The sequence below is a fragment of the Sphingomonas sp. CCH21-G11 genome (assembly GCF_001555965.1).
GTDB lineage: Bacteria > Pseudomonadota > Alphaproteobacteria > Sphingomonadales > Sphingomonadaceae > Sphingomonas.
The window spans coordinates 1-115343 of sequence record NZ_LSHX01000029.1; the positions used below are offsets into that span (position 1 = coordinate 1).

Annotated in this window: 101 protein-coding genes and 1 tRNA gene (1 of these 102 running past the window's edge); 42 read left to right on the plus strand and 60 right to left on the minus strand. The window is 66.7% G+C overall.

The annotated features are described in order from the left end of the window. The 13 genes from AX676_RS18045 to AX676_RS06710 form a co-directional block, all read left to right on the plus strand. Positions 1-875, plus strand: an 875-nt coding sequence (locus tag AX676_RS18045) for a flagellar hook-length control protein FliK (protein WP_197417794.1), incomplete at its 5' end; no start/stop codon positions are given. A 17-nt stretch (positions 876-892) separates the two neighbouring features. After that, on the plus strand, positions 893-1543 hold the full coding sequence (locus AX676_RS06655) for a flagellar basal body-associated FliL family protein (protein ID WP_066477633.1): 651 nt from the start codon (positions 893-895) through the stop codon (positions 1541-1543). A 6-nt stretch (positions 1544-1549) separates the two neighbouring features. After that, positions 1550-2497 carry a flagellar motor switch protein FliM gene (locus AX676_RS06660; RefSeq protein ID WP_066477635.1) on the plus strand — a complete coding sequence of 316 codons (948 nt, stop codon included), beginning with the start codon at positions 1550-1552 and terminating at the stop codon, positions 2495-2497. Further along, positions 2494-2790 carry a flagellar motor switch protein FliN gene (fliN, locus tag AX676_RS06665; RefSeq protein ID WP_066477637.1) on the plus strand — a complete coding sequence of 99 codons (297 nt, stop codon included), beginning with the start codon at positions 2494-2496 and terminating at the stop codon, positions 2788-2790. Before AX676_RS06660 ends, fliN begins: the two co-directional genes overlap by 4 nt. Continuing rightward, entirely contained in the window at positions 2790-3041 is a 252-nt protein-coding gene (locus AX676_RS06670; RefSeq protein WP_443025980.1) for a flagellar biosynthetic protein FliO, read from the plus strand. The genes fliN and AX676_RS06670 overlap by 1 nt, the downstream gene beginning before the upstream one ends. A gap of 131 nt (positions 3042-3172) precedes the next feature. After that, complete coding sequence (fliP, locus tag AX676_RS06675) at positions 3173-3922, plus strand: flagellar type III secretion system pore protein FliP (protein ID WP_231725974.1); 750 nt, start codon at positions 3173-3175, stop codon at positions 3920-3922. 4 nt (positions 3923-3926) lie between these two features. Next, positions 3927-4196, plus strand: a complete 270-nt coding sequence (gene fliQ / locus AX676_RS06680) for a flagellar biosynthesis protein FliQ (RefSeq protein ID WP_082730913.1) — start codon at positions 3927-3929, stop codon at positions 4194-4196. Between the two features lie 109 nt (positions 4197-4305). Continuing rightward, complete coding sequence (fliR, locus tag AX676_RS06685; RefSeq protein WP_066477641.1) at positions 4306-5079, plus strand: flagellar biosynthetic protein FliR; 774 nt, start codon at positions 4306-4308, stop codon at positions 5077-5079. Then, positions 5079-6215: a flagellar type III secretion system protein FlhB gene (gene flhB / locus AX676_RS06690; protein WP_066477643.1), complete on the plus strand. Its 1137-nt coding sequence runs from the start codon at positions 5079-5081 to the stop codon at positions 6213-6215. Before fliR ends, flhB begins: the two co-directional genes overlap by 1 nt. Positions 6216-6278: 63 nt before the next feature. After that, on the plus strand, positions 6279-7691 hold the full coding sequence (gene fliD, locus AX676_RS06695; RefSeq protein WP_066477644.1) for a flagellar filament capping protein FliD: 1413 nt from the start codon (positions 6279-6281) through the stop codon (positions 7689-7691). A gap of 2 nt (positions 7692-7693) precedes the next feature. Then, the gene (locus AX676_RS06700; RefSeq protein WP_066477646.1) at positions 7694-8092 is read left to right on the plus strand and encodes a flagellar export chaperone FliS; all 399 of its coding nucleotides are present in this window, start codon (positions 7694-7696) and stop codon (positions 8090-8092) included. A gap of 61 nt (positions 8093-8153) precedes the next feature. Then, positions 8154-8720, plus strand: a complete 567-nt coding sequence (locus AX676_RS06705; protein ID WP_082730851.1) for an NADPH-dependent FMN reductase — start codon at positions 8154-8156, stop codon at positions 8718-8720. 57 nt (positions 8721-8777) lie between these two features. Then, entirely contained in the window at positions 8778-9383 is a 606-nt protein-coding gene (locus AX676_RS06710) for a response regulator (RefSeq protein ID WP_231725972.1), read from the plus strand. Here the strand turns inward: AX676_RS06710 and AX676_RS06715 are convergent. The 5 genes from AX676_RS06715 to argH are packed head-to-tail and all read right to left on the minus strand — an operon-like array spanning position 9355 to position 13983. Continuing rightward, positions 9355-10311, minus strand: a complete 957-nt coding sequence (locus AX676_RS06715) for a CorA family divalent cation transporter (RefSeq protein ID WP_066477647.1) — start codon at positions 10309-10311, stop codon at positions 9355-9357. The two genes, AX676_RS06710 and AX676_RS06715, sit on opposite strands and share 29 nt — an antisense overlap. Next, a complete protein-coding gene (locus AX676_RS06720; RefSeq protein WP_066477648.1) occupies positions 10311-11072 on the minus strand; it encodes a precorrin-2 dehydrogenase/sirohydrochlorin ferrochelatase family protein in 762 nt (253 codons plus the stop codon). Before AX676_RS06720 ends, AX676_RS06715 begins: the two co-directional genes overlap by 1 nt. Positions 11073-11077: 5 nt before the next feature. Next, positions 11078-12343, minus strand: coding sequence for a diaminopimelate decarboxylase (gene lysA, locus AX676_RS06725; protein ID WP_066477650.1), 1266 nt, complete (start codon positions 12341-12343; stop codon positions 11078-11080). Between the two features lie 15 nt (positions 12344-12358). After that, positions 12359-12604, minus strand: coding sequence for a hypothetical protein (locus AX676_RS06730; protein WP_066477651.1), 246 nt, complete (start codon positions 12602-12604; stop codon positions 12359-12361). Beyond that, entirely contained in the window at positions 12601-13983 is a 1383-nt protein-coding gene (argH, locus tag AX676_RS06735; protein WP_066477653.1) for an argininosuccinate lyase, read from the minus strand. The genes AX676_RS06730 and argH overlap by 4 nt, the downstream gene beginning before the upstream one ends. Positions 13984-13999: 16 nt before the next feature. Here argH and AX676_RS06740 point away from each other — a divergent pair, with 16 nt between their 5' ends. The 3 genes from AX676_RS06740 (at position 14000) to AX676_RS06750 (ending at position 18011) form a co-directional block, all read left to right on the plus strand. Next, the gene (locus AX676_RS06740; RefSeq protein ID WP_066477654.1) at positions 14000-14563 is read left to right on the plus strand and encodes a TlpA family protein disulfide reductase; all 564 of its coding nucleotides are present in this window, start codon (positions 14000-14002) and stop codon (positions 14561-14563) included. 428 nt (positions 14564-14991) lie between these two features. After that, complete coding sequence (locus AX676_RS06745; protein ID WP_066477655.1) at positions 14992-15663, plus strand: glutathione S-transferase family protein; 672 nt, start codon at positions 14992-14994, stop codon at positions 15661-15663. A 275-nt stretch (positions 15664-15938) separates the two neighbouring features. Beyond that, entirely contained in the window at positions 15939-18011 is a 2073-nt protein-coding gene (locus AX676_RS06750) for a S9 family peptidase (RefSeq protein ID WP_066477656.1), read from the plus strand. Between the two features lie 106 nt (positions 18012-18117). On the opposite strand, the gene AX676_RS06755 is transcribed toward AX676_RS06750, so the two are convergent. Together AX676_RS06755 and AX676_RS06760 are read right to left on the minus strand one after the other, a co-directional pair. Beyond that, positions 18118-18450: a hypothetical protein gene (locus AX676_RS06755; protein ID WP_066477658.1), complete on the minus strand. Its 333-nt coding sequence runs from the start codon at positions 18448-18450 to the stop codon at positions 18118-18120. A 120-nt stretch (positions 18451-18570) separates the two neighbouring features. Further along, positions 18571-19245 carry a DUF4893 domain-containing protein gene (locus AX676_RS06760; protein ID WP_066477668.1) on the minus strand — a complete coding sequence of 225 codons (675 nt, stop codon included), beginning with the start codon at positions 19243-19245 and terminating at the stop codon, positions 18571-18573. 167 nt (positions 19246-19412) lie between these two features. Between AX676_RS06760 and AX676_RS06765 the strand changes: the two genes are divergently transcribed. The 4 genes from AX676_RS06765 to AX676_RS06780 all read left to right on the plus strand — a co-directional run bounded on the left by AX676_RS06765 (position 19413) and on the right by AX676_RS06780 (position 24352). Next, entirely contained in the window at positions 19413-20240 is an 828-nt protein-coding gene (locus AX676_RS06765; protein WP_066477670.1) for an outer membrane protein assembly factor BamD, read from the plus strand. A 25-nt stretch (positions 20241-20265) separates the two neighbouring features. Then, positions 20266-21927 carry a DNA repair protein RecN gene (gene recN, locus AX676_RS06770; RefSeq protein ID WP_066477672.1) on the plus strand — a complete coding sequence of 554 codons (1662 nt, stop codon included), beginning with the start codon at positions 20266-20268 and terminating at the stop codon, positions 21925-21927. A 208-nt stretch (positions 21928-22135) separates the two neighbouring features. Beyond that, positions 22136-23893 (plus strand): DUF885 domain-containing protein, encoded by a 1758-nt coding sequence (locus tag AX676_RS06775; RefSeq protein WP_066477674.1) that lies wholly within the window; start codon positions 22136-22138, stop codon positions 23891-23893. A 126-nt stretch (positions 23894-24019) separates the two neighbouring features. Then, positions 24020-24352 (plus strand): hypothetical protein, encoded by a 333-nt coding sequence (locus tag AX676_RS06780; RefSeq protein WP_066477675.1) that lies wholly within the window; start codon positions 24020-24022, stop codon positions 24350-24352. Positions 24353-24416: 64 nt separating this feature from the next. On the opposite strand, the gene AX676_RS06785 is transcribed toward AX676_RS06780, so the two are convergent. From AX676_RS06785 to AX676_RS06810, 6 genes are all read right to left on the minus strand, one after another. Next, positions 24417-25349: a cell wall hydrolase gene (locus AX676_RS06785; RefSeq protein ID WP_082731087.1), complete on the minus strand. Its 933-nt coding sequence runs from the start codon at positions 25347-25349 to the stop codon at positions 24417-24419. A 109-nt stretch (positions 25350-25458) separates the two neighbouring features. Beyond that, positions 25459-25662, minus strand: a complete 204-nt coding sequence (locus AX676_RS06790; protein WP_066477984.1) for a hypothetical protein — start codon at positions 25660-25662, stop codon at positions 25459-25461. Positions 25663-25680: 18 nt separating this feature from the next. After that, positions 25681-26823 (minus strand): tRNA guanosine(34) transglycosylase Tgt, encoded by a 1143-nt coding sequence (gene tgt / locus AX676_RS06795; RefSeq protein ID WP_066477986.1) that lies wholly within the window; start codon positions 26821-26823, stop codon positions 25681-25683. A 329-nt stretch (positions 26824-27152) separates the two neighbouring features. Further along, positions 27153-27671 carry an EF-hand domain-containing protein gene (locus AX676_RS06800; protein WP_231725973.1) on the minus strand — a complete coding sequence of 173 codons (519 nt, stop codon included), beginning with the start codon at positions 27669-27671 and terminating at the stop codon, positions 27153-27155. 5 nt (positions 27672-27676) lie between these two features. Further along, entirely contained in the window at positions 27677-28720 is a 1044-nt protein-coding gene (queA, locus tag AX676_RS06805; RefSeq protein WP_066477677.1) for a tRNA preQ1(34) S-adenosylmethionine ribosyltransferase-isomerase QueA, read from the minus strand. Positions 28721-28763: 43 nt separating this feature from the next. Next, positions 28764-29420 (minus strand): peptidylprolyl isomerase, encoded by a 657-nt coding sequence (locus tag AX676_RS06810; RefSeq protein ID WP_066477678.1) that lies wholly within the window; start codon positions 29418-29420, stop codon positions 28764-28766. A 165-nt stretch (positions 29421-29585) separates the two neighbouring features. On the opposite strand from AX676_RS06810, the gene AX676_RS06815 reads away from it, so the two are divergent. Further along, positions 29586-30224 (plus strand): M35 family metallo-endopeptidase, encoded by a 639-nt coding sequence (locus AX676_RS06815; RefSeq protein ID WP_066477681.1) that lies wholly within the window; start codon positions 29586-29588, stop codon positions 30222-30224. A 66-nt stretch (positions 30225-30290) separates the two neighbouring features. On the opposite strand, the gene coaD is transcribed toward AX676_RS06815, so the two are convergent. From coaD to AX676_RS06855, 8 genes are all read right to left on the minus strand, one after another. Further along, positions 30291-30800 (minus strand): pantetheine-phosphate adenylyltransferase, encoded by a 510-nt coding sequence (gene coaD / locus AX676_RS06820; RefSeq protein ID WP_066477683.1) that lies wholly within the window; start codon positions 30798-30800, stop codon positions 30291-30293. 18 nt (positions 30801-30818) lie between these two features. Next, positions 30819-31718 carry a polyprenyl synthetase family protein gene (locus tag AX676_RS06825; RefSeq protein ID WP_066477686.1) on the minus strand — a complete coding sequence of 300 codons (900 nt, stop codon included), beginning with the start codon at positions 31716-31718 and terminating at the stop codon, positions 30819-30821. Between the two features lie 8 nt (positions 31719-31726). Next, on the minus strand, positions 31727-31972 hold the full coding sequence (locus AX676_RS06830; RefSeq protein WP_066477688.1) for an exodeoxyribonuclease VII small subunit: 246 nt from the start codon (positions 31970-31972) through the stop codon (positions 31727-31729). Positions 31973-32029: 57 nt separating this feature from the next. After that, entirely contained in the window at positions 32030-33736 is a 1707-nt protein-coding gene (locus tag AX676_RS06835; protein WP_066477691.1) for an AMP-binding protein, read from the minus strand. 94 nt (positions 33737-33830) lie between these two features. Continuing rightward, the gene (locus tag AX676_RS06840; protein ID WP_066477694.1) at positions 33831-34028 is read right to left on the minus strand and encodes a hypothetical protein; all 198 of its coding nucleotides are present in this window, start codon (positions 34026-34028) and stop codon (positions 33831-33833) included. A 59-nt stretch (positions 34029-34087) separates the two neighbouring features. Beyond that, positions 34088-35788, minus strand: a complete 1701-nt coding sequence (locus tag AX676_RS06845; protein ID WP_082731263.1) for a GGDEF domain-containing protein — start codon at positions 35786-35788, stop codon at positions 34088-34090. Between the two features lie 150 nt (positions 35789-35938). After that, entirely contained in the window at positions 35939-38263 is a 2325-nt protein-coding gene (gene clpA / locus AX676_RS06850) for an ATP-dependent Clp protease ATP-binding subunit ClpA (protein ID WP_066477704.1), read from the minus strand. A 131-nt stretch (positions 38264-38394) separates the two neighbouring features. Further along, the gene (locus AX676_RS06855) at positions 38395-38592 is read right to left on the minus strand and encodes a DUF1192 domain-containing protein (protein ID WP_066477712.1); all 198 of its coding nucleotides are present in this window, start codon (positions 38590-38592) and stop codon (positions 38395-38397) included. A gap of 52 nt (positions 38593-38644) precedes the next feature. On the opposite strand from AX676_RS06855, the gene AX676_RS06860 reads away from it, so the two are divergent. Further along, positions 38645-39688, plus strand: coding sequence for an NAD(P)H-quinone oxidoreductase (locus AX676_RS06860; RefSeq protein WP_443025989.1), 1044 nt, complete (start codon positions 38645-38647; stop codon positions 39686-39688). Positions 39689-39741: 53 nt separating this feature from the next. On the opposite strand, the gene AX676_RS17710 is transcribed toward AX676_RS06860, so the two are convergent. Then, positions 39742-40833 (minus strand): Coq4 family protein, encoded by a 1092-nt coding sequence (locus AX676_RS17710; RefSeq protein WP_156437655.1) that lies wholly within the window; start codon positions 40831-40833, stop codon positions 39742-39744. A gap of 490 nt (positions 40834-41323) precedes the next feature. Here AX676_RS17710 and AX676_RS06870 point away from each other — a divergent pair, with 490 nt between their 5' ends. From AX676_RS06870 to AX676_RS06900, 7 genes are all read left to right on the plus strand, one after another. Beyond that, entirely contained in the window at positions 41324-41953 is a 630-nt protein-coding gene (locus AX676_RS06870; protein ID WP_066477714.1) for a glutathione S-transferase family protein, read from the plus strand. Positions 41954-42036: 83 nt separating this feature from the next. Continuing rightward, positions 42037-42924, plus strand: coding sequence for a UDP-2,3-diacylglucosamine diphosphatase (locus tag AX676_RS06875; protein WP_066477715.1), 888 nt, complete (start codon positions 42037-42039; stop codon positions 42922-42924). Positions 42925-42959: 35 nt separating this feature from the next. Further along, positions 42960-43985 carry a glycosyltransferase family 4 protein gene (locus AX676_RS06880; RefSeq protein WP_066477995.1) on the plus strand — a complete coding sequence of 342 codons (1026 nt, stop codon included), beginning with the start codon at positions 42960-42962 and terminating at the stop codon, positions 43983-43985. A 100-nt stretch (positions 43986-44085) separates the two neighbouring features. After that, complete coding sequence (locus tag AX676_RS06885) at positions 44086-44769, plus strand: DUF1013 domain-containing protein (RefSeq protein WP_066477718.1); 684 nt, start codon at positions 44086-44088, stop codon at positions 44767-44769. Positions 44770-44848: 79 nt separating this feature from the next. Continuing rightward, positions 44849-45733 (plus strand): dienelactone hydrolase family protein, encoded by an 885-nt coding sequence (locus tag AX676_RS06890; RefSeq protein WP_066477721.1) that lies wholly within the window; start codon positions 44849-44851, stop codon positions 45731-45733. A gap of 78 nt (positions 45734-45811) precedes the next feature. Further along, a complete protein-coding gene (locus tag AX676_RS06895) occupies positions 45812-46432 on the plus strand; it encodes a glutathione S-transferase family protein (protein ID WP_066477724.1) in 621 nt (206 codons plus the stop codon). Positions 46433-46503: 71 nt separating this feature from the next. After that, the gene (locus AX676_RS06900) at positions 46504-46782 is read left to right on the plus strand and encodes a hypothetical protein (protein ID WP_156437656.1); all 279 of its coding nucleotides are present in this window, start codon (positions 46504-46506) and stop codon (positions 46780-46782) included. A gap of 35 nt (positions 46783-46817) precedes the next feature. Here AX676_RS06900 and AX676_RS06905 read toward each other — a convergent pair whose 3' ends face one another. The 3 genes from AX676_RS06905 to AX676_RS06915 all read right to left on the minus strand — a co-directional run bounded on the left by AX676_RS06905 (position 46818) and on the right by AX676_RS06915 (position 50699). Then, complete coding sequence (locus AX676_RS06905) at positions 46818-47666, minus strand: helix-turn-helix domain-containing protein (RefSeq protein WP_156437657.1); 849 nt, start codon at positions 47664-47666, stop codon at positions 46818-46820. 110 nt (positions 47667-47776) lie between these two features. Next, a complete protein-coding gene (gene ptsP, locus AX676_RS06910) occupies positions 47777-50053 on the minus strand; it encodes a phosphoenolpyruvate--protein phosphotransferase (protein WP_066477733.1) in 2277 nt (758 codons plus the stop codon). 82 nt (positions 50054-50135) lie between these two features. Continuing rightward, positions 50136-50699, minus strand: coding sequence for a helix-turn-helix domain-containing protein (locus tag AX676_RS06915; protein ID WP_066477735.1), 564 nt, complete (start codon positions 50697-50699; stop codon positions 50136-50138). A gap of 92 nt (positions 50700-50791) precedes the next feature. Here AX676_RS06915 and AX676_RS06920 point away from each other — a divergent pair, with 92 nt between their 5' ends. The 3 genes from AX676_RS06920 to AX676_RS06930 all read left to right on the plus strand — a co-directional run bounded on the left by AX676_RS06920 (position 50792) and on the right by AX676_RS06930 (position 53911). After that, on the plus strand, positions 50792-51247 hold the full coding sequence (locus tag AX676_RS06920) for a DUF6456 domain-containing protein (protein WP_066477741.1): 456 nt from the start codon (positions 50792-50794) through the stop codon (positions 51245-51247). A gap of 52 nt (positions 51248-51299) precedes the next feature. Continuing rightward, positions 51300-52343, plus strand: coding sequence for a diaminopimelate epimerase (gene dapF / locus AX676_RS06925; protein WP_066477744.1), 1044 nt, complete (start codon positions 51300-51302; stop codon positions 52341-52343). Between the two features lie 203 nt (positions 52344-52546). Continuing rightward, the gene (locus AX676_RS06930; RefSeq protein WP_156437658.1) at positions 52547-53911 is read left to right on the plus strand and encodes a hypothetical protein; all 1365 of its coding nucleotides are present in this window, start codon (positions 52547-52549) and stop codon (positions 53909-53911) included. A gap of 44 nt (positions 53912-53955) precedes the next feature. On the opposite strand, the gene AX676_RS06935 is transcribed toward AX676_RS06930, so the two are convergent. The 8 genes from AX676_RS06935 to AX676_RS06970 all read right to left on the minus strand — a co-directional run bounded on the left by AX676_RS06935 (position 53956) and on the right by AX676_RS06970 (position 62772). Then, positions 53956-54375, minus strand: coding sequence for a response regulator transcription factor (locus tag AX676_RS06935; RefSeq protein ID WP_082731075.1), 420 nt, complete (start codon positions 54373-54375; stop codon positions 53956-53958). Continuing rightward, on the minus strand, positions 54366-54746 hold the full coding sequence (locus AX676_RS06940; protein WP_066477750.1) for a response regulator transcription factor: 381 nt from the start codon (positions 54744-54746) through the stop codon (positions 54366-54368). Before AX676_RS06940 ends, AX676_RS06935 begins: the two co-directional genes overlap by 10 nt. A gap of 1 nt (position 54747) precedes the next feature. Further along, positions 54748-55125, minus strand: coding sequence for a response regulator (locus AX676_RS06945; protein ID WP_197417022.1), 378 nt, complete (start codon positions 55123-55125; stop codon positions 54748-54750). Continuing rightward, positions 55125-59054, minus strand: coding sequence for a PAS domain S-box protein (locus AX676_RS06950; protein WP_066477756.1), 3930 nt, complete (start codon positions 59052-59054; stop codon positions 55125-55127). Before AX676_RS06950 ends, AX676_RS06945 begins: the two co-directional genes overlap by 1 nt. Before the next feature lie 11 nt (positions 59055-59065). Beyond that, entirely contained in the window at positions 59066-59377 is a 312-nt protein-coding gene (locus AX676_RS06955; protein WP_066477759.1) for a response regulator transcription factor, read from the minus strand. 210 nt (positions 59378-59587) lie between these two features. Further along, positions 59588-60799, minus strand: coding sequence for a dicarboxylate/amino acid:cation symporter (locus tag AX676_RS06960; protein WP_066477762.1), 1212 nt, complete (start codon positions 60797-60799; stop codon positions 59588-59590). 3 nt (positions 60800-60802) lie between these two features. Beyond that, positions 60803-61834, minus strand: coding sequence for an LLM class flavin-dependent oxidoreductase (locus tag AX676_RS06965; RefSeq protein WP_066477764.1), 1032 nt, complete (start codon positions 61832-61834; stop codon positions 60803-60805). After that, positions 61834-62772: an ATP-grasp domain-containing protein gene (locus AX676_RS06970; RefSeq protein WP_066477998.1), complete on the minus strand. Its 939-nt coding sequence runs from the start codon at positions 62770-62772 to the stop codon at positions 61834-61836. Before AX676_RS06970 ends, AX676_RS06965 begins: the two co-directional genes overlap by 1 nt. A gap of 127 nt (positions 62773-62899) precedes the next feature. Between AX676_RS06970 and AX676_RS06975 the strand changes: the two genes are divergently transcribed. The 6 genes from AX676_RS06975 (at position 62900) to AX676_RS07000 (ending at position 66756) form a co-directional block, all read left to right on the plus strand. Next, positions 62900-63670: a TlyA family RNA methyltransferase gene (locus AX676_RS06975; protein WP_066477767.1), complete on the plus strand. Its 771-nt coding sequence runs from the start codon at positions 62900-62902 to the stop codon at positions 63668-63670. 96 nt (positions 63671-63766) lie between these two features. Next, positions 63767-64321, plus strand: coding sequence for a TspO/MBR family protein (locus AX676_RS06980; RefSeq protein ID WP_066477775.1), 555 nt, complete (start codon positions 63767-63769; stop codon positions 64319-64321). A 19-nt stretch (positions 64322-64340) separates the two neighbouring features. Then, positions 64341-64601: an accessory factor UbiK family protein gene (locus AX676_RS06985; RefSeq protein WP_066477777.1), complete on the plus strand. Its 261-nt coding sequence runs from the start codon at positions 64341-64343 to the stop codon at positions 64599-64601. Positions 64602-64721: 120 nt separating this feature from the next. Beyond that, complete coding sequence (locus AX676_RS06990; RefSeq protein WP_066478001.1) at positions 64722-65222, plus strand: YbjN domain-containing protein; 501 nt, start codon at positions 64722-64724, stop codon at positions 65220-65222. Positions 65223-65266: 44 nt separating this feature from the next. Beyond that, positions 65267-66046, plus strand: coding sequence for a pyrroline-5-carboxylate reductase (gene proC, locus AX676_RS06995; RefSeq protein ID WP_066478004.1), 780 nt, complete (start codon positions 65267-65269; stop codon positions 66044-66046). A gap of 89 nt (positions 66047-66135) precedes the next feature. After that, positions 66136-66756 carry a hemerythrin domain-containing protein gene (locus AX676_RS07000; protein ID WP_066478008.1) on the plus strand — a complete coding sequence of 207 codons (621 nt, stop codon included), beginning with the start codon at positions 66136-66138 and terminating at the stop codon, positions 66754-66756. 126 nt (positions 66757-66882) lie between these two features. Here AX676_RS07000 and AX676_RS07005 read toward each other — a convergent pair whose 3' ends face one another. Next, positions 66883-67386 carry a MarR family winged helix-turn-helix transcriptional regulator gene (locus tag AX676_RS07005; RefSeq protein ID WP_066477779.1) on the minus strand — a complete coding sequence of 168 codons (504 nt, stop codon included), beginning with the start codon at positions 67384-67386 and terminating at the stop codon, positions 66883-66885. Between the two features lie 85 nt (positions 67387-67471). On the opposite strand from AX676_RS07005, the gene AX676_RS07010 reads away from it, so the two are divergent. Continuing rightward, a complete protein-coding gene (locus AX676_RS07010; RefSeq protein ID WP_066477780.1) occupies positions 67472-68584 on the plus strand; it encodes a branched-chain amino acid aminotransferase in 1113 nt (370 codons plus the stop codon). Positions 68585-68664: 80 nt separating this feature from the next. Then, positions 68665-68739, plus strand: a tRNA-Gln gene (locus tag AX676_RS07015). 237 nt (positions 68740-68976) lie between these two features. On the opposite strand, the gene AX676_RS07020 is transcribed toward AX676_RS07015, so the two are convergent. Together AX676_RS07020 and AX676_RS07025 are read right to left on the minus strand one after the other, a co-directional pair. Next, positions 68977-71346, minus strand: coding sequence for a TonB-dependent receptor (locus AX676_RS07020; RefSeq protein WP_066477782.1), 2370 nt, complete (start codon positions 71344-71346; stop codon positions 68977-68979). A 126-nt stretch (positions 71347-71472) separates the two neighbouring features. Beyond that, entirely contained in the window at positions 71473-71718 is a 246-nt protein-coding gene (locus AX676_RS07025; protein WP_066477784.1) for a TetR-like C-terminal domain-containing protein, read from the minus strand. Positions 71719-71808: 90 nt separating this feature from the next. On the opposite strand from AX676_RS07025, the gene AX676_RS07030 reads away from it, so the two are divergent. Next, on the plus strand, positions 71809-73443 hold the full coding sequence (locus AX676_RS07030) for a hypothetical protein (RefSeq protein ID WP_156437659.1): 1635 nt from the start codon (positions 71809-71811) through the stop codon (positions 73441-73443). On the opposite strand, the gene AX676_RS07035 is transcribed toward AX676_RS07030, so the two are convergent. The 12 genes from AX676_RS07035 to AX676_RS07090 form a co-directional block, all read right to left on the minus strand. Next, a complete protein-coding gene (locus AX676_RS07035; protein ID WP_066477791.1) occupies positions 73440-74420 on the minus strand; it encodes a hypothetical protein in 981 nt (326 codons plus the stop codon). The two genes, AX676_RS07030 and AX676_RS07035, sit on opposite strands and share 4 nt — an antisense overlap. Continuing rightward, the gene (locus tag AX676_RS07040) at positions 74417-75514 is read right to left on the minus strand and encodes a GNAT family N-acetyltransferase (RefSeq protein ID WP_066477793.1); all 1098 of its coding nucleotides are present in this window, start codon (positions 75512-75514) and stop codon (positions 74417-74419) included. Before AX676_RS07040 ends, AX676_RS07035 begins: the two co-directional genes overlap by 4 nt. Next, positions 75511-76539 carry a hypothetical protein gene (locus tag AX676_RS07045; RefSeq protein ID WP_156437660.1) on the minus strand — a complete coding sequence of 343 codons (1029 nt, stop codon included), beginning with the start codon at positions 76537-76539 and terminating at the stop codon, positions 75511-75513. The genes AX676_RS07040 and AX676_RS07045 overlap by 4 nt, the downstream gene beginning before the upstream one ends. Positions 76540-76637: 98 nt before the next feature. Continuing rightward, the gene (locus tag AX676_RS07050; protein WP_066477796.1) at positions 76638-77510 is read right to left on the minus strand and encodes a HesA/MoeB/ThiF family protein; all 873 of its coding nucleotides are present in this window, start codon (positions 77508-77510) and stop codon (positions 76638-76640) included. Then, on the minus strand, positions 77507-78457 hold the full coding sequence (locus tag AX676_RS07055; protein ID WP_156437661.1) for a hypothetical protein: 951 nt from the start codon (positions 78455-78457) through the stop codon (positions 77507-77509). The genes AX676_RS07050 and AX676_RS07055 overlap by 4 nt, the downstream gene beginning before the upstream one ends. Before the next feature lie 572 nt (positions 78458-79029). Next, positions 79030-79794, minus strand: coding sequence for a metallophosphoesterase (locus AX676_RS07060; protein WP_066477805.1), 765 nt, complete (start codon positions 79792-79794; stop codon positions 79030-79032). Continuing rightward, on the minus strand, positions 79791-80756 hold the full coding sequence (locus AX676_RS07065) for an acyltransferase domain-containing protein (RefSeq protein WP_066477807.1): 966 nt from the start codon (positions 80754-80756) through the stop codon (positions 79791-79793). Before AX676_RS07065 ends, AX676_RS07060 begins: the two co-directional genes overlap by 4 nt. After that, positions 80753-81925 carry a glycosyltransferase family 4 protein gene (locus tag AX676_RS07070; RefSeq protein WP_066477809.1) on the minus strand — a complete coding sequence of 391 codons (1173 nt, stop codon included), beginning with the start codon at positions 81923-81925 and terminating at the stop codon, positions 80753-80755. Before AX676_RS07070 ends, AX676_RS07065 begins: the two co-directional genes overlap by 4 nt. Beyond that, positions 81922-82788, minus strand: coding sequence for a phytanoyl-CoA dioxygenase family protein (locus AX676_RS07075; RefSeq protein WP_066477811.1), 867 nt, complete (start codon positions 82786-82788; stop codon positions 81922-81924). The genes AX676_RS07070 and AX676_RS07075 overlap by 4 nt, the downstream gene beginning before the upstream one ends. Next, on the minus strand, positions 82775-83536 hold the full coding sequence (locus tag AX676_RS07080; protein ID WP_066477814.1) for a glycosyltransferase family 25 protein: 762 nt from the start codon (positions 83534-83536) through the stop codon (positions 82775-82777). Before AX676_RS07080 ends, AX676_RS07075 begins: the two co-directional genes overlap by 14 nt. A gap of 2 nt (positions 83537-83538) precedes the next feature. After that, entirely contained in the window at positions 83539-87765 is a 4227-nt protein-coding gene (locus AX676_RS07085) for a type I polyketide synthase (protein WP_066477817.1), read from the minus strand. After that, a complete protein-coding gene (locus AX676_RS07090; protein WP_066644246.1) occupies positions 87762-91121 on the minus strand; it encodes a non-ribosomal peptide synthetase in 3360 nt (1119 codons plus the stop codon). Before AX676_RS07090 ends, AX676_RS07085 begins: the two co-directional genes overlap by 4 nt. Positions 91122-91871: 750 nt before the next feature. Between AX676_RS07090 and AX676_RS07100 the strand changes: the two genes are divergently transcribed. Next, the gene (locus AX676_RS07100) at positions 91872-93866 is read left to right on the plus strand and encodes a carbamoyltransferase family protein (RefSeq protein WP_156437662.1); all 1995 of its coding nucleotides are present in this window, start codon (positions 91872-91874) and stop codon (positions 93864-93866) included. A 153-nt stretch (positions 93867-94019) separates the two neighbouring features. On the opposite strand, the gene AX676_RS07105 is transcribed toward AX676_RS07100, so the two are convergent. The 12 genes from AX676_RS07105 to AX676_RS17715 form a co-directional block, all read right to left on the minus strand. Further along, complete coding sequence (locus tag AX676_RS07105) at positions 94020-95765, minus strand: ATP-binding cassette domain-containing protein (protein WP_066477827.1); 1746 nt, start codon at positions 95763-95765, stop codon at positions 94020-94022. 178 nt (positions 95766-95943) lie between these two features. Beyond that, positions 95944-96801, minus strand: a complete 858-nt coding sequence (locus AX676_RS07110; RefSeq protein ID WP_156437663.1) for a CmcJ/NvfI family oxidoreductase — start codon at positions 96799-96801, stop codon at positions 95944-95946. A gap of 106 nt (positions 96802-96907) precedes the next feature. Continuing rightward, complete coding sequence (locus tag AX676_RS07115) at positions 96908-97855, minus strand: CmcJ/NvfI family oxidoreductase (protein WP_156437664.1); 948 nt, start codon at positions 97853-97855, stop codon at positions 96908-96910. 236 nt (positions 97856-98091) lie between these two features. Continuing rightward, complete coding sequence (gene asnB / locus AX676_RS07120; RefSeq protein WP_082731079.1) at positions 98092-100080, minus strand: asparagine synthase (glutamine-hydrolyzing); 1989 nt, start codon at positions 100078-100080, stop codon at positions 98092-98094. Then, positions 100068-100997 (minus strand): ACP S-malonyltransferase, encoded by a 930-nt coding sequence (locus AX676_RS07125; protein ID WP_066477834.1) that lies wholly within the window; start codon positions 100995-100997, stop codon positions 100068-100070. The genes asnB and AX676_RS07125 overlap by 13 nt, the downstream gene beginning before the upstream one ends. Positions 100998-101026: 29 nt before the next feature. Then, positions 101027-102046, minus strand: coding sequence for a 7-cyano-7-deazaguanine synthase (locus tag AX676_RS07130; protein ID WP_066477838.1), 1020 nt, complete (start codon positions 102044-102046; stop codon positions 101027-101029). Further along, complete coding sequence (locus AX676_RS07135; RefSeq protein WP_066477841.1) at positions 102043-102321, minus strand: acyl carrier protein; 279 nt, start codon at positions 102319-102321, stop codon at positions 102043-102045. Before AX676_RS07135 ends, AX676_RS07130 begins: the two co-directional genes overlap by 4 nt. 28 nt (positions 102322-102349) lie before the next feature. Next, a complete protein-coding gene (gene fabD, locus AX676_RS07140) occupies positions 102350-103222 on the minus strand; it encodes an ACP S-malonyltransferase (RefSeq protein WP_066477843.1) in 873 nt (290 codons plus the stop codon). Then, positions 103210-104058 carry a 4'-phosphopantetheinyl transferase family protein gene (locus AX676_RS07145; protein WP_066477844.1) on the minus strand — a complete coding sequence of 283 codons (849 nt, stop codon included), beginning with the start codon at positions 104056-104058 and terminating at the stop codon, positions 103210-103212. Before AX676_RS07145 ends, fabD begins: the two co-directional genes overlap by 13 nt. A 270-nt stretch (positions 104059-104328) precedes the next feature. After that, entirely contained in the window at positions 104329-107601 is a 3273-nt protein-coding gene (locus AX676_RS07150) for a non-ribosomal peptide synthetase (RefSeq protein ID WP_082731080.1), read from the minus strand. A gap of 168 nt (positions 107602-107769) precedes the next feature. Then, the gene (locus AX676_RS07155) at positions 107770-108987 is read right to left on the minus strand and encodes a glycosyltransferase (RefSeq protein ID WP_066477847.1); all 1218 of its coding nucleotides are present in this window, start codon (positions 108985-108987) and stop codon (positions 107770-107772) included. Next, a protein-coding gene (locus tag AX676_RS17715; RefSeq protein WP_156437665.1) for an SDR family NAD(P)-dependent oxidoreductase crosses the window boundary here: on the minus strand, positions 108984-115343 show its final stretch. It continues 26895 nt past the right edge of the window; the window shows 6360 of its 33255 coding nt (coding positions 26896-33255); its start codon lies beyond the right edge, outside the window; its stop codon occupies positions 108984-108986. Before AX676_RS17715 ends, AX676_RS07155 begins: the two co-directional genes overlap by 4 nt.

Here is a 115343-nt window from a genome sequence, read left to right on the forward strand (position 1 = left end):
CCGCCATCGTGCCGCCGGCCGAAACCGCCGACGCGGTCGTGGTCCAGACATCACTGACCGCCGCTGCCCGCACCGATCGGGCCGCCGCGACCCCGACTCCGACGGTCGCGGCGCCGGTAGACACGCGCGATCGGCCGGTGTCGCGCACGCAGGCGACACGCGCCATCCCCGACGCCGAACCGGCTTCGACTGGTCCCGCCGCGCGCGTCTTCGCCCGCCAGCTCGCCCAGCCCGGCGCGGCCGTGGCCGGGCCCGCCCCTGCCGACGACGCGCTCGCCGCCCCGGTCGCCGAGATCGCGGACATCGGCGAAACCGTCATGGCCAGCGACGTCATGGTCGAGAATCCACCCGCCATCACCCCCGCCGCCCGCCCCGCCGTGACGCCGCCGACCGGCGCTCTGCCGCCGATCGACACCGGCCGCGCGGAGTGGATGGAGGGCATGATCGACCGGATCGAGACGCTTCGCGACGAACCCGGTTCGCGGACGCTGCGTATCCGGCTGAGCCCCGATGCGCTCGGCGATGTCGAGCTTGTCTTTGACGAAGGCGCGGGCCGCGATGTCGGCGTGCGCATCCATGCCGAAAATCCCGCGGCGCGCGCGCTGCTGGCCGACGCCGCACCCCGCCTGGCCGAAATGGCCGAAGCGCGCGGCATCCGCCTGGCCCAGCAGGACGGCGGCGCGCCGAGCGGCGGTGGCAATGCCGGCAATGGTGCTGGCCATGCCCAGTCCGGGCTCGCGCATTCCGGCGCCGGATCGAACCCGGGACAACAGGATGCCGGCCAGGGCCGACGTCCCGCCCCGGCCACACCCCAGGACGCACGCCGCGACCCGCAGGCCGCGCATGCGACCGCTGACGACGAACGAATCGCCTGAATTGAAAGGATCCTCCGATGAGCGACGCCAAAACCGATACCGAAAAGCCCAAGAAGAAGGGCGGAATGAAAAAGCTGCTGCTGATCGCCGGTGGCGCGATCCTGCTGACCGGCGGCGGCGCTGCGGCCGGCATGTTCCTGAGCGGGTCGCTGATGGGCGGCGGCGGCGCGGCCGAACATGCCGAGGCCGAAACCCCCAAGCTCGTCCCCAAGTCGGAGGAGAAGCGCGCGTCGCTGAGCGGTGACAAGGGCGGCGAAGGCGGCGGCGACCATGGCGGCGGCGGCGGCGAGGAATCGGGCGGTTCCGAGCACAAGGGCAAGCCGACGCCGGAGGGCGAAGGCGGCGACCGCTATGCGTCCAACTATTATGCGATGGACAAGGAGTTCACCGCCAATCTGCGCGAGAGCGTCCATTTCGTTCAGGTCGGGATCGCGATCTCGACCCCCTATGACGATCGCGTCCTCGAAAACCTGAAGACGCACGAGATCGCGGTTCGATCGCAGGTGCTGATGACGCTGGGCGAAACCGACGAGGAACAGGTGTTCACGCTGGCAGGCAAGCAGGTCCTGCAGCGCCGGCTCGCCAAGGCGATCAACGACGTGCTCGAAGAAAAAGAAGGCTTTGGCGGCGTTAGTAACGTCTACTTTACCAATTTTGTTGTTCAGTGACCGTGCATGGTTAACGGCACGTCATCTTTGGGCAGCGAAGGGCGCGAGCGCGATCGGCCGCGGGCGGAGCATGCGCTCGCGCTCGCGGCCAACAACCTCAATCCGTTCGGCGACCTCCACACCCTCCAGCACCTGTCGGCGCGTCTGGCGCGGCTGCTGCGCGGGGTGTTCGAGCCGATGATGCGCCGCGCCATCCGCGCCTGGGCCGAACCGCTGACCGTCGAGCGGTTCAGCAACTATGTCGCCGAACGCAAGCCCGGTCTGACCGCCTGGGTGCCGCTGACGCTGCGTCCCGGCGGCGGCCAGGCGTTTCTGGTGCTCGACGGCCGCTTCACGCTCGAGATGCTCGACCTGTTCTTTGGCGGGCTGGGCGATACGCCGGATACCCTGCCCAACGAATTTTCGCCTGCCGCCGAGGCGCTGGTGCGCCGGATCGCGGCCGCGCTGGTCCCGGTGCTGCAGACCGCGTGGGAGCCGGTGACGCGAATCGGCTTCGAACCTGGCAATGTCGAAATGAACCCGTCGCTCCTCGCCTCGCTCGACAGCGAGGATCCGGTGATCGTCACCCGTTTCGGGATCGCGGCTGCCGATGGCGAGCCGACGATGGTCGACCTCCTTTATCCCGTAGCCGCGCTCAAGCCGCACGCGGTGTCGCTCAACACGCGCGTGCACGGGCCGTCGGCCGAACCCGATCCGCGCTGGCGCAACAACCTGACCCGCGTCGCGATGGGCGTGCGCTTCCCGGTACGCTCGGTGCTGGCCGAACCGACCATTTCGCTCGGTCGCCTGCTCGAACTCAAGGAAGGCGACGTCATCCCGGTCAGCTTCGGCCCCGAAGTGCCCGTGATGGTCAACAACCACCGCCTGGGCACCGGCACCATCGGCACCGCCAATGGCAAGGCCGCCATCCGCCTCGCTTCCATCGTCCCGCTGCTCGAAGAGGATCTGACATGAACGACATGACCGGCGGTTTCCCCGCCGACGGCGCGGTCGCCGCGAATTTCCGGCTGCTGCAGGACGTCGACGTCCGCCTGACCGTCGAGATCGGATCGACCCAGCTGACGCTGCGCGAGCTGCTCGCGCTGGGCGAGGCGAGCGTCATCGAACTCGACCGCCACGCCAACGAGCTGCTCGACGTGTTCGTCAACGGCACGCTGATCGGGCGCGGCGAAGTGGTGACGGTGGGCGATCGCTTCGGCGTGCGAATGACCGAACTGGTCAGCCCGGAAAAGCGGCTGTCGCGCTGATGTGGGAATATATCCTCAAGCTGGTCGTGCTGCTGCCGCTTGTCTGCGGCCTGCTCGTCGGCTGCCTCTATCTGTGGCGCAAGCTGGAGGCGCGGATGCCCGGCCAGCAGGGCGAGCGGATGCTGAAGGTCAAGGAAACGATGATGATCTCGCCCGGCCTGCGCCTGGCGGTGCTGGAGTTTGAAGGCCGCAAGCTGCTCGTCTCGGTGGGCCGCGGCGGCGTCAACGTGATCGACCGGGGCCAGGGATGAACCGCCTCGCCAGCCTGATCGCCGGCGTGCGTGCGCGCATCGATGACGTCATGACGCCAATCGACCCGCGTCCGGCCGACCGCACCGAACGCCGGTTGCGCTGGATCGGCATTGCCGCCGCGCTGCTGGTCATGCTGGCAGCCGTCGAGCCGGCGCTGGCTCAGGCCGTCCCCGCCCCCGCCGCGCCTGCGGCACCGGGCGTCGGCGACGCGATCGACCGCGCGCTCGGCGACCTGGGCGGCGGCGACGCGCCGCTGTCGCTGTCGCTCCAGATCCTGATCATCATGGGGCTGCTGACGGTCCTGCCCAGCATCCTGCTGATGATGACCAGCTTCACCCGCATCCTGATCGTGCTGTCGGTGCTGCGCCAGGCGCTGGGTCTGCAACAGACGCCGCCCAACCAGGTGCTGGTCGGCCTGTCGCTCTTCCTCAGCTTCTTCGTGATGGCACCGACCATCGACCAGGTGAACCGCACCGCGATCCAGCCCTATTCCGCCGGCACGATCGGCGCGACCCAGATGATCGAGAATGGCGGCCGCGCGCTCCACGGCTTCATGGTCAAGCAGACGCGCAAGAAGGACATCACGATGTTCGCCGAAATGGCGAAAAGCGGCCCCTATGCCTCGCCCGCCGACATCCCCTTCTCGGTGCTGCTGCCGGCATTCGTGACCAGCGAACTCAAGACCGCGTTCCAGATCGGTTTTCTCATCTTCCTGCCCTTCATCATCATCGACCTCGTCGTCGCCACCGTGCTCATGTCGCTCGGCATGATGATGCTGTCGCCGACCATCATCTCGCTGCCGTTCAAGCTCCTCCTGTTCGTCCTGGTCGACGGCTGGGCGCTGACCATGGGCAGCCTCGCCAACAGTTTCGTGAGTTAGCGCCGTGGATGCAGATTACTTCATGGATGTCGCGCGCGAGGCGATGTGGGTGCTGGCGCTGGCCGCCACCCCCATCCTGCTGCCTGCGCTGCTCGCCGGGCTCATCCTGGGCATGATCCAGGCGGCGACGTCGATCAACGAACAGACGCTGACCTTCGTGCCCAAGCTGATCGTGGTCGGCGTGTCGCTGATCGTGTTCGGCGGCGCGATCCTGACGCTGATCGGCGATTTCACCATCAGCATCTTCGAGCGCATTCCCGACCTGGTGCGGTGATGAGTTGTGCCTGGATCAAGTTTCTCGACTTCGCTCGAAACGAACGGCAACCTTGCCCGCTGCCGTTCACCCAAGATCCGTTCGTTTCGAGCGAAGTCGAGAAACGCTGATGCTCGGCTTCGGCCTCTCGATCGAATCGCAGCTCTGGGCGATGCTGTTCGTGATGGTGCGGATCAGCGCCGCGTTCGTCGCGGCCCCTGTGTTCGGCGCGGTCGCGGTGCCGGTGCAGGTGCGGATCGTGCTGTCGGGCGCGATTGCGATCCTGACGCTCAACGTGGCTGCCATCCAGCCGCCGGCCGAAATCTTCGCGCTGACCACCTTCCTGTCGATCGCGGCGGAGGCACTGGTCGGCCTCGCGCTGGGCTTCATCCTCCAGATCGCGTTTGCCGCGCCGCTGATCGCCAGCGAGACGATCGGCGTGTCGATGGGCATCGGCTTTGCCGCCGCACTCGACCCGCAGCGCGGCGAACAGACGCCCGCGCTCGGCAATTTCCTGGGCATCCTGCTGACGCTGTTGTTCCTGGCCATTGACGGCCACCTGATCCTCACCCGGCTGGTGGTCGAAAGCTACACGCTCCTGCCCCCCGGTGGCGCATGGCTGGCGACCGCCCGGCTTCAGAACATCGCGATGTTCGGCGGCTACGCGTTCTTGGCCGGCCTGCTCCTGGCCCTGCCGGTCGGGTTCCTGCTGCTGTGCCTCAACGTGATCGTGGGCATGCTGTCGCGCTCGGCGCCTTCGCTCAACCTGTTCGCGGTCGGCCTGCCCGCCAGCCTGCTGGTCGGCGTCGTCGGCCTGTTCGTCGCGCTGCCGGCGATGAGCGACTACATGCTCGTCATCCTTGATGAGGCGCTGAAGGCCACGCGCACCCTGGTGGTCGGCTGATGGCGGAGCAGGCCGGCGAGCGGACCGAAGCCCCAACCCCAAAGCGCCTCAAAAAGGCGCGGGACGACGGCGATGTCCTCAAATCCACCGACCTTTCGTCGGCGATGGTCATCCTGTTCGGCTGCTTCTGGATGCTCATGCTCGGCCCCGCGCTGCTCTCCGCCTGTCGCGAGGTCATGGCGGCCAGCTTCACCTTCGGCCGCGCCGATGTGGAGGATTTCGAACCCTGGCGGCCGCTCGCCAATGCCGGGTGGCAGCTCGCCCCTTCGCTCGGCGGGTTGCTCGCCTTGTCCTTCGCCAGCGCGATCGCGGCACAGGCGGTGCTGGGCTCGCTGCGGTTCAATTCGAAGCTGATCCAGCCCAAGGCGTCGCGGATCAATCCCGGCGCGGGCATCAAGCGCATCTTCGGTCCCCAGGGCTGGATCGAGCTGATGAAGTCGCTGCTCAAGGCCGTGCTGCTCGGCAGCATCGGCTATGCGATGCTATGGTCGTCGGCGGAACAGATGGCCGGCCTGGTCTCCTCCGACCTCATGGGCGCGGTCGGCGCGCTAGGCGAAACCTTCCTGCTGCTGATGTTCGTGATGGCGCTGGGCATGGTCGTCATCGCCGGCATCGACGTGCCGATCGCGATCGTGCGGCGCATCAATCGCCTGAAGATGTCGAAGCAGGAAATGAAGGACGAGCACAAGGAGAGCGAAGGCTCGCCCGAGAACAAGGCCGCAATCCGCAGCCGCCAGCGCGAGGTGATGAAGCGCGGGTTCAGGAAGGCGATGAAGGAAGCGCATGTCGTGCTGACCAACCCGACGCACTTCTCGGTCGCGCTGCGCTACGAGCGCGGCCGCGACCAGGTGCCGGTGGTGGTCGCCAAGGGGCGCGGCGCGACCGCGCTCGCCATCCGCGAACTGGCGGGCGAGATGACGGTGCCGGTGCTCGAATATCCGGCGCTTGCCCGCGCGGTCTATTATACCAGCAAGGAAGGCCAGGAGGTCCGCGACGACCTGTATCTGGCGATCGCCACCGTGCTGGCCTTCGTCTTCGGGCTCAACGTCGCGGCCGGCGGCACCCCGCCGCCGATCACCGTGCCGGCCAGCGCGCGCTTCGACGAAAATGGTCAGCCGACCGAGAAAAACAGCTAAAGATTCCGCGGGTTCGGCCGTTTTCACGAACAGGCCTGAACCCCGGGGGGAGCACTACGCGAGATGGAGTCGATCACCAGCACGCTAGGCGCCGGATCCGGCATCAACATCACCGAACTGGTCAACGGCCTGGTCGAGGCGCAATTCGCGATCAAGACCCAGCGGCTGGAGGCGCGCAGCGAGACGCTGACCGCCCAGATTTCCGCGGTCGGTTCGCTGAAAAGCGGCATCAACAACCTGGCTTCGGCGCTCGGCTCGGTGACGCGCAGCGGCACGCTCGCCACCCAGCCGACCAGCGGCAATCCAAATATCGTCCGCGCCAGCCCCGTCGTCGGCACCAAGATCGAGAATCTGAGCGCCAGCATCGAGGTGCGTCAGCTCGCGACCGCCCAGTCGAGCTATACCGCGCCGATCGCCGATCCCGCGGCTGCGGTCGGCACCGGCACGCTGACCCTCACGCTCGGCACCGCGACCGTATCGAACGGCGCGATGACCGGCTTCACCGCCGGCACCGGCACGCCGGTCGACATCGCCATCGACGCGAGCAATTCGTCGCTGACCGGCATCCGCGATGCGATCAACGCCGCGCGCGCCGGCGTCACCGCCTCGATCGTCGCCGACAGCGCGGGATCGCGGCTGATCCTCAAGGGCGCGACCGGCGAGGCGCAGGCGTTCACGCTGACCGCCACCGAGGATGCGGGCGCGCCGGGGCTCGCCGCGCTCAATGTCGGCGTCGGCGCGGCGGGCACCACGATCGGGGCAACCGCCGGCGATTCGATCGTCGCGGTCGACGGCGTTGCGCTGCGCCGGTCGGTCAACACCATCACCGATCTGCTTCCGGGCATTCGCCTCGACCTCGTCTCGGCGAGCGTCGGCACCCAGGTTTCGATCAACTCCGCCCCGCCGGTCGAAAGCCTGCGCCAGACCGTCAACGACGTCGTCGACGCGATCAACGAGCTTCAGGCGTCGATCCGCACCGAAACCGATCCGGTCACCGGCCCGCTGCGCGCCGATCCCGGAGCGCGCTCGCTGGTCCAGTCGCTGCGCGAGCTGACGCTGCGACGGCTGTTGCCGTCGACCGCCACCGGCCCGGCAACGCTGGCCGAAATCGGCGTCAGGACCAATCGCGACGGTTCGCTGAGCGTCGACGCCGCCCGGCTTTCGCGCGTGCTCACCGAAAATCCCGAAGCGGTGGAGGCGATGTTCGCCTCGATCGGCGGGCTGGGCAGCGAGATCAACCGGATCGCCGTCGCCGCCAGCAGCCGGGTGACCGGACTGGGCGCCAGCGAACAGCGCTACACCCGCGAACAGACGCGACTGAGCGATGAACAGGCCGACGCGCTCGAGGAAGCGGAAGCGACCCGCGTGCGCATGACCCAGCAATTCGCCAGCATGGATGCGCGCGTCGCGGCCTATCGCCAGACCCAGACCTATCTGCAGCAACAGATTGACAGCTGGAACGCGGACCGGAATTGATCATGGCACGCTACGCGACGGTCCTCAGCAATCCCGAAGCCACATATCGCGCGGTCGACCTCGCGGGGCGCGTCGGCGGCTCGGACAGCCACGGGCTGGTCGGACTGCTGTACGAAGAGCTGATCCGCGCCCTGCGCACGGCGGCCTGGGCTGCGGAAAACCAGAAGCTCGCGCTGAAAAGCGAGCGCGTGACCCGCGCCGTCGCCATTCTGTTCGCACTCGAAAACGGGCTGGATTTCGAACGCGGCGGCGGCGTCGCGGATACGCTCGCCACGCTCTATCGCGGCATGCGCGGCGACATCGTGTCGGCCAGCCTCGGTACCGATCCCGCCCCCTTCCGCCGCGCCGCCGACGACCTGGCCGAAATCTCCGGCGCCTGGGCGAGCCTGCGCGCAGCCTGAGCGGCTTCGCGCTACCGCGCGGCTCTGGCGGTCGGCGCGGCTTTCGGCTAGCGCCTTGCCGATGACCACGCCCCATATCGTCGCGATCGGCGGGACGCTTCGTTCGGATTCGAGCACCGCCCGCGCGCTTTCCGCTGCGCTCGACGTCGCCGCGCGCAGCGGCGCGCGCACCACGCTGCTCACCGCCGATGCCATCGATTTCCCCGCCTTCGATCCCGAAGCCGCGAGCGACAGCCCGGCGATCGTCCGGTTCGTCGCGACGATCCGCTCGGCGGACGGCATCCTCATCGGATCGCCCGGCTATCACGGCACGCTGTCGGGGCTGGTCAAGAACGCGCTCGACCACGTCGAGCTGACCCGCGACGATGCGCGCCCGTATTTCGACGGCCTGCCGGTCGGGATCGTCGCCACCGCGGCAGGCTGGCAAGCGGCGGTGTCGACGCTTCAGGCGCTGCGCACCGTCGTCCACGCGCTGCGCGGCTGGCCGACGCCGATGGGCATCGCGATCAACACAGTCGAATCGGGCCGCGACCTGACCGGCGCCATGCCGGGCATCGAGATCATGGTCGGACAGATGCTCGACTTCGCGCAGCGGCGGCTGCCGGGCGGGTCCGCCCCATCGGCTTAACCAAATCGTGAAGGTCCGCCGCTAGGCTGCGAGCCTCCTATCGCGACGGATACGATAATGACTCAGCTGACGCGCATCAGCCCGGCCATGCGGGGCGCCCGCCCCACCGCCTCGGTGCTGGTCGTCGACGACAGCCGGACCGGCCTGAATGCGATGGGCGAACGGCTCAGCCAGGCCGGCTATGCCGTCGTGCTGTGCGATCGCGGCGCCGACGCGCTCGACCTGATCGCCGGCTGCCGCTTCGACCTGCTCCTGCTCGATGTCGTGATGCCCGAAATGTCGGGGCTTCAGGTGCTGGCCGAACTGCGCGCCTCGACCGAGACCGTCGACCTGCCCGTCATGATCGTGACGGCGTACACCGATCCGGCGATCGCGCGTCAGGCCATGGCGATCGGTGCCGATGATGTCGCCACGGTCCCGATCGATTTCGAGATGCTGACGACGCGGATGGAGCGGCTGCTGCATCGCGCCGCCCGTCTCAACGAGCTGAAACGGGCCAACGCCGCGCTCGACGCGCGGATCGCCGACCGCGCGATCGAACTGGGCGAAGCCCGCGACCGTCTGGCCGCGGTGCGCGGCGACCGTGACCGGCTCGCCGCCTCGCTGGAGGCGCTGAACCGCCACGTCCAGACGCTTACTGCTCGAACCAGCGGCGACGAATGAAATAGCCGAAGGTGGCGAGCGCCACCAAAGTCGACGCCGCCACCACGCCCCAGAACGCCCAGGGTTCATGCGCATAGGGGATGCCGTCGACGTTCATGCCGAGCAGCCCGGTCAGAAAGGTCAGCGGCAGGAACACGATCGCCACCACCGAAATCGCCAGCGCGCGCTGATCGATCAGCTCGGCGCGCAGGTCGGTCAGCGTTTCGTGCAGCAGCGCCGCGCGTTCGCGAATCGCCTCCAGCTCTTCGGCCATGCGCGCGGCGCGATCGGCGGCGGCGTTGAGGTGCAGCCGGTCTTCCTCCTCCAGCCAGCCGAAGGGGAGCAGCGACAGCTTCTCGATCGCCACCCGCTGCGGGTTGAGGAAGCGGCGATAGCCGATCGCCTGCACCCGCGCGGAGCTGACCGCGCGGCGCAGCGCGAAGACCTTGCGCGCGTCCAGCATCTCTTCGCAATCGTCGAGGTCGTCGCCCAGTTCGGCAATCACGGGGTCCAGTTCCTCGGTGATCGCGACCGCGATCTCGGCGATCAGGTCGCCGGCATCGCGCACCTCCCCGGCGGCAACGCGCGCGCAGACCGGGCCGAGCGCATTGAGCGGCAGGCGACAGACCGACAGGACGCGCGTGCCCTGCGCATGGATCCGGATCGACGCGAGCGGGTCGGACATCGTCATGTCGGTCGACGTCGACAGCCCGCGCAGGTTGACGAGCGCCGCCTCGCCCAGCGCGTCGCAGCGCGGCCGCGTCTCGGTGGCGGTCAGCGCATCCGCGGCGAGCTCGGACAGCTTCGCCACGTTGATCAGCCAGTCGCGCGCCGCCTGAGTCGTCTCGTGCAGGTGGATCCACACCAGCTTGCCGCTCGCCACGATCGCCGCATCGGGCGTCGCTTTGGTCACCTCGGCATCGCCGACAATATAGGCATAGCCCGCCATCAGCCGCGCTCCACGTCTATGGTCACACCCGGTCCCGGATCGGCCGGCGGCGCGGCGCACGCGATCCGCTCCGCATCCGCGCGGGCGCGGTCCAGAATGGCGGCGGCGACCCCCGGGCGGTGGGTGACGCGATCAGCGGCGGCCAGCCAGCGCGCCTCGCGCAGCGTCAGGTCGTCGGGATCGTCGCTGCGCAGCCGGATCGCGTGAAAGGCGGCGACCGGGGCATGGGGCTCGGCAAGCCACCGGTCGAATTGTGCCCGGCCGACCGGCGCGAGCGGATCGAGTGCCCCCCCGGCGCTCAGCGCGTCGGCGATCGCCCGGCGACGCTCGGCGGTGCTCGCGAACCGGTCACGCGCCGCGCCCAGCCACTGCGCCAGATCGCCCAGCCGCGCGGGCAGCAGCAGCTCGAGCCGCTGGCGCAGCGCCGCCGCCAGGCCGGCGGAGACACCGCCCGTCGACACTGCGACCAGCACCGGATCGCGGTCGACGATGGCCGGCAGCGTGAAATCGCACTGATCGGGGCGGTCGACCGCGTTGATCAGCACGCCGCGCGCGCGCAGCCGATCGATCGCCGCCCGCGCATCGCCGTCATCGGCGATCGCGATGATCGCCAGCCGCGCCGCGCCGCCGTCGTCCTCGCCCACGATCCGCGCACCGGCACGTTCGAGCAATCGGCGCTTGGCCTCGGCGGCCTCGCCCTCGCCCAGCAGGATGACGGGCCGTCCGGCCACCCGCATCAGGAGGGGCAGGCCCGATCGCATCGGGTTCAGGCGTCCTGGAGCCAATCGGGCACGCGTTCGGCCGCGATCATCCGTTCGGGCGGGATGCGGTCGGCCACGACGGCGTAGCGGTCGCCCGACACCAGCACCTCGGGCACCAGCGCGCGGCTGTTATAGGTCGACGCCATCGTCGCGCCATAGGCCCCGGCGGTGCGAAAGATCGCCAGGTCGCCCGGCGCGACCCGGTCGATATCGCGCCCCATGCCGAACGTATCGCCGCTTTCGCAGACTGGGCCGGCGATGTTGGCGATCATCCGCTCGCCGCTTGGCCGGACCGCGACGAAATCGTGATATGCGTCGTACAGCGCCGGGCGCATCAGGTCGTTCATCGCCGCGTCGACGATGACATAGGGATTGACCGCGCCGGGCTTGACCCAAAGCACCTCGGTCAGCAGCACCCCGGCATTGCCCGCGATCACCCGGCCGGGCTCGAACATCAGCGTGACGTCCCAGCCGCGCGTCACGCGGGCGACCATCGCGCCGAACTCGGCCGGCGTCGGCATGACGTCGCCGGGGCGATAGGGCACGCCCAGCCCGCCGCCCAGGTCGACATGGCTGATTGCATGACCGGCCCCGCGCAGATCGGCGACCAGCTGGCCCATGCGGACATAGGCGCTCTCCAGCGGCTCGAGCCGGCCGAGCTGGCTGCCAATATGCGTGGCTACGCCGCGCAGGTTCAGGCCGGGCAGCGCCGACAGCCGCGCGAACACGCCCGGGGCCTGGTCGATATCGATGCCGAACTTGTTTTCCTTGCGCCCGGTCGAGATCTTGGCGTGGGTGCCGGCGTCGACATCGGGATTGACCCGGATCGTCGCGGGCGCGCGCACGCCGCGCGCCGCGGCGATCTCTGCCAGCGCCACGCCCTCGGCCTCGTGCTCGATGTTGAACTGGCCGATCCCGGCATCCAGCGCGGCCTCCAGCTCGTCGCGGCGCTTGCCGACGCCGGAGAACACGATGTCGGCGGGCGCGATGCCCCCGGCGATCGCGCGCCACATCTCGCCGACCGACACGACGTCGGCGCCATAGCCTTCGCGCGCCAGCACCTTGAGCACGCCCAGATTGGGATTGGCCTTGACCGCGAACGCCAGGTGCGTGCGGTCGAGCTCCGCCAGCCCCTCGCGGAACACGCGGGCATGGCGCTCGAACGTCGCCTGCGAATAGACATAGACGGGCGTGCCGACTTCGGCGGCGATGCGCGGCAGCGGCACGTCCTCGACGTGGAGCACGCCGTCGCGATAGGTGAAATGGTCCATCGGGCTCCGGCGGGGCTAGCGGGTGGGCGGCAATTCGAACGGATCGGGCGCGCGCTCGACCGAATCGCGCAGCAATTCGTCGCTGCGCTGCGGGCGCTGTTGCGGCGTCGGCGCCAGCAGGTCGCGCGATTTCGGCGTCGCGGTCGCGCCATAGGGTGCAACCGGCAGGCTTTCGCCCTGTTGCGGGCGCAAGTCACGCCGGGCACCGCACCCGCTGAGCGCCAGCGCACACAGACCCAGCAGCATTGCCATCCGCATCATCGCGCCGTCTCCTGCTCGCGCGCCGCGCGCGCCGCCGCCACCGCCGCGCGCACCCGGTCGGGCGCGGTGCCGCCCAGGCTGGTGCGGCTGGCGACCGATGCGTCGACGCTGAGCACGTCATAGACCCGCGCGTCAATCCGCGCGTCGATCGCTTGCAAGGCATCGAGCGGCAGTTCGTCGAGCCGCACGCCGTCGGCCTCGGCGCGCGCCACCGCACGCCCGGTAATGTGATGCGCCTCGCGGAACGGCACGCCGGCTTCGCGCACCAGCCAGTCGGCCAGGTCGGTCGCGGTTGCATATCCGCTCATCGCCAGCGCGCGCATCCGGTCGATGCGGAAGGTCGCGCTCTCGACCATGCCGGTCATCGCCGCGATGCTGAGCGCCAGCAGGTCGTGCGCCTCGAACACCGGCGGCTTGTCGTCCTGCATGTCCTTTGAATAAGCGAGCGGCAGCCCCTTCATCGTCACCATCAGCGCGGTGAGCGCGCCGACGATGCGCCCGGCGTGCCCGCGTACCAGCTCGGCCGCGTCGGGGTTGCGCTTTTGCGGCATGATCGAGCTGCCCGTCGACCATTGGTCGGACAGCGCGACAAAGCCGAAGGGCTGGCTCGCCCAGATCACGAACTCCTCCGCCAGCCGGCTGAGGTGCAGCGAACATTGCGCCGCCGCCATCAGGTAATCGAGCGCGAAGTCGCGGTCCGACACCGAATCGAGCGAGTTTTCGGTCGGCGCGTCAAAGCCCAGCGCCTGCGCAGTCATCTCGCGATCGATCGGAAAGCCCGTGCCCGCCAGCGCCGCGCTGCCCAGCGGACAGCGGTTCATCCGCACGCGCGCATCCGCAAATCGGCTGCGGTCGCGCGCCAGCATGGCGTGATAGGCCATCAGGTGATGGCCCAGCGTCACCGGCTGCGCCGACTGCAGGTGGGTGAAGCCCGGCATCACGCTGTCGGCATGCTCGCCCGCGCGCGCGATCAGCGCGTCCTGCAGCGCGCCCAGCCCCTGATCGACCGCGTCGATCGCGTCGCGCACCCACAGCCGGAAATCGGTCGCGACCTGGTCGTTGCGACTGCGCGCGGTGTGCAGCCGCCCGGCGACCGGGCCGATCTTTTCCGCAAGCCGCGCCTCGGTCAGCATGTGGATGTCCTCGAGCGTCAGGTCGTCGGCGATGCCGTCGCGGGCATAATCCGCCGCCACCGCATCCAGCCCGGCCGCAATCGTCGCGGCGTCGCCCGCATCGATGATCCCGCGCGCGCCCAGCATCGCGACATGCGCCTTCGATCCCGCGATGTCCTGCCGCCACATTCGCTTGTCGAACGGGATGGAGGCATTTATCTCGCGCATCACGGCCGACGGGCCTTCGTCGAAACGCCCGCCCCACATCTGATTGGAGCCTGTCATGCGCCCAGTGATCGCGCCTCTCCTGTTGCTCGCGCTCGTGTCCGGCGGCTGCGATAGGCAATCGCCGGGCGCGGAGCAAGCAGCCGGGGACCCCGCCGGCAACATCGCGCAAGCCGCCGCGCCCGGCAAGCTCGATCGCAGTCACAAGGGCGAGGCCGCGCCCGATTTCGCCTTCGCCACGCCCGACGGGCGCAAGGCGACGATCGCGGCATTCAGCGGCACGCCGGTGCTGGTCAATTTGTGGGCGACGTGGTGCGCGCCGTGCATCGCCGAAATGCCGACGCTGGATGCGCTGGCGGTGCGCGAAGGCGACAGCTTGCGGGTGCTGACGATCAGCCAGGACCTGGACGGCGCGGCGAAGGTGACGCCGTTCTTCGCGGCGCGCGGGTTCAAGAAGCTGGAGCCGTGGCTGGAGCCCGACCTCCAGTTCAGCACCACTATGCAGGCCAATCTGCCGACGACGATCCTCTACGACGCGCAGGGCCGCGAAGTGTGGCGGGTCGCCGGGGGCATGGACTGGGCCGGCGCGGAAGCCGCCAGGCTGATCGCCGAGGCCGGATAAGCGCGCTTGCAAATATCAATGTCACCCCGGGTCGAGGCAATCCCGAGAGCCGGTCCCGGATTGAGCATTTGATCGCCCCGAAGCCCTCACCTTCCCGTCACCCCGGCCCTGTGCCGGGGTCCACGGTGCCGCAAAGCGCCGTCGCTCGCCGGTTGGCGCCGAGCCAATGCGCGGGGCAAAGGGAGCGCGCCGATGATGGAGCCGTTCGGGTCGCGCGGTGGACCCCGGCACAAGGCCGGGGTGACGAGGCGGGATAGGCGCGCTTGCGGATATCATTGTCACCCCGGGCTTGACCCGGGGTCTCGCTGCCTTGGGCCACGGCGCAGAAACGGGACCCCGGGTCAAACCCGAAGCCACGATTGGCTTGTGTTGCGCTCTGTTTCCTACACCGCTTCCCCCGCCCGGTTGCGCCGGTTAAGGACGGTGCGATGTGGATGCTGCTTCAATTCCCGCTCTGCCCCTTTTCGCGCAAGGTGCGCCTGCTGCTCGGTGAAAAGGGCGTCGGCTATGATCCGGTGCGGGAATCCCCCTGGCTGCGCCGCGACGAGTTCCTCGACCTCAATCCCGCCGGCCAGACGCCGGTGATGGTCGACACCGAACGCCAGATCGTGCTGATCGATTCCGCCGCGATCTGCGAGTTTTTCGAGGAAACGATCGATCGCAACGCGCTGATCAACGGCACCGCGATCGACCGCGCCGAAATCCGCCGGCTGGTCGCATGGTTCGACACGCAGTTCTTTCGCGACATCACCGGGCCGCTGCTGGTCGAGCGCATGGAAAAGCGCATCGTCCACCGCATGAGCCCCGACGCGCGCGTGCTGCGCGATGCGATGAAGGCGGCGGTCCAGCATCTCGACTATATCGACTATCTGCTCGATCACCGCACCTGGCTGGCCGGTTCGACGATGAGCCTCGCCGACCTGGCCGCCGCCGCGCACATCTCGGTCGCCGACTATCTGGGCGGCATCGACTGGAAGAGCCATGAACAGGCGAAACGCTGGTACATGGTGATGAAAAGCCGCCCCAGCTTCCGCCCGCTGCTGTCCGAACGGATGGAAGGGATCACCCCGCCCGCGGATTATGAGAAGCTGGATTTGTGAGGGGTGGGTTTAGGCTAGTCTGTCGAGCGGCTGACTGACCATTTAATTTGATCGTCACCCCGGCCTTGTGCCGGGGTCCACCGCGCCGCACGTGCTGGCACCAGATCATCGCGTGATGACACGCCTTGCAACCCGGCCCCGGCCTCAATTGGCTTGCGGTGTGCTTCGCGGGGTGGTGGACCGCGGCACGAGGCCGGGGTGACGGAGTGGAGAGGCTTCGGCTCGTATTGAGCTCCCCCTCGACGACCCGCCACACATCCCGCTAGGGGCAGGGGATGAACGAACACGCCAAGCCGCCCCTCACCCCGCCCGTCGCCCCGCAGCGTCCGTACCGCTTTGAACGCCACGGCATCGCCATCGATGATCCCTGGGCGTGGCTGAAGGACCCGAAATACCCGGACGTCACCGACCCGGACGTGCTCGGCTATCTCGAGGCGGAGAATGCCTATTTCGAGCAGGTGATGGCACCGCTCAAGCCGCTCGCCGACACGCTGTTCACCGAGATGCGCGGGCGGATCAAGGAAGACGAGGCAACCGTGCCGCAAAAGGACGGCGACTGGCTGTACTGGACCGATTTCGAGGAGGGCGGCGAGTATCGCCGCTGGTGGCGCAAGCCGGTCGCGGGCGGCGAGGCGCAGCTGATCCTCGACGAACCCGCACTTGCCGAGGGCCTGGAATATTTCCGGCTGGGCGAGATTTCGGTCAGCCCCGACGGACGCCTGCTCGCCTATGCCACCGACACCAACGGGTCGGAGCGATTCGAGGTCAAGGTCAAGGACCTGGCGACCGGCGAGCTGCTGCCCGACACCATCCCCGGGATGCTCTCCGACATCGTGTGGACGGCGGATTCAAAGGCGTTCCTCTACGGCCTCGCCAACGCGCAATGGCGCACCGACAACGCCCGGCTGCACCGCATCGGCACGCCCATTGAGGACGATATCGAGCTCTATCGCGAGGCCGACGAAGGCTATCGCGTCGGCGTCGGCGAGACCCAGTCGCGCAAGTGGATCATCATCTCGACCGGCGACCATGTCACCAGCGAGGTGAGGCTGCTGCCCGCCGACAATGTGCTGGCCGAACCGATCCTGGTCGCGCCGCGCCTGCCCGGCCGCGAATATGATGTCGACGAACATGACGGCACCTTGTTCATCCACACCAACGACACCCACCCCAATTTCCGGCTGGTGACCGCCAGCATCGACGCGCCGGGCGAGTGGGTCGAGCGGATCGCGCCGTCGGCCGATTTCTACATGACCGGCGTCACCACCTTCGCCGACTTTTTCGTGGTCGAGGGCCGGCGCGACGGCATCGATACGATCGAGATCCACCGCTATGACGGCGGCACGCCGACCCCGATCGAGTTTGCGGAGGCGAGCCATGTCGCCGGGCTGGGCGACAATCCCGAATATGCCATCGACCGCTTGCGCATCGGCTATGAATCGATGGTCACGCCGGGCACCGTCTATGACTATCACCTCGCCGACGGGCGGCTCGAGGTCCTCAAGGTCCAGGAAATCCCGAGCGGCTATGACGCCAGCCGTTATGCGACGGAGCGGCTCAAGATCGCCGCGCGCGACGGGACGCAGGTGCCGGTGTCGATCGTGTTCCCACGCGATTTCCCGCGCGACGGCACCGGCAGGCTCTATCTCTATGCCTATGGCGCCTATGGCTATGCCATCCCGCCGGGCTTTTCGACCTCACGGCTGAGCTTCCTCGATCGCGGGGTCGCCTTCGCCATCGCGCATATCCGCGGCGGCGACGATCTCGGCCAGCAATGGTATCTGGACGGCAAGCTGGAAAAGCGGGCCAACACCTTCAACGACTTCGTCGATGTCGCGAAGGGGCTGATCGATCTGGGCTATACGAGCGCGGGTCAGATCGCGATCGCGGGGCGGTCGGCGGGCGGCGAACTGATGGGCGCGGTGGTCAATTCCGACCCCGAGCTGTGGGGCGTCGTCGTCGCCGACGTGCCGTTCGTCGACGTGCTCAACACCATGCTGGACGAGACGCTGCCGCTGACGCCGGGCGAATGGCCCGAATGGGGCAATCCCATCGAGGACAAGGCCGCGTTCGAGCTGATCCGGGGTTACTCACCCTACGACAATGTCCGCGCACAGGCCTATCCGCCGATGTTCATTTCGGGCGGTCTCAACGACCCGCGCGTGACCTATTGGGAACCGGCGAAATGGGCGGCCAGGCTGCGCGCGACCAAGACCGACGACCATGTCCTGGTGCTAAAGACCAACATGGGCGCGGGCCATGGCGGCAAGTCGGGCCGCTGGGAATCGCTCAAGGAAGCCGCCGAGGAAAACGCCTTCGTGCTGTGGCAGCTCGGACTGGCGAATTGACGGACAGCCGATAAGCGCGTCGCCCCGGCGCACGCCGGGGCCGCTGGCTACAGGTGCGCGCATTCTGCCAACGGCCCCGGTCTGCGGCGGGGCGACGTCACGGGCCTCAGCGGCGGATGGCCGCCACATCCTCCAGCACCGTCACCTCGCCGCGCCGCAGCTTGACGCCACGCTCGGCCATTTCCTTGCGGAAATCATAATCGGCGTCGGCGACCTCGCGCTCATATTCGGCATAGGCCTCGACCCGGTCGGATTCGCTGTCCGCATCCTCCAGATCCTTGCGCAGCTCGCGCTTCGCCTCGGAAATCGAGGTCTTGTAGTCGAGATAGTGCGAATTGGAGTCGTTGAAGATATGCGCATAGCGGTCGTGCCCGGCCATGGCGGGGACGGCGGCGAACGCGGCGGCGGCGGCGATGGCGCCCGTGATCGGCTTCAACATCGGTCTTCTCCTCCATTGATTGGACCTGAGCGGCCCAACGCCTGGAGGATCAGCCCCGTTGCATGAACCGCACATTACGCGCGCGACAGGCTGGGTTCAGCTGAAAGCGGGCAGGGAAAATCAGACTTCGGGCTGCGCGTCGGACGGCACCGGACGAAATTCGTAGATGTCGAAGCGCTGCGCATCGCCGGTCACCGCCATCGCGAGCCGCCAGCGGAAGGGACCGATCCGCTCGATCACGCCCGCCCGGTCGCGCGCGCGTTCGACCCCGTAACCGAGCTTGCCCTCGCCGGGTTCGTCCTGCTGCGCGCCCAGAAACACGATGCGCCGGGGTCCACCGGGAAACAGCCACCCCGCAGGCAGGTCGGTCCCCGTCTGCTTGAGGAAGGTCAGCTGATCGCCCTCCGCGCGGATGTAACAGAAGAACTCGGGATAGGCGCGCAGGCGACGGGCCGGGCGTTCGTCCATCTGCAGGCGCACCACCCGGCATTTGTACGAACCCGGCGTCGGCGCGGGATGGTCGAGCGCGGCCGCCGGATCGAGCAGCGCGCCTTCGGCCTCCGCCGACTTTCGCGTCGTGGGACCAAGCGTCGCGAGCGCCTGCTGCCAGCGTTGGTCGATCGAATCGAGCGTCTGGGCGTCGTCGCTCAGCGCGATCTCGCGCCATTTTTCTTCGGGGCCCGGAATTGGGACGGTCGGCGCGACCTGCACGGTCGCCGTCGGCTGCGACGTTGCGCACCCGCCCGACATTACCCCGCACAAAAGGGCGATCACGACAACACGCACGAGATACATGAAACGACGTCTCCACCGAGTGGCCAAGGGGCGTCAATCCGTAAAGAAACCATGAACCCGAAATCGTTAACAAAGCGTAAATTTTTTGCGGCGCGGCGGAAATGCGCGGGTTGTCCGCGTTGATTTTGGGATTGTTCGCGATGGCCCTGCTCCGCTACTAACCGTCCATGCAAATCCGCCTGTCCCGCGTCGCCCGTTGCGGCATCATCGCCATTTCCGCGCTGGGCCTCAGCGCCTGTGCGGGCCTGACCGGTCCCAAGCGCGGGGCCGACACCGCCTATGTCGCGCGCGACGTCGGCACGCTCTACACCGCCGCCAAGCAGCGGCTGGACAGCGGCCAGTACAAGGTCGCGGCCGCGCTGTTCGACGAGGTCGAGCGCCAGCACCCCTATTCCGTCTGGGCGCGCCGCGCGCAGCTGATGGGCGCGTTCAGCTATTATCTGGACCGCGATTATACCAAGGCGATTCAGGGTTCGCAGCGCTTCCTGGCGGTACATCCCGGCAACCGCGACGCCCCGTACGCCTATTACCTGATCGCGCTCAGCTATTATGAGCAGATTTCGGACGTCTCGCGCGACCAGAAGATCACCGATCAGGCCCAGGGGGCGCTGGGCGAACTGACCCGCCGCTACCCCAACAGCCGCTATGCCGCCGACGCGCGGCTTAAGGTCGATCTGGTGCGCGACCACCTGGCGGGCAAGGAGATGGAGGTCGGCCGCTTCTATCAGCAGCGCGGCCAGTGGCTGGCGGCGTCGCTGCGCTTCCGCACCGTCATCGACCGGTACCAGACGACGACGCACACGCCTGAGGCGCTGATGCGGTTGACCGAGAGCTATCTGGCGCTGGGCGTGCCCGACGAAGCACGCAAGTCGGCGGCCGTGCTCGGCGCCAACTATCCCGGCTCGAAATGGTATGAGCGCGCCTATGCGCTGATCCAGAAGCACGCGCCCGCGACCGCCGCGCCGGCGGCCCCCGCCACACCGGCGGCGAGCTGAGCCGCACCGGTCAGGAGGCCGGCAGATGCTGACCGCGCTGGCGATCCGCGACGTCGTGCTGATCGAGGCGCTCGACCTCGAATTCGACGCCGGGCTGGGCGTGCTGACGGGGGAAACGGGCGCGGGCAAGTCGATCCTGCTCGACGCGCTGGGACTTGCGCTCGGCGCGCGCGGCGACACCGGCCTGGTGCGCGAAGGCGCGGCGCAGGCGGCGGTGACCGCGTGCTTTTCGCCCCCCGCGCCCAGCAGCGCATTGTGGGCGCTGCTCAACGAAAACGGGCTGGAGGTCGAGGCCGGCGAGCCGCTGATCATTCGCCGCATCGTCAAGGCCGACGGCGGCAGCCGCGCCTTCGTCAACGATCAGCCCGCATCTGCCGGACTGCTGCGCGAACTCGGCGCGTTGCTCGTCGAGATCCACGGCCAGCATGACGATCGCGGGCTGCTCAATCCACGCGGCCACCGCGCGCTGCTCGACGCGTTCGGCGCGCTCGACACCGCGCCGGTCGCGGCGGCATGGCGCGCGTGGCAGGAGGCCGAGGCACGGCTGGCGACCGCGCGCGACGACCAGGCCAGCGCCGAACGCGACCGCGAATGGCTGGAACATGCCGTCGGCGAACTGCGCGCGCTCGCGCCCGAACCGGGCGAGGAAGCCTCGCTGGCCGAGCGTCGCGCCGCGATGCAGCGCGGCGAGCGGGTGGCGGGCGAGCTGCAGGCGATTGCCGGGCTGATCGACGGGGCGGACGGCGCGCTGTCGCGGCTGCGCCAGGCCGCGCGCATCCTCGAACGCGTCGCCGACGATCATGGCGCGCTCGCCGAAGCCCTGGCGGCGATCGATCGCGCGCTGATCGAGGCCGGGGCCGCACAGGACCAGGTCGATGTCGCTGGCGAGGCGCTCGCCTTCGATCCCGCCGCGCTCGAGGCCGACGAGGCGCGGTTGTTCGAGCTGCGCGGACTGGCGCGCAAGCACCGGGTTCAGCCCGACGATCTCGCCGCGCTGGCCGAAGAGATGGGCGCGCGGCTGGAGCGGATGACCGCGGGCAGCGCGGGGCTGGCGGCGCTCGAACGCGCGGCGGCGGCGGCGGCGGATACCTATGCCGACGCCGCCACCGCACTGTCGGCGGCGCGGCGCGATGCAGCGGCGCGGCTCGACGCGGCGGTCGCCGCCGAGCTCGCCCCGCTCAAGCTCGACGCCGCGCGCTTTCGTACCCATGTCGAGCCCCTGCCCTCCGAACAGGGCAGCGCCGCGGGCCGCGACAGGGTGGAGTTCGAGGTCTCGACCAACCCGGGCGCGGCCTTCGCCCCGCTCATCAAGATCGCGTCGGGCGGCGAATTGTCGCGCTTCATCCTGGCGATGAAGGTGGCGCTCGCCGAACAAGGCGCGCCGCGCACACTGATTTTCGACGAGATCGATCGTGGCGTCGGCGGCGCGGTGGCGAGCGCGATCGGCGACCGGCTGGCGCGGCTGGCGGAGCGCGCACAGGTGCTGGTGGTGACGCACAGCCCTCAGGTCGCCGCACGCGGCGCCCGCCACCTGCTGATCGCCAAGCGCCACGACGGCATCGTCACGCGCACCGGCGTCCACGCTCTCGACGACGCCGAACGGCGCGAGGAGATCGCCCGGATGTTGTCGGGCGCGGAAATCACCGACGAAGCCCGCGCGCAGGCGACCCGCCTGCTCGCGGCATAGCGCCGACCGGCGGTCTCCATGTGTCCATTCAATCAGGGGCAGCCCAAAACGCTCGTCGCCCCGGACTTGATCCGGGGCCCCGCTGCCTGATCCGACGCGCGAAGAAGCGGGACCCCGGCGCAAGGCCGGGGTGACGACAGGTTTGGGCTATTGTGCCGACTTCAGCTTTTGGCGAAGGTCCTTGGATGCGGGTGTGGAGGGCATTGAAATGCGGAACCTGAAGTTGACGGTCGCGGCGATTGCCCTGGTGCTAACGAGTGCGGGCGCTGCGCATGCCGGGCCGCGCGAGGACCTGGTCGCCCTGCTGGACGACCATTGGCAATGGGCGCTGCGCGAAAGCCCGCGCCTCGCCTCGTCGGTCGGCGTGCGCGATTATGACACCGAACTGGGCGACGTGTCGCTCGCAGCGGAAGACCGCCGCGCCGCCGACGCACAGCGTTTCCTCGACCGGCTGGAAGCCATCCCCGACGCCGGCCTCGATGCGGCGGGGCGCGTCAACAAGGGCATTTTGCGCCGGCTGCTGCGCAACGATATCGAGGGCATCCGCTACGGCCAGCGGATGATCCTGTTCACCAGCTACAGCTCGCCCTGGCAGGGGCTGGCCGGCCTGGGCGAAGACCTGTCGTTCCGCAGCAAGGCCGATTACGCCAATTACCTCACCCGGCTCGGCAAGTTTCCGGCGATGAATGCCGAACTGATCGCGATCACCGCGCGCGCGGTGAAGGAAGGCTATGTCCAGCCCTGCGTCACGCTGACCAATTTCGAACGGACGCTGACCGGGGTCATCACCGCCGATGCCACCCAGTCGCGCTTCTATGCGCCGTTCAAGAATCCCCGCCCGGCCGACGCCAGCGATGCCGAATGGGCGGCGCTGCAGCAGCGCGCCCGCGACGTCATCACCGGCACGCTCAACCCCGAATATCGCAAGGCCGCCGACTTCTATACTCGCGCCTACCAGCCCGCCTGTGCGCGTTCGGTCGGCGTATCGGCGCAGCCCAACGGACGCGACTTCTATGCCTTCCGCGTGCGCCAGATGACGACGACCGATCTGACGCCCGATCAGATCCACGACATCGGCCTGAAGGAAGTCGCGCGCATCCGCGCGGAGATGGAAGCCACCGCCAAGGAAGCCGGCTTCGCCAGTCGCGAGGCGTTCATCGCGGAACTGCGCACCAACCCCAAATATTACGCGACGACGCCGGAGGAGCTGCTGGCGGCGAGCTCGCGCCAGGCCAAGATCATCGACGGGCTGATGCCGCAATATTTCGGCCGGCTGCCGCGCCTGCCCTATGGCGTCAAGCCGATCCCGGCCGAAACCGCGGAGGGAACGACCACCGCCTATTACGGACCGGGAAGTCCCGAGAACGGGCTGGCGGGCTTCTACTTCGTCAATACGTCCAAGCTCGACCAGCGGCCATTGTGGGAGCTGCCCGCGCTGACGCTGCATGAAGCCGTGCCGGGGCACCATCACCAGATCGCGCTGCAACAGGAACTCGACCTGCCGCCGCTGCGCAAATATCTCGCCTTCTTCACCGCCTTCACCGAAGGCTGGGGGCTCTATGCCGAGCGGCTGGGCATCGAGATGAAGCTCTATGACACGCCGGAAAAGAATATGGGCCGGCTGAGCTACGAGATGTGGCGCGCGTGCCGGCTGGTCGTCGACACCGGCATCCATGCCAAGGGCTGGACCAAGGAACAGGCGGTCGCCTTCATGACCGACAACACCGCGCTGTCGGCCGCCAATATCGATGCCGAGGTCAATCGCTACATCAGCTGGCCGGGCCAGGCGCTGGGCTATAAACTGGGCGAGCTCAAGATCCGCGAGCTGCGTGCGAAGGCAGAGGCCGCGCTCGGCCCGCGGTTCGACCTGCGCGCCTTTCACGACGCGGTCGTCGGCCAGGGTTCGGTCCCGCTCGACGTGCTGGAACGCCAGATCGACGACTGGATCGCCACGCAGCGAAGCTGAACGGACCCGCCCGACCTGCGACAAGGTGTGACAGTTTTCCGCGTTCGGCGGAACACGCGTGCGACAATTGCGTCCGATATCCTGTCTCAACCGGTCACCCGGCCGGTTCAGTTCAGGAGTTGGAACATGAAGAAGATTGCGATGATGATTGCGGCGCTGGGCGTCGCCGTCAGTGCCGTCCCCGCCACCGCGAGCGCGCAGTCGGGCTGGATGTCGATCAACCAGCGTCAGGCCAATCTCGACCGGCGGATCGACCAGGGCGTGCGCTCGGGCGCGTTGAACCGGGCCGAAGCAAGCCGCCTGCGCGCCCAGTTTCGCGATCTGACGGTGCTGGAACGCCAGTATCGCCGGTCCGGCAACGGCCTGAACCGGGTCGAGCGCCGCGATCTCGACCAGCGTTTCGACCGGCTGTCGCAGCGCATCCGCATCCAGAAGAACGACCGCCAGGGTCGCTACTGAACCTGACCCCCGATGAAGGCGCGGGCCGTCGCAGCGATGCAGCGGCCCGTTTGCATCTGCGGCTTCAGATCAGCGGCCGGCCGCTGTCGCGCCATTCGTCGCGCACCTGCGATTCGGGCAGGCGATCGGCCGGCGCCGCGCCGACGGGCGTCTCGGCCGGCGATACCGGCACCGCACGCGGCATCGCCAGCGCGGCGACCGGCGCGTCGAGCCCCGCGCGCACCGCCGCGCTGCCCCGGACATCGGGCTCGCCGCCGGCATGGCGGCTGGTGAACGCCGCGGGCGTGCCCCAATAGCCCTTCCACCGGTGAAAGAAGTGCGCGCCGAATACGCCGGTCATCACCAGTCCCCGGTTCCACGCCGGCGTGACCGCATAGGTGTGGTAATGCGTCGCCAGCCCGACCGGGGCGAAGACCGCGCCGTTGAGCGCCGCCGCCGCAACCCGCTGCGCGCGCGCCCAGGCGGCGGGCACCGGTCGCCGCGCCAGCGCCCCGTCGCAGGTGAAGCTGAACTGGCACACCCGGTCCTGCGACCCCTGATACACCACGCCGCACACCGTCGCGGGAAAGGCGGGATGGCGCACGCGGTTCAACACCACCTGCGCCACTGCGCGCTGGCCATCGTCGGGCTCGCTTGCGGCCTCGTAATAGATGGCGGCGGTCAGGCACTCGAGCGCGCGGGCCTGGTCGGTCGTCGATCCGCCGAGCACGAACGGCGATGCGGCGCGCACCGTGGCGTCGGTCGGCGCGCGTGCGTCGCCTTCGGGGGCCACGCCCGCGGGCAGCGCGGGCAGCGCGGTCGTCCCGGTCGTGCCGGGCGTCACGATCGCGCGCCCCACGAGCGCCGGCTGGGCCGCCGGGGCCGCCATGGCTGCGGGCGTCGCGCGCGCGACCTGGTCGAACGATGCGATCGCCGCGTGCGCGGTGAATATGCTCGCCGGAACGACGAACAGCGTCGCGAGCACGATCTGGGAAGTGGAGGGACGCCGACGCCGCATCGCGGCCGGTTAGCGCATCACGCCCGCGCGCGCCTCCCCGATTTTGGCCCTGTCCCGCGGCGGAACAGATGCGGCCGGCGGTAACCTTGTCGTGCGCGCGGGGTCGTCGTCAGTGCTTGTCGCGATTGCGATTGGCATAGAGCAGCGCCGCCGCCAGCGCGGCGGAACCGATGCCGATCCCGATGCCGATCGTGGTCAGCGGCCAGTTGAGGCGATCGGCGGGCTCGGGGGTCGTCGCGTTCGCCGCCTGCTTGCTGCGCTTGGCGTTCCTGGCTGCCGCCACGATCTCGTTGCTCTCTTCGTCTTCGGCCATCACCCTCTCCACTTGCACTCAGCCCGCGGCGCGCGCGCTGGCCTGACCATATCGCGCGCGAAACGCGCTGGCGAAACCGGATAATTGCTGCGCGGCGATTGCATCGCGCAGGTCCTGCATCAGCGTCTGATAGAACCACAGATTATGCTCGGTCATCAGCATCGCGCCCAATATCTCGCCCGACCGCACCAGATGATGCAGATAGGCGCGCGTCCACGTCGCGCATACAGGGCAAGCGCATTCGGGGGCGATCGGTTCCTGATCCTCCGCAAAACGCGCATTCTTGATGTTGATCGGCCCGTCGCGGGTGAACGCCTGGCCGGTGCGCCCAGACCGCGTCGGCAGCACGCAATCGAACATGTCGATGCCGCGTTCGACCGCGCCGACGATGTCGTCTGGCTTGCCGACCCCCATCAGATAGCGGGGCTTTGCGGGGTCGAGCTGGCCCGGCGCATAATCGAGCACGCCGAACATCGCGTCCTGTCCCTCGCCCACCGCCAGCCCGCCGACCGCATAGCCGTCAAAGCCGATGTCGAGCAGCGCATCGGCCGATTCGCGACGCAGTGCTTCGTCGAGCGCGCCCTGCTGGATACCGAACAGCGCCGCGCCCTCGGCATGGGCACCGCCCGCGTCGAAGCCGGCGCGCGACCGTTTCGCCCAGCGCATCGACCGCGCCATCGCCGCCGCCTGTTCCTCGCGCGTCGCGGTGGTCGGCACCAGTTCGTCGAACGCCATCACGATATCGGAGCCCAGCAGGCGCTGAATCTCCATCGAGCGTTCGGGCGTCAACAGGTGACGCGACCCGTCGAGATGGCTCTTGAACGCCACGCCCTCCTCGCTGCGCGTGGTCAGGTCGGACAGGCTCATCACCTGATAGCCGCCGCTGTCGGTCAGGATCGGCCGGTCCCAGCCCATGAAGCGGTGCAGCCCGCCCAGCCGCGCGACCCGCTCCGCACCGGGGCGCAGCATCAGGTGATAGGTATTGCCCAGGATGATGTCCGCCCCAGCCGCGCGCACATCGGCGGGCTTCACCGCCTTGACCGTTGCCGCGGTGCCGACCGGCATGAAGGCGGGCGTGCGGATCTCCCCCCGGCGCATGGTGATGCGCCCGGTGCGCGCCTTGCCGTCGGTGGCATGAATGGAAAAATCGAACCGCGTCATGTGGCGTGCGCTCATGCCGCGCTTCGCAGCCGCTGTCGATGGGCTGGCGGCGATATGGTCCGCCTGCCACCGCGAACACGACCGCCCTCGCCCGCCAACTTTATACCCTCGTCACCCCGGCCTCGTGCCGGGGTCCACCGTGAAACAGGCGCAAGTCCCCGCTCAGGCGTACGACACGCGCTCACTGGCGCGTACCGACTTCAATGGCCCGGCAAGCCCGAAGCGGCACCGCGGACCCCGGCACGAGGCCGGGGTGACGGTGAGAGGTAATGAGAAGCCAGACCCTGGGGTGATCAAGGTCCGGCACCCCGATCGTCCGGCTGCCCCCCCTATCTCCGCCGGCGACGCCGCTCGCCCGGATCGAACAGCGGCCCCGCGGCGCTGCGGATCGTCAGCAGTTCCTTGCGCGTCACGCGCTGGTCCTTGTCGGCATCGATGCGGGCATAGATTTCGCGCATCCGCCCCTGCAGCTCGGCCAGGGTGATGCGGTTGTCCTGATCGCGATCGACCTCGAAAGGGCCGGGCAGCGCGGTGCGATCGCCCAGCCACCGCTCCGCCCAGTCGGCGAACTGGATATAACCGATGTCGCCCGCCCCGCGCGCGCTGGCGGTGAACGTGGCGCCCACGCCCGTGTCGAGCTCGTCGGGCGTGACCACTGCGTCCCCGTCCCGGTCAAAGGTCGCGATCAGCATGCCGACCGGCTCGACCACGACCGTCGCCATTGCCGGGCGATCGCCAAGGGCACGCGGATCGGCGATCGCCGGCACGTCGGGCACTCGCCGCTGCTGCGCCTCGACGCCCGCGAGCGGCACCAGCGCGACGACGGCAATCCACATCTGGCGCAGCATAATCCTCAGCCCTTCCCCGACGGCAGCAACAGGCTGGAGTCGCCATAGCTGTAGAAGCGATAGCCCGACGCGATCGCATGCGCATAGGCCGCCTGCATCCGATCCAGCCCCATCCATGCTGACACCAGCATGAACAGGGTCGATCTGGGCAGGTGAAAATTGGTCATCAGCCCGTCGATGCCGCGAAACCGATAGCCGGGCGTGATGAAGATCGACGTATCGCCCTCGAACGGGCGGATCGTGCCGTCGGCATCGGCCGCGCTTTCAATGAGGCGCAGCACGGTGGTGCCGACCGCGACCAGCCGGCCGCCATTTGCGCGCACGCGGTTCAGCCGATCCGCGGTCGCGGCATCGATCCGCCCCCATTCGGCATGCATGACGTGATCGTCAGTGTCCTCGACCTTGACCGGCAGAAAGGTGCCCGCGCCGACATGCAGCGTCAGCGTCTCGCGCGCGATCCCGGCGGCGTCGATCCGCGCGATCAGCTCGGGGGTGAAGTGCAGCGACGCGGTGGGTGCCGCGACCGCGCCTGCCTCGCGCGCGAACATCGTCTGGTAATCCTGCGCGTCGCGTTCGTCGATCGCACGCTTCGACGCGATATAGGGGGGCAGCGGCATCGTGCCGACCCGGGCGAGCAGCAGCTCGACCGGCGCATCGCCGGCAAAGGTCAGCGCCCAGCTGCCGTCTTCGCCCCGGTCGCTGGCGGTCGCGCGCACGCTGCCGTGCGCACCAAAGCGGATTTCGTCACCCTCGCGCAGCCGCTTGCCGTTGCGGACAAAGGCGCGCCAGCGGCGCGTCCCTTCGCGCTTGTGCAGCGTCGCGCCGATCCGCGCGGTCCCGCGCAGTCCCTCCAGCTGCGCCGGAATGACGCGGGTGTCGTTGAACACCAGCACATCGCCCGGTGCGAGCAGGTCGGGCAGGTCGCGCACGCCCGCGTCGCGGGTGGCGTCGCCGTCGAGCACCAGCATCCGCGCCGCATCGCGCGGCTCCGCGGGGCGCAGCGCGATGCGGTCGGCGGGCAACTCGAAATCGAACAGGTCGATGTTCATCGCGGCGGGCGCGCGGTCGGCGGGCGGGGGTTCGCGCCGGGGCTCAGTTGGGCTTGGCGCCCGGCAGCGAGACCGGCGTCTCGCCTGCCGGCAGCACGGGCGCCGCCGGGGCCGCGGCCTGATAGGGCGGCGGATTGTCCGACGCGATATAGGCCTTCAGGATGCGGGCCGGCTCGGCCGGCGGCTCGCCGCGCGGGATGGCGTCGACGAACTCGATGCCGTCGAGGACACGGCCGAACACGGTATAATTCTTGTCGAGCCCCAGGCGCGGCTGGAACATGATGAAGAACTGGCTGTTCGCGCTGTTCTCGTCCTGCGCGCGCGCCGCCGACACCGCCCCGCGCACATGCGGCAGGTAATTGAACTCCTTCTCCAGGTCGGGGAGCTCGGAGCCGCCGGTGCCGTCGCCCTTGGGGTCGCCACCCTGCGCCATGAACCCGTCGATCACCCGGTGAAAGGGCAGCCCGTTGTAAAAGCCCTGGCGCGTCAGCGTCTTGATCCGCTCGACATGCTTGGGCGCGACATCAGGACGCAGCCAGATCGTCACCCGGCCGCCGGTCGACAGGTCGAGCAGCCACAGATTGTCGGTGTCGGTGGTCGCCGGCGGCGTCGCGCGACCGGGTACCTCGATCAACTGGGCATGCGCGACGGGCGCGAAGAGTCCGATCAGCAACGAAAACAGGATCATCCAGAAACGCATTGCATCACCACCACAGTCTCAACCGCTCCTGCGCTTAGAGCAAATCAACATCGGCGCAAATGGCATGCGTCGCGCGTCGGGAAGAGGCTGGGAACGACCGGTCCGGAATGATAGCCTGTCGCTTCCGGCCACGGGGCGCGCGGCCGCTCATTGGGAGGGAAAGCGATGGGATTTTTGCTGTCCGGCTTCACGGTAAGCCATAACGTCAAGGTTCAGAATGCGATCACCCTTGCCGGCAAGGCGACCGCCGTCGCCTATACCCGCATGTCGGCCATTCGCTCCACGCGCACGCCGACCAAGGCCTATACCGCATTTTTCGGCGCGATGGACGCCACGCGCCTGGACCAGGCGTGGAAAGTGCTGAACATGATCCACTACGCCATGGGCACGTCGTTCATCCGCTATAATCGCAGCGTCGGGCGGCCGGGGACTTATGCGGCGGCGCAGCGCCCGGCGAGCGGCTGGTCGGAAAAGAACGTCAAGCAGATGCTGGACAGCGGCGAATTCACGATGAAGATCGACGACGCCTTCTACAAATCGGGCACCGATGCGCGCACGGCGGCGCTGACGATCGTGCATGAAATTTCGCATCTGGTCGGCAATACCGACGATGTCGACTGTCCCTGGGACAGCAAGGAATGCTACGAATATGACCGTTGCCGGCGGCTCGCCGAACAATATCCCAATCTGACGATCAAGAATGCCGACAGCTACGGCTACTATGTCATGGCCGAATATGACGAGGTCCTTCCCAAGCAGGCGGAGGCCGAAGCGGACCTGAACATGGACTTGCTGTTCGCCTGACCCCGGTGCGCGGGGCCGGCCCCGGCCTGGTCCCGCGCGCGACGCGGCGCGGTGCGTCGATCGCCCTCAGTCGCTGCCCTTGCGACCGATCCGTTCGACGCGGGCGACCATGTCGGCCTTGACCGCGGGGGTGACGAACTTGCCGATATTGCCGCCGTAGATCGCGATTTCCTTGACCAGTCGCGACGCGATCGGCTGCAGCGACACGTCGGCCATCAGGAACACGGTCTCGATCCCGCTGTTCAGCTGCTGGTTCATGCCCGCCATCTGATATTCATATTCGAAATCGGCGACCGCGCGCAGCCCGCGCACGATGACACGCGCGCCCTCGCGCTCGGCAAAGTGCATCAGCAGCGAGTCGAAGCTGACGACATGAATCTCGCCTTCGATGCCCGCGACCTCGCGCTTCACCATTTCCATGCGCTCGTCGACCGTGAACATCGGCGACTTGGACGGATTGGTGGTCACGCCGATCACCAGCCGGTCGACCAGCTTCGCGCCGCGCCGGATGATGTCCATGTGGCCGAGCGTGATCGGATCGAACGTGCCGGGATAGACGCCGGTTCGGATGGTCATGGTGGTCGCCCCCCGGGGTTAGCGATCGCGTTCCAGCGTAAACCGGGCGATCGCGCGCAACAGGTCGGCCTCCTGCCCATAGCTGTGCAGGTGGCTGACCGCCTGGTCGACCAGGATGCGTGCCTGTTCGCGCGCGCGGTCGACGCCCAGCAGCGACAGGAACGTTTCCTTCCCCGCCCCGTCGTCCTTGCGCAGCTTCTTGCCCGCCATCTCCTCGTCGCCCTCGGCATCGAGCAGGTCGTCGGCGATCTGGAACGCCAGCCCGACGTCGCGCGCATAGCCGCGCAGCCCCGTGCGCCCCTCGGGCGGCACGCGGCCCAGGATCGCGCCGGCCTCCACCGAACACGCGATCAGCGCGCCCGTCTTCATCGCCTGCAGCCGCGTGACCGTCGGCAGGTCGAAACTGGCCCGCTCGGCCTCCAGGTCCATCATCTGGCCGCCGCCCATGCCTGCCGGTCCCGCCGCGCGCGCCACGTCGGCGACCAGCTCGGCGCGGACGAACGGGTCGGGGTGGGTCGCCTCGTCGGCGAGCAGCTCGAACGCCAGCGCGTGCAGGCAGTCGCCGGCCAGGATCGCGGTTGCCTCGTCGAAGGCCTTGTGCACGGTTGGCTTGCCGCGGCGCATGTCGTCATTGTCCATCGCCGGCAAGTCGTCGTGGACGAGCGAATAGACATGGATGCACTCGATCGCGGTGGCGACGCGCGCGGTGCAGTTGCGGTCGACCCCGAACAGGCGCGCGGTCGCGAACACGAGCAGCGGGCGCAGCCGCTTGCCCCCGCCGATCGTGGCGTGGCGCATGGCTTCGTACAGGCGCTTGCGCGGGTCGCTCGGTACCGGCAGCAGCCGGTCGAACTGGCGATCCATCTCGGCCGAGATTTCACGCAGCGCAGGTCCAAGCGGTGCCGGAATTGCCCCCATCTTCCGGTTCAACCTGCCGCGAATGGCTGGGTGCCGACCGCCCGCCCCTCGGCGTCGGTTCGGACGGATTCGATCCGCGCCTGCGCCGCATCCAGCCGTGCCGCGCATTGGCGGCGCAGCTGGTCGCCGCGTTCGTACAGGTCGATCGCCTCCTGCAGCTGGGCGTCGCCGCTTTCCAGCCGGGTAACGATCCGCTCCAGTTCCTTGAGGGCGTCTTCGAAAGACAGTTCGGCAATGCCGGGTTCGTGCACCATGGGCACGCTATGCGGCAGCGGAACGACCAGGGTCAAGCCGCGGCGCGGGCGAAAAGCTTACCAGCCCTCGGCCTCCACTTCCTTGATCAGGTCCTTGCGGCTGAGCTTGCCGATCATCGTCTTGGGCAAGCCCAGGCGGACGACCACCTGGTCGACGCGCTCGTGCTTGCCCAGTTGCGGGTTCAGCCAGTCGCACAGTACCGCGCCGGTCTCGGTCGCGCCGTCGTGCAGCGTGACATAGGCGCGGGGCACTTCGCCGCGATAGGCATCGGGCACGCCGATCACCAGCGTCTCCCTGACCGCCGGATGATGATACAGGATCGCCTCGATCTGGCTGGGGAACACCTTGAACCCGCCGACCGCGATCATGTCCTTCAGCCGGTCGACGATGCGGATGAAGCCATCCTCGTCGATCACGCCGACATCGCCGGTACGCAGCCAGTGGCGGCCCGGCACGCCGGTGTCGGGATCGTCGACGAACACGTCGGCATCGGCATCTGGGCGGTTCCAGTAGCCCCGCATGATCTGCGGCCCCGCGACGATGATCTCGCCGGGTTCGCCGGGCGGCGCGGGCTTGCCGGGATCTTCCTTGTCGACCAGCCGCACCCGCGTCGCGATGATGGGCTGGCCGATCGTGCCGGGCTTGTTGAGCGCGCCATAGGGATTGCACGACACCACGCCCGAACTTTCGGACAGGCCATAGCCCTCGACCAGCCGCGATCCGATCGTCGCCTCGAACCGCGTCTTCAATTCCGCGGGCAGCGGCGCGCCGCCGGAAATGCAGAAGCGCAACGACGAAAAATCGGTGTCCTTGAGCTTGGGATGATCGAGCAGCGCCCGATACATCGTCGGCACGCCGGGCAAGGCGGTGGCGCGCGTGCGTTGGAGCGCCGCCAGCGCCTGCGCAGCGTCGAAGCGCGGCAGCATCACGATCTCGCCGCCCGTCACGACCGTTCGGTTGAGCACGCAGGTGTTGGCGAAGACGTGGAACATCGGCAGCACGCCCAGCACGCGGTCGACCTGGCCCGGGTCGGGGTCGAGCCGCGCCACCTGGCGGGCATTGGCGGACAGGTTCTGGTGGGTGAGCATCGCGCCCTTCGGCGTGCCCGTCGTCCCGCCGGTATACTGGATCAGCGCCAGGTCGCGATCGGGATCGATCGCCGGCGCGTCGAAGCGCCCGTCATTGGCGATCAACCCCGAAAAGGCGGTGACGCGCCTGTCCCCGGCGGGCCGCGGCGTCACTTCCTTGCCGCGGAACATGCGATACAGGATCGACTTGGTGGTCGGCAGCGCCCCGGCGATCGACCCGACTACCAGCCGCTCCAGGCTGCTCTTGTCGAGCACCTTCAGCGCGGTGGGCAGCAGCGCGCTGGCGGACAGGGTGAACAACAGGCGCGTGCCCGAATCCTCGACCTGATGGGCGAGCTCGTCGACCGTGTAGAGCGGCGAGAAGTTGACGACCACGCCACCCAGCTTGAGGATGCCGTAATAGGCCGCGACATAATGCGGCACGTTGGGCAGGAACAGCCCGATCCGGTCGCCCGCCCCGTAGCCCAGCCGCGACAGCCCCGCCGCGATCCGGTTCGCGCCGTCCAGCGTCTCGGCATAGCTGTAGCGCCGGCCCATGAAATCGATCAGCGGCCGCGCGGGGTGACGGCGGGCGGTCTCGTCGAACAATGCCACCATCGAAACGGGTTCGATGGCCTGGTCCCAGGGGCCGGGGTGGAGATAGTCCGATCGCCAGATCGTTTCAGGGTCGCGCATTGACAAGGGTGTAAGCAGCCTGCCCGTCGCGCGCAACCGCGATCGCGTGAAACCGCCCCTCACGGGGTGCGCACGCCTGTCCCGCGCCGCGCGATCAGCGCGGCTGCGCGGCTGTCCAGGTGACGAGCAGCGACAACGCCATCACGCCCATGTCGACTGCGGCATGCACGCGATGCGGCGAGCGATCCTCTGAGTCATGGGTCAGGATGCGGATATCCGCGCTCGGCGGACGGACAAGCAGGACCAGCGCCAGCAGCGCCAGTGCAGCCATCACGCCCTTTCGCGACTTCATCACGGTCCGCCCTCGCTTTTCCCCCGCCCCAATACGTAAAATCGACCGGCTCTGCAAGCTCAGGCGGCAATCGGACCGATGCCCGCGCGTGCGCCTTCGCGGGCGCGGTCGCGCCCCGCCGCCTTGGCGTCGAACAGCGCGCGATCGGCCGAACGGTACAGTCGCTTCCAGTCGGTTTCGTCGCGCAGCGGGCCGTGGCTGGTGCCGATGCTGGCGGTGACCCGCAGGTCGAACGGCATGCGCGCCGCCCGGATTTCCGACAGGATATCGCCGGTCGTGGGGGCAGCGGCCTGATCGACCAGGATGCCGAACTCCTCGCCGCCCAGCCGGACGATCAGGCCGTTTTCGGGGGTCACCTTGCGCAGCGTACGTGCCAGCACGCGCAGCACCTCGTCGCCGCCGTCATGCCCGAGCGTTTCGTTGACGCGCTTGAAATGGTCGATGTCGATCAGGATCAGCTGCGCGGCGTCGGCACGCCCGATCGCCTTGGCCAGGAAGGCGCGACGGTTGAGCAGCCCGGTCAGCGGATCGATGTCGGCCAGCCGCCGCGCGAGCGTCTCCTGTTCGCGTGCCACGTCGCGTTCGAGGGTCAGCAGCCGGATGCGATACGCGATCGCGACGCTCGACAGCAGCGCCTCGACCGCCATCGCGATGATCGTCGAATTGTCGACCCAGAAATTCCAGGGGAGGAGATTCAGCGACGAGGCGATCCGCGTGAACGCGCTGATCAGCGGTGCCAGCCAGGCGGTGGCGTAGAGGAACACATATTGGCTGCGCCGATACCAGGCGACGATCAGGATCGTCGGGATCAGCAGCGCGACCGGCGTGAAGCTGACCGTGTAGACCAGGTCCGCGACAGGCAGCAATTGTTCGGCGAACAGCGCGAAGAACGCCGCCGCCAGCACAAGCTGCGCGGCGACGATCAACGTCACCCGGCCCAGCCAGCCGCCAAAGACGTTTTGCTCGAAATAGGCGCGCATGAACATCAGCCCCGCGCCGGCCGACCAGCTGAGCAGCAGGTAGTTGAGCTTCAGCCGCGTGTTGTTCGCGATGTCGGGCCATGCCCAGGCGAGCAGGCCGGACGCGGTGAATGCGTAGAGCAGCAGCCCGCCGACCATCGCGCAATAGATCAGCTGGAAACCGTGGCGCAGTGCCCACCACATGCTCAGATTATAGATGAGCAGGGCCGCTGCCAGGCCCATGAAGCTGAAATAAACGCCCGCCATGGTCAGGTTGTCGACCACGCTCTCGCGCGCGGTGATGACATGCGCGCCGAGCAGGACGCCGCGCCGGTTGGCGGACTGCTCGACGCGCCACGCCAGCCGGCTGATCGCGACGTCGCGCGGCGGCAGGGCGAATTCGATCACCGCGCCGAGCTGAAGGTTGCGCGAGATGTTGTGCTGGTCCAGCCGCTCGCGACGCACCACGCCGTCGGCATAGACGATGTGCAGCGTCACGGCCTCCTGCCACAGGCTCGCGATCCGGACCGCACGGGGCGTATGATCGTTGGAATGGATGTGGAGGGGGCGGGAAACGGCCCAGAAGTCGCCCTGGCCATATCGCGTCTGCGCACCCGTGCAGCCGAGTGACTCTGCCTCGGCCAGGACGCGCGCGAGCGACAGGCCGGCCGGGTCGGGACGCACACAGATCGCGACCCGTTCGTCGCTGTGGGTCGCTTGTGCCGGGGTCACCGCAAGCGTCGCGGCGACGAGCAACGCCAGCGCGCATGCCAGCAGCCAGCGATGGAGATGGCGGACCATGCCCGTGGCATAGCGGCACGGTTGCGAAAGGAAGGTAAACGCCTGAAACAGAACACCCGAAACGGTGCGTTGCGCCACGGCCGTCGTGGCCCGCCGTGGCGGCGTTTGGCGGTGCGTCCGGCCCGGTCCCGGCCGGACGCCGTCTGAGCGTTACTTCACCCCGACCTTCTCGGCCTTGCCGCCCTTGCGGCGCGGCTTCTTCGGGGGGGCAGGCACGATCTCGAACATCAGCTCATTGTCCTTGAGCTTCACGTTGACTTCGCCGCCATGAACCAGCTTGCCGAACAGCAGCTCTTCGGCGAGCGGCTGCTTGACCTTTTCCTGGATCAGTCGGCCCATCGGGCGGGCGCCGTACAGCTTGTCATAGCCGCGCGCGGTCAGCCACGACTTGGCTTCCTCATCAAGGCGGATATGAACGCCGCGATCGGCCAGCTGCAGCTCGAGCTGGAGGATGAACTTCTCCACCACCCGCGCCACGACTTCGGGCGGCAGATAGCCGAACGGCACGATCGCATCGAGGCGGTTGCGGAATTCGGGGGTGAAGAGCTTCTTCACCGCCTCTTCCTGCACATCCTCGCGCGCGATCTCGCCGAAGCCGATCGATTCGCGCGCCATGTCCGACGCGCCGGCATTGGTGGTCATGATCAGGATTGTGTTCCTGAAATCGACCGTCTTGCCGTGGTGGTCGGTCAGCTTGCCGTTGTCCATGACCTGCAACAGGATATTGAACAGGTCGGGATGCGCCTTCTCGATCTCGTCGAGCAACAACACCGAATGCGGATTCTGGTCGACCGCATCGGTCAGCAAGCCACCCTGGTCATAGCCGACATAGCCCGGCGGCGCGCCGATCAGCCGGCTGACCGAATGCCGCTCCATATACTCGCTCATGTCGAAACGCTGGAGCGGAATGCCCAGGATTTCGGCGAGCTGGCGCGCGACTTCGGTCTTGCCGACCCCGGTGGGCCCGCTGAACAGGTAATTGCCGATCGGCTTGTCGGGATCGCGCAGCCCCGCACGGCTCAGCTTGATCGCGCTGGACAGCACCTCGATCGCCTTGTCCTGGCCGAACACGACGCGCTTCAGGTCGGTCTGCAGGTTGGCCAGCACCTTGGTGTCGTCGGTCGACACCGTCTTGGGCGGGATGCGCGCCATCGTCGCGATGACCTGCTCGATCTCCTTGGGGGTGATCGTCTTCTTGCGCTTGTTGGGCGGCACCAGCATCTGCATCGCGCCGACCTCGTCGATCACGTCGATCGCCTTGTCGGGCAGCTTGCGGTCGTTGATATAGCGCGCCGACAATTCCACCGCCGACTTGATCGCGTCGGGGGTGTATTTGACGCTGTGATGCCCCTCGAACGCGGTGCGCAGCCCGGTCAGGATCTTGATCGTGTCCTCGACCGACGGTTCGTTTACATCGATCTTCTGGAACCGGCGCAGCAGCGCGCGATCCTTTTCGAAGTGATTGCGGAACTCCTTGTAGGTCGTGGAGCCGATGCAGCGGATCGTGCCGCCCGACAAAGCGGGCTTGAGCAGGTTCGACGCATCCATCGCCCCGCCGCTGGTCGCGCCCGCGCCGATGACGGTGTGGATCTCATCGATGAACAGGATCGCGTGCGGCAGCTTTTCCAGCTCCGACACCACCTGCTTCAGCCGCTCCTCGAAATCGCCGCGATAGCGCGTGCCCGCGAGCAGCGCGCCCATGTCGAGCGAATAGATGACGGCCGGCAGCAGCACTTCGGGCACGTCGCCCTCGATGATCTTGCGCGCCAGCCCTTCGGCGATCGCGGTCTTGCCGACGCCGGGATCGCCGACATAGAGCGGGTTGTTCTTGCTGCGGCGGCACAGGATCTGGACGGTGCGGTCCACCTCCGGCCCGCGACCGATCAGCGGGTCGACCTTGCCGTTCTTCGCCTTCTCGTTCAGGTCGACGCAGAACTGCTTGAGCGCGCTCTCGTTCTTGCCGCCCTTGGCGTCCTGTTTCTGAGGCTTTTCCTCTTCGGCCGCGCCCTTGACCTCGCGGCTTTCGGACGGGGTCCCGCCCTTGCCGACGCCGTGGCTGATATAGCTCACCGCATCCAGCCGGCTCATGTCCTGCTGCTGCAGGAAGTAGACCGCATAGCTCTCGCGCTCGCTGAACAGCGCGACGAGCACGTTGCCGCCGGTCACCTCGTCGCGGCCGGACGACTGGACGTGCAGGATGGCGCGCTGGACGACACGCTGAAAGCCGCTGGTCGGCGACGGGTCGGTCGCGTTCTCGACCTTCAGCGCCTCAAGCTCGGTGTCGAGGTAGCGCGCGACCACGGTCTTGAGCTCGGACAGGTCAACCCCGCACGCGCTCATCACCTTCGACGCGTGCTCGTCGTCGATCAGCGCGAGCAGCAGGTGTTCCAGCGTCGCATATTCGTGCCGCCGCGACGACGCGGCCTCGAGCGCGCGATGGAGGGTGGTTTCAAGCGCGGATGCAAAGGAAGGCATTTACGTCATACTCCAGTCGGATCGCGGCTTGGGCGCGATCCTTGATGGCAATGTCGGAAGCGTTCTGCCCCGCATCAAGCACTTGCACGCGGCGATTGCCGCACTAACCGTCCACCCGTTCGCCAGGCGCGTCATCGCTTGAACAGCGCGTCGGCGCTGGCGCGGTGTTGCGACGCGAACGCCATCCGCGCCCGGACGCGGGCGATCTCGCCCTCGAGCAGCGCGATGCGCGCCGCAAGCTCTTCGACCGAAAAGGGGTCGAGGTCCTGCCGGATCAGGGCCGTCAGCGGGTCACCCGGACTCCGCCCGAGAATCTCTTCGGCGTCCATCGGCACAGCGTTGACCGGGGGACGGGTGAAGTCAATAAGGCACCGGGCCCATATGGTGACGGGCCTCGACGGGGGATGCGGCGAAGCGATGGACCTGCCCGAAACGATGCGCGCGATAGATCCGGCCGAACGCGGGGGACCGGAAGTGCTTCGGATCGTCGAGCGCCCGGTGCCCGCGCCCGGCGCGGGCGAGGTGCTGATCCGCGTCGCGGCCGCCGGGGTCAATCGCCCCGACGTGCTCCAGCGCATCGGCCTCTACCCGATGCCGCCGGGCGCGCCCAGCATCCCGGGGCTCGAAGTCGCCGGCACCGTCGTCGCCGCGGGGCCGGGCGCAGCCGCCTCGCTGGTCGGGACACGCGTCTGCGCGCTGATCTCGGGCGGTGGCTATGCCGAATATGCGGTCGCGGTCGCCGCGCACTGCCTGCCACTGCCCGCCGGGCTGAGCGATGTCGAGGGCGCGGCGATGCCCGAGACGCTGTTCACCGTGTGGACCAACCTGTTCGAGCGGGCCTATGCGGCCGAGGGCGATACGGTGCTCGTCCATGGCGGCACCTCGGGCATCGGCACCATGGCGATCAGCCTGGCGAAGCTGTTCGGGCTGACCATCATCGTCACCGCCGGTTCGGACGAAAAGGTCGCCGCCTGCCTCGCCCACGGCGCCGATCATGCGATCAACTACCGGACCGAGGATTTCGTCGCGCGGGTTCAGGCGATCACCGAAGGCCAGGGGTGCCAGGTGGTGATCGACATGGTCGGTGGCGATTATGTCGCCCGCAACCTGAAATGCCTGGCCGAAGACGGCCGCCACGTCTCGATCGCGGTGCAGGGCGGCGCGAGCGCCGAAATCCCGCTGTTCGAAGTGATGCGCCGCCGCCTCACGCTCACCGGATCGACGCTGCGCCCGCGCAGCGCCGCGTTCAAGGCGCTGGTCGCCGACGAACTCGGCCGCACGGTGTGGCCGTTCGTCGCCGCCGGCCGCCTGCGCCCGGTCATCGACGGCACCTTCCCGCTTGCCCGGGCGGCCGACGCTCATGCGCGGATGGAGGCGGGCAGCCATTTCGGCAAGATCGTGCTGACGATGGGCGAGATCGCCTGAATCGCGCGCATGGCTTCGTCAGGTCGCGCGATATCTTCGATGCCGCCGCCGCACTATCGCGTCGACATCGCCACCGGCGCGCCGTCTGGCACCAGATCCGCCTTCAGATAATGCGAACCGTCCCGGAAACGCTTACGTCGAGGGATGTTGAGAAACGCACGGACTTCGTTCAGGTCGTTAGCCAGATAGCGGTCCCATTCGAAACAGATCAGTGGCCTGCTTCGCAAGCCTCGTTCAAAGCTCTCCAGCACCATGTCCCGTGCCTCTCTTTCCTCCAGCCCCGCGTCCAGCGGCAGGGGCGGCAGCAGCCTGTGAAGGTCGTTCAGGAAATCATCGACACAGACATCCGCCTCGAGTTGGCCGAGCTTCATCGACGCATAGGTGAATTTTTCGCAATCCCCGATGAAACGCGGAAATTCGAAGTGCTCGATTCTGCTGAAGTCCTGCGTATCTCGCCATATCGGATACGCCTGTGTCAGCCAGGCCGCACAGTGGTCATAGCCATTATTGGCCCAATCCGCGACGGTCGGAATGACTTCTTTGAGCCGAACCTGCCCCATCATGAAGGCGTAGATGCAAATTTCCTCGATCAACACCAGCATGTCGTGGCCGAAACGCCGGGGATCATTATAAACTAGGTACCCACCTTCCCATCCGTAATGGTAGAATTCACCGACCAGGTGATAAAAGTCGTGAGTCTGCCTCATCAATCTTATCAGCCATTTCATATCTGAATCTGGCGACAATGGGTTTTTGTCGAATTCATAAAACTTGGCATCGTTCATGTACTGAAGATAAGCACCACCCATTGAAGAATCTGTAAGATCAGCTAAATCTTGCGGAGACAAGTACGGCAAACAGTATTTTACACGACAAAGTTGCTCAACCGTTGAAAGCTCCAGCTCTCGTTGCTCAAGGCGAATTCGACGCACCCAATGATATCTGTTGATATCAATCGATGACCACTTTCTTGCTACAAAGTTTGATGGACATGATTTATTCCGTTCTATTTTGTCTTTTAGTAATTTATACCATGAATTTAGCTTATCATCGGGAACGAGTAGGAATGTCGAGTCATCGGTATTAAAGTAATTTTTCCCGACATAATCATCGGCTTCCAAAATATACTTATGTATATTTTCCATTTCCGACCCACCTTCCCCAAAAAGGCATGCTTGCTGTTTTGTAAGGCCCACGGATAGATTGTTTCACATTTCAGTAAAGGCGTTAAAAACTCTCTGTTTTGGTTTATACAGATATCATCATGGTTTCAACGCGATGGGCATTGCGTGTTTCAGGAAAATCTGCGGTCAGTATCTTGTGGGACTTACGGACCCGATTCTGATAATTACGAGCGCAGCGGGCGAGGCGAACGCAAAGGTTCAAGCGCGTTGGCCCGCCGCATCGACCACACCGGTACCGGCACGCCGCTGAACGGCTTGAAAAATTGATGTCGTCAAATCCAATTCTGTTAGGCGACAAGCACCAATCCGCCTAATGTCGGCCAAACTGGAGATCGATCGTGTTTCGGGTTCTGGGCGCATCGCCCGTATCGACGCTGCGGCCGCGCAGCGCAGCGTCAGAGGCGCTTGTCGGCGGCCGCCAATTTGGCGGAGTCGCGCGGGTGGCCGCCGAATGACCTCGCCGCGCCTCGTCCTGCATGAGGACCCGGTGTCGGGCAATTGCTACAAGATCCGGCTGGTCGCCGCGATCCTGGGCCTCCCGCTCGAACGTCGCGGCTACGACATTCTGAAGGGCGAGACGCGCACGCCGGCATTCCTTGCGCGGGTCAATCCCGACGGGCGCATCCCGGTGCTTCAGGTCGGCGATCGCTTCCTGCCCGAAAGCAACGCCGCCTGCCTCTATCTGGCCGATGGCAGCGACCTGGTCCCCCGCGGCCGGTTCGAACGCGCCGACATGATGCGCTGGCTGTTCTGGGAACAATACAGCCATGAACCCAATATCGCGACGCTGCGCTTCTGGCGCGCCTTTGTCGGCGAGGACCGGCTGAGCGACGCCCAGCGCGCGATGATCCCGGGCAAGGAGGCCGCCGGACGCGCCGCGCTCGACCTGATGGAGCGCCAGCTGCGGCGCAGTGCGTGCCTGGCGGGCGACCGGGTGACGCTCGCCGACCTCGTCCTCTATCCCTATACCCATGTCGCCGGCGGCGGCGGGTTCGACCTGGGCCTCTATCCGGCGATCGACGACTGGATGGAACGCATCGGCCGGTTGCCGGGTTTTGTCCCCATGGCGGATGCCGTATGACGGTTTGGTGAAGGCGCGACGATTCGATCTGTAACAATTTGGCGGCATAGGCCGGTCGAACCAAGGCGTGGGGACCACAGGGAATGGCCACGATCACCAAATTGCCGTTCGACATGGACGTTGCCGACCTCAGCGATTTCACCGACGCGGCGCCGTCGATCCCGGAAAAGGCGATCACCCAGCGGCGGCAATATCGCACCATCTGGATTTCCGACATCCATCTCGGCACCCGCGGCTGCAACGCGGAGATGCTGATCGACTTTCTCGACCATGTCGACAGCGAGAAGATGTATCTGGTCGGCGACATTTTCGACGGCTGGCAGCTGAAAAAGAAATTCTACTGGCCGGCCGCGCACAACGACATCGTCTGGCGCATCCTGAAGCGCGCCAAGCGCGGCACCAAAATCGTCTACATTCCCGGCAACCATGACGAGATGTTCCGCCAGTTCGCCGGCCTCAATTTCGGTGGCGTGGTGATCCGGCGCCAGGTGATCCACACCACCGCCGACGGCCGCCGCCTGCTGGTGCTGCACGGCGACGAATTCGACGCGATCACGCTCAGCCACCGCTGGCTCGCGCATCTCGGCGACTATGCCTATCATGCGATGATGGCGCTCAACCGCTGGGTCAACGCCTATCGCCGGGCGATGAAGCTGCCCTATTGGTCGCTCAGCAAATACGCCAAGCACAAGGTCAAGAACGCGGTCGAGTTCATCAGCGATTTCGAGGAAGCAGTCGCCCACGAGGCGAAGCTGCGCGGCGTCGACGGGGTGATCGCGGGGCATATCCACACCGCCGACATGCGCACGATCGAAGGCGTCGAATATTTCAACGACGGCGACTGGGTCGAAGGATGCACCGCGCTGGTCGAACATTTCGACGGGCGCATGGAGATCCTGCACTGGGCGGACGAGATCGCGATGCGCGACGGTGTCGTCCCGGTCGGGGTCGAGACGCGGGTCGCCGCATGAGCGCCGGCGTCGTCGGGGACGCGGGGCCGGCGCGGATGCGCATCGCCATCGTCACCGACGCCTGGGACCCGCAGGTCAACGGCGTGGTGCGCACGCTCAAGTCGATGCAGCGCATCCTGACCGCGCAGGGGCATGAAGTGCTGGTCATCTCGCCCGACCGCTTTTACTCGCTGCCCTGCCCCACTTATCCCGAAATCCGGCTGGCGGTGACCCGGGTGGCGACGGTGGGCGGGATGCTCGCCGAATTCGGCGCGGACGCGATCCATCTGGCCACCGAAGGGCCGCTCTGCGTCGCCGCGCGGCGCTGGTGCCTGCGCCGGGGTCTCCCCTTCACCACCGCCTATCACACCCAGTTCCCCGACTATGTCTCGGCGCGCTCGGGCCTGCCGGCGGAGTGGATCTGGCGCTATATCCAGTGGTTCCACGCCCCGGCCCGGGCGATCCTCGCGTCGACGCCGTCGATCCGCCAGGCGCTGGTCGACCATGGCCTCGACCAGGTGCGGCACTGGGGGCGCGGGGTCAGCCTCGACCAGTTCCGGCCCGACGTGCCGCCCCATCCCGATCTCGCCGACCTGCCCCGCCCGATCCAGCTTTATGTCGGGCGCGTCGCGGTCGAGAAGAATCTGGAGGCCTTTCTGCAGACTCGCCAGCCGGGGACGAAGGTCGTCGTCGGCGACGGCCCGGCGCGCACGTCGCTCGAGGCGCAATATCCCGATGCGATTTTCGTCGGCCCGCGCTTCGGTGACGAACTGGCCGGTTTCTATGCCGGGGCGGACGTCTTCGTCTTTCCCAGCCGAACCGACACCTTCGGGCTGGTGATGATCGAGGCGCTGGCCTGCGGCACGCCGGTTGCCGCCTTTCCGGTCAGCGGCCCGATCGACGTGCTCGACGCCCGTGTCGGCGCGATGTCGGAGGATCTGGACGACGCGATCGCGCGGGCGCTCGCGCTCGACCGCGCGGCCTGCGCCGACTACGGGCGCGGCTTCACCTGGGAAGCGAGCGCCGCACAGTTCCTGTCGGCGCTGGTGCCGATCGAAGGGGCGCTGCGCGAAGCCGCCTGACAGGCGCGCTTGTGCTTCGCGGCGCAACGCATTAAGTCAGGGATATTGAGCGGCCGCTCCGGCAAGGGGCGGCCCTTGTTGTTTCCGGAGGATTTTCGACGTGGCCCAGCCGCTGATGCCGCACGCGACCGCTTCCTGGCTGGTCGATAACACCGCGCTCTCGTTCGAGCAGATCGCCGAGTTCTGCGGCCTGCACATCCTGGAGGTCCAGGCGATCGCCGACGACACCGCCGCGACCAAGCTGACCGGGCGCGATCCGGTGCGCGCGCACGAACTGACCATGGAGGAGATCGAGAAGGGCCAGAACGACCCCGATTACCGGCTCCAGATGCTCAAGGGCCCCGATCAGGTCCGCCGGACCAAGGGCCCGCGCTACACCCCGGTCAGCAAGCGCCAGGACAAGCCCGACGGCATTGCGTGGATCATCCGCAACCATCCCGAGATCAGCGACGGCGCGATCGGCAAGCTGATCGGCACGACGCGCACGACCATCGCCGCGATCCGCGACCGCACCCATTGGAACATCGCCAATATCGTGCCCAAGGATCCGGTGACGCTGGGCCTGTGCTCGCAGCGCGAACTCGACGCGCTGGTCGCCAAGGCGGCGAAGGCGGCCGGGCTTGAAGCCCCCGTCGACACCCGGCTGGAGGGCGACCGCGAGGCGCTGATCGAACAGCTGCGCGCCGAGCGCGACGCTGCGGCGCGCGATGCCGAAGCCGCCGCCTCCGGGGTGGATCGCAGCGCGCCGGCGGAGCCGACCGCGGACACGCTGTTCCGGCGCTGACCCCTTCCCGGGGTTCGCCGCTTTCGCGCATGTGCCGATGCGGATAGCGTGGGGCTTCCACGATTCGCGAGGCTGAACCATGTGCGACGATCTGACCGCCGACGATAATGACCGGTTTCTCGGCACGCGCGCGGGGGTCTCGCGACGTGAGTTCGGCGCGCTCGCCGGCGCGGCCGGGCTGATCGCCGCGCTGCCCGTTCCGGCCAATGCCAAGCCGATTGCCGGGCGCGACGTGACGATCACCACCCCGGATGGCGTGTGCGATGCCTATTTCGCCGCCCCCTCGCGCGGCAAGGCGCCTGCCGTGCTCGTCTGGCCCGACATCATGGGCCTGCGCCCCGCCTTTCGCCAGATGGGCGACCGGCTCGCCCAGTCGGGCTTCGCGGTGCTGACCGTCAACCAGTTCTACCGTTCGACCAAGGCGCCGTTCCTCGCGCCCGGCGAAAGCTTCGACCAGCCCGAAGTGCGCGCCCGCATCGCGCCGTGGCGCGCGGCGTTGAGCCAGGACGGGACGCGCCGCGACGCGCGCACCTTCGTCGACTGGCTCGACCGCCAGCCCCAGGTCGATACGCGGCGCGGTATCGGCACCACCGGCTATTGCATGGGCGGTCCGATGACGATGCTGACCGCGACCGAGCGGCCCGACCGCGTGCGCGCGGGTGCGTCGTTCCACGGCGGCGGGCTCGCCACCGACCGGCCGGACAGCCCGCATCTCGGCGTGCCGGCGATGAAGGCCGGCTTCCTGTTCGCGGTCGCCGAGAATGACGACCAGCGCAACCCGGCCGAAAAGGACAAGCTCCGCGACGCCTATGCCGCCGCGAAGCTGCCTGCCGAGATCGAGGTCTATGCCGGCACGCTCCACGGCTGGTGCCCGCCCGACAGCCGCGTCTACAATGCGGCGCAGGCGGAAAGGGCGTGGGGCCGGCTGCTCGCCCTGTTCGACGGCGGCCTGCGTCGCGGCTGACCGGCGCGCGTCGGCGCACTTGACCGCGACGCGGAATCGTTCACTATATGTTCTCATTTTGAGCGGAAGGAGCGAGTCGTGGCCGAGGAACTGGTGCTCTACACCCACCCCTTTTCGCGGGGACGGATCGCACGGTGGATGATCGAGGAGGTCGGCGCGCCTTACCGGACCGAGTTGATCGAATACGGCCCGCCGATGAAATCGCCCGAATATCTCGCGATCAACCCGATGGGCAAGGTGCCGGCGATCACCCATGGCGGGCGCATCGTCACCGAAGCCGCGGCGATCTGCGCCTATCTGGCCGACGCCTTCCCCGATGCCGGGCTCGCCCCGCGGGCGGACGAGCGCGCGGATTATTATCGCTGGCTGTTCTACGCCGCCGGACCGCTCGAACATGCCGTGACCGAGAAATCGCGCGGCATCGCGCCGAGCGAGAAGGAGATGCAGTTGGTTGGCTACGGCCATTACGATCTGGTCGTCGACGTGCTCGATGCGCTGCTGACGCGCCAGCCTTTCGCGGCGGGCGATCGCTTCACCGCCGCCGATGTGGCGCTCGGTTCGCAGATCGGCTGGGGCCTGCAATTCGGCACCCTGCCGCATCGCGACGCCTTTGCCGCCTATGTCACGCGCGTCACCGACCGGCCCGCCTATGTCCGTGCCAAGGGCACCGACGACGCGCTCGCCGCCGCCGCGGGTTGAGGCGGACACCGGATCGCCACAATCCTGGTCGATACGTCCGGCGACAGCGGGGGTAGCCGATGATTTTCGCGATGCTGTGGATCCAGGCGCTTCCCGCCCTCCCCGCTCGCCAGACCCCGCCGGCGCCGCGGCTGACCGAAACGCCCGGCGATTGCGCGGCCGCCCCCGGCGATGACATCGTCATATGCCGCCGGCGCGACGACGCCCGCTACCGATTGGCACCGCTGCCCGACACCTGGGTCCGATCCGACCGCGCCGAAGCCGACCTCGCCGGCGGCAAGCTGTCGGTGGAGGCGGAGCAGGGACGTTACGATCCGCGCCTGATGCTCCGCTTCAAGCTACCGTTCTGACCGCACCGCGCGGCCGAAGGATCAGGGCCGAAGGATCAGGACACCGTCGCCGTCGGTGCCCCGCCCCGCCCGCGCAGCGCCTCCGCGCTGATGCCGACATCCTTGATCGCGCGGCTGCCGTCGCCGAGCGGCGCGACCTGCGATCCGTTGATCGTGACGGTCAGCTGATCGGGGCGGCCGACATTGATCATCGGCCGGTCCGCGTTCATCGGCACGTCATACCGTTCGCCGGGTGCCAGCGTCTTCATCACCAGCGTCTCGTTGCTGGCATCATAGACACGGACCCACACCTCTTCCTTGGCGGTCAGCGTCACCTGCCCGGCAGAGGTCGGCGCGGCGGCGGCCGCGGCGGCGGGATCGGGACGCGCGCTCACGCCCCCCGCCGACGCCGCAGGTGCTGGTTGCGGCGCGATGCCCAGGTCGCGCTCGACGCGCGCCTGTTCGGCGACCGGCGCCTCGCCCGGTGCGAACATGCCGGGGGCATAGATCAGCCCGACCGCCACGATGGCGACGATCGCCACCACCAGCGCGCCGATCGCCAGTGCCGCCGACGGCACCCGGCGCGGCTCGCGAAATTCCTCGGCGACGCGCGGCGGATCGCGGTGATAGCTGCCGGCCAGCTCGCGGCGCAGTTCGCGCGACAGCTCGACATCGTCGACGCCGACCGCGCGGGCATAGGCGCGGCAAAACCCCATGACATAGGTGATCGACGGCAGGCTCGAATAGCTCGATGTCTCGATCGCATCGAGGTGGCGTTGCGGGATCCGGGTGCGCGCCGCGATCTCGGCCAGATCGAGACCCTGGGCGACGCGGGCGTCGCGCAGCCGTTCGCCGACGGTTTTCGGAAAAAGTTGCGGGTCGCCCATGACTTCGGCTTCGCCCATCCCGGTCTCTCCAGCGAAAGCGTGGGCGCGACCTCCCCGCTTTCGTGCCTATGGGGTTTCCCCGACCCGACCCGCGCTGTCAACGCCGCATCGGGGCGGATCGTCTGAAATCAGGCGATTTCCACGGCATTTGCGGTCGCCCAGGCAAGCAGCGGCTCGCGCAGGCTGCGCGGCGGGTGCGCGAGCAGCCGGTCCATCTCCGCGGTCAGCGCGGCGCGGTCGAGCGATCGGATCATCGCCTTGACCGGCCCGACCGCGGCCGGGGTGATCGACAGCCGGTCGATGCCGATGCCGATCAGCGCCATCGCCTCCAGCGGCCGGCCGCCCATTTCGCCGCACACCGCCACCGGCTTGCCCGCCGCGCGTGCCTCGCCCGCCACGCGGCGCAGGAAGCGCAGGATCGCCGGGCTCAGCCAGTCATAGCGCAACGCCAGCTTGGGATGCGCGCGGTCGGCCGCGAACAGGAACTGGGTCAGGTCGTTGGTGCCGATCGACAGAAAATCGAGCCGCGGCAGCAGCATGTCGAGCACGTCGGCCAGTGCCGGCACCTCCAGCATCGCGCCATAGCGGATTTCGGTCGGCAATTTGCGCCCGCGCGCGCCCAGCCATTCGCGCTGCGCCTCGAACAGCGCGCGCGCCTCTTCATATTCCCAGGGTTCGGACACCATCGGGAACATGACGTTGAGCTGGCGGCCCGACGCGGCTTCGATCAGCGCGCGCGCCTGCGCCTTCATCAGCCCGCCGCGGTCGAGCGCCAGGCGCAGCGCGCGCCAGCCCATCGCGGGGTTTTCCTCCTCATTGCCCTCGTCATGGTTGAGGTACGGCAGCGCCTTGTCGCCGCCGACATCGACGGTGCGGAAAATCACCGGCCGGTCGCCCGCCGCGTCGAGCACGTCGCGATACAGGCGCTGCTGACGCTCGCGCTGCGGCAGGGTCGCGGAGACCAGGAACTGGAATTCGGTGCGGAACAGGCCGATGCCGTCCGCGCCGGTCAGGTCGAGTGCGGCGACATCGTCGCGCAAGCCGGCATTGACCATCAGCGTGACGCGATGCGCGTCGCGCGTCACCGGCGGCTCGTTCTTCAGCGCGGCAAAGGCGGCACGACGCTTCTGGCTCGCCGCCAGCTTGGCCGCAAACGCCTCGTCCATCGCCGCCGACGGGCGCACGACCAGCGTTTCGCCGGTCACGTCGAGCAGGATGCGGTCGCCCTCCGCGATCAGCCGCCGCACGTCGCGCACGCGGCCCAGCACCGGCACCCCCATCGCGCGGGCGACGATGGTGACGTGCGCGGTCAGCGATCCTTCCTCAAGCACCACGCCCTTCAGTCGCCGGCGGTCATATTCGAGCAGCTCGGCCGGGCCCAGGTTGCGGGCGATCAGGATCGAATCCTGGCGCAGCCCCATCTGTGCCGCCGTGCCCAGCTGGCCCGACACGATCCGCAGCAACCGGTTGGACAGGTCCTCTAGGTCGTGCATCCGGTCGCGCAGCAGCGGGTCGTCGATCTGGCGCATCCGCATCCGGGTGCGCTGCTGGACGCGCTCGATCGCGGCCTCTGCGGTCAGGCCGCTGTCGATCGCCTCGTTGATCCGCCGCGACCAGCCCTCGTCATAGGCGAACATCTTGTAGGTCTCGATGACCTCCTCATGCTCGCCCGCGCCGCCGAACTCGGCCTGGCTCGTCATGCGGTCGATCTGCTCGCGCATCTTGTCGAATGCGGCATAGACGCGGTGGCGCTCCGCCTCGACATCCTCGGCGACGGTGTGTTCGATGGTGATGCGCGGTTGATGGAACACCGCGACGCCCGCCGCCATCCCCTCGACCAGCTTGAAACCGGGCACGCGCATCGTCGCGGTCGACTGCGGGCGCGCCGCATCGCTCGCCGCCCCGTCGATCAGGCCGGCATTGGCGATCAGTTCGGACAATACCATCGCCACCGTCTGCAACGCCTCGATCTCGACATCGTCGTACCGGCGCGGGTCGACATGCTGCACCGCCAGCACCCCGACCGCACGCTCACGGCGGATGATCGGCACGCCGGCGAAGCTGTGAAACCGCTCCTCGCCCGTTTCCGGACGATAGGCGAAATCGGGATGCGCCGTCGCCTCATCAAGGTTCAGCGTTTCCACATTCTTGGCAATCGTGCCGACCAGCCCTTCGCCCAGCGTCATCTTGGTGACGTGCACCGCCGCCTCCGACAGGCCGCGCGTCGCGAACAGCTCGAGCACGCCGTCGCGCAGCAGGTAGATCGAGCAGACCTCGCTATCCAGCGCCTCGCCGATGATGTTGACGACCGCGTTCAGCTTGCTCTGCGCGGGCGTGCGCGCCGCCATCACATCATGAAGGCGGGTCAGGATCTCGCGGGCGGAGGCGGCAGCGGAAAAGGGCATGGGACAGGGCTAACAGATTGCGGGGCAACGCGCCAAGGGTGCCGCCACGCCGCGCGCAGCGAAGGGGTTCGGCGCGCGGCGCTCAGAGCGCGCGGATCAACCGGGCGGCGACCGCCAGCCACGGGGGGTCGGCGACCACCTGCTGGCGCTGACCCGTGCCGAGCGGGATGAGGTGCAGCCTGCCGCCATCCCGCGCGATCAGCCGCCCGAACAGGAACCGGCCCGCCGCCCGCGGCACGAGCACGTCGCGGTTGAGCGCGGCGTCGAAGCCTTCGGGTGCCAGGCGGCGGCACCACAGCTCGTCGCCCGCGCGATAGTCGCCCATCCCCACAGCGATGCGCAACGCGACCATCTCGGGTTCGGGGCGCGGCGGCACTGCCACCTCGGCGCGCCGGGGCGCGACCGCCCCGCCCGCTTCCAGCCACGCCGCGACCGGCACGTCGGCGCGATCGGGCAGCCGGACCAGGTCCGCCGCCTCGACGTCGAGCGCGCGGGCGATCCGGTTGAGCCACGCGACCGACACGGTGCGGGTGCCGGTCTCCAGCCGGCCGATCGTCTGCGCCGTCGTCGGCGGCACGCAACGCTGCGCGACTTCGTCGAGCGTCAGCCCCTTGGCGCGGCGCACCTCGCGGATCGAACTGATCATCTCGCCCCTCCATTTAACCAGATCGGTTTCTCTCTGTCCTACAATCGAGCGATAATGGCAATAGAGCCGCATCGGGTTTCGAGGAGGCGAGGATGCGCGAACTGATCGACCGGCCCCTTGACGCGCAGCGGCCGTCAGGGCGTCAAGTTTGTGTCAACTTAGCCGAATCGCCGCTCACCTGGCTGCGTGCGCGCGGCCATGTCGATGCCCGCCAGTTCGAGGCGGGCGAGCGGCTGCGCGCCGATTATGAGCGCGCGCATCTCGCCCCCAGCATCACCATGCGGTGGGATGCGGCCGCCGCGTCGCGCGGGCGACGCGGCCCCGACCGGGGGCTCGATCCGGGCGCGGCGCAGATCGCGGCCAGGCAGCGTTTCGATGCGGCGATCGCGGCAACCGGGCGCGGCCTCAGCGACATTTTGTGGCGCGTCGTCTGCGCGGGCGAAGGGATGAGCCACGCCGAACGCGCGCTCGGCTGGCCGGCGCGCGCGGGCAAGCTGGTGCTCGGCCTCGCGCTCGACCGGCTCGCCGATCACTATCGCCTGCCCTGACCGCATCGCGCGGCGGTTTCGCCGGCCCGCGCGATCGGCTATCCGGGGGCGCATGCGGCTGCGCTTCATCAAATGCCATGGCTCGGGCAACGACTTCCCGCTGATCGACGCGCGCGATCTGGCGCTCACCGATACGCAATGGGCGGTGGTCGCGCGCGCGCTGTCCGATCGCGGCGGACCGGTCGGCAGCGACGGGCTGCTGCTGCTCACCGGCGATGCCGCGACGGGCGAACGGCCGGGCATGCGGATGTTCAACCCCGACGGCAGCGAGGCCGAAACCTGCCTCAACGGCCTGCGCTGCACCGCGCGGCTGGCGTTCGAGGTCGGCGGGCAGGCCGAAATGACGATGCAGCTCAAGACCAGTACCGCCGATGTCCGCCGCGTCGACCCGATCGCCCCCGGCGTCGTCACGGTCGAAACGCGGGTCGGCCCCGTATCGACGCGCAGCCGCGACGTCGGGCTGACCCATGGCGTCGACCATGTCGTATTCGCGATCATCCCCGGCCTGCCGAGCCTGCGCCGCTTCACCGCCGTCGCCATGCCCAACCCGCACCTGATCAGCTTTGTCGACACCGTCGACGAGGACGAGCTGGTCGCGCTCGGCGACTGGTGCGAGTCCGCGCCGCCGCTCATTCCCGGCCGCGCCAATGTCAGCTTCGTCGAGCTGCGCGGCCGCGACCTCTATGTCCGCACCTATGAACGCGGTGTCGGTCTGACCAACAGCTGCGGCAGCGCGATGGCGGCGTCGACCTTCGCCGCCGCGCTCAACGGCCGGGTCGCCTTCGACCGCTGGCTGACCGTCTTCAACCGCGGCGGCATGGTGGGCGCGATGGCCAGTGCGCCGCATGGCCCGAGCGCGGACCCGGCGGCCGGGGCTTCGGCGTCGGTGCCCGCGAACATGGTCGCGATCCGCGGCAATGCGACCTTCGAATTCGACGCCGAGGTCGAGGTCGATCTCGACACCGGTGCGCTCGGCGCCTTCCACATCGTCAACCGCCGCGACGACGAAGTCCGCGCCTGGACCGACGCGGTCGCGGCCCTGAGCACGGTCGATCAGGGACGAACAGGACAGAGCCCATCGTGGACATCGGAATGATCTGGGTCGAACCGCCGCAACGTCGTGGTCCGCCTCAACCTGATAGGGGCACCCGGTTTCGGCCTGTGCGGGGCATCGGGGCATCTGCGCGTCTGCGCACAGCCCAGAATTGGCCAGCCTCGCCTTTTCGACTTCTGAGAGGAATCGTAGGTGTCGCAACGGGGCTGCCGCCTCGTGCGATCATGCGGGGAAACGCCAGGCCATTGTCCTGTCGCCCCTTTGCGGTGATGCTGGGCGGGGCATTGGCGATCGCGGGCTGTGCCACCCACGCCGGCAGGCCGGACCCGGTCGAACCGCTGACGCTCGACCTGACCCGCACGGCGGAGCGGGAGGTCATGGCGCGCTATCGCCTGCGCGCGCCGACGACGGCGCTGCACTTTCCCCAGGCGCTGGGCGGTTATCGGGCCGATGCGTGGCGCGCCGCGGAGCCCGGTTTCCGATGGGTGGACGAAGGCAATGGCGAGCGGGTGGAGCGCGTCGACGGGCGGCCGTTCCGCACGGTCGCGTTCGCCATTGCCATCGATTATCGCGCGCTGCCGAAAAGCTATGCGCCCTTTTCGCCGTTCAGCCAGGGCGGCGCGCTCGTGCATTCGGGGCAGTTCCACGCGTGTCTCGCCGCCCCGTGCGAACAGCCGGCGCCCCTGTCCGTCCGCGTCGACGCGCCCGGCGCGACGATCGGCGTCGAGGGGCGTCGCACGCCGGCGCGCGAACGCTTCGTCAGCCGCGACGAGGGCACGAACATCTTCATCGGCACGCTGCAGCCGGTGGACGCCGATGGTTTCGTCGCGATCATCGATCCCGGCCTGCCGCCTGCCACGCGTCAGCATCTCGACCGCTCGCTTCCCGACGCGATCCGGGGCTTTGCCGCGATTTATGGTCCGCTGTACTTCAAGCCGGAACTCTATGTGTCGATCGACGACACGCCGGAGAAAAACGGCCGGATTTCGACCCAGGGCGGCACCCTGCCGCGGCAGATTTTCATGCACTTCGATGGCGAGAATGCCAGGGAACGGGTGGCGGCGGGCGACACACTGTGGCTGGACTGGTTCTTCGCCCATGAGGCCGCGCACCTGTTCCAGCAGGACAAGTTCGGCAAGCTGGTCGGCGACGATCAGGTGGGATGGATGCACGAAGGCGGCGCGGATGCGCTGGCCGCGCTGGCCATGGCCGCGCGGGGACCGGCAGCGCGCGCCTATGTGCTGAGCCGCGAACAGGCGGCGGAAAAGGCCTGTGCCGACGGTGTTGCAGTCACAGCGCTGCCCAAGGCGAAGGGCGAAGGTAAGTTCGACCTGCATTATCAATGCGGGCTGATCATCTGGCTCGCGCTCGATCAGGCGTTGCGGCGCGGCGGCAAGGATGGCCTGCACGACCTCAATCGCGCTCTGTTCGCGGCGGTGCGCGGCGGACAGCCATGGGGCGAGCCGCTCCTGTTCGAGACTGCGCGCCAGCTCGGCGTCGCACCGCCGTTGCTGGCCCAGATCGCGCGGCTGACACAGGGCAGCTCAACCGACGCGGTCGATGCCGTCGCCATGCTGGGGCCGGTCGGCGCGCAATCGCTGCAACCCTAGCCCCGAGGCACCGGGAATGCGCTGTCGACCCGTGCCGTTGGCGTTCAGAGCGCCCGTTGCGGCAGCGACGCGCCGGTGAGCGCCCTGGCCACCAGGATCACAAGCTCTGCCGGATCGAACGGTTTCTTGATATAGGCCGAGGCGCCGGTTTCAAAGGCGAGCCGGGCGTGCCAGTCGCTGGTCCGGCTGGTCAACATGATCACCGGAAGCGATTTCAGCATGTGGTCGGTGCGAATGTCGCGAAGCACGACCATCCCCGCCTTTCCCGGAAGATTGCAGTCGAGAATGACAAGGTCGGTCGTCGCGCCATAGATCGATTCCAGCGCGTCGTCGCCATCGTGCACGACATCGACGCGATACCCGGCGGCACCCAGCGTTGCCGCCACGATGTCGCAGGTGATCGGATCATCGTCGATCACGACGATTCGCTTTGCCGCCAGTTTGACGGGTGCGCTCAATGCCAACGTCGGCTCCTTTCAAGCAGGCTGTTCACCCTAGCGAGCAGGAGCGGCATGTCGAAGGGTTTGGTGACATAGTCATTGGCACCTTCGTACCGGGCGATCGACTGGTCGGCCGCGCCGCGCCGCCCGGTCAGCATGATCACCGGCACCTCCACCAGCGTCTGCGACACGCGCATCTGCCGCAGGATCGTGATGCCGGTCATCTTCGGCAGGTTGCAGTCGAGGATCGCCAGGTGCGGCGGGCGCCACAGCATGGCGTCCCACGCGCTTTGGCCGTCGACCAGCCAGCCGACGGCATGGCCGGCGGCGCCGAGCGCGTCGGACACCATCCTGCCGAGGATCTCGTCGTCCTCCGCGAGGATCAATCGCGCCATGTCAGCTGCTTTCCGCCGTCAGCGCGCGCGTGATCGCGCCCGCCAGCTCGGTCGCGGTGACCGGCTTTTCCAGGACGTCCGCGGCCCCATAAGCCCGCATGATCTGGTGATGGGCGTCCCAGCGCGGCGCGGAGACGATGATGACCGGGATCGGCGGATGGCGCGACTGCAACCGGTTGCGCAGGGTCAGTTCGGAAAGCCCTTCCAGCCCGCAATCGAGCAGCACGATGTCGGGCTGGCGGGCGGACAATCCATCCCGCGCCGCATTGGCATTTTCAAACATCGTCGCTCCGTGCCCCATGCCGTGCAGCATCGCGCACGGCGATTCCGCGAACACCGGGTCGTCGTCGACCACGAATATGGCCAGCCGGTCGGGCATCATCCCGCATGGCGCAAGTCGTCCAGGCCCGTGCGGATGATCAGGTGGCGGCTCGCCGGGTCGCCCGCGTCGCGAAGCGCGTTCTCCAGCGCCGCCGCCGCGTCGCCCAGCGCGGGCTCGCCGAACATGCCGGCGGTGCCCGCAAGCTTGTGCAACAAATCAATCACCCGAAGATAATCGTCGTCGCCGCCCGCGCCCGATTGGCCGAGCGATGCGATCATGTCCAGCGTCTCGTCGCGTCGTTGCACGTAACGCTGCTCCAGACTGACATGTTGCGCCTCCACCAGCGGGGGCGAGGCCGCAACGTCGGAAAAAGACCTCACGTCCAGATATTGATCAATTAACTGCTTCAGGTCAGGGGTGCGAACCGGCTTGCTGAGGTGCGCCTGCATGCCTGCGGCGAGACAGGCGGCCACGTCCTCGGCATAGGCGTTGGCCGTCAGCGCCACGATCGGCAGGCTCCCGGCGTCGAACCCTTCCGCGCGCAAGCGACGCGTGGCTTCCAGCCCGTCCATGACCGGCATCTGGATGTCCATCAGCACGAGGTCGTAAGGCCGGCCCGCATCCGCCGCCTCGCGGACCATTGCCACCGCCCTGGCACCGTCGCCCGCAATCGCGACATCGAAGGCGAGCTGCCGGGCGATTCCCTGAATAAGCGCCTGGTTGATGTCGTAATCCTCCGCGACCAGAATGCGCGGCCGGCGGGGGGGCGAGAGTGGTGACGCCGTCGGCGGCTCCGCGCCGACCAGCCAGTCGGCCGCCGCCGGTGCCTGCGCGACGCGCAGCGGCAGGAAAACCGAGAAAATGGCGCCCTTGCCCAGCTCGCTCTGCACGGTGATGCGCCCGCCCATCATCGCGACGAGCTGCGTGCTGATCGACAGACCGAGGCCCGTTCCCCCGAACTTGCGGACGATCGAACCATCGGCCTGGCTGAACTTTTCGAAAATCGTCCCGACCCGATCGGGCGGAATGCCGATGCCGGTATCCGCGACGTCGATCCGCAATTCATCGCCCGACGGCGCCCGGGCCACCGTCACGTCGACATGGACGTGCCCGTGTTCGGTGAACTTGACCGCGTTGCCGACCAGGTTGAGCACGACCTGGCGAACGCGAAGCGGGTCCCCGATCACGAAACGCGGGACCGCGTCGTCAACGGTACAGCGCAGCGCCACGCCCTTGGCCCTGGCGATCGGCTCCATCAGCTGAAGCGCCGCGCGCAGCTTGTGCCGGATACCGATCGGCTCGTCGGCGAGCTGCATCTGGCCCGCCTCGATCTTCGAGATATCGAGGATGTCGTTCAGCAGCCGCATCATCGCACGTCCGGATTCGGCGATCAGGTTGACGTGGCGGCGCTGCTCGTCATCGAGCGGGGTTGCGGCGAGCAGTTCGGTGAACCCGATCACGCCGTTCATCGGCGTGCGGATCTCGTGGCTCATATTCGCGAGGAACGACGATTTGGCGTTGGCGGCGTCCTCCGCCTGCCGGCGGGCGGCGACGAGCTGCGCCTCGATCGCCTTCGTCCTCGACACGTCGCGGATCGATGCAATGATCTCGACGGGCCGGCCGGTTTCGGGGTCCTGCACCGCGGCGCAGTTTGCCTCCATCCAGCGATAGCGCGTGCGGTCGGTCGGCGCGGCCGAACGAAATGCGATGAGCACCTGCTTCATGTCGCCCGCGACAAGCGCGGCGAAGGCGTTGCGGACCTGCGCGTCCTCATCGGGATGGAAATCGGCGAGCAGATTGGCGCCGACCAGCGCATCAGCGGGAACCTCGAACAGGGTCGCCGACGACGGCGACGCGTAAAGGCAAGTCCCGTCGAGCGACAGGCGCACGACGGCGTCGGTGACGTTGTCGGTGATGAGAGTGAGTTGCTGGTCGCGTTCGGCCAGCGCGGCGAGCGCGGCCTTCTGGCTCGTCACGTCAAGGTTGACGCCGATGAACCCGATGACGTCGCCCTTGTCGTCGACCTCCGGCCGGCCGACCGTGTCGACCCAGACGATCGATCCGTCGGGCTTGCGCCAGCGGAATTCCTCCCGGAACACGGTGCGTTCGCTGACCGCCTCGCGCCAGGCCGCACTGACTCGATCGCGATCGTCTGGGTGGAGCGCGGCGGCCCAGCCGTCGCCCTGCCAGTCGCCGTCGCCCAGTCCGGTCAGTCCCAGCCAGGCCTGGTTGACATAGGTGCAGCTGCCGGCTGCATCGGTCCGGAAAATCCCCGCAGGCGCGAGGTTGGCCAGCGTCTGGAAGCGCAGCTCGCTCGCACGAAGCTGCTCGATCGCGCGCTTTTGTTCGGTCACGTCGACCGCGGCCCCGAAATAGCCGATGACCCGCTCGTCTTCATCGAACTGCGCGGCGTTGTACGTTTCCATCCAGAGGCTGGTCCCGTCGGCGGCCCTGAATTCGATCATCCGGCGACGCATCATCCCCGGCTTGAAATTGCGGAAAGGCGGGTCTTCGCGCAGCGGCCGCAGGTCGGCAACCGCCTCCATCCAGCCGTTGCCCAGCATCGCTTCGACCGACTTGCCGAGCTTCGCCGCCCAGGACGGGTTGATATAGGTCAGCGCCCCGGCGCTGTTTGCACGGAATATGCCGACCGGCGCGGATTCGGCCAGCATCCTGAAACGCGCCTCGCTGTCGGCGAGCGCGCGTTCCTGCAGGACGGCCTCGGTCACGTTGCGGATATTGCCCGTCGTGCCGATGAAGTTGCCCTGCGCATCGGCAAGCCGGCGGATGCTGACCTCGATATGCGCGAGCTCGCCGGATCGGCGAAAGAAGCGTTGGCGGAACGTCGCTTCGGACAGCTTGCCCGATGCGAAGTCGGGATAGACCGTGGCGGTCATCGCCCGATCGTCGGGGTGCAGCAGTCGGGTGGTCCGCCAGCCCAGGCTTTCGGCGACGGTATAGCCGGTCAGCGCCTCCCACGCCGGGTTGAGGAAAATCCACCGGCCCTGCGCGTCGGTCTTGAAGATGACTTCGCGCATATTGTCGAGCATGGAGCGGTTGAGTTCCTCGCTCTGGGTAAGCGCGCGGGCGATCGCGGCGCGGCCCGCCAGCGCAACGGCGACGGGCAGGCTCATGCCGAAGTTGACGACCAGGAAGCCCTGAAGCGTGTGCAGCCGCGCGGCCATGTCCCCCTTGACGAGCGTGATGGGGCCGGATCCCGACCATGTCGCAATGCTCGCGATCACCGCCACCATCAGCGTCGCGGCCGCGGCCCCCAGCCCGCCCAGGCGGAAGGCGGCCAACAATACGACCGGCGTGGCGACGTAGAGCAGCGGAAAACGCGACTGGGCGAAGACCCCGACGACGACGAGGAAGCCGCCCGACATGACCAGGAACCATTCGACCAGCCGTTCGCGCGAAACCGGCGCACGGTCGTTCCAGGCGTCGATCGCGACCCAGATCGACGGCGCGAGCAGCAGCAGCCCCAGCGCGTCGGTCAGCGCCCAGGTGATCCAGAATTCATAGGCCAGCACGCCCTGCCCCAGCACCATCGCGGCGACGAAGCCGGCAAAGGCCGGCGCGACCAGGCCGCCGAAGAGCGTGAAGGCCATGAGGTCCGAGAATTTGCTCATGTCCGGACGCGCACGGCCGGCGTGGCGCATCAGGATGGTGACCGACATGATCTCGATCGTGTTGACCGCGCTCAGCCCGATCGCCCGCGACAGCATGTCGCCCGCGAGCAGGTTCGCAAGCACATTGGCGGCGAATGCCGTTGTATTCAGCAGCAGATCGGGCCGATCGCGACGAAGCAACAGTGCGACCAGCACCGCGTTGGGCAGCCAGACGGCGGCGATGCGGCTGGAATCGCGGGTCAGCGCGACACCGAGATAGGCCAGCACGCCGAACAGCAGGGTGACGCCCGTGACATAAGCGACGCGCGACAAATGCCGCCGCGCCTCCGGGTTGTGCGTGTCGGCTTGCATCATGACGCGTTCTTTCAACGATGGCCCGGCCCGGCCGGATCGAAGGTCACATCGCCTCCGCCCGCCGCACACTCGGGGACATGATCGTCGCGCGGCCAGACGGCAAGCCCGTCCGCTTCCGCCCTGATCCGCTGAAGGACCTGACGCCCGGAAAGGACCGGCATCATCGCGTCCAGGACGAGCATGTCGAGCGGTTCGTCCGCGAGAGCATCGATTGCAGCCTGGCCGTCAGCAACCGTCAGCACATGGTGACCGGCGGCTTCGAGTTTGAAGCTGACCAGATCCTCCAACAAGGGATCGTCGTCGGCCACGATGATGTACGCCATCCTTCAATCTCTCTGCGCGCGAAGGCAAAAGATGAGCGAACATCGTTAATTTTTGGTCAAACCAGCCGGCAAAAGCACCGATTCATGCGGCGATTTCGGTAGTTAGCACGCCCGGCCAAGGCAGCAGCTTCAGTTCCGCGACGCTTGGCGGGCCGGCTGTCGAGGGCGGTCAGCCGCGTCGCGCACCGATGCACGTAACCCGTTCGATCTTCACGCGTTCGGCGTCGCTCGGTCGGTGGACTCGCGGTCGCTGAGCAGGCTGGTCAGGCCGAGGTCGGCGGTCACGTTGCTCACCGTATAGGCCATGTCGGGAATGGCATCGACCGCGAGCATCAGCGGCAGCAGCTCGATCGGCACGCCTGCGGCAATGGCCGGCGGGGCATAGGCGGCGAAGAAGGTGATCTGATTGGGCAGGCCCGCGATCGTCAGCGTATTGACCACCGCCAGCGCGCCGATCACCGCCAGCTGCGCCCAGCCCAGCGTCACGCCGTTCAGATGCGCGAGCGCGAGCGCGACGACGACGATCGATGCGGGCGCGGCGATGCGGAACAGCGCGACCGCCATCGGCAGCACCATGCCCGACTGCGCCGGCGCCAGCCCGAGCGTGCGCGCGCCCGCCAGCATCGCGGGCAACGCGGCAAGGGAGGATTGCGTGGTGAAGGCAACCGCCTGGGCCGGGGCGACGGCGCGCGCAAAGCCGGCCAGCGACCCGCGCCGCGCCAGCGCCACGGCGGCATAGACGATCAGCATCAGCGCGAGCGTCGTGACGATCTGAACCAGCACATACCAGCCGAGCGCGGCACCCAGGCCGAACCCGGTGCGCGCGGCGACGACGAAGGCGAGCGCGAATACGCCGAGCGGTGCCAGGAACAGCACCCAGCGCACGATCACCAGCATCGCGTCGACCACGCCCGCCAGCACATCGCCGATCGCCCGGGCGCGCGCCGCATCGATCCGTCCGAGTGCAAAGGCGAAGAACAGGGCAAAGATCACCACGGGCACGATCGCGCCCTGCGCCGCCGCGCCGATCGGGTTGGCGGGAATCATCGCGCGCAGCGTGTCGGCGGTGGCGGGCAAGGCGGGCATCGCCTGAGCGGGCGGGCCGAGCGGGGCGGCGAGCCGCCAGCCGCTGAACAGCAGTTCGCCCATCACCAGCCCGACCGCCGCCGATACCGCCAGCAGCGCGACGAAGCTGAGCAGCGCGCGCCGGGTGATCGCGGCGCCGCCCTGGCGCAGCGTCTGGCCGATGCCGGTCACGATCAGGCCGAAGACCAGCGGGACGACCGTCATGCGCAGCGCATCCAGCCAGATACCCCCGACGAGCTGGGCGGCGGGGATGAATCGGCTCGCCGGCCCGGCCAGGATGCCGAGCACGAGCCCGGCGAGAACGCCGGCCAGGATGCGCAGGGTCGGGCCGGTCATGCGTCAGGCATAGGCGGCGGCATGCGTGCCCATCACCTGGGCCGCGAACCGCTCCATCTCCTCCGCCTGCGGGCTCATCTGGAGGAGCAGCAGGTCGAGCCCGGCTGCCTCATATTCGGCGATGCGCTCCTTCAGCTGCTCGGGCGTGCCGACCAGATTGGGGCGCAGGCCGCGATTCGACACCGAATATTCCTGAATCTTCATTTCGCGCTCGAGCTGGGTGCCCGACAGCCACTGGTCGAAATTGTCATAGCCCGCGGGCAGGTCGCTGACCGTGGTGATCCGCTCCAGCTCGCGCTTCGCCTCCGCCTCGCTGTCGCGGACGATGGCATAGGCAGCCATGCCATATTGCATCGGCGGCTTGCCCAGCGCCTCGCGCCGGGCGGCCATGTCGGCGATCTTGGGCGCGACCGCCTCGACGGGATCGCCATGCATTACATAGGCGTCGCATTGCGCGGCGATCAGCGCCTTGGCCGCGGGGCTTTCGCCGCCGGCATAGGTGACGGGCTTGCGCACCGGCTTGGGCGCGCACACCGCGTTTTCGGTGGTGTAGAATTGGCCGGCGAAGCTGAACTCCTCCTCGCGCCACAGCCCCTCGACCACCTTCAGCCATTCGCTGGTGCGCGCATAGCGATCGTCGTGCTGGTCGAATTGCAGGCCGTAGCGTTTGGCCTCGTCCGCCCACCAGGACGACACGACATTGAGCGCCAGCCGGCCTCCGGCGATCTGGTCGATGTTGGCCGCTGCCTTTGCGAACAATGCCGGCTGGTGGAAATTGGGGCGCACCGCGACCATCAGCTCGAGCCGCTCGGTCACCGCCGCCAGCGCCGCCGCGGTCGACCAGGCATCGAGCGTCGGCGCGCCCGGCCCCTTGATATCGTTCATGTTCAGCTCGGCGATCAGCGTCAGGTCATAGCCCCAGCGTTCCGCATCCTGCGTCAGCCGGCGGGTATAGTCCCAGCTCGCCTCCATCCCCTCGTCGGCGATATTGCGCAGCCACCCGCCGAACACCGGCATCCAAAATCCATAGCGCATCAGCGCACCTCCTCGATCCCCGACGCGCGCATGCGCGTTTCGTCCAGCCACCGCGCGATGCGGTCGACCAGCCGGTCGTGCGGGTCCCAGCCCAGCACGTCTTGCGGCTTCGCGACGAAATTCGACAATGCGTTGACATCGTAGAAGCGCGGGCATCCGTCGCGATCGTCGATCATCACCTCGACCCCGCCCAGATCGAGCGATGCGGCGCGCGCGATCGCCTCGGCGGCATCGCGCAAAGCGCGGTCGGGCTCGACCGCGACCATGGTGATCGCGCTGCCCGGCACCTGGCACGCATCGGCCGGGCACAGGTCGAACGCGCCGCCGCCCGCGACCTCGATCGCATAGAGATAGGCGCGGTCGAGCGTCTCGATCCGCGTGATCGTGCCGCCGCGCGCGGGCACGTAATCCTGGACGAGAAGCACGCCGTCGATGCTGGTCGGCAGCGTTGCGTCGGCGACTGCGGCGCGTACTTCGTCCAGGCTGTCGAAACGGGCGATTCCCGCCCCTGCCCCGCCGATATTCGCCTTGACCACCAGCGGCAACCCGATCGCTTCGGCGGCGGCCGGCACGTCGGCGGCGCGGTGGACGACGCGCGTCGCAGGAATCGCCAGCCCGAGCGATGCGATCAGCGCCAGCTGACGCGCCTTCGACGTGTCGACCGCGAGCGCGGCCGTACCGTTCAACACGCGTGCGCCGGCGAGCTCCCACTGGGCGAGCAGCGACTGCGCCCAGAAGATCGGATGCTCGGCCTCCCGCAGGAACGCCGACATCGCCAGCCGGCTGAGCACCAGCGGCGCCGGCGGCGCAGGATCGGCGGGGTCGAACGCGGTACCCGGCTTCAGCGCGCGATAGGCGATGCCGCGCCGGTCGAGCGCGGCGAACAGCGGGACGAACCATTGGGGATGTTCGTAGAGGATGGCGAGGTCAGCGGTCATGATGGCACGCGTCATGCCGCGCCCGGCCCGGGTTGGAAAGCGCGACGCGCTTGTCGCCCGCCAAGCAAAGCTTGGGCCGGAACGATCGGCGGTTGCGGCCGGGGCGCGGCGACGGCATGGGCAGGGGATGGCGAAGCTGCGCGTCGATCAACTGCTGGTGGAGCGCGGACTGGCGGAAAGCCGCACGCGCGCGCAGGCGCTGGTGATGGCGGGCCTCGTCTTCGCGGGCGATCGCAAGGTCGACAAGCCGGGCCAGCAGCTGGCCGGGGACGCGGCGCTGAGCGTCCGGGGGCGCGACCATCCCTGGGTCTCGCGCGGCGGCATCAAGCTCGCCCATGCGCTCGACCATTTCGGCTGGGACGTGGCGGGTACGGTCGCGATCGATGTCGGGTCGTCGACGGGCGGCTTCACCGACGTGCTGCTGAGCCGCGGCGCGGCGCGCGTCTATGCGGTCGATTCGGGCACCAACCAGCTGGCGTGGAAACTGCGCCAGGACCCGCGCGTCGTCGTGCACGAACAGACGAGCGCCCGCATCCTCACCCCCGCCCACATCCCCGAGCCGGTCGACCTGGTGGTGTGCGACGCCAGCTTCATCGCGCTCGAAAAGGTGCTGGCGGTGCCGATCGGCTTCGTGCGGCCCGGCGGGCGGCTGGTCGCGCTGATCAAGCCGCAGTTCGAGGCGGGGCGCGATGAGGTCGGCAAGGGCGGCGTGGTGCGCGACCCCGCCGTCCATGCGCGCGTGTGCGACGCGGTCGACGCGTGGCTGACGGCGGCGGGCTGGACGGTCGCGGGGCTGACGACGAGCCCGATCACCGGGCCGGAGGGCAATGTCGAATTTCTGATCGCCGCAAGCCTGCCCGCAGCAATCGCGGACCCCAATCGGGACGCGAAGGGCTGACAACCCTCTTGCGTTCACGCCCAACATCGCCACAACCCGGCGCGTCCCTGTTGCGTTGCGGTACATCTGAACAAAGGAACGGGTGAAGGGCGGCGAATGAGTGAAATTGCGTCCAAGGGTCAGCTGCGGATGTCGTTCCTGCGCTGGGCGATGGTCACCGTACCGCTGGTGCTCCTGCTCGGCCTGATCGCGGGACGGCTGGTGCCGGCCGGATCGGAAAGCGCCTGGTATGCGGCACTGGCAAAACCCGCGGGCACGCCCCCCGACTATGCCTTTCCGATCGCATGGACGACCATCTACGTCTGCAGCGGGCTGGCGCTGGCGATGATCCTGCATGCGCGCGGCGCACGTGGCCGGGGTGCGGCGATTGCGCTGTTCGTCGTCCAGATGATCGCCAACATGGCCTGGACGACGGTTTTTTTCGGCCTTCACCAGATTTTCGGCGCGCTCGTCCTGCTCATCGTCATCCTGTTGCTGGTGATCGCGACCGCGCTGGCGTTCGGCCGCATCCGCAGCGCCGCGGCTTGGCTGCTCCTCCCCTATATGGTCTGGGTCAGCTATGCTGCGGTGATCCAGTTCCAGATCTGGCAGCTCAATCCGGACGGCGGCGCCCTTGTCCCCGCCGCCCCCGCCACCCAAATCGAGCTCTGAGAGCGAAAAGGAACCCCGCATGCAATCCGAGAACCGCCTGTTCGACGACTTCGTCAAGTTCGTGAACGGTGCCGCCGGCACGGTCGCCGGCATGGCGCGCGAAGGCGAAAGCGCCGCACGCGAACGCGCCCGCGAATGGATCGGCGGGCTCGACTTCGTCAGCCGTGACGAGTTCGAGGCGGTCAAGGCGATGGCCGCCGCCGCGCGTGACGAGGTCGACGCGTTGAAGGCCCGTCTCGACGCGCTGGAAGCGAAGCCGGCGGGCAAGGCCAAGCCCTGACCCCCGGCACCCACAGGTTGTCCACAGATTTTTGCACCGGCGCGGCTGCCGCTGCTTGTTCCACGCTTTGCCGGTTGGCAACCATGCGCGCGCCGGGACGCGGCGCGGGAGATGAAACGGATGCTTGACGAAGCGGAGTATGAACGCGACGCCGCGCCGATCGACATGCTCGAAAACTATTTCGGCGCGCATGGCTGGAGCTATGAGCGCGAGGACGAGGAGATCGTCGCCAAGGTCAAGGGCAGCTGGACCGAGTTCGAGCTGCGCGCGATCTGGCGCGAGGAGGACGGCGTCCTGCAGTTCCTGGCCTTTCCCGACATCCGCGTGTCCGACGAGCGCCGCGCGGCGCTGTACGAGGCGATCGGGCTGGTCAACGAACAGCTGTGGATCGGCCATTTCGAGCTGTGGTCGTCGAGCGGCATCCTGCTGTTCCGGCACGCCGCGATGATCGATGCGGGCGACGGCGGCGTGATGACGCTGGCCCAGGCCGAATTGCTGGTGGAAAGCGCGATCGACGAATGCGAACGCTTCTATCCCGTGTTCCAGTTCGTGCTGTGGGGCGGCAAGTCGCCCAAGGAAGCCATCGCCGCATCGATGATCGAGACCCAGGGCGAGGCGTGAGGCCCTATCAACCGCTGCCCGCCGCCGGGCCGAACCGGCTGCTGATGATCGGGTGCGGCAATATGGGCGGTGCGATGCTGGCGCGCTGGATCGCGGCCGGCACGATCGATCCGGCCAAAGTGTGGGTGGTCGATCCCGGCAGCCCGCAACTGCCCGAAGGCGTGCGGCTTGCCGCGGCGATCGCCGACGCCCCTGCTGCGGACGCCGTCCTGCTCGCGGTCAAGCCACAGCAGTTGACGGCCGCGCGCGATGGCGGGCTCGACCGGCTGGCACCACACCTGTTGATCTCCATCCTCGCGGGCGTCGATGCCGCAACGCTGACCGGAGTCAGCCACGCCGCGCATGTCGTGCGCGCGATGCCCAACCTGCCCGTCGCGATCGGACAGGGCGTGGTCGGGCTGTACAGCGCGACTGCCACCGATGCCATCCGCGCGACCGCGACCGCGCTGATGACTCCGCTTGGGCTGGCCGAGTGGATCGCGGACGAAACACTGTTCGACGCGGTGACCGCGCTGTCGGGCAGCGGCCCCGGCTTCACCTATCGCTTCATCGACGCCCTGGCGCAGGCCGGCGCGGCCCTGGGGCTGGACGCCGACCAGGCATTGCGGCTGGCGCGTGCGACCGTGGCGGGTTCGGCCGCGCTTGCCCAGGCATCGCCCGACACCCCCGCGACGCTCGCCGACCGGGTGGCGAGCCCGGGCGGGTCGACGCGCGAGGGGCTGAACATCCTCGACCGCGACGATGCGCTGCGCCGCCTGCTCGTCGAGACGCTGGCGGCGGCCGAGCGCCGCAACGCCGAACTCGCTGCCGGCGCGCGCGCCTGAGCCTGCCCTTCGCCCGGCAGAACGGTGCGATGGAACTTCGCACGACGATGCGGGGTTAGTCGGTCAGGTTTGAGATCATGGAGGCGATGATGGCGACGACGATCGAACGCGATCCCCAGGGACGTTTTGTCAGCAACAACGACGATGCGGTGAGCCCCGCGTCAAGCAATCGCAACTTCGGCGTGCTCGCGGGTGCGGTCGGGGCCGGCGCGGCGCTGGGCGTGCTGGCGATGCTCGGCCGCAAGGCGGCGGTACAGGCCCCCACCGCCCTTGCCGGCGACTGGGCAGAGGCGCTGGCCGCCGAGCACAAGGCGGTCCTGAAAATCTTCGACGCGATCGAGGCGACAGCGGAGAATGCGACGGGCCGGCGGACGATGTTGCTGACGCAGCTCAAGCACGCGCTGACCAAGCATGCGATCGAGGAAGAGAACGTCATCTATCCCGCGCTGCGCGACGCGGGTCGCCGTGACGAGGCCGATGCGCTCAACAAGGAGCATGGCGACGTCAAACACTATCTTTATCAGCTCGACCAGACGCCGAAGAACGCGACAGAGTGGCTGGCGATCGTCCGCCGTTTCCGCGCCGATATCGAACGGCACATGACCGAAGAGGAAACCGAGCTGTTCCCGGCGCTGCGCGCGCAGCTGTCCGAGGAAAAGAACAAGGCGCTCAAGGCGGCGATGAACAAGGAGGGCTTCAAGGTCGCTTGAGCTCCGGCGTCCTTGCAGGGTCGGGAGTCCGCCGCCCGGACGGGCCGCGCGGTCTCCCGACTTCGCGCTGACCCCGCCGGCGCGTTCGATGACGTGATCGAAACCGCGGCCCCGCTGTGGTGATCGTCAGCCCTGGAGCGCCTCGATCCGGGCGCGCTCCTCCGCCGGTATCAAGCTGTCGAGCACGGCCCAGAAGCCGCCGACCGCCCCCTGCCCCGCCCGCGAATAGGCCGCCGACAGCCGCTCGCGCAGCTGATCGAACAATTCCGCCTCCAGCGCCGCCCCCGTCGCGGTCAGCCGCATCAGCCGCTGGCGACGATCGGTCACGCCGGGCCGGCTTTCGACGAGCGCGCGTTCGGACAGGTCGTTGAGCACGCGGCCCAGCGACTGCTTGGTGATCGCCAGCAGCGCCAGCAACTCGCTGACGGTCAGGTCGGGCTTGCGCGCGATGAAATAAAGCGCGCGATGGTGCGCGCGGCCAAGGCCGCGATCGGCCAGCCCGGCATCGATCGCCCGATAGAGATGGCTGTAGCCGAAATAGAGCAATTCGACGCCGCGCCGGACCTCGGCCTCGCGCAGGAACAGGGGGGACGCGGCGCGATAGCTTTCCGGGGTATTTTGGCCAGCCATGTTGACCGGGTTCTACACCGCGCTACACCGGGCGCAACCCAGCCCGACGGTGATCGGTCCCGTGCGGGTGACGACAGGGAACGCCATGCTCGCCACTGCCACGCACGCCGCGCCATCGCTGGTTTTCCAGCATGATCCCCACCCCGCGCCGCGATCCGCCGATGAACGCGCCGCACTGCTCGCCGCGCCCGTGTTCGGCCGCGCGTTCAGCGATCACATGGTCGTCGTGCGCTATAGCGAAGGCCAGGGCTGGCACGACGCGCGCGTCCAGGCGCGCGGGCCGATCCCGATGGACCCGGCGTCATCGGTGCTGCATTATGCGCAGGAGATTTTCGAGGGGCTGAAGGCCTATCGCCTGCCCGACGGCGGGGCGGCGCTGTTCCGGCCCGACGCCAATGCCCGCCGGTTCCGCGAGTCTGCCGAGCGGCTGGCGATGCCGCCGATGCCCGAGGCGATCTTTCTGGATGCGGTGCGCGAGATGGTGCGCATCGACCATGAATGGATCCCCGCGATCGAGGGCGGCTCGCTCTATCTGCGCCCATTCATGTTCGCGAGCGAGGTGTTTCTGGGCGTCAAGCCGGCGTCGGAATATCTGTTCATCGTCATTGCGTCGCCGGTCGGGCCCTATTTCCGGGGCGATTCGCCGTCGATCACAATCTGGACGTCGCAGCAATATACGCGTGCGGCCCCCGGCGGCACCGGGGCGGCCAAATGCGGCGGCAACTATGCCGCTAGCCTGATCGCGCAAGCGGAGGCGACGCGGCAGGGCTGCGACCAGGTCGTCTTCCTCGATGCGGTCGAGCGCCGCTATGTCGAGGAATTGGGCGGCATGAACCTTTTCTTCGTCTTCGACGACGGCACGCTGCGCACGCCGCCGCTGGGCGGCACGATCCTGCCCGGCATCACGCGCAGCTCGCTGATGATGCTCGCGCGCGACGCGGGCATGCGGGTCGAGGAAGCGCCATACGCGATCGACCAGTGGGAGGCGGATGCACGCAGCGGGCATTTGCGCGAGGCTTTCGCCTGCGGCACCGCGGCGGTCGTCACGCCGATCGGGCGGGTGCGCGGCGAGAAGATCGACTTCACGATCGGCAATGCCGGCCCAGGCACGGTGACGGGTACGCTGCGCGAGCGCCTGGTCGCGATCCAGCGCGGCATCGCCCCCGATCCGCACGGCTGGGTCGAGCGCGTGATCTGAGGCACGCACGATCCGGGCTTTGACGAAGCCCCCGCCCCGCGATAGAGGGACGGCCCGCCGGACGCACCGGCGGTTCCTGCTGGGGCGTCGCCAAGCGGTAAGGCACCGGTTTTTGGTACCGGCATTCGCAGGTTCGAATCCTGCCGCCCCAGCCAGATCTTACCGAACGCGCCGCGAAGGCATGCGCTTGCCGCCGATCGCGGCGGTGCCCGATTTCACCGCGACGCCCACGCTTGAAGCGCAACTGGCGCGTCTGGAACCATCTGCGCACGATCCTACCACGCGCAGGCATGACGACCGACAATCCGGTGCACTTGAACAGCTAGCCTCGCGGCGCAAGCTACGCCGACGCCGCCATCACCGTGTGACGCATCCAGCCGTCGCCGAGCCGGCTAGAAGCGGTTGGCCAAGGTCACGCCGAACGTCGCCGGATCGCCCAGCTGGCCGACAGCCAGGCCGTTGTTGCCGGGCTGGTTCGACAGAAACTCGAAATATTCGGTGTCGAAGGCGTTTCGCGCCCAGACCCAGGCATTCAGCCCGCTGGCTTGACGATAGCCGACGCGGAAATTGGCGATGCCATAGCCATCGACCACGAAGAACGGGGATGGCGTGGCGTTCGACGAGAAGGCCGAGCGATAGCTCGCATCGGCGCCAGCATAAATCTCGCCCCTGCCCAGCGGAAAATTGACTTCGCCGCCCCACGCGAGCGCCCATCTGGAAATGCCGGGAAAGCGTTCGCCGGAGATGTCCTTGAACCCGCCCAGCGTGCCCTGGCAATTGGCCGGGACATTGGGGGTCGCCGCGGTGATCCCGGTGCACTCGGGCGGCGGCGGGGCATCGGGAAAATCGCGGAACTCGCCATCGTTGAAGGCGACGTTGAAATAGGTGGCGATCCGGTCGCTGGGGCGCAGGCTCAGCTCGCCCTCGAACCCCTGGATGCGGACATCGGCATTGGCGAGATAACCGCGCACTACCCCGATGGCGCCGTTGGTGACGGTCGTCTGATAGTCGTCGATATCGGTCCGGAACGCGGTGAGGTTCAGGGTCACGCGCCGGTCCCAGAACTGCGTCTTGGCACCGATCTCGAAATGGTCGAGCTGCTCGGGCCGGACCTCGACCAGTTCGGTGGCGACCGTCACCCCGTCGGCCCGGAACGGCAGGCCGTTCAGGTTGAGCCCGCCCGATTTGAAGCCGCGCGCATAGATCGCGTAGAGTTGCACATCGTCGACCGGACGCCACGACAGGTTGATGTCACCGGAAACATTGAAGTCGCGATAACGCCCGGCGTAGGACTGGGCGGGCAGCGCCGCGCGTTGCTGGGCCAGCTGCGCCGGTGTCGGATTGGCGATGCCTCCCGTCACCGTCGCGTCATAGGTCGAATCCTTGGTATCATAGTTGAGGCGCAGGCCCGGCTGGAGGCGAAGCCGATCGGTCAGGTTCCAGGTGAGCTGGCCATAGGCAGCGACGCTGTTGTTCTCAAAACGGATGTCGTTGCGCTGGGTCAGCCCGTCGAGCACCGCGGGGTTGGCCCCGGCCGTCGGCCCGTTGCTGAACAGATTGGCCGCCGCGCCCTGGGACTGGAGGCCGCGGGTGTCGATCGTCTGGCGGAACCCGAACAGTCCCGCGACGAAATCGACACGATTGTCGCCCGACGTGGCGAAGCGGAATTCCTGTGTCAGCTGGCGCTGGTCGGAAGGGTTTTCGGACCGGGTCGTGATGGGCAGGCCGATGAAATCACGGTCGTTCGACGGACGCCACGTCCAGAACCGCCAAGCCGTGACCGATGTCAGCGTGCTGTCGCCCAACTGCCATTCGGCGACCAGCGACGCACCGCCCAGATCCTGCTGCGCGCGCAGATCGGCGTCGACATCGGTGATGCGGGCAAAGGGATCATCGGTCGGCAGCGCGTAGCCGAGCGCCGCCGTCAGCGCGGCAAACTGGCGATTGGCGGCACGCAACGTCGGAAAGACCCGCGCCGGCACCTGGGTGTAGCCGTCCGGCCGCTGGCGGCTCCAGTCGGCCGCGAAGGTCAGCTCCAGCCCCTCGACGCCGGTATAAAGCAGGGTGCCGCGCAGGCCGAGATTGTCGAGCGAATTGGTCCATTCGTCGGTACGCACGTTGCGCACCGTGCCGCGCCGGGTGGTACCGACGATCGCCAGGCGCGCCGCCAGCGTCTCGCTGAACGGCCCCGACACCGATGCCTTGCCCTGGAAGAAGTCGTAATTTCCCCCGCTCAGCTCGACACGTGCCTCGGGCGAGAAGCTGGGGGCACGGGTGCGGATGTTGATCGCGCCGGCGGTCGTGTTCTTGCCATAGAGCGTCCCCTGGGGCCCGCGCAGCACCTCGACCTGTTCGGTATCGATGAAGTCGAGCGCGGACGCCGCCGGTCGCGCATAGTAAACCTGGTCGATATAGAGCCCGACGCCCTGTTCGATCCCGTCATTGGTGAGGCCCAGCGGCGCACCGAGCCCGCGGATGTTGATCGCGGAATTGCGCGGGTTGGAGGCGTAATACTGGATGACCGGCTGAATCTGCGCGATGCGGCTGATGTTATAGGTGCCGGTCGAGGTCAGCTGGCGTTCGCTGAACACGCTGATCGGCACGGGCACGTCCTGAAGCGCCTCCTCGCGGCGGCGCGCGGTGACCAGGATGGTCTCGCGCTCGGCCTCTGGTTGTTCGTCATCCGGCGTCGTTTGGGCGTGGGCGGGTGCTGCGGCGAGCAGCGGCAAGAGCAGCAACAATTGGCGCGACGGCGTGTGCATGACGCGAACTCCTCCCTGTCGGTCGCCCGAAACTCGATCGATTCGATAGGAATTACAAAGAAGGAGAAATTGTCGAGCCAAAGCTTCCGCTTTGCGGCATCCCGGGTCGGCGCGCGGGCCGCGGGTTCAGTCGAGGCCGACGAGCCGTGCGACGCCGGTGCGCAGCATCGCATCGATGATCGCGGCGTCACTGGGCATCGGCAGCTGGCCGGTGATCGACAGCGTGACGGCACCGTGGACGATCAGCCACAGGTCGCGGACGCGCGCTGGCCGCCGCCCGGGTCGAGACCGGGCAGCGCGGCCGCGAGATCGTCGAGCTGAGCACAGGGCCGGCGGGCGACGAATGTCGAGCGCCCCCGACGCGGACGCCAATCCCCGATTGACGATGATCGACGCGTGCGGCCACTATCTGCGGTGGAAACAGCCGTCAGCGGCCGCGGCGGCGGCGAGGAAGTTCGCGCGATGAAACGGGGAAGGATCCTGGCCGGGGCCGCGATCACGCTGGTCACGATCGGCGCGGCGGGCTGGTTGCTGTCGGTACAGGTCGCAGAGTCGCGGTCCCGCCCGGTCGCGCCCGCCGACGCGGATCGCCGGGCGCATGGCGCGGCGGCCTTCATGGGCGCGGGCTTCGGTGGGATCAGCACCGATGCGCTTGCAACCAACGCGCTCCCGTGGCGCATCGCGGCGACGGCGCTGGTACTCGACGCGCAGGCCAGTGATCCTGCCGCATCGCTGTCGCAGGCCACGCTCGACAGGGTGCTTGCCCGCTTCGGTTTCCTGACCGGCACCCGCGTGGTCGATTTGCCGCAAGGCGTGCGCCAGGTTGCATCGTCGCTGCCGCTCGGCATGACCTATGGCGATATCGCCCCGGTGGCGGGGGCGAAGGTCATGGTTTCGAACCTCGGTTGTGCGGCGTGCCACGCGGGCGCGACCTACAACGCGGAGGGCATCCCGATGCCGGATCGCCCGGCCCTCGGGATGCCGAACACCTCGATCGACCTCGAAGCCTACACCCTTGCCGTCTTTCGGGCGATGCGCCGGCATATCGATTCGCCCGACCTCCTTCCCGCGGCGCAGACCCTGTTCCCCGAGATGGGCTGGCGCGAGCGCGCGAGCCTGCGGCTGATCGTGCTTCCCCTCGCCCGCAGGCGCCTCGACGCGCTCGCCGATGCGGAACGGCCGTTACCGTTCACCAACGGCGCGCCGGGAAGCACCAACGGGGTCGCCGCGCTCAAGCAGGCGCTGGGGACGCCGTTGACCGACGGCGGACGGGGCGATGCGGGCGTCGTTTCGATTCCCGATCTCGGCGGCCGAACCTGGCGGACGTGCCTGCTCGCCGACGGGGTTTACGCGATCCCGGGTGCGAGCGCCGGTCCGACGACGGCTCCCCCTGACCCGTCGCGGCGGCGGGCACTGGCCGCGATCACGACATTTTTCACCGTGCCGAGCATGGGCGTACATCCCGACAAGGCAAAGGCGAGCCTCGACGACGCCGAAGACGTCATGGCCTTTATCGACAGTTACCGGGCGCAGCGGTTTCCCGGCGTCGTCGACCGCGCTGCCGCGGCGCGCGGGCGCACGCTTTACGCGGGCCAATGTGCGCGTTGCCACGGGACATACGACGACAGGCTGGACGCGCCGCGGCTCGTGTCGTTCCCCAACTGGTACGGCGATGTCGGAACCGATCCGATGCGCCGCGCAAATTTCGATTCCGCGTTGGCGGCTGCCGTGGCGAAGTCCCCCTATCGCGCGCTCATCACGGTCCGTCAGGGTCCGGGCTATGCGGCGCCACCGCTCGCGGGACTTTGGGCGTCCGCGCCTTACCTGCACAACGGATCGGTGCCGACCATCGCTGCCCTGCTCGATCCCGCGCGCCGACCGGCGCGGTTCATGGTTGGCGGACATGCGCTCGATTTCAGCGCGCTCGGGCTGAGGTTGACAGCGGACGGGCGCTATCCGCCGGGGTACCGGCCGTTCTCCCGTCCAGCATGGATCGATACGGGCACGCCGGGCCGCGGCGCGACGGGGCATTTGCAGGGCACCGCGCTGTCCGCGGCCGACAAGCGCGCGCTGATCGAATATCTGAAGCTGCTCTAGCCGATCAGAACTTCGTCGATCGGCAGCCGCGCCCGCGCCGCGAGTGGGCCTGCCGGCCGGCGACCGAGCCGGAAGGCCGAGACGAGCCGCCGACCCTGCGGGATGCGCGCCACGTGTTTCGCCCATGCGTTCGCCTCCGGATCGTCGGCCAGCGCCGCAAGCACCGCCGCGCCGAATCCCGCCGCCTCGATCCGCAGCCACAGGCGATAGAATTTGCGGCCGCTGTCGAACGGATCCTCGCCGACGGGGCGGTGGAACAGGACGACCGCCGCGTCCTTCGCGATCCGGCCCCCCTCGGAAACCAGCGGCTTCGCCAATCCGGCCCGCGCAAGCCATCCGAACATCGGCCCGAGCACCAGTCCGGCGCCCCTGGCCGCGATCGGCCCCATCGCCATGGCATCGGCATTGAGGCCATCGCGCGCCCAATCGGGATGTCCGCGCGACAGCCGCATCCACGACAGCAATTCGCGACGAAACGGATCCTCGCGCATGAAGCGCCAGCTGGCCTCGTCGAGGTGGCGGTCGACGGCCTTCAGCGTCGCGGGGTCGGCGAGTATGGCGGCATCATCGCCGACGAGCGCGGTGGCGGCGTCGCGGTCGGCGGCCGAGGCTTTTTCGAAGGCCCCCCGGAACGAGCTGCGCCTGTCGACCCATGCCGCCAGGGGATCGGGCTCGACCGGCCCCGACAAAGCGAAGTGCGCGATGCGTCGGAGCCCGGTTTCCCGGCCGCCCTGCAACCGCTCCACACGCACGCCCCGCGTCGCGCGGCTGGCGGCGAGACAAAAGCCCTCTGCTGCCGCGCCGAGGCTCATTGCGGCATCGTGGCCGGTCGGATCGGCGGCGGGCAGGCGCCGAGACAGGTCCTCGAAAAGCGTCGCGCCATCGTCGTCGATCCGCCAGCGGGCAGGTTGCACATTGTGCACGCTCGGCGCGAGCGCCGCTTCGGCCACGAGCGCCGCCATGTCCTCGCGCGTCATGCGATCTCCTTGCGGAAAAGATGCGTGCGATGGAGCGGCTTTCCGCCGAGCCGATCGATCTGGCGGAGGCTCGCGGCGTTGACGTCGGCAATCCAGGTGACGCCCAGCCGCTCGTACCCGGCGTCGCGCAGGGCGGTCACCGTCCGCGCCAGCATCGCCGGCATGACGCCGCGGCCGTGCCATGCGGTCGCCACCGAATAGAAGATGATCACCGCGCGCTTCCGGTTGATCCGATACCGCAGGTAGTGCCACGGCGTCGCAAGGCCGATGCGCGAACGCGTCGCGGCGAGGAAGCCGTTGAGATCGGGGATGCAGATCACCGCCCCGATCGGCTTTCCGTCGTGGTGCAGTACGGACGACAGCCGCGGATCGAGGATCGCGCTCATCTCGCCGGCCTGGAATTCGAACTCGTCGGCGGTCAGCGGAACGAACATGGGATTGGCCGCAAAGCCATCGTTGAGCACCTGTCGCGCTTCGGCCATCCGCTCGGGAAAGACGCGCTTTTCGACCGGTGCGAAGCGGAAGCCGGCGGCGGCGTCGAACCCCTCGACGGTCGCCAGGCTCACGATCGACAAGTCGATGTCGAAGGTGGTCATCGGAAAGAATGCCTGGAACCCGTTTGCATCGAGCAGGCGCGGCAGATGCGGCGGCCCGACGACCATATCGGTATAGGCGCGATTGCCGAAGCCGCCGGTCTGCACGCCCGCCTGCTGCATCGCCGTGAGGTTGAAGTTTCCGACCAGCTCTTTTTGCGCATGCGCGCGCGCAAAATCTGTCGCAGCGTCGAGCAGCGCGCGGGCAGCGTCCCCGTCATCGGCGCAGTCGAAGAAGCCGAACTGCGCGCGGCGGGTGCCATGGCGCATGTTCGACTGCGAATGGACATGCGCCACGATCCGGCCGAGCGGACGCGCGTCACGATGGGCAGTCCAGTAGCGGAACGGATTGCCGGACGCCCACAGGGGGTTCCTCGCGGGATCGAGCATCCGGCGGATATCGCGCTTCAGCGGCGAAACATAGCCGACCGAGCGGTCATACACGGCGAAGGGCACATCGAAAAAGGCGTCTGCATCGCCTTCGCGCAGCTCGATTGTCACGCGCTTCGCTCCAACAGCCGTGAAAGCAGAATCAGCTCGTCGCCCAGGCGCGGGCCTGCGAAGCTGCCGGCCGATACCGCGAGGAAGCGTGGCTGATCGCCGGGCAACCGGACGAGATGCGTCGCCGCAAGCGAGTCGAGCAGGTCACGGGCTGCGTCGCGCAAATCCGGGTCGACCGAGGAATCGCTCACGACCGGCATCGCCGCGAGCGTCGAGACGGTCGCTTGCGGCCACGCCGCGAGCGCCTCACCCTCGATGACCCTGCCCGTCGCCAGCAACGGATGGCTTGCGAGCAGCGCCGCGGGATCGCGGGGATCGGCCCGGGCGAGCGCGCGGACGAGTCCCTCGGTGCCGCGACGACTGCGCGCAAACCGCTCGACAAGCAACGCCAGCGCCGAAAGCGCAGTACCGAACGCGGCGGCGCTCGGGCTGCCTTCGCTCGCCAACGCGGCAAGTCCGCCTCCGCCAAGACACAGGAGGACGTCGCGCACAAGCTTGCGCGGCGCATCCGCACCGTCGACCAGGCGCGACGTCGCGAGGACGAGCAGCAGCATGGCGAAGGGGCCGAAGCGCACGGGCAAGCCGGGAGCGATCGCATGGAAATCGGTCAGCGCCATCGGGATGGTCGCGGCCAACGCGATCAGGAAGGTGTCGGCGGTCGCCCGCTCACCCTGCGACAGCCCGGTCCGGTTGGCCGTTATCAGCATCACCATCAATGCGACGACAATGGCCTGGAATGTCGCGAGCGCGACGAGGGTCGGCCCGCTCCAGACGAAGCCGATGGTCAGCGCGATAACCGAGAACGCCGCCCCCCCGACAAGCGCGAGTAGCTTGATCCAGCGCGCCGCGTGTCGCCGGACCAGTTCCTCCGCAAAGCGCAGCCCCGCGAGCGGCAGCCAGGCGGCCAGAACCATCAGCGCCACGGTAACGAAGGACGCGGTCGCGCCCGGCACGAGGACGATGACAAGGCGGCAGACGAGAAGGGCTGCGACGAGGCGATAGATCGTGGCCAGCCGCCGCGCCACCGGATTGGCGGCGCGCCCCTGCGGGCCGATGCCGCGCAGCGCGACGGTCACTGCAAGCAACGCGACGGCGAGCAGGACCGGCTGGACGGGCCCCGGCGTCACGACATGAAGCGCTTCATGAAACGGCGCACGACGAGCTTCTTCGGCGCCGCGAGAACAGCCGGAAGCGGCTTCTCGACACGGCCCGCGTGCGGATTGAAGAACCAGCCCCGGTGGTCCGCCCCGCCCTCGCGCCGGAGGATTACGCGGATCGCCTCCTCCGCCATCATCGTGCCGGCCATGGTCACCATCGTCGAGAACGAGAATCGCGACCGCGTGCCGGCCGCCACCTCGCCCGCGATGTCGAGGTCGACATATTTGTGCGAACTGCTGTGGACGAGGACATACTCGATCTCGCGCATCAGACACTCGATCTTCATCCCCGGCGTCACCGCCTGCCACTCCACCCCGACGGTGGGGTAGGACAGACGCTCCTCCAGACGCGGCGCGGCCGGGCCCACGCGCGTTACCGAGGGCAAGGGCGAGGCATAGGCATCGATGACCGTCTTTCCATGCGCCTTCGCGCGGCGATAGAGATGCACCCCGGCAGCGGCATCGTCCATTCCGTTGATGACGACGTCGACCTGCTGAAGGATGTCGTCGAGTTGCACGGTCCATTCGCCGCCATGGACCAGAACCCGGGCATCCGGATTGATCCGGAGGGCGCCATCGCGCGCTGCCTCTGCCTTCCCCCGGCCGACCGTGTCGAGCGTCGCAAACAGTTGACGATTGAGGTTCGAGACCTCGAAATCGTCGATGTCGGCGATGACGAAGCTCCCCACACCTGCACGCACCAGCGCCATGAAGGCCGCACCGCCCATGCCGCCGACGCCGGGAATGAACACGCTGCCGCCGCGTAGCCGCTCTTGCTCGTCCTCGGTCACAAAGCCGCGGTTGCGGGTGGTCATCTCGCGATAGGAGAATTCGATCATGCGGGGCGCAGCCTACCATGGGGTTTGCGGGGGTCGAGCCATTGAAGCGTCGGCGCGATCACCGCGGCGAGCGCGATGAAAACGACCTGCACCATGAGTGCCGGCAGCGCCCCGCGCGGGACCATGCGCAGCACGTATCGCCGCGCCGTCGCCAGATCGAGCTTGCCGATCTGCAGCACGTCGTCCCCGCGCGCATAGTCGAGCGCGGCTTCGCAATATGCATTGTAGCGCGGGTCGCGATGTTTGGCGGCGACCGCGAAGGTTTTTTTCAGATTGTCCGATCCGCCGGTGTAGGCGTCGGTGATCACCTGTGCATCAGCATCGAATCCGGCGTCCTCACCGACGCCGAACGCATCGCGCTGGCTGCGCATGATCTGATGCGCGAAGTGGCGATGCGCGAAGGTCTGCCGGGTGCCCGCCTGTGCCGGGTACACGTCGGAGAACGTTTCCGCGACGAGGCCGACGACCGCGGGAACCTGCGTCACGCTGCTGATCCATAGGGACCGCAAGCCGCGACGCACGAACAGCGCAAAGCAGGTAAAGCCATAGAGCACCCATGAGAGCCCCTCGCCGCGATCGTTCGGGTCGATCATCACGAGGCCCAGATGGAGAATTTCTTCGGCCTGCCCCCCGCGCACGACCGGCAGGATCGGCATGGCGTTGAACGCGATCGGGCGACCATCGTCGCGTCGGCGCACGATGGTGATCACGCTGCGCGCCCAGGGCGAGCGATCCTCGCCGAACAGACCATAGTCAAGATCGCGCCCGCCGAGGCAGGCGCGCACCACGACCGCGCAATCGGCGACCAGCCGCTCGACATCGACGGGCGCGAGCCAGGCGCCCGGTCGCTCGATCGTCTCCACGGAGAGCTCGGGCGAGGCCGCGAAGCGCAGATGCAGATAGTTCCCGCCAAACGCTTTCAGAAATGATGCCCGCCCCATCGCCATATGATACGCCAAACCGGGTTACGTTTCTCCTGCCATGGCAACGCGCTGGCGCATCGATACGCTCTTCTCCCCAGACCCGGCGCAATCGGCAACGTCGCTTCGATGTCGGATGGGTTATGCGTGAAGTCACAGATCCGGGGGCGCCGGATGGATCCTACACCCCCCCTGAAAGCGGACCGGTTGCTCAGGCAGCGCAATGGCAGCGGATCCATACGGGAGGGAGATTGCGTGACTGGCGCGAGAAGGGGCGGTCTGGCGTGGACATGCCGGATTGCGACCGTCAAGAAGACCTTCTCGCGAGCAAAGCTGACCGATGGCCGCTTTCGCTGATCCAGCTCCAAATTCCTCGTACGAAAGCTGGGTGAGCCAAAGATCGAGTGTTCCGGGAGACTTCAGCAACTCGATGATGCGTCCGCGGCATCACTGGCGACGGAGAGACGAAAAGATGAAACCGACGGTCCGAAATGCTGCGGCGGCCGCCATAGGCGCCAATGTACATCGACGTTACGATGCACGGGCTTGCCGACGCACTTGCGCGCCGCCCGAACCGCATCAAGCAATGATGCGGCGGCTCATCTCTCATAAACGCATCTGAGGCGCCGCTCTGAGATCGCCGTCTCCTGCGGATATCCGAGCGCGCTGTTCACGTAAGTGACGCCATCGATCACCGCGCGACGATTGACGTGACTGTGGCCGTAAACGTGCACGACCGCCCCCAGCGATCGCAGCTTTGTGTCGATCCGGCCCGTCCCCAGCACAGGCAGCAGGTTCAGGCTTTCCCGCCCGGGGAACCAGGGCAGCAGATCGCGCCGCGGAACGAAGTGTGAGAAGGTGATCACGTCGCGACCGATGCTGCCCTGCGCTCCGTCGCAGGTCTCCGCCAGGAAACGGGTCGTTATCGCCTCTTCGTCGATTCCCGAGGGCCATCGGCAGGCGGTGAAATCCGCCCACACACGTCGCAGATCAGCGCTCGGTTGACCGAAGGAAAAGTCGTACCACGACAGGATCGGCAGAACGGACAGGCCGACCTCTTCGTGTGGCGCGGTGGAGACGCCGCAGTCGCTCGCCACCTTCCGCACGAGATCCAGTTTCTCGAACGATGTGATCCGCCGGTCGTCGCGCATCACCCACAGGTCGTGGTTGCCGGGTACGAACACGACCTTCCTGAATCGTCCGGACAGATCGGTCAAACACCAGCGGAGACGGCTTAGATCATCCGATACGTCCCCCGCCAGAATAAGGACGTCGTCGGTATAGTCTTGGCGGGAAAGAGCCGAAATCCATCGCGCGTTCAGGTCGTAGTCGACATGCACGTCAGAGACCGCATGCACCCTCATGCCCCGGCGGTCGGACGAGCGCGTTGGCCGTGCCGGAACAGAATGGCCGAAAGATTTGCCTCGTCATTTCCGAACGGGTCCATGATCTTGCTGACGCGCGCCCGCGCGTGCGGCAGGAGGTAGCCGACAAAGGTGGCCAGCGTGCTCGACGGCCCTACGTCGATGTAGGTGTAGTCACCCGCCGCCTCCAAGTTCCTTACAGTGTCGCGAAACAGGATCGGGCGCCGCAGCAATGTCCACACATAATCGGCTGGCAGGCGGGTGAAGGTGCGGGCGTGCGCGCAGCAGGCGAACGGAATGGTTGCGGGACGAAGGGGTAGCGACGCCAGCGCAGCCTTGGCGTGCGTTTCCAAGCCGTCGATCCAGCGCGAGTGAAAGGCGTAGTTGACTGGCAGCCGCTGGAACAGGATGCCGCGCGCGCCGAGATGATTCTCGACGTCATCTATACGATCACCGTCGACGGAGATCACGAAGTGCGAGTCGAAGTTGATTGCCGCGACTTCGCTGTTGTCGCGCAGGAACGGATCGTCATACGCGGTGAGCGGCGCGATGATCGCGATCATCCCGCCCTTCGGCGCGATCGATTGAGCGTCGCGGGCCATTTGGACAACCGCCCCCAGCGCATCTTCGTCGTCGAGCATTCCGGCGATGGTCAGCGCAGCAAATGCCCCGAGGCTGGCCCCGAGCGTCATCGCGACAGGCACGCCCGAGTCGATCAGCGTTCGGGCGAGCGCGAGCTCGACCATGAAGATGGCCGGGTTGGCTAACGCGATGTCGCAAATCGGATTTCCGGTCGCGCTGGCCTCGTCATAGATGTGCGCGACGACGGACGTACCAATCAGCGCGGCGGCGTGCTCGTCCAGCCGGTCGAGATGCCCCCGGAACAGTGGATTGCCGCGGTAGAGGGCCTCACCCATCCGAAAATATTGCGAGCCCTGCCCGGAAAACATCAGCACATTCATGACGCCGCCTTGAGCTCGCGCCCGCCGGTCGTGGCACGCGACGGCGCGTCCGGGCCGCTGCCCGCCCGCGACGTGCGCGGGCCGCGTCGCTTCTGTTCGATCGCATGGGTCATCCGGCGCTCGAGGCCGGCAGCGATGACGGCCCAATCGAACGCGGAGTGCGCGCGTGCGCGGCCATTTGCCGTCATGCGCAGGAACTCGGCATCGTCTGTCAACAGGCGCTCGAGCGCCGCGACGAAATCATCTTCATAGGCGCGCGACCCCGGCAGACCAGCGACGAGAATGCCGGCCTGACCAACCGTTTCGGGCAGCGCCGCCCGATCCGACGTGACGATCGCGCAGCCGGCGGCCTGCGCTTCGGCGGCAGTGACGCAGAATGTCTCATTGAACGTGTTGGGATACGCAAGGATCGACGATCGCATGAATTCGCGCGCCAGCTCATGCTGCAGGACGTTTCCGTGGACCGTACATCCGGGCAATGCGGACAGCGTGTCTGCCAACATCCGCCATTCCTCGTTCCATTCGTCGCGGTCCCCGCCTGGTCCTTGACGATACGTGCCGAAGCCCGCGAACACATGCAGCTCGGCATCGGGATGTCGGCTCGCCACGCGCTCGTAGATGCGTGGTAACAGGACAAGGCCACGGACGGGCGTGGAGCTGTAGATCAATCTCTTTCGCCCGCGCGGCTCCGCGCCCGCAAAGTCACGCATGTGGACGCCGCACCCGATGATCCACGCCTTGTCGGTGGATATCCCGGCCCGCCCGCAAAGCTCGCGCGCATGCCAGTCGCTGTTGAGCATCATCGCGTCGATGCGACGCGCCACGCGGGGATCGCCGATGCCGAAGGTCGTTGGCGCATCATGCGCGTCGCCCGTCCAGAACAGACGCAGCTCCGCATGGGCCGGCGACATCAAGATCTTCCACTCGCGCACGGCGATCAGCACGTCGCAGATCGGCATCCTCTCGAGATTGGCGTCAGTGAGCGCGATATACCGTGGCCCGACGCTTAAGGGCGCCTGGTGCGGGGTGAACACCGTGACCTCGTGCCCACGCGCGTGCAGCTCGTCGCTCAACCGGATCACCGCCGTCTCGGTGCCGCCGAGCGGCCGTTCGCTCAGGCTGGCTGCGTGAAACGGAACGCACTGGTTAGCGACGAACGTGATTCTCATGCACGATGGCTCAACGGGATCTGCGCGTCGGGCGGCATTGGGCCGTCACGGTCCAACTGAAACAGGTCGGTGGTCGGGCTCGGCACGATCTTGTTGAGATTGAAGCGGTCTTCGCCGCGCACCAGCACGCAGGCAAGCGGCTCGCCCGCAATCATCTCCGACTCGTCGTAACCGTAGTTGCGACATGCAATGTCGGGTCGGGCGTAACGGACGATGACATTGGTCCGCCATTCGGGCGTTTCATTGCGGCCGACGAAGTGCCACATGCCTTCCGCCATCAGGAAATACTGGCCGCGCCGCATGGTCATCGGCCGGACCTGATGCGGTGCATTGTGCGGCGCCACGCGGTCGGCATAGGCGACGACGCTTTCGGTGTTCATGCGGTCGATCAACCCGATCCGTTCTGCCGCGGTAAGACTGGCTCTGTGATGGTGCGATCCCGGGATGAGGCGAAGGCAGCCATTCTCCTCGCGATTGTCCGCCAAGGCGATCGATACGTGGACGCCGCGGATGAACTTGTTGTCGGCGTCGATATGCCAGCGATGCCCCTCGTCATCGGGCCAGCGCGGCGCGACATGGCCGACCCACAGCAGGATGTCGGGTCCGAGGATAGAGGAAAGCCGCGAAAGAAGGCCCTCTTCGCTCGCGAGCGCACAGAGGCTTTCAGAGAAAAGATGCTGGTTGCGCAGACGATCCGAGAAGGGGTTGGCCCCTGCCTCGATTTCAGCGACCAGATGATCGACGACGCTCTTGGCAAATACCGGCGTGCAGTAAGGCCGCACAAACGATTCGGGCAGGTCGAACGGCCCCGCATAACCGTCCCGCTGGAACGCCAGGATTTCCTCCCGATCAAGCATCGCCATCCGCCTTTGCCGTGTCTGCTAGAACATCGAAGTCGAACAAGATGTCGGATCCTTCCTGAAACACCGACCAACACAGCAAGGGATCGGTCGCATAGACGTTCATCTCGGGCCACCTGTCGATCATGAACCAATCGATCGACCGCTCGAAGCCGTCCCGCTCGACCATTTGGCACAGCTTTTCCGCGCCGCGCCGACTGATCACGTACGAATAGGTGCAGAACTGGCTTTGCTTCGGCATAACCAGTGCCTCGTTCAGCCGCCTCTCCAGATATAGTTCGGGCGCGGTGAACAGGTGCCCGTCATGCTTCTGCATGAGCTCGTCCATTTCGCGGATCGTTGCCGGACCGAGCAGCCCGCCCAGATAGATCAGATCGAAATCGACCGGAATGTGCTTCGCGATCCGTTCATTCCAAAGCGTTGTGAACCGGCTGGAGAACCACGCATCGTCCTCGAAAACAGCGGTGCGGTCATAGGGATAGTCTCGACCGGCCAGCAGCCGCCATAGCCCGAGATGGCTGAGGCTGCAGCCGAGGATGTTGCGACGAAACTGAAAGTCGTTGTGCGCGAATAGCGCGCGGATCTCGGCCGTCATCGACAAGTCGCGACCGTCGACCGCGGGGCGGCGTTCAACCACGCCGTTCAGCGTCGCGGGAAGGCGCGCGCGGAACGCCGCCCAGCGGTCCGGCCGACGATCAAGATTGATGCAGAAGCCGTGATCGATGCCGGTCAAGCCCACAGGATCGGGCATCGTTATGCTCCTTGCGCCAGAGCGTGCCGAACATGGTCGACGATACCGGGAACCAAGGGCGTATCCATCAGGAGCCTGGGCGGCAGCAACACGCCGAAGCGCTTGCGGACGCGGTGCTGCACGCGCAGGGCAATCAGGCTGTTTCCACCGAGATCAACGAACATATCCGTGGTCCGGATGTGATCCACGCCAAGACTGCTTTTCAGTAGCTCGACGACATCCGCCTGTAGGTCGCTTGACTGAGCAGGCAGCATGGGCCCGGTGGCGTTCGACGACGCCGGCGGTTCACACCGAGCCTTGTGGCGCGCCCAGGTTTCAAACGCCAGAGTCAGCGATGTCGGATGCACAGCGACATGCGGCACCGTCGACCGCGTAATGATCATGTCGAGAACTCTGCAACCTTCCGCGCTATCGATGACCGTCTGATCGTCGAGGATCGCGGCTACTTCGTCCCCGCCCGCACGCGCGTCCGCATCGGCAGGCTTGAGCACCCGCCACCCTGGCCAGTTGATACAGAGCCAGCGCGGGGTAAGCGGGCTGCCCTCTGTCACCGCCGCATCGAGCGCCGCGTTACTGGCTGCATAGGCACCGAATCCGAAACCGCCCAGGATCGCTGAGTTTGAGGAAAAAACGACGCCAAAGTCGATCTTACGGTGCCTGAAGACCTGTTCGAGCACGCGAAAGCCAGAGAGCTTTGGCGCAAGCTGATTTGAAAGATCGCTCGCCGACAGCTCCTGCCACGGCCGGTTTCCCGATCCGTCCTGCGCCATGGCGAGGTGAAACACGCCGGCTATTCGCCCAAAAACCTCTTCGACTTGCTCGACCGCCTCCGCCATCTCGCGCTTCGAGCCGACATCCGCCGCCACGGTGAACACCGTTCCGCCGGCGCGCTCGATCTCGCTCAGTACAGCCAGCGTCCGACAATGCGGGTGAACGCCTTGCGCAATAAGGTCCGGCCATTCCTGGCGCGGAGGCAGCCGCGTTCTGCTAACGAGCGCGACCCGCGCCTGATGGTTTGCCGAGAGGTGCCTTGCCAAAGCAAGACCGATCGCCCCGAGGCCGCCAACGATCAGGTACACTCCGTCAGTCTGAAGCGAGCGAACCGGCGTCTCGTCCAGCCTGACGGGCTCCCATGCGGTCCTGAGGCGGCGATTGCCCCGGTACGCAAATGTCATGTCCTGACTGGGCCGGACCAGCTCCGCGACGATCCAGTCGGCATAGCGACCGTCAGCGTCGCCGCCGTCGTCCAGAGGTACATCCAGCACATTGAGCCGCAGCTCCGGCTCTTCCTGCGAAATGACCTGGCACAAGGACGCCAGCGAGGCCGCACGCGAGCCGCCAGCGCCCTGGCCGAACGGAGCCGCGTAAAGACCCGTGGTCAGTGCCAGGAGAGCCTTTGGACGCTCCCCCCCGCGCGCGTGCCACGCCTGCAGCAAAAGCAGCACGCTGACCCAGCCGGCGCCCTGCTCCGCCAGGAACGGGTCGCCGCCTATCGTGCCGGCCTCGTCGAGGCTCCAGGCGTGGATAATGCCGTCCGGCATGAGACCAGCGGAAGACAAGTCGTCAAACAGCCGACAATAGTCTTCAGCACTCTCGGTCCTGAGCTCGTATCGATCCTCGTCTCGGCGAAAGGCAGCGCCAGGCGCCACCACGACAACCTTGCCACCAAGGACCCGGATCCGGTCCACCACCTCTTCTAGACGGCCAGGCCCCGCAAGAACGAGAATTACCTTACCCTCGACATTCGCGCCGGGCGGTCCCGGCGCGGCGGTGGCTGCGCAACTCGGTATATATAACCAGTCCTCGGGTGCACCGCGCTCGTCGGGTTTTGCCTGTGCCCCCATCGCCTTTGAGGGGGTCGGCATCGCGGCCGGAATCGGGCAGCGCTCCCGCTCGAAGCGATACGTGGGCAGGACGACGCGCAGTGGCGCGCCATCGACGTGAAGCTTGCGCCAGTCGAGATCGGCGCCGGCGCACCACAAGCTGGCGAGTAGCTCCAGCAGCTCGGCGTTATCGAGCGGGCAGCCGTCAGCCGGCGCGCGTAGCGCAGCGTCGCCGGCCAGCATGCCTGCGGCCTTGACGCGCTGGGCTAGCCCCGCATCTGGCAGTACTTCGAGCACGTATTGCGCCGGTGCGCCGAGGAGATCGGCGCTGGGGCCGGTCGCCGGGACGAGCAGCTCGCGGCTCCACTGCGCGAGGTCGATGCGCGCATCGAGCCGGCCACGGCCGATCCCGAAACACGCAATGCCCAGACCCTCGTCGCCCTGCATCACATCGGCATCCGCCTGTCGAGCGGCGGCGGCATCGGTCCGGCCCAATGCTCCGGCAAGGACGGCCACCGCGCGCTCGAATGGGACGATGCCAGCAACGCAGGCTGCTGCCAGCTCACCGACACCTTCACCGACACAGGCATCAGGCCGCAAACCCCAACTGAGCCAGAGCTTGCCGAGACAATATTCCAACGCGAACAACGCTGCGGGAGCGTGCTCGTCCGCCACGACACCATCGCACAACGTAGCCCGTACGTCGTAACCCAACCGCTGCTCCAACGCCTGTGCGCAGCGATCCAGATCTTCTCGGAAACGCGGTAGCTCGGTGCAAAGCCGATGCGCCGCCCCGATCAGATTGCGGGTGCGTGACGGGAACAGAAGCACCATCTGGCCGCTCGCTTCGGTCGGCGCTTCGGCGGCCAAGTTGAGCAACCGGTGCGACAGGTGCTCGCGTTCGCCGGCAATCACCGCGCCGCGATACGCCATCGCCTTGCGACCGATCTGCAAGGTGAAAGCGATATCGGCAAGCGCCTCGTCGCTGCTGGCGACGGCAGCCGCGAGCGCGCGCGCATTTCGTTGAAACGCACCGGCGCTCGCGGCCGAGACCGGAAAGATCTGAAGTCCGCGCGAGATTCTAGGCTCGCGCGCGGGCGGCTCTTCCAACACGGCATGCGCGTTGGTGCCGCCGATGCCCAAAGAACTGACCCCGGCACGGCGAGGTCGGCCCGGCGACTTTGGCCAAGGCGTTTCTCGCGCCGGTATGAAAAACGGCGACTCCGGAGATTGCAATACGTCGTTTGGCTGCGTGACGTGCAAGCTGGGGACGAAGGTGCCATGCTTGAGGCAGAGTGTCGCCTTAATCAGTCCGGTCACGCCGGAAGCGGTGTCGAGATGGCCGATGTTGCTCTTGATCGAGCCTAGCGCGCAGGACCGCGTGCGTCCGGACCCGCCGAACACGTCATGCAACGCCGTGAGCTCGATCATGTCGCCGAGCTTCGTGCCCGTGCCATGGCCTTCGATCAGTCCGATGTCCTCCGGATCGAGTCCCGCAACCGCGAGCGCCGTCGCGATCAACCGGATTTGCGAGTTCAGCCCCGGCGCGGTGAAGCCGACCTTGTCCGATCCGTCATTATTGATCGCGGTCGCGCGAATGACGGCGTGGATCGGCGCTCCCTCGGCAATCGCGTCTTCCAATCGTTTGAGCGCCACCACCCCGGCACCGCTGCCGAGGGCCATGCCGGTCGCCTGGGCGTCGTACGCGCGGCAATGACCATCGGCCGAAACGATGCCGTTCGGGATGTAAAGATGCCCCTGCCCGCTCTGTTCCTTGAGCGACACGCCGCCGGCAAGCGCGGTATCGCATTCGAAAGCGAGCAGGCTCTGCACCGCCATGTGGACCGCGACGAGCGACGTCGAGCAAGCCGTCTGCACGCACACGCTGGGGCCGGTAAGCCCCATTTTGTAGGATACCCGGGTGGTCAGGAAATCCTTGTCGGAGTCGATCACCGAGTTGAACAGGGCGGCCTCGCCGTCCTGGCTGCTCGCCAGCAGGCGCCAGAGATGGAAACTGGTGCCGGAGCCGGCAAACACGCCGATCGAGCCGTCATGATGATCGGTGCAGTAGCCGGCGCTCTCCAGCGCCTCCCATGCGCATTCAAGGAACATGCGCTGTTGCGGATCGATCAAGCTCGCCTGATGCGGATTGTAGCCGAAGAATCCGGCATCGAAGACCTCGGCGACCGGCCCAACCATCTCTGCCTTCACGTAGTCGGGGTCGGCGATCAGGTCCTCGCTCACCCCGGCATCGCGCAACGCCTGGTCAGACAACGGGCGGTACGCCTCCCTTCCTTCGCGGAGCAGCGACCATAGTTCGTCGATGTCGCCGGCGGCGGGAAACCGGCCGGCCATCCCGATGATGGCGATCGCCTGAGCGTCGGAGGACTCGGACGTGCCCGTCATCGAACGCCCCGCACCCGCGTCGCGCGGCCCCGAAGACGCCGCGCTCCATCCGCTTTCGCCTCGGCGACCAGTGCGCTGGCGTCCCCCGGCTGGCGTTCCAGAACCGCGGCAAGTTCGCGGACGGTTGGGTGTCTGAAGAAGTCGGCCACGGCGATCGAGCGCCCGAGCCGCTTGGCGACCCGCGCCACCACCCGCAGCAGCAGCAACGAATCCGCGCCGACGTCGAACGGATTCTGATCGATGCCCAGTCGCGTCAGCCCGAGCACGTCGGACCACGTCTCCACCAGCACGCGCTCTATCTCCGTACGCGCGCCTGCGGAGGCAGCCGATTCCAAAAACTCGGACCCGGCTTCCTCCGAGAGAGCCGGAAGCGCCGCCCGATCGATCTTGCCATTGGGCGTCAACGGCATCGCCGGCAGAAGCATGATCCGTTGCGGTATCATGTAAGAGGGCAATCTCGCCCGCAGCGCTGCGCGCAGCGCGGTCAAGCTGAAGTCCATCGTGCCGGCGGCGGGGACGACGTAGCCCACCAGTCTCTTGTCGCCTCCGGTGGCGCCACAAGCGATCACGGCAGCCTCGCCGACCCCCGCCTGCGCCAGCAGTTCTGCTTCGACATCGGCAAGCTCGATGCGGAAGCCCCGGACCTTCACCTGCCGGTCGGCCCGGTCGACGAAATCGAGATTGCCGTCGCCGCGCCAGCGTCCGAGGTCGCCGGTTCGGTACATCCGGGCGTGCGGTTCGCCGGCGAAAGGATCGGCAAGGAAGCGCTCGCGGGTGAGTTCCGGCCGACCGAGATAGCCTCGGCCGACGCAGATGCCGCCAATGAAAATCTCGCCGACCGCGCCGATCGGCACCGGCTCTCCCCGAGGGTCGAGGACATAGCAACGCGTATTCGCGATGGGACGTCCGATCGGCACCGGCATACGCGCGTCTTCGCTCCAGCCATCCTCCAGCGTGTGAACGGTGACGAGGTCGCTGCACTCGGTGGGTCCGTAGCCGTTGGCCAGCGCCAAGTGTGGGTAACGACGGCCGAGCGGACGCAATCGTTCGAGGTTAAGGACTTCGCCGCCGACGAGCACATAGCGCAGACTCGACACGTCAATGCCGCCCTCGATCGCGGCGTCCGCGATGACGTAGAGGGCGCTGGGCGTGAGGTTCAGCACCGTCACGCCGCTGCGTGCGATCTGATGGCAGATCTCGACAGGGTCGAAGGGCTCGGCCGCGAGCTCGACGCAGCCGCCGGCCGTGAGCGGAGCCACCAGACTGACCTGGGTGAGGTCGAAGGCGCTCGAGGTCACCACCAAGTTCCTGCCGCCGGTCCTCATCTGGGCGGCCTCGACATACCAGCGGGCAAGATTGGCGACGCCGGCCTGATTCACGCCCGCTCCTTTGGGTGTGCCGGTCGAGCCCGACGTGTAGATCACGTAGGCGAGGTGGTCCGGTCCGACAGCCGGGGCGATGCTGTCAGGGTGATCGGCGCGATCGTTGGACCGCAAGCCGAGATCGTCGATTGATACGATCGGAATGCCGGCCTCGAGCGCGCCCTCCGGTGCCACCATCGCGCGCGGCCCGGCTTCCTTGAGGACGATCAAGGTTCGCTCACTGAACAAGGAGGGATCGAGCGGCAGATAGGCGCATCCGGCTTTGAGCACGCCGACGATTGCGACCACCAGATCGATGCCGCGCTTCAGATAGATCGCAACCAGATCGTCCGGCTGCAGCCCGAGCCGGATCAGCCGCTGCGCCAACAGATCGGACCGCCTGTCCAGTTCGGCATAGTCGATCGAACCCTGCCCGTCGGCTACGGCGGTGGCGGTGGGCGTACACGCCGCCTGCTCGCGGATCAGATCCGCTACCGGCCGTGCGTATGCGGTTTCATCGTTCTCGGTCGCAGCCCAGTCCTGGAGCAGCAAGCGTCGCTCTTCGGGGGCCAATAGCGGAAGAGAAGCGATCGGCACCTCCGGCGCGTCTACGGCGGCCTCGACCAATCGAACGAAGTGGTCGCGCATGCGCTCGATCGTCGCCTTGTCGAAAAGGTCGGTGGAATACTCGAAAATTCCGGCGAAGCGGCCGTGATCGCTCTGCATGCTGAGTGCGAGATCGGATTGCGTGGTCACCCGCTCATCGCTGATTCGGGTGACCTCAAGACCGTGCATCGCGGTTGCGGCGGCCGGCGCGTCCGTGAGGGTAAAGCTGGTTTGAAAGAGCGGCTGTCCGGCAAGAATGCGATCCGGCCGCAACACTTTGACGACACGCTCGAACGGCACTTCTTGGTGAGCATAGGCCTGGGTGGCAGCCGTTTTGACGCGCTGAAGCAGCTCGCCCAGGCTCGGATCGCCGGACAGGTCGACGCGGATCACCAGGCTGTTCAGGAAAAAGCCGACCAGTGGCTCCACACGGACGTCGGAACGGCCGGATATCACGGTGCCGACGCAGAGATCATGCTGACCGCTGTAGCGGGCGAGCAGGACCAGATAGCTGGCGAGCAGCACCATGAACGGCGTGACACCCTGTCTGCGCGCAAGCGTCGTTAGCGCCGCGGAGACACGCTCCGACAACCAGAAGGGCTCACGGTCGCCACGGTCGCTCATGATGGATGGACGCGGGCGGTCGAACGGCAGACGCAGGTGTTCGGACCTTGACAACGTCCGCTCCCAGAATTCCAGCTGGGACGCGAACTGCGCCGCCGACGCGCTCTGGCGCTGCCATAGGGCATAGTCGGCGAACTGCAGCTGGAGCGCGGGCAAAGTGCAGCATTCGCCGCGCATCCGCGCGTTATAGAATTCGATTATTTCGTTCAGGATGATGTTCAGCGACCAGCCGTCCGCCGCGATGTGGTGAACGATGATCAACAGGACGTGCGCCTGCTCGGACTCACGAATCAGCACCGCACGTAGCGGATCTTCGCGTGCGAGATCGAAGGGGCGCTGCTGCTCGACGAGGATGACCTGCCTGAGCGCCGCGCACCGTGCAGCCTCGCTCGCGCCGTCGACGGCAGCGCGCTCGAGGCGAAACGCGCCGGTATCCAGAATGCGCTGCATCGGCACGCCGTCGTCCGCGTCGAAGCGTGTCCGCAGCACCTCATGACGCTGCTGGATGTCGACGAATGCGCCCGTCAGCGCATCGAGGTCGAGACTTCCGCGAAGCCGAAGCGCGTAGACCAGGTGATAGGCGGCGCTGGCGGGATCGAGCTGCTGCGTAAACCAGAGCCGCTCCTGGCCAAAGGACAGTGGCAGCGGGCCGTCCCGGCGGAGCGCCCGCGGCCCCGCCGAGGCCGTCGCCAGCCTGCCCCGCGCACGCGCGCGCAACTCCTCGATCGACAGTCCACTGAGCCTGGTTTGAAGCCCGGTCCCCACCCTCAAGCGGCCGATCGCCGGACGCGGTCGCCCCAGTCCCGTCCGCCAGCGACCCCTTCGCGCACCTCCCGACGCCGAAGAACACTAACGGTCGCCAAGCCTGGACAACGAGAGATACTGGTCGCTGCGGGCCTGCGCCAATGAACCGAGAGAATTTTCGCTCGAACCGATGATTTGGCCCGCCCAGCCCGAGTCGGCCACCGATTGCCGATCAGCCTATCCCAGCAAGGAGCCAGCATGTTCTTCTCGATCTTCATGACCACGGGGAACAACAAAAAGGCATCTGCGATGCCCGACGAATACCATTGTGGTCCGATGCTACGCGGCATCTACCCAATGTCAACGACACGGCGCGCCACAGTATAGTATTTTTGCGACGAGGTGAGCAGGTCCCATGGGCATTTCGATGACGCGGCGTGGCCTCATCGTTTGCTTTGCGCTACTTTATCGCCGATCAGTGTGAACGGTTGTTTTCGCCCTCTATTGACAGGCCATGATGAAGCGCCATGATTCTCTGTCACGCGCAAGAAAGCTGCATATTTGTTACGGCGCATCGTCGACCGCGCCGCAACCATCCGCGAAGCCGCGCAAAGGCCAGTTGGCGCATGCTGCCAACGGCTGTCTGCGCCCGACCCGCGATGTACCAGCGCGTCGTCCATACGCGGCGATACCCGTGACCGGCATCGCATACCAGTTCTCGCCAAAAGACGCTGACGTTTAAGCCTTGAGTTGCTTCCGAAGGAGCTGAAGATGCTGGTACTTGGTTGGCACGGAAGTCTGAAGTCCACAGAGATTGGCGATGGCGCGCGTTTTGACGGGCATGACGCCGCGGCAGTGCTGATTAAGGATGGGCGGGTTGTCGCTGCCATAGAGGAAGAGCGATTGAATCGCCTGAAGCACTCAAATGCGTTTCCATCTCATGCAATACGGTGCTGTCTTTCCGAAGTCGGCGCGCAGATTTCCGATGTCGACGCGATTATTACGGATCATGCGCGTGAAACCGTATCCGATTCCGTCAAGCGGGAGTTCTTTTACAATCCGAGCCAACGGAAGGTAACGGCAGAGCAATGGGTGGCGCGACTTTTCGAGAATGAGTTCAAGGTAGATGTATCGTCGAAGATCCGATTCTGCCCGCATCATCAGGCGCACCTTTACGCCGCCTGGTACACATCCGGATATCGTGACGCGCTCGGTATGTGTCTCGATGGAGGTGGCGACGACATGTCGGGACTGATCGCCAGGTGCAGCTCCGACGAAATCGAAATCCTTCGGCAGATACCGCAATCCAACTCGCTCGGCATTTTCTATATCGCTGCGATCAGCTACCTTGGATACCACCTCTTCGACGAATACAAGGTTATGGGCCTCGCGCCCTATGGCGATCCAACGAAGTACCGCGCCCTGTTCGATAAGATGTATAACTTAAACAGTGATGGCCATGTTGAAATCATGCCATTTTACGAACTTTACAATGTTTATGAAGAGGCTGGGCTTGCTGAGAATTCACGAAAGAAAGGGGACGAGTTCACGCAAGACCATAAAGACTATGCCGCTGCACTGCAGACGACACTGGAACGTATGTGTTGGCATATGATCGACCATTTCGCCAATGTTACGGGATCACGCAATCTCTGTATGACAGGGGGCGTGGCGCAGAACTGCACGATGAACGGAAAAATCCTGAAGTCGGGGCGATTCGAGAACGTCCACGTACAACCGGCAGCGCATGATGCGGGTAATGCGTTGGGCGCCGCGCTCTTTTACCTACACGACAATGGCCGCAAGATTAGTCCAGACGTGCTGCCGAATTTGTATGTCGGGCGGCAGATCGGCACGTCCGGCCTAGTGGAGAGACGGCTTGGTGATTGGCACGGATTCGTGACGGCACGGAAGTCTGACAATGTCCACAGGGATGCCGCAAAAGCAATCGCTGATGGCGAGGTGATCGCTTGGGTTCAGGGCCGCTCCGAATTCGGCCCGCGCGCGCTCGGCAACCGATCGATCCTTGCCGATCCTCGCCCCAACGAAAACAAGGCCCGTATCAATGCCATGATCAAAAAGCGCGAAGGGTACAGGCCGTTCGCGCCGTCTGTCCTCGAGGAAAACCTGCACGACTATTTCGACCTTCCACAGTCGGTAGTTCGCACGCCCTTCATGGTCGTGACCGTGCCCGTCAGGTCACCGTACAGGGAACTACTAGGCGCCGTCACACACGTTGATGGATCGGCCAGGGTTCAAAGCGTATCTTACAACGACAACCCGGATTTTCACAACCTTATCAGTCAATTCTCAAATCTTACCGGGTTACCGATCGTTTTGAATACCTCTTTCAACAATAACTTCGAACCAATCGTCGATAGCGTCGATGATGCCATTACCTGTTTTCTGACGACTGAGCTGGACAAGCTGTTCATTTCCGATTGGGTGATCGAAAAGGTCGCTCACCTACCGTTGCTCGAGCTATCGGCGCGCCTGTCGCCTGGGTGGAAACTTTCATGTGCGATGTCGATGGCGAATGAAAAATCTTTCTCGATCGAACCGACGGCGTCCGTCCTGTCGGGCAGCCACGCCATGACGGTATCTTCGGCACTCTTTCGCATCTTGGAAGACGACGATGATGGCCCGAACATCGGATCCCGGTGCGCGACGTTCGGGATCGACGACCCGCTGCAATTGGCACGAATTACAGCCGAAGTCTCCGACCTTTGGCATCGCAGAATGATCGTCCTTTCGCCGACCGCATGACTTGGGCCCGCGACGTCGGTGGCCGCCGGCCGCTTGCGATGCGTAGGTTAGCCACCTGGCTCTCGTTCCATCTGATGGACCCCATCGTCATCGCGCAGAAGCCACGACACGTCGTATCGCACCGCGAGGAGATCACCGCACGCCCGACGATGGTTACGACGCCGCGGCTGTGGCTGGTGCCGCCATGTCGAAATAGCCACTTCGAACGCAGACCTCTGCGACCGGGCCCGCGTCAACGACGACACCCCCGTCGAGGACGATCACGTCATCAAACATTTCGACCAATTCCAGATTGTGCACCGAGACAATGACCACGGCGCCGGCCAATTCGACGAGCAGTGCCGCGATAATCGACCGCTCTTCGGCCGGGTCGATACTGCTCGTCGGTTCGTCCGCCAACACGAGCGAAGACCCCTTCGCCGAAAGAAGCCCGCGCGCCAATGCGATGCGCTGTCGCTGCCCGCCCGACCAGTTCGTGCCTGCCTCCTGAATATGCGAGGTCATCGTCACGTCGATGCCGCTCAGGAGGCTGCGGACGACGTCGCTTCGGGCGATGTCCTGCGCGAGCGACCCGGCCGGCGCCCCCATGGACAGGTTATGTTCAAGCGTGCCCTCGAGAAGCTCGGGGTGTTGCGGAATGAGCGTTGCGGCATGGCGCAGCGCGCCAAAGTCGATCGCATTCCCGTCGACCTCCAACCTGCCGCTGTCGGGATGAAGAAGACCGGACAGCAGCTTCAGGAGCGTGCTCTTGCCGCTGCCGTTCGCGCCGACCAGCGCATATCGGCGCCCGCGGGCGATGGAGAGGCTGACCGATCGCAGCGCCCTGGTCTGCTCGTCGATGCCGGCATAGGTCAAGGTCATGTCCTTGATCTCCAGCCGCGACCAGTCGTCAGGGAGTTGGGCGTCGCACTCCGCCTCGCGCTGCGCAGCGTAGATTGGTGCCGCTGCCATGAAATCGGCCCGCTGACGCATGATCTGCGACACGTTAGCGACCAAGTCCAGCATCGCAGCAATACCCGTCATCACATAGGCCTGGACCATGTAGATGTTGCCAAGCGAGATCTCACGCATCGCATCGGGCCGGTCGCGGGTCTCCAGGTAGACGTAGAGGACGACGAGACCCAGGTTGAACGCGGTCGATACCACCTCGATCACTGATCCCTTCCACTCTGAGATCGCGACGTTTTTGCCGGCAACCGCAAATACCTCCTGCAGCCGCTTGTCGATAAAGGAAGTGAAGGCACCGCGACGGCGCGCCGCGTAAAGGGTCATCACGTTGCGATAACCGTCGACCAGCCCGGTGGTCAGGGTCCGCGTCGCCTCGGTCTCGCGAACCCAGAACGGCGTCTGATACCGGTCGCCGCTGAACGAGATGACGCCGACGATCACGAAGCTGATGATCGAGCCTAGCATGATCACGGGCGAGATCAGCGCCAGCGCGATAGTCGGTCCGATGATCTGGATAACGAACTCGACGCTCGCGTACTTGGCAGTGGTGAACTGGAAGAGCGCGCTCGAACTTTGCTGTACGCGCGAGGCGATATCGCCGGAATGTTGCCGATCGTGCCACGCGAGGGGGGCGGAGAACAAGCGCTCGTTCAGGTCGGCGATCATCGCGTTCTGGGCGCGGCGTGCGATGCGGAACTGGAGCATCTTCAGTGGGATCCGCACCACCCAGAGGATCGCCAAAAGTGCCAGCAGCCGCCATAATGCCGGAAGCAGCTCGTCGAACCGCGAGACTCCGTTCTGCTGGATTTCGTTCATCAACTGCCCGACAAGCAATGGGAACGCGATCTTGAACACGCTCGCCACGGCGGACAGCGTATGGGTGAACAGCAGCAGCGCGCGGTCCCTACGCGAATAGTGGAGCGCGCCAGCCAGGAGGTTGGGCGCCGACATCACAGCATCCCGCGCGTGCTGATAGTCACGACATCCGATCGGATTGCTTCAAATGCCGACGATGCCGCCAAGCGCTCAGGAGAAGGCATCGCAGGCACAACGCGGACGGATGACCCAGCCGTGCAAGCCGCTCGCGCCAACGCGGGCGTCTCCTCGGCGCCCGCTGGGCAACGCGCGATCAGGCGAAATATGCGATGGTCCGGCATTCGATGCTTTCGCGGATAACGGAGGCGTCGACGAGGGGGTTCTGGACCGCGGTGTGCGGCGCACGCCACGCGGATTGCCGATCGGAATCGCACAGCTTGAACAGCAGCGCCTCACTGGGCAGAAGATCGGGAAACCAGTACCAGCGATGCGCCCGATTGGCGTGAAACAGCGTCGCCTCGCACACGCCCGCTGCCGGCAGTTCTTCAGCATTTCCGAAGCGATCCGGTGGACGTTCGCAGAAGATCATGTAGTCGCTGACGGCATCGTCCTCAGCGACGGTCGATGCATCGCAGATCGCAAGCGGCACACTATGCGGCGGCGACGTCAGCGTGCGCCAGAAGCTGGTTATGAGAAACCGCGAGAAAGCGTGCCCGGTCATCCCGTGCATGGCGAGGACCGCCAGCGCGAGGCGCCCGGCCTCCGCATAGCTGAAGTCAACGTGCGCCTGACGGGCAACGCGCTGCGCTGCGCCGGGGTCGTTGCGGCTGGACCGCATAATGCAATTCAGGCCGAGCACCATGTCGGCGGACGTCCGCTCGCGCACCAGCTCGCAGACCTCGCGAAAATAGGGCGCGTTGGCCAGTTCCTCGCCGTTCCACAGGTTGTTGCTGTCCACCGCGGCGGCGAAGCCGCCTAGGTCGGCCACCGCCGTCGGACAGTCCATCAGCTCGACACCGGCCGAGTCTAGCGCGAGCCCGGCTCCGCGGCCGTCGTGCATGACGACCTCCTCGGCTTCGTACACGCCCGTCATATAGTCGAAACCCGGGCCGAAATAGTGCCGGTTCTCGGCGCACGCCGGCGAGAGATACCTCACAGCCGCGGTTACCACGTCAATCCTCCTTTCGCGATACGCCCCGGATGGGCACGTTTGCCAAGCGAGCGCAGACCGCGTCCTCGCCGGCATCGATCCCTGGTCCGCTTGGCGTACACGCGCTTCAATTCCTGAGCACGAGCACGCCAACGCGATGCTCACTGCTTTGACGCGGCTGCGCATCGGCCGGCGTGTCGGGGTCTTCGAATGCGGAGTGGAAAACGCTCCGCCAGGGTGGAGGAGCCGGGTCGCCTTTGCGGTACTCGAACTGCTTGAACGCGAGAACCTCGTCGACCTCCATCCGCGGGTAATAATGCCACTTTTGGGCGGCGTTGTAGCGCAACAGCACTTGAAACGCCGGCAGGTCGGAAGGGGAAATACCCCAGATCAGCGTCGATACGAGATCGGCGGGTTCGACGCTGCGCGGGTCGCAGAGCGCGAGTGGCATGTGGCGCAGCGGCTCGCTCATAGTCGTGGGACGCCAGAAGTCGATCATCATGAACGCCTCGACATCATCGCGCTCGAAGCGGCGGCGCCACCGCTCGGCCATGTCCCTGCCGCCGTAAGCAAGCAAATTGTCCTCGAACTCCTGCGGGGTGAGGCCGTAGTCGCTGTGGACCGCATTGATATAGTCGGGCGCCGCGGTGCCGCGCCCGCGCTGCACGGGCCCCCACCATTGCTGAAGCTCGACGGATACCCCGGGTAGCAGCCGCTCCCGCACCAACGCCTCGATTTCGGGGAAGTAGCGCTCGGTCGCCTCCGGGCTGCGCGCGTCCGCCGCCGCAGCCCAGTCGCTCACCGTGGTCTTGTGTGGCAGGAGTGCAAACCCGTACGCCTCGAAAAACGCGGCCTCGGACACGCTCCGCGCTTGCAGCGGCCGGGCGTTGATGACCGAGACTTCAGCGGGATCATCCTCGATCATACTGGAATGCGGTCCGACCCGCGGATCGATCTCGACAGGATTGGCACCATCGAACGTCGCCGGGAAAAGCCCGTTTAGCCGAGCGGTCGTTCCCGGAAGCGCGTCAGAATTGGACACAGTGGCGAAAGTTATATTGGCGGCGCTTGTCACGGCGAAATCTTTCGACCTTTGATTTGGTAACTAATTGAGGCAATTTGTTTACAGATAAACCACAGAAATCCGCGCTCGTCACGAGTACAGCGCGTGCACAGAGCCGTGCTATCACTGTCGAACCGCGTCACGACCAGCTCCGGTGTTCGATGGAGCGCGCTTCGGTCGAGGTCGAGGCTCCGCCCGGGCCGGTCGACCCGGTTTTTGGGCCGCTGAGCGCAGCAGGAGGCGAGCGTCTACGCATCGGCAGGAAAGCTCTCAACGGCGCACACACGGGACTCGCGACCATCGACCGTTCTGCACGAACGCAGCGGCACGCGCGCGCGCTCGGCACCGGACGCGAACTGGCGATAGACCATTGCCGTCGACAGCAAGAACATGAAGGCTTGGCTTTCAGCCTGCCCGATCTCAGCCTGCGCGGACATGACCTTAGCCACCAAACGCTGGCAAAAGCCGACGTCCAGCACCTCGATCTTCTTCAATTCCGCGGCCGACATGATCAGTTCGAGATAGTCCGGCCGGCCGTTGACGAACGCGGCGGCATCTGGCGCGAGATAGGGCTGCTTCGGCCGTGCGACGGTTCGGGGAGGCAAACGATCCGCGAACGCCCTTTTCAGCAGATACTTCTCGTTGCGGCCATCATCGAAGCGCAGGTTTGTCGCATTTCCCCAGTTGACGATCTCCGGGTCGAGGAAAGGACAGCGATTTTCGACACCATTCGCCATCGCCATGCGATCGCCCTGCGTGGAAAGCAGATAGCCGCTCATGAGCGTCCTGATTTCGATCCACTGCGCTTTGTGTATGGCCGCCGATGCCGTAGCGCCAAATTGCGCTCCCTCGATCCGCTGCCGCAGTTGGCCGAGCCCATCGTCCGCGCCCGCCAGCAGGCGCGTAGCTAATTTGGTGCCCCGGTAGCGAAGATCATGCGAGAACAGCGCGTCCGGCTCGCTGGAGCTCATCCGGTCGAAATAGGCGTAGAGCGCAGCCTGGTTGTTCTGGCTGAACTGATCGAGATAGGGATATAGCGACGCCAATCGGTCTTGCCGTTGTGAAACGTCGAGATCGCGCCACGCCGACCGTAGCAGGACTTCCTTGAAAAGGTCGTAGCCGAGGAAGAGCTCGTCCGCACCCTCGCCGGTGAGTACGACCTTGACGCCCTCGCTCCGCGCAGCACGCGAAAGAAGGAGCATGGGAACGAACGCGCTCCGAAAGACCGGGACCTCCGCGTGCCAGATCGCGTCGGGAAAGGCGGCGACGATGGCCTGGTCGTCGACGCGAACGCTGTGGTGATCGGTCGCGAGATGGCGGGACAGCAGCGCCTGGTCGCTGGATTCGTCGAACCGGGCATCGTCGAACGTCACGGAAAAGGTCTTGATGGGTGTCGGCGCAATCTCTGCGGCCAAGCTGGTGATGATCGCCGAGTCGAGGCCGCCGCTGAGATAGGTACCGGTTCTGACGTCGCTGCGCAGACGCAGGCGCACGCTCTGCTCGAGCTTGGACCGGGTCAGTTCGATCGCTTCGCCCTGCGTGAGGGGCAACGGCGGTGCCGCAAGCTGGGGCGACCCGTAGTGCGCGATGCGAGAGCCGCCCGCAGTCAGGGTCAGCACCGCGCCGGCTGGCACCTGATCGATGCCGTCGAAGCAGCTCTGGTCGTCAAGCGGCGCCCAAATGCGGAAGATCGACGCCAGCCGCTTCGCGTCGAACCGCATGTTGATCGCGTCGTGCTCGAGAAAGCATTTTATCTCTGACGCGAACGCCCATTCCTGCCCATTGACAGCATAATAAAGCGGGCGCTCGCCAAACGGATCGCGGGCCAGAACGAGTGTGCCAGCGATACGATCATAAAGGGCGACCGCGAACGGCCCGTTCAGACGGGGAAATGCCTCTTCTCCCCAAGCCAACCATGCATGGAGCAGAACCTCCGTATCAGAGCGCGTGCGAAACACGTGCCCGCGGCTGGCGAGCTGACTGCGCAGCTCGTCGTGGTTATAGATCTCGCCGTTGAAGGCAATCCAATGACGACCGCTCGCGTCGCCCATGGGCTGCGCGCCCCCGGCAATATCGACGATGCTGAGGCGCGCCGTGCCCATCGCGATCTCGTCGTCGAAATACAGCCCGAACTCGTCCGGACCACGGTGCTCGATCCGCGTCAGCATTCGCCCCACGGTATCTCGCGCGCGAAGCGCGCCGGCACCCGACCTGAAAAGACCGGCTATCCCGCACATGCGACGGGTCTCACGGGCAGCTGCGCATCTGGCCGGTAAGTTTCGAACTCCGCCCGCCTGTCGAGGAAGAAGCCAAGCTTTGTGAGGCTGCCGCCATGACCTAGCTCGATGAAGCGGCGGCACGACGCCAGGCACGTCTGCATGCCCGACTGCCAGAGCACCGGACTGGTGAGATGGCGAGCCAGTTGCGCGCGGCGCTCGGACGGGTCGTCCGCCAGCCAGCCCCCCGTGACATTGTCGACAATCGGTATTGCCGTGGGTGCAAGCTCGATCCCGAGCAGCGCATCGTGGAACCGGTCGGCCGCGGTCGACAGCAGTGGGCTGTGCCACGCGCCGCTGACGGGGACCGGCGCCAGCTTCTTCGGGGTCAGCGCCGCAAGGCATTCGACGGCGGCAGCAAGCGCGGTAAGCGTTCCGGCGATCGAGCAGTTGCCGGGACAGTTGACGTTGCTGACCCACACCAAGTGACCGTCTTCACGCAAGCGAGCCAGCTGGTCATTTACCACCTCGAGCGGCAAACCGAGCACGGCATACATGCCGCCCGGTTCACCCCGCATGCACTCATCCATGAAGTCCGCGCGCGTGCTCACCACTCGCACCAGCGTTTCGAAATCGAGCGCGCCGGCGGCGTGCAGCGCGGTCCATTGGCCGACGCTGTATCCCGCGACACAGGAAGGCCGCACGTCGCTGGTCCTGTCCCAAGCAAGCCATGCAAGGCTGCTCGCGAGGATGGTAAGCAACGAACTTGCCTTGTTCGACCTCAGCGCGACATCGTCGCCCCGTTCGAACCGGTCGATCACGAGCGACCCTACCGTTTCACGAACGAGCGCGTAGCGCGCGTCGAACTCGGGCACCGCGCGGACCGCGTCGAGCATCGAAGGGTGCTGCGCGCCCTGGCCGGGGAACAGCAGCGCCAAGCCAGACGCGTCATGCCGGCCCGGTGCCATCAGGGCGCGCTCACGTCCAGCTCGAGCTTCTGCAACTCCGCGGACATGGCGACGACGTCCGGAATGTCGCGGACCTTTCGCAACCCCTCCTCGCGGGACATTAGCCCGGCGCGAATCTGGTCGGAAATCTCGAACGCATAGGGGTGGAACCGGTGCTGGCGGTAGTGCATCAGAACGCCGACGTCGTTCAGCTTGCAATTGCTCGAGTTCAGGCCCGTATCGGCGGTGCGCCTCCAGCCGAGCTCGCCGATCGCGGCGATAATGTCGTTTTCCGAAACCATGACGGTGAGCATCGGATTGATCAGCAGAAGCTCGGACGCGCTTCCTCCAGGGTGTGCGCCGGCATCAAAGTGGCGCAACGCGTCCTGGCCGAACGCGGCGATCTTCCGTTCCAGCGCGGGCGCCTGCAGCTCCCGGCGGCGATCCAGATTGACGACCAGCGCCGCCGCATCCTGCGGAACCTGACCGCCGACATAGCCGCCGGCGACGATCGGAATGCCGTTCCGGGCTGCCGTTTTCAGCATGTAGGTGTTGATCAGGCTGATGCAGGAGTTGCAGATGGCGCTGGCGCGGCGCGCCGCAGATTTAACGTGCAATCCCGGGTCCTGAACGCTCTTCACGTACATGTTTTTCATGAACGCGAAGGACGGCGTATGAATCAGCAGGTCGACGCCCAGACTGGACGCCACCGTTCTGCAATTCGCCATTGCCTGCTCGGACACGAAACCATTGTCGACGGTGACGGCAAGGCAGTTCAAGCCCATGTCGCGCGCGAGCATCAGCAAGGTGTAGCTTGAATCCTTGCCGCCGCTGAACGCCACGACGCAATCATATTCGCCACGGTTGCGTCGCTGCTCGATCTTTTCGCGCATGGCGACTGCCAGCGCCGTCCGCCTGCTCTTCAGCTCGCCGGGGTCGCTCGCCTCCCGACAGAAGTTGCAGAGGCCCTCGTGAAGCGTGACGCCGGGAACGGCGGCGGTCAGCACGCAGCTGCGGCAAAGCTCGACCTCGGCGATCACGACCGCACTCGCTTGGACTGCACGAGTTCGGAAAGGCCGCGCAGCGACGTCTCGATGCCGGTTAGCATCTCCTCGTCATCGATGCTGATCTCAAACCTTCTCTCCATGAACCGGATCGTCTCGATGTAACCGAATGAGTCGATCAGGCCCAACCTGAAGAGATCGCTGTCACGGTCCACGCCATCTCCGAAGTCGACGAGAAGCGTGTCGACGAGGAACGAACAGATTTCCTGTTCAATGTTCCGATCATCAATAGAATACTCTCTCGACGACATGACGCAAACCTTCCAAATTATGACTTGGTTACAAACCGATTGGTTCTCGGATCTGCTTGACGAGATTGCTCAAGACTTGCCCTGGCCCAAGTTCAACGAAACGCTCGACCCCGCGATCCAGCAGGTACCGGATCGTCTGCGACCAGAGTACCGGATAGGTCATTTGCTTGACCAACGCGGCGCGGATCGCCTGCTCAGCGCCGGTCTGCGGATAGGGAAGCGCGGAGATGTTGGCGACGACAGGCACCCGGGGCGGAGCGAAGGCCACCTCTTCCAAGAAGGTCCCGAATTGCCGGGCGGCATCGTCCATGTAGCGTGAGTGAAAGGCGGCGCTTACCGGCAGGTCGACGTAAGGATCGGCGCCGGCCTCCTCGAAAACCACGCGCGCGGCCGCGATGTCACTGGCCGGGCCGGAAACAATGGTTTGCTGGGGCGAATTGTAATTGGCGACGTCCAGCGCCGCTAGTCCGGCATTCCGAAGGACGCGACCTACCTCGAGCGGGCCTACTCCGATCACTGCCGCCATCCCGCCGTTGCGAACAGCGCCCATCAGTTCGCCGCGCTTTTGCACGATGCGCAGTCCCGTCATGAAGTCGAACACACCGGCGGCAAGAAGCGCGTTGTATTCGCCAAGACTGTGCCCGGCAAAGAAGTCGGGGCGCACGCCCTCTTTTCGCGCGGCATAATAGTGGAGAGCATTGACAACATAGAGGGCCGGCTGAGTGAACTGCGTCTGACGCATACGCCCGCCCGGATCCTCCAGGCACATTTGACGCAAGGAGTAGCCGAGCAGATCGTCGACCGCCTGCTCCAGCTCGCGATACTCTTCGACCGTATCGAAGAGATCGGCGCCCATGCCTTTGCGTTGCGAGCCTTGCCCCGGAAAAATCAATGCCAGCATACGCGCGCCCCGGCCGATACGAAGGAAGAATGCAGCGGCGCGGACCTGCGCACCGGTGCTGGTGTCAAGTCTGCGCGGGCGAGCAGCGGCGTTCGTCTCGTGAAGGCGATGCGCGGATCGCCTCCCCGTGCCTCGCAGCACAGTGCGATGAGATAATCCGACGCGATTTCAAACTGCCAGAACCGCCAGCGGCCGGCGTCTTCATCCACAGCCGGGTCGACAGACAGTCCGATCTCCAGAGGGTTGCCGAGCTCGAAAGCGAAGGTGTCGAGGCCGAGCGACAGGCCCATGCCCCTAGCCTTGATATAGGCCTCTTTCAGGGTCCAGTATTCGAAGAAGCGCCGGCCTTGGGCGCTCGCTGGCATTGATCGCAGCGCGGCGCTTTCCGACGGTGCGAAGAAGCGGTCGGCAAGGTCAAGGGGGACGTCCCGGGCGCCCACGCGCTCCACGTCAACGCCGACATCTCGCGTCGAGGTCACGGCAAGTACGATCAGGTCGGCAGTATGGGACAGGTTGAACCGAATATCCAGCGATCGGGCTTGGGCATTGGCGATCTCTGGGCGCCCCCAGGCGTTTTGCGTGAAGCGAAGCTCGGCTGGCGCGAGGCCGGTCGCTTCCGCGAGAACCGTCCGCGCCAGCGCGCGGGTGACAATGAAGCGTCGGCGGTCGCGCTCGAAGACGAATTGCGCCGCGCGACTGATCTCGGCCGGCTCCAGCAACATCGGGTAGCCTTGCGCTCCGGCTTCCTCCCAGCACGCCTCGACGGACGCGACGAAAACGTCGATTTGGTCGGTTGCCGGTGCATCGACGTGGCGGTGCCGCTGCTCAGTCTTCATGAACGCACCTGCGACACGCGCGCACGAAGATTTCGGTGTGGGGAATGCCCGTCGCCTTCCCCCGACAAGTGACGGCGTCGACGTCGCAGCAGCTGATCTGCCTGTGCCGGTCGACGGTTAGTACCGCGGCTAACGATCACGGCCGCATGTCGATCACGGGCGATCCCAGACGTTTTCGACATCGTCACGGACGCCTTCGGCGCTTCTGAGGCGCGCATGACTGCCTGACAAGCGGCCGGCCAAGTTCGGTCTGATGGCCCGTCATCTCAGCTAAGACGCCGGTTGAAGGTCGCTGCTGCTTTCATCGAGCATGGCGACGATCTCTTCAGCGAGTTCGGCGACGCTCTGAACCTCGAACAGCAAGGGAAGCGGGACTTCAAGGTCTAGCAGCTGGCGAATGCGCGCGATCACTTGCACCGCCTTGAGCGAGTCGCCACCGAGCTCGAAAAAGCTGTCGTGGATGCCGATGCGGTCAACCTTAAGCAGCTCCGCATATATCGCGACGAGCGCCTCCTCGAGCGGCGTGCGGGGGTCGACATAAGGCGCGGCAGACGGATCCGCCGCAAGCGGCAGCGCGCCCAGATCCCGCTTCCCGGTCGGTCCGAGCGGCAATGCATCCAGCGTGACATAGGCGGACGGGACCATGTAATCGGGAAGCACGCTCCTGGCGAATTCCCTGAGCTCGCCGGCAGACGGAACGTCGGTGTCAGCGAGGACCAGATAGGCAATCAGCTGGCGATCGGCGTCTCGAGGCGCATCGGAAGCAATCACGGCAACGCTCGCGACCGCCGGATGACGCGCGAGCTGCGCCTCGATTTCCTCCAGCTCGATCCTGAACCCGCGCAGCTTGATCTGGCGGTCGATCCGGCCGCGATAGTCCAGGTCGCCAGCGGCAGTCCGAAGGACGATGTCGCCCGTGCGGTAGAGCATGGCTCCGGGCCGGCCCGAGAAGCGATCTGGAATGAAGCGCTGCTCGGTGAGGTCCGGCCGGTTGAGATAGCCGCAGCCTACGCCGCCCCCTCCGATGAGCAACTCCCCCGCCTCGCCGTCAATGGCGAGTTCGCCGTCGTCACGGACGACGTATGTCGCGACGTGCTCAAGCGGGCGACCGATGACCGGCGCGCTGCCGCTCGCCGTCAGATCGGCCAAGGTCGCGACGATCGTAGCCTCGGTCGGGCCATACTGGTTCAGCAGGCGGGGGCCTCCGGTGTTCTGGGCGTGCCAGGCTTGCAGCCAATCACCCAACATCGCCTCGCCGCCGACCACGAGGAGGCGCAGACCCTCTGGCGCGGGCGCGCCATCCGCCACGAAGAAATGGTGCCATAGGCTGGTGGGGATGTGGACGATCGTGACGCCATGCTCGGTGCAAAGCTGGCGCAAGCTTTCAGGGGACTCGATCCACCGATCGTCGCGGATCACGAGCGACGCCCCCGAGGTCAGCGCCAGGAATATCTCAAGCACAGACACGTCGAACGACACCGACGTGAACTGCAGCACCCGGTCGGCCTCCGTAATGCCGTAGGCCGCCCGAACCGCAGCGAGCAGCCGGGCAAGACTGCGATGCTCGATCATCGCGCCTTTGGGCTGACCCGTCGATCCGGACGTATAGATAATATAGGCGAGCAAGTCCGCCGGCAGTTCGCCGGTCAGATTGTCGGCGGACTGCTCCGCCCAGTCGGCATCGGCCTCTTCAAGGTCGATCAGCCGCGCGGCGGTGATCGCGCCGGCTAGGGCATCGCGACCCTCCCGCGAGACGAGCACAGCCGCAGGGTCGCTATCGGCCATCAACTCCGCCAGCCGTTGCCGCGGATGGCATGGGTCGAGCGGCACATAGGTTGCTCCCGCCTTGAGAATGCCGAGAACCCCGGCGATGAACGCGAAGCTGGGGCGGCTGCACAATGCCACTCGCGACCCCGCCATGACCCCGCACGCGCGCAGGTGGCGGGCAAGCTGGTTGGCGCGCGCGTTTAGCTCGTGATAGGTCAAGCTTTGGCCCGCCCAGCGCACCGCGACGGCGGCCGGATCGGCACTGGCCCGCGCTTCGAAAAGGCGATGCGCCCAGCGTGGCTCCGCCGGCACTGCCGATTTCGAACCCGCCACGTCTGGAACGTCCGCAGACTCGGCGGCTATCGGCAGCAGATCGGCCGTGAGCACTTGCGGATCGTCGACCATTTTTTGGAGGATGCGGACATACGCGTCGATCATGCGATCGATCGCTGCGTCGGCGAACGTCGCACCGTCATATTTGACGACGACGTCAAAGGTGGAACCGTCTTCGCGTAGCTCCAGCAGAAGGTCGCAATCGGCCTGCTGAAACAAATTGGGCACAACGGAGATGTTGCGCCGCGACACGCCGGCGAAGGACGCCGCATTCCAGTCCATCAAAGCATGGCCGACATAGCTGAACGCAACCTGGCAACCGTGCGTTGCGGCGCGGCCACCTCCGCGCCCGATCTCGCGCAGGAGCTTGGAAAAAGGGTATAGGCCGTGATCCACTGCCGTGGCGAGCACGTGCTGCTCCGCCTGCAACAGCTCCGACGCCGTGTGCGCGGATGACGGCGTCGCGCGCAACAGAAGCATGTTGACGAAATAGCCGACCGACGCGGAGACCTGACTGATCGGGCGGGTTGACGTCGCCGTTCCGATGACGATGTCGGTTTCGCCCGACATTCCGCTCAGCAACACGCGATAGGCCGCGAGAAAGACGACCGACGGAGTGATGCGCTCAGTTCGGACCAGGGCGCGAACGGCGCTCGAAAGTCGGGCATCCATCGTGCGCAATCGCGCTTCCGCTCGCGGGCGGGGGGAGAGCGCGGGCGCACGCGCTCCTGGAAAATCCAGTCGCGGCCACGGCTGCGCCAGCACGGACTCCCAGTGGCGAAGATCCCGATCCGCCGAGGCGCTTGTCAGCCATTCGCGCTGCCAGTCGACGAAATCGGAAAACCCGGTGTCCGGCACCAGCGGCGGCAGCGAACCGCCGCCGACCAAAAGGTCGTACGACCCCCACAAGGCGGCCATGATCAGCGGCAGCGAATGGCCATCGACGACAATGTGGTGCGCGACGAACAGCAGGTAATGATCAGCCTCCCCGGCCGTCAGCAGGTGAATGCGCAACGGCGCTTCACGATCGAGCGCGAAGGGCCGCCGCGTGAGCGCCTCAAGCTCGGCCGCTATACCGTTCCGGCCCAAGCCGGAAACATCGTGCCGCTCGAGCGGTTTCGCGGGGCGCGCGCCGATCCGAAGATGTGTGTCGCCATTCTCGTCAACGCATCTCGAACGCAGCACCGGATACTGCTCGAATACTCGCCCACAAGACCGCTCGAACGCGTCGATATCCAACTGCTCGCCGATACGAAAGCACCAAGGTACGTTATATACCGACGAATTCGGAGAGATCCTGGCCTGCGCGAGCAATCCCCGCTGACCTTCCGACAAAGCAAATGCCTTATCGTCCAAAAGCTTGGATAATCGAATATTGCGCAGAATTCCAGCCGCGCTCAGCCGACCCTGCTGGTAAGCTGCGATATCTTCTGCGATATTCATCGACGACAAGTCACGTGCGTGATCATGAATGCACCCAACAAGCGAACAGCACGAGCCCCACCGTTGTCGATCGATACTGTGGTGTCAATGATTCTCGCGGCCAGATAATGTTGAAAAGCGACGAATGTCACATTTACGCGTTACGCCGCATTATCATGCAACGTTCGATCACTGAATCTGCTCAGTTACCTCGATGCCCGGTTCAAACGTCTGCATTGTCGAACCGTCGCTCCTGCGCAGCGCGTCATCGGAATCCTCCAAGATTTGGAATAATGCTCCTTCCCAGTTTGGGAACAGCTGCGACCGGGTCGCTTCGCCGGTCGCGTCAGACTTGGCCAGTTCCGTCGCCTGATCCATCATGTCGATGATGGTCTGCGCACTGAGCCTGCCGCGATCCAGCACGACCCCGCCACCCAATTGTTCAATGCGCCGGGCGTTCTCGAACTGGTCGAAGAACAACGGACTCAAAATCTGCATGGTTCCGGCGCGCAGGGCCTGCGCGCAGGTGCCAATCCCGCCATGGTGAAACAGCCCGGCGCAGGCGCCGAGCACGCGGTGCAGCGGCAGGTAGTCGAGGTGCATGATCGACGGAGGTAAGGCGGCGGGGATTTGTTCGCGATGGGGCGTGAGGAACAGCGCGCGGCGGCCGGTTGCTTCGCACGCATCCACCGCCATCGCGAAGAACGCGTCCGCCTGGCTCATGAAACTGCCGGGCGTGAACACGAACGGTGGTGAGCCGCCGGAAAGAAACGGCCGCAGTTTCGATAACGATACCGGCAACAACGCATCGTCGAGAAACGGGAAGCCGATCGCCTGGACATCTGCCGGCCACGGCCGCTCGGGCGGGTGGAACCAGCCAGGAAAAAGGGCCAGTCGCGCGCGTTCACGTTGGGGGCCCGCCGACGGGATGCCCTTGCTGCGACGGAACCGATCGAGCGCAAAGTGAAACTCTGCGTCCGCCTCGGCGACCAGGGCATGGGGTGAAAGATACACCGAGTAGAACGGCGCACGGGTCGCCTCGCAGGCGACGCCTGCCCCGCTGGCCGACCAGGCCGCGACGACGACGGCATTGTGCGCGCGGATCAGCCTTTCGACCGCGGCAAAGGTCGGCTCCATCGCGGGCACGAAGAACTCGTCGCGAACCCGGGCCCAGATCTCGGTCGGACTGCTGGTCGCCACGTGCCGGAACACGTTTCGTGACTGCTGCCCATCCCAAATGCCGCAGAAGCCGAGCCCGAGCATTCGGCACGCGCTCTCATATTCGTCATGTGTTGCGACGATCACCGCGTGCCCACGCTTCCGCAGCGCCTTGCCTACGGCGAGAAACGGCAGCAGATCGCCGATCGACCCGAGCGTGACGAGGACGATGGGGCGGCGCTCGCTCATGCGGCTAGCGCGATTTCGACGAGCATGGCCTCGGCCGCGACCAGATCGAGCTCGCCACGCTCATACTGCGTCAGTATCTCGGTTGCGCGACGTTCGGCATCGGACAGTCCGGGGGCTTCCGTTGCATCACCGCTGCTCGCGCCGGCGTCGATCCGATCGGCGACGGCTTTTGCCAAAGCCGCAATCGTCGGCAACTCGATCAACTCGCTATTGGCGATCGAAACGCCGAATGCCGTTTCCAGCCTGCCCAAAAGGCGCATGCCGATGAGCGAGTCCATGCCATAAGCTCGAAGCTCCTCGTCATGGCGGAGCCTCGCCTTGGGTACTCGCACGTCTTCAAGGAAGAACGCCGAGATGACCTCGAGGGCCTGCCGATATGCCGACGCGGCCGCGCCCTCGTCGCGAGGCAACACGACCGAAGGGTGCTCTGGCGCGCGGCGGCTCGCATCCGGCGCAACGGCGTCGGTCGCCCAATAGCGTTCACGGGCGAACGGATATGTCGGCAGCGACACTCGCCGCCCCGTACCCGCTGGAAACAGTGCAGAGAACTCCAGCTGGTACCCTTGCACGAACAACTCGGCGACGGTCCGCAGCCTTGCCGTGTATTCGGTGCCGATCGCTCCGTCCGCACAATCCTGGATGCACCGATTGCCGAATGCAGTCAGCAGCGACGCCTGTTCAGGTCGTTTTGGTACCGAGGCGGAGCGGTAGATGTCTGCCGCTTCACCGAATTGCGCGTACTGCCTCCCCGCCTCGGCCAAATGAGCGGTGTCGCGTACGATCAATGCAAGCCGGTGCGGCAAATGCTTGCGCCCGGTCAGCAGCGTGAAGCTGACATCGGCACAGTTCAGTGAGGGGTTCTCGCTGCATCGGCGCACGAGCGCGCTGAGCATCTCGGTGAGCTGAGGTTCGCTGTGCGCCGAGAGCACGACGAGATAGGACGGGGCCACATGGTGCGCAGCCGGCCGCTGCGGCGCTTCCTCCACGATCAAATGTGCATTGGTTCCGCTGATCCCGAACGAGCTGATCGCGGCGCGGCGCGGCCCGTCGGCGGGTTTTACCCATTCGAGGGGCCGGGTGTTCACAAAGAACGGGCTGCTGTCGAGGTCGAGCAGAGGGTTCGGGGCGGAGAAGTTCGGAGCTGGCGGAATCTCGTGGTGATCCAGCGCCAGGATGACCTTGGCAATGCTCGCCATTCCTGCGGCGGCGGTCGTATGCCCGACATTCGCCTTTACCGACCCCAGCGCGCAGAAGCCGGTTCGGTCGGTGTATCTGCGGAAGGCGCGCGTCAGCGCCTCGTGCTCGATCGGATCGCCCAGCCTCGTCCCGGTGCCATGCGCCTCGACGAGCTGGAGCTGGTCGGGCGTGATCGCGGCGAGTTCGAACGCTGCGAGGTGCAACGCCTCCTGCGATCCGACGCTTGGAGCGGTGATGCCGTTGGTGGTGCCGTCCTGATTGAGGCACGAGCTTCTGATCAATGCATGAATGTGGTCGCCGTCGGCCACGGCGTCCGAAAACCGCTTCAGGACAATGGCACCGACCCCTTCACCTGGGATGAAGCCATCAGCGCGTGCGTCGAAGGGCCGGCAATGGCCGGAGGTCGACACCATTTTGGTCGTCGCGGTCGCCTGGTAGAATTCGGGCGTGCACCGGACGGCCACGCCGCCGGCGATCGCCATGTCGACCTCGCCGAGCCGAAGCGCCTGACAGGCGAGGTGCACGGCGACGAGCGAGCTTGAACAGGCCGTGTCGATCGTGATCGCCGGACCTTTGAGGTTCAGGTAATAGGCAATGCGGGCGGACAGGATCGCGGCCGCATTACCCCACATTGCCTGGGCCGGCACCTCGCCCCGGCAAAAGCCGCGGTAGTCCTCGCCATTCTGCCCGGCATAGACGCCGCAGCGCCGACCTTCGATCGCCGGCCCGGCATAGCCGGCATCTTCCAACGCGGTCCAGCTTTCCTCAAGAAACAGGCGCTGCTGGGGATCCATGAAGGTCGCTTCGATCGCCGAGATGTTGAAGAAGCTCGGATCGAAACAGTCGATGTCGGTCAAGAAGCTGCCATGCCAGCAATGGTCGGGCGCGCCGGCGGGGACGCCGTAACTCTCGGCGAGGTCCCAGCGCGTGACGGGCTCGATGCGCTCCTCGCCGTTCGACAGGCTGGCCCAGAGTTCACTCAAGCTGTTGGCGCTGCCATATCGGCCGCTCGCGCCGATGATCGCGATCGGCTCGGCTGCGCGCTGATGCGGCTGTTTGGAGGCGGACGCAGGCGAGGCGACCGTCGCCTGCGCGTCGAGCGGCTTGTGGGGAACGAGGGCGGGCGGCGGCGGAGGGGCTTCGAGCTCCGCTGCCCAAGGATGCGCAGAAGCCGCCGGCGCTTCCGGCACTTGAGCCACGGACGGCAAGACATCGCCCCGCGCTGCGCTGCGGCGGTCCGCGAGTTCGCGCATGATGGCTTCGATGAGGAGGTTGACCGAGCTCTGCTCGAACAGGCTGGTACTGGTAAGTTCCAGGTCCAGCCGATCGTTCAGCGCGTCGACGGTCGCGATCGCGAGGATCGAGTCGAGGCCATAGTCGGCAAAAGAGACATCCGGGTCGATGTCCCTGCTGTCCAAGTCGAGCGTGCGACCGAGCTCGGCCAGCACCACCAGGCGTACCTCTTCGCGCATTTCGAGGTTCGCAGCCGGCCGTGGCTCGGCGCTCAGGACGGGCTCCGCTACCGGGACCCTAAGCGATGCCATGCTGCGATCCGTCCCCGCCTCTTTCTCCGCCACCACGATCTGTTGGCCGAGGTGCCGTACTTGCTCGGTGGGGAACAGCATCGTTCCGAACCCTGTCTCGCGCATCGCCGTCGCCCAGTTCTGCTGGGAAACCACGGGCGATCCCTCGACACGCAGGTCCGGATCCTCGCTCAACCACCATCCTTTCAGGAGACCGAAGGTGAGGTGCGAGAACAGACTGTTCGCGGACATCTCGTTCAGCAAAAGGAGCCCGCCAGGCTTCAGGCAAGCCTGCACGTTACGAAGCGTGTGCCGGATCGATCGGGTGGCGTGAAGGACATTGGCCGCAATCACTACGTCAAAATGCCCGGTCGGCATGTCCTGGGCTTCAGGGGACTGTTCGGCATCGAATATCGCGGTGCGGAAATAAGGCGCGCCTGGGCCGTAGGCCCGCTCGCCATGCAGCAAGAAGGCTTTGGAAAGATCGGTGTAGCGATATTCAGCGATCGACCGGGCATAAGGCTCAAGCCGCGGGAGCAAGATGGCGGTGGTGCCGCCGGTACCGGCCCCGATCTCGAGAATGCGAATGCCGGCGTTACCATCCTGGCCGGCCCGGTTCCGCACGAGCGCGATGAGCGCGTCGGCCAACACCTCGTTGAAATAATCGGCGACCGCATTGTCCTTGTAGATCGGCTCGACCAAGCGCAGCGAGGAGCCTGGGAACATGATCTCCGTTGCGGCAGATTTGCCGGTCAGGATGTCGGGCAGCCGCGACAGCGTGTGTTCGACGAGAGCGATGAAGGGTTCGAGCTGCGGCACATCGCGCCACACCCGCTTGCGCTCCGCCCACTCGGCCCAGACATCATCTGCTCGCACTGAGGAATGCGGCGGTCGATACCCGGCCTGATCGCGCACGATCAGGCCCTGACGGTCGAGCGCGCGCAGACTCTCCTCGAACCACGGCTGATACAGATCGATCAGCCCATGCGCGCGCGGCCAATTCGCCGGGTCTATGCGGTCCCGATCGAACAGCCCCATCCGGCCCAATTCCGCACCCAGCAGCCGCGCCAGCATGCGCTCGAAGTCGGCACTCGGAAAGCGTGCCATTTCCGCGAGCACCGCGGACGTCCGCGCGGGCGACGCCGTTGCCGGCAGCGCCTCGATCGGGGAGCCTTGGCGATAATCATGCGTCATTTCGGTCTCCTCGATCACGGTGATCCCCCGAAGCTGCGCCCCGTCACGGAGCTTGACATATGCTGCCTGTCGGAGGGGCGACGTCAGAAAGGCTTCCAGGAACGCCATGCCGTCCTGGGGCTCGATCGAGCTCATGCCGGCTTGCTTCAGCCAATTCTGGAAGGCGGGCAGCCGTGCGGCGACGCCGACCCCGCCCCAATAGCCCCAGTTCACTATCCTGACGGGGCAGTTCAGCAGGTCCGCAAGACTGTCGGCAAAGGCGTCCTTGAACGCGCAACCGGCGGCATAATTCGCTTGCCGCGCGGTCCGTTGAAAGGATTGGATCGATGAGAAGAACAGCACCTGACCGATTTTGCCGGGGCGGGCCACCTGGGCGAGGCTGCGGCAAATTTGGGCCTTGGTGCCGAACACATCGGCAAATCTCTCCTCCGACAGATGGGCAATGTCGCTGCCCGCCATCACCAGCGCCGCATGCACCACCGCATCGATAAAGGGGTGCGCATGCAGAACAGTATCCAAAGCGCGCAGGAGGCCGGCACAATCCCGGGCGTCCGCTTCGACATAGCGCACGGGCGGTCCGGACCCCGCAAGGCGGGCGATGCCCTGCGCGATCTCGTCATCGAGCGGGCGCCGACCGACCCACACGACATGCGCCCGGTAGCGGCGGACGAGATGTTCGGTCAGCACGCCGCCGAGCGCTCCGGCGCCGCCGATCAGGACATAGACGCCGCCTTCGCGAAACGCAGCGGCACCTGTGCCCGCGAGTTGCCGTTCGACGAACGCGCGTCGCAGCCAGACACCGTCCCTGTAGACGAACAGATCGCCGTCAGGGGTCGTGGGACGCCGCAATATCTCTGCGAGCGTGGCCGACTGCCACGACGGGAGGTCCACCGCTGCGACTCGCCAATCGGAGCATTCCTTCGCCAGGCAGCCGACAACACCGTGAACGGCGGCCTGATCGGGCATGGCACGCTCGCCTGGGCGAACAGCTGCGCCTCCCAGCGTCACGACGACGAGCTCGAGACCGGGGCGAGCGAGGCCGCTCCGCTGCAGCCCCTTGGCGACGCGGAAGATGTGCGTGGCGGCAGCGGTCGCGTCGGCTTCGACGCTGGACGGGTCGAAGACGGGACAGCACACGATACGTCCGGCGCCAGCCGCATCCTCCAGCAGCTCGGCGATTTCCTCGATCGGCTCTGCAGGCGACAGGATGTGAATCCGCGCGTCGGGCAGATCAGCGCGCGCCCAGGCGGCCGCCTGCTCCGAACCCGCGAGCACCAGCGTGGCCTTGGCCGTCACAGGCGCCTCATGCGAGACCTCGACCCAGCAGGGCTCCAGCGTGAGCGTTCGCACCGGTTGGTCTGCTGCGGGGGGCGCAGGGTCCTCAGCTTCGGCAATTGCCCGGTCGCCCGGCCGCATCAGCGGCGCGGCACTGGCGGGAGCATCCCGCAAGGCAAGGCGGCGAAATGAGGCGATCGCCGCGCCGTCGGCGGCGAAAAAATCGATGTCGAGCCCGTCACTATCGGCATTCGCTGCGTCGCTTTGTCGCACCCACGCCCAGCGCGGCGGCTGGTCCCACTGCATGATCCGCAGCTCGGCAAGTGCGAACGGGACGGGAGTGGCTGGCGCGGCACCATCCACGCGGGCCCCGAACGCGGCCCAGGCCCGCAACGCGGCGTCGAAGAACGCCGGGCCCAGCCCGACCTCCGGGGCATCGCCCGATACCAGCCGCTCCGCACCGAAACGGGCAAGCACAGCGCGCTCGCCAAGGGCCACGCCGTCGACGATGCGCGTCGGTGCGCTCGGCTCGGCAGCGGCGGGTCGCAGGCCGTCGCGCATATCCTGATCGGCAACGACGTGCCCACACTGCCGCAGCGCGTCCTCGATTCGCACGACGTCGGATGCCGGACGGCGAAGCTTTGCCCGCCCGCGCAAGCAGATGTGGTCGTCACCCTCGTCCTGACGGGCATCGAACGTCCACCCGCCCTCACCGCTCCCCTGCACTTTCAAAGTCAGGGAGCGGGCGCCGGCGTCGATCGCGATGGGGCTCAGCCAGACCACATCGCTGAGGTCCACGTCGTGCCCCAGCTCCTCCGCCTGCCGGAACGCGGCGACGACAAGGCCCAAGCTGGCGACGGCGGGGAGGGTCCGCCGACCACGCACGGCATGCCCCCCCAGGTGCGGGGCCTCAGCGTCGATCGTGAGCGCAATCTGCACCGCGGGCTCGACCCAGCAGCGCTCGCGGCGGAATGGATATCCTGGCAGCGGCACGCGGCCGACCTCCAGCCCCTCGAACAAGGCTTCGAAGTCGATCGGACAGCCCGCGATGTGCAGCCGAGCGAGCTCGACGAGCGCGTGGCGGAGATCCACCGGTTTGGTACCGGCGGCGCGGCATGTCTCGATCGCGGCCGCGGCACGATTGACGCCGTCTGCCGCCGCCTGCAT

Bases quoted from the DNA above. Each gene is read 5' to 3' on its own strand.
- AX676_RS06785 (WP_082731087.1), bottom strand. From the start codon at position 25,349: ATGCGGCGTCGGCGTCCCTCCACTTCCCAGATCGTGCTCGCGACGCTG.
- AX676_RS06715 (WP_066477647.1), bottom strand. From the start codon at position 10,311: ATGGCGGGCTATGCCTATATTGTCGGCGATGCCGAGGTGACCAAAGCG.
- AX676_RS07105 (WP_066477827.1), bottom strand. From the start codon at position 95,765: ATGTCGGCGCCCAACCTCCTGGCTGGCGCGCTCCACTATTCGCGTAGG.
- AX676_RS06780 (WP_066477675.1), top strand. From the start codon at position 24,020: ATGAAGAAGATTGCGATGATGATTGCGGCGCTGGGCGTCGCCGTCAGT.
- AX676_RS06705 (WP_082730851.1), top strand. From the start codon at position 8,154: ATGACCACGCCCCATATCGTCGCGATCGGCGGGACGCTTCGTTCGGAT.
- AX676_RS07080 (WP_066477814.1), bottom strand. From the start codon at position 83,536: ATGCCCGATCCTGTGGGCTTGACCGGCATCGATCACGGCTTCTGCATC.
- clpA (WP_066477704.1), bottom strand. From the start codon at position 38,263: ATGCCTTCCTTTGCATCCGCGCTTGAAACCACCCTCCATCGCGCGCTC.
- AX676_RS06845 (WP_082731263.1), bottom strand. From the start codon at position 35,788: ATGGTCCGCCATCTCCATCGCTGGCTGCTGGCATGCGCGCTGGCGTTG.
- fliN (WP_066477637.1), top strand. From the start codon at position 2,494: ATGAACGACATGACCGGCGGTTTCCCCGCCGACGGCGCGGTCGCCGCG.
- AX676_RS06970 (WP_066477998.1), bottom strand. From the start codon at position 62,772: ATGACCGCTGACCTCGCCATCCTCTACGAACATCCCCAATGGTTCGTC.
- AX676_RS06980 (WP_066477775.1), top strand. From the start codon at position 63,767: ATGAGTGAAATTGCGTCCAAGGGTCAGCTGCGGATGTCGTTCCTGCGC.
- fabD (WP_066477843.1), bottom strand. From the start codon at position 103,222: ATGCTGGCATTGATTTTTCCGGGGCAAGGCTCGCAACGCAAAGGCATG.
- AX676_RS07085 (WP_066477817.1), bottom strand. From the start codon at position 87,765: ATGACGGGCACGTCCGAGTCCTCCGACGCTCAGGCGATCGCCATCATC.
- AX676_RS06790 (WP_066477984.1), bottom strand. From the start codon at position 25,662: ATGGCCGAAGACGAAGAGAGCAACGAGATCGTGGCGGCAGCCAGGAAC.
- AX676_RS06745 (WP_066477655.1), top strand. From the start codon at position 14,992: ATGTGGATGCTGCTTCAATTCCCGCTCTGCCCCTTTTCGCGCAAGGTG.
- AX676_RS06855 (WP_066477712.1), bottom strand. From the start codon at position 38,592: ATGGACGCCGAAGAGATTCTCGGGCGGAGTCCGGGTGACCCGCTGACG.
- AX676_RS06765 (WP_066477670.1), top strand. From the start codon at position 19,413: ATGCAAATCCGCCTGTCCCGCGTCGCCCGTTGCGGCATCATCGCCATT.
- AX676_RS06830 (WP_066477688.1), bottom strand. From the start codon at position 31,972: ATGGTGCACGAACCCGGCATTGCCGAACTGTCTTTCGAAGACGCCCTC.
- ptsP (WP_066477733.1), bottom strand. From the start codon at position 50,053: ATGCCCTTTTCCGCTGCCGCCTCCGCCCGCGAGATCCTGACCCGCCTT.
- coaD (WP_066477683.1), bottom strand. From the start codon at position 30,800: ATGACCATCCGAACCGGCGTCTATCCCGGCACGTTCGATCCGATCACG.
- AX676_RS06815 (WP_066477681.1), top strand. From the start codon at position 29,586: ATGGGATTTTTGCTGTCCGGCTTCACGGTAAGCCATAACGTCAAGGTT.
- AX676_RS06900 (WP_156437656.1), top strand. From the start codon at position 46,504: ATGCTGTGGATCCAGGCGCTTCCCGCCCTCCCCGCTCGCCAGACCCCG.
- tgt (WP_066477986.1), bottom strand. From the start codon at position 26,823: ATGACGCGGTTCGATTTTTCCATTCATGCCACCGACGGCAAGGCGCGC.
- AX676_RS06700 (WP_066477646.1), top strand. From the start codon at position 7,694: ATGGCACGCTACGCGACGGTCCTCAGCAATCCCGAAGCCACATATCGC.
- AX676_RS06760 (WP_066477668.1), bottom strand. From the start codon at position 19,245: ATGTATCTCGTGCGTGTTGTCGTGATCGCCCTTTTGTGCGGGGTAATG.
- AX676_RS07020 (WP_066477782.1), bottom strand. From the start codon at position 71,346: ATGCACACGCCGTCGCGCCAATTGTTGCTGCTCTTGCCGCTGCTCGCC.
- AX676_RS07070 (WP_066477809.1), bottom strand. From the start codon at position 81,925: ATGAGAATCACGTTCGTCGCTAACCAGTGCGTTCCGTTTCACGCAGCC.
- AX676_RS06880 (WP_066477995.1), top strand. From the start codon at position 42,960: ATGCGCATCGCCATCGTCACCGACGCCTGGGACCCGCAGGTCAACGGC.
- fliD (WP_066477644.1), top strand. From the start codon at position 6,279: ATGGAGTCGATCACCAGCACGCTAGGCGCCGGATCCGGCATCAACATC.
- AX676_RS07060 (WP_066477805.1), bottom strand. From the start codon at position 79,794: ATGAGGGTGCATGCGGTCTCTGACGTGCATGTCGACTACGACCTGAAC.
- AX676_RS06710 (WP_231725972.1), top strand. From the start codon at position 8,778: ATGACTCAGCTGACGCGCATCAGCCCGGCCATGCGGGGCGCCCGCCCC.
- AX676_RS06670 (WP_443025980.1), top strand. From the start codon at position 2,790: ATGTGGGAATATATCCTCAAGCTGGTCGTGCTGCTGCCGCTTGTCTGC.
- AX676_RS06720 (WP_066477648.1), bottom strand. From the start codon at position 11,072: ATGCGATCGGGCCTGCCCCTCCTGATGCGGGTGGCCGGACGGCCCGTC.
- AX676_RS07155 (WP_066477847.1), bottom strand. From the start codon at position 108,987: ATGAGCGAGCGCCGCCCCATCGTCCTCGTCACGCTCGGGTCGATCGGC.
- AX676_RS07055 (WP_156437661.1), bottom strand. From the start codon at position 78,457: ATGGCGATGGGGCGGGCATCATTTCTGAAAGCGTTTGGCGGGAACTAT.
- AX676_RS07050 (WP_066477796.1), bottom strand. From the start codon at position 77,510: ATGATCGAATTCTCCTATCGCGAGATGACCACCCGCAACCGCGGCTTT.
- AX676_RS06730 (WP_066477651.1), bottom strand. From the start codon at position 12,604: ATGATGCGGATGGCAATGCTGCTGGGTCTGTGTGCGCTGGCGCTCAGC.
- AX676_RS06840 (WP_066477694.1), bottom strand. From the start codon at position 34,028: ATGAAGTCGCGAAAGGGCGTGATGGCTGCACTGGCGCTGCTGGCGCTG.
- AX676_RS06920 (WP_066477741.1), top strand. From the start codon at position 50,792: ATGCGCGAACTGATCGACCGGCCCCTTGACGCGCAGCGGCCGTCAGGG.
- fliP (WP_231725974.1), top strand. From the start codon at position 3,173: ATGCTGGCAGCCGTCGAGCCGGCGCTGGCTCAGGCCGTCCCCGCCCCC.
- flhB (WP_066477643.1), top strand. From the start codon at position 5,079: ATGGCGGAGCAGGCCGGCGAGCGGACCGAAGCCCCAACCCCAAAGCGC.
- AX676_RS07005 (WP_066477779.1), bottom strand. From the start codon at position 67,386: ATGGCTGGCCAAAATACCCCGGAAAGCTATCGCGCCGCGTCCCCCCTG.
- AX676_RS06860 (WP_443025989.1), top strand. From the start codon at position 38,645: ATGGTGACGGGCCTCGACGGGGGATGCGGCGAAGCGATGGACCTGCCC.
- AX676_RS07075 (WP_066477811.1), bottom strand. From the start codon at position 82,788: ATGGCGATGCTTGATCGGGAGGAAATCCTGGCGTTCCAGCGGGACGGT.
- AX676_RS06750 (WP_066477656.1), top strand. From the start codon at position 15,939: ATGAACGAACACGCCAAGCCGCCCCTCACCCCGCCCGTCGCCCCGCAG.
- AX676_RS07030 (WP_156437659.1), top strand. From the start codon at position 71,809: ATGAAACGGGGAAGGATCCTGGCCGGGGCCGCGATCACGCTGGTCACG.
- recN (WP_066477672.1), top strand. From the start codon at position 20,266: ATGCTGACCGCGCTGGCGATCCGCGACGTCGTGCTGATCGAGGCGCTC.
- dapF (WP_066477744.1), top strand. From the start codon at position 51,300: ATGCGGCTGCGCTTCATCAAATGCCATGGCTCGGGCAACGACTTCCCG.
- fliR (WP_066477641.1), top strand. From the start codon at position 4,306: ATGCTCGGCTTCGGCCTCTCGATCGAATCGCAGCTCTGGGCGATGCTG.
- AX676_RS06875 (WP_066477715.1), top strand. From the start codon at position 42,037: ATGGCCACGATCACCAAATTGCCGTTCGACATGGACGTTGCCGACCTC.
- AX676_RS07135 (WP_066477841.1), bottom strand. From the start codon at position 102,321: ATGTCGTCGAGAGAGTATTCTATTGATGATCGGAACATTGAACAGGAA.
- AX676_RS06985 (WP_066477777.1), top strand. From the start codon at position 64,341: ATGCAATCCGAGAACCGCCTGTTCGACGACTTCGTCAAGTTCGTGAAC.
- AX676_RS06810 (WP_066477678.1), bottom strand. From the start codon at position 29,420: ATGCGTTTCTGGATGATCCTGTTTTCGTTGCTGATCGGACTCTTCGCG.
- AX676_RS06755 (WP_066477658.1), bottom strand. From the start codon at position 18,450: ATGTTGAAGCCGATCACGGGCGCCATCGCCGCCGCCGCCGCGTTCGCC.
- AX676_RS06990 (WP_066478001.1), top strand. From the start codon at position 64,722: ATGCTTGACGAAGCGGAGTATGAACGCGACGCCGCGCCGATCGACATG.
- AX676_RS06945 (WP_197417022.1), bottom strand. From the start codon at position 55,125: ATGCCCGACCGGCTGGCCATATTCGTGGTCGACGACGACCCGGTGTTC.
- AX676_RS06975 (WP_066477767.1), top strand. From the start codon at position 62,900: ATGGCGAAGCTGCGCGTCGATCAACTGCTGGTGGAGCGCGGACTGGCG.
- AX676_RS06655 (WP_066477633.1), top strand. From the start codon at position 893: ATGAGCGACGCCAAAACCGATACCGAAAAGCCCAAGAAGAAGGGCGGA.
- AX676_RS07100 (WP_156437662.1), top strand. From the start codon at position 91,872: ATGCTGGTACTTGGTTGGCACGGAAGTCTGAAGTCCACAGAGATTGGC.
- AX676_RS06660 (WP_066477635.1), top strand. From the start codon at position 1,550: ATGGTTAACGGCACGTCATCTTTGGGCAGCGAAGGGCGCGAGCGCGAT.
- AX676_RS06940 (WP_066477750.1), bottom strand. From the start codon at position 54,746: ATGGCGCGATTGATCCTCGCGGAGGACGACGAGATCCTCGGCAGGATG.
- AX676_RS06965 (WP_066477764.1), bottom strand. From the start codon at position 61,834: ATGCGCTATGGATTTTGGATGCCGGTGTTCGGCGGGTGGCTGCGCAAT.
- AX676_RS06825 (WP_066477686.1), bottom strand. From the start codon at position 31,718: ATGGGGGCAATTCCGGCACCGCTTGGACCTGCGCTGCGTGAAATCTCG.
- AX676_RS06955 (WP_066477759.1), bottom strand. From the start codon at position 59,377: ATGGCGTACATCATCGTGGCCGACGACGATCCCTTGTTGGAGGATCTG.
- AX676_RS06960 (WP_066477762.1), bottom strand. From the start codon at position 60,799: ATGACCGGCCCGACCCTGCGCATCCTGGCCGGCGTTCTCGCCGGGCTC.
- AX676_RS07000 (WP_066478008.1), top strand. From the start codon at position 66,136: ATGGCGACGACGATCGAACGCGATCCCCAGGGACGTTTTGTCAGCAAC.
- AX676_RS06835 (WP_066477691.1), bottom strand. From the start codon at position 33,736: ATGCGCGACCCTGAAACGATCTGGCGATCGGACTATCTCCACCCCGGC.
- proC (WP_066478004.1), top strand. From the start codon at position 65,267: ATGATCGGGTGCGGCAATATGGGCGGTGCGATGCTGGCGCGCTGGATC.
- AX676_RS06775 (WP_066477674.1), top strand. From the start codon at position 22,136: ATGCGGAACCTGAAGTTGACGGTCGCGGCGATTGCCCTGGTGCTAACG.
- AX676_RS06870 (WP_066477714.1), top strand. From the start codon at position 41,324: ATGACCTCGCCGCGCCTCGTCCTGCATGAGGACCCGGTGTCGGGCAAT.
- AX676_RS07145 (WP_066477844.1), bottom strand. From the start codon at position 104,058: ATGAAGACTGAGCAGCGGCACCGCCACGTCGATGCACCGGCAACCGAC.
- argH (WP_066477653.1), bottom strand. From the start codon at position 13,983: ATGTGGGGCGGGCGTTTCGACGAAGGCCCGTCGGCCGTGATGCGCGAG.
- lysA (WP_066477650.1), bottom strand. From the start codon at position 12,343: ATGGACCATTTCACCTATCGCGACGGCGTGCTCCACGTCGAGGACGTG.
- AX676_RS06905 (WP_156437657.1), bottom strand. From the start codon at position 47,666: ATGGGCGAAGCCGAAGTCATGGGCGACCCGCAACTTTTTCCGAAAACC.
- asnB (WP_082731079.1), bottom strand. From the start codon at position 100,080: ATGTGCGGGATAGCCGGTCTTTTCAGGTCGGGTGCCGGCGCGCTTCGC.
- AX676_RS06890 (WP_066477721.1), top strand. From the start codon at position 44,849: ATGTGCGACGATCTGACCGCCGACGATAATGACCGGTTTCTCGGCACG.
- AX676_RS07035 (WP_066477791.1), bottom strand. From the start codon at position 74,420: ATGACGCGCGAGGACATGGCGGCGCTCGTGGCCGAAGCGGCGCTCGCG.
- AX676_RS07150 (WP_082731080.1), bottom strand. From the start codon at position 107,601: ATGAATATCGCAGAAGATATCGCAGCTTACCAGCAGGGTCGGCTGAGC.
- AX676_RS06800 (WP_231725973.1), bottom strand. From the start codon at position 27,671: ATGCTGCGCCAGATGTGGATTGCCGTCGTCGCGCTGGTGCCGCTCGCG.
- AX676_RS06740 (WP_066477654.1), top strand. From the start codon at position 14,000: ATGCGCCCAGTGATCGCGCCTCTCCTGTTGCTCGCGCTCGTGTCCGGC.
- AX676_RS07010 (WP_066477780.1), top strand. From the start codon at position 67,472: ATGCTCGCCACTGCCACGCACGCCGCGCCATCGCTGGTTTTCCAGCAT.
- queA (WP_066477677.1), bottom strand. From the start codon at position 28,720: ATGAACATCGACCTGTTCGATTTCGAGTTGCCCGCCGACCGCATCGCG.
- AX676_RS06950 (WP_066477756.1), bottom strand. From the start codon at position 59,054: ATGATGCAAGCCGACACGCACAACCCGGAGGCGCGGCGGCATTTGTCG.
- AX676_RS06915 (WP_066477735.1), bottom strand. From the start codon at position 50,699: ATGATCAGTTCGATCCGCGAGGTGCGCCGCGCCAAGGGGCTGACGCTC.
- AX676_RS17710 (WP_156437655.1), bottom strand. From the start codon at position 40,833: ATGGAAAATATACATAAGTATATTTTGGAAGCCGATGATTATGTCGGG.
- AX676_RS07065 (WP_066477807.1), bottom strand. From the start codon at position 80,756: ATGAATGTGCTGATGTTTTCCGGGCAGGGCTCGCAATATTTTCGGATG.